Source organism: Pseudomonas sp. 43mfcvi1.1 (assembly GCF_900115935.1).
Lineage (GTDB): Bacteria > Pseudomonadota > Gammaproteobacteria > Pseudomonadales > Pseudomonadaceae > Aquipseudomonas > Aquipseudomonas bijieensis.
Genome location: NZ_UETT01000002.1, coordinates 1 through 115,343, shown reverse-complemented (window position 1 = coordinate 115,343; position 115,343 = coordinate 1). Strand labels below are relative to the sequence as shown.

At 61.6% G+C, this 115,343-nt stretch carries 97 protein-coding genes (1 of these 97 running past the window's edge); 47 read left to right on the top strand and 50 right to left on the bottom strand.

Annotation, left to right across the window (positions count from 1 at the left end):
- From fdhD to DTP52_RS03835, 3 genes are all read left to right on the top strand, one after another.
- Positions 1-428 carry the 3' portion of a formate dehydrogenase accessory sulfurtransferase FdhD gene (gene fdhD / locus DTP52_RS03845; RefSeq protein WP_109751934.1) on the top strand. The gene continues 412 nt to the left of window position 1, outside the view, so the window shows 428 of its 840 coding nt (coding positions 413-840); its start codon lies off the left edge, out of view; its stop codon occupies positions 426-428.
- Positions 425-2,773, top strand: a complete 2,349-nt coding sequence (locus tag DTP52_RS03840; RefSeq protein WP_109751933.1) for an FdhF/YdeP family oxidoreductase — start codon at positions 425-427, stop codon at positions 2,771-2,773. The genes fdhD and DTP52_RS03840 overlap by 4 nt, the downstream gene beginning before the upstream one ends.
- A gap of 293 nt (positions 2,774-3,066) precedes the next feature.
- Positions 3,067-3,549, top strand: a complete 483-nt coding sequence (locus tag DTP52_RS03835; RefSeq protein ID WP_109751932.1) for a glycine zipper domain-containing protein — start codon at positions 3,067-3,069, stop codon at positions 3,547-3,549.
- An 85-nt stretch (positions 3,550-3,634) separates the two neighbouring features.
- Here DTP52_RS03835 and DTP52_RS03830 read toward each other — a convergent pair whose 3' ends face one another.
- The 3 genes from DTP52_RS03830 to DTP52_RS03820 form a co-directional block, all read right to left on the bottom strand.
- Positions 3,635-4,054, bottom strand: a complete 420-nt coding sequence (locus tag DTP52_RS03830; RefSeq protein WP_109751931.1) for a thioesterase family protein — start codon at positions 4,052-4,054, stop codon at positions 3,635-3,637.
- A 45-nt stretch (positions 4,055-4,099) separates the two neighbouring features.
- Positions 4,100-5,326: a 3-hydroxyacyl-CoA dehydrogenase gene (locus tag DTP52_RS03825; RefSeq protein ID WP_109751930.1), complete on the bottom strand. Its 1,227-nt coding sequence runs from the start codon at positions 5,324-5,326 to the stop codon at positions 4,100-4,102.
- A 107-nt stretch (positions 5,327-5,433) separates the two neighbouring features.
- On the bottom strand, positions 5,434-7,362 hold the full coding sequence (locus DTP52_RS03820; RefSeq protein WP_109751929.1) for an ATP-dependent DNA helicase RecQ: 1,929 nt from the start codon (positions 7,360-7,362) through the stop codon (positions 5,434-5,436).
- Between the two features lie 255 nt (positions 7,363-7,617).
- Between DTP52_RS03820 and DTP52_RS03815 the strand changes: the two genes are divergently transcribed.
- Positions 7,618-8,682: a S8 family peptidase gene (locus DTP52_RS03815; protein ID WP_109751928.1), complete on the top strand. Its 1,065-nt coding sequence runs from the start codon at positions 7,618-7,620 to the stop codon at positions 8,680-8,682.
- A 70-nt stretch (positions 8,683-8,752) separates the two neighbouring features.
- Here DTP52_RS03815 and DTP52_RS03810 read toward each other — a convergent pair whose 3' ends face one another.
- The 3 genes from DTP52_RS03810 to DTP52_RS03800 all read right to left on the bottom strand — a co-directional run bounded on the left by DTP52_RS03810 (position 8,753) and on the right by DTP52_RS03800 (position 10,538).
- The gene (locus DTP52_RS03810) at positions 8,753-8,980 is read right to left on the bottom strand and encodes a hypothetical protein (protein ID WP_109751927.1); all 228 of its coding nucleotides are present in this window, start codon (positions 8,978-8,980) and stop codon (positions 8,753-8,755) included.
- Between the two features lie 113 nt (positions 8,981-9,093).
- Positions 9,094-9,330 carry a hypothetical protein gene (locus DTP52_RS03805; RefSeq protein ID WP_109751926.1) on the bottom strand — a complete coding sequence of 79 codons (237 nt, stop codon included), beginning with the start codon at positions 9,328-9,330 and terminating at the stop codon, positions 9,094-9,096.
- A complete protein-coding gene (locus tag DTP52_RS03800) occupies positions 9,327-10,538 on the bottom strand; it encodes a colicin E3/pyocin S6 family cytotoxin (protein ID WP_109751925.1) in 1,212 nt (403 codons plus the stop codon). The genes DTP52_RS03805 and DTP52_RS03800 overlap by 4 nt, the downstream gene beginning before the upstream one ends.
- A gap of 189 nt (positions 10,539-10,727) precedes the next feature.
- On the opposite strand from DTP52_RS03800, the gene DTP52_RS03795 reads away from it, so the two are divergent.
- A complete protein-coding gene (locus tag DTP52_RS03795) occupies positions 10,728-11,081 on the top strand; it encodes a DUF1493 family protein (RefSeq protein WP_109751924.1) in 354 nt (117 codons plus the stop codon).
- A 138-nt stretch (positions 11,082-11,219) separates the two neighbouring features.
- Here DTP52_RS03795 and DTP52_RS03790 read toward each other — a convergent pair whose 3' ends face one another.
- The 3 genes from DTP52_RS03790 to DTP52_RS03780 form a co-directional block, all read right to left on the bottom strand.
- Entirely contained in the window at positions 11,220-12,764 is a 1,545-nt protein-coding gene (locus tag DTP52_RS03790; protein WP_109751923.1) for a phosphoenolpyruvate carboxykinase, read from the bottom strand.
- 178 nt (positions 12,765-12,942) lie between these two features.
- Positions 12,943-13,845 (bottom strand): Hsp33 family molecular chaperone HslO, encoded by a 903-nt coding sequence (hslO, locus tag DTP52_RS03785; protein ID WP_109751922.1) that lies wholly within the window; start codon positions 13,843-13,845, stop codon positions 12,943-12,945.
- Between the two features lie 256 nt (positions 13,846-14,101).
- Entirely contained in the window at positions 14,102-14,506 is a 405-nt protein-coding gene (locus tag DTP52_RS03780) for an RNA-binding S4 domain-containing protein (RefSeq protein WP_109752348.1), read from the bottom strand.
- Positions 14,507-14,760: 254 nt separating this feature from the next.
- On the opposite strand from DTP52_RS03780, the gene DTP52_RS03775 reads away from it, so the two are divergent.
- Together DTP52_RS03775 and rimK are read left to right on the top strand one after the other, a co-directional pair.
- Entirely contained in the window at positions 14,761-15,225 is a 465-nt protein-coding gene (locus DTP52_RS03775; protein WP_176689599.1) for an ATP-dependent zinc protease, read from the top strand.
- The gene (gene rimK, locus DTP52_RS03770) at positions 15,222-16,127 is read left to right on the top strand and encodes a 30S ribosomal protein S6--L-glutamate ligase (protein ID WP_003196697.1); all 906 of its coding nucleotides are present in this window, start codon (positions 15,222-15,224) and stop codon (positions 16,125-16,127) included. The genes DTP52_RS03775 and rimK overlap by 4 nt, the downstream gene beginning before the upstream one ends.
- A gap of 137 nt (positions 16,128-16,264) precedes the next feature.
- On the opposite strand, the gene DTP52_RS03765 is transcribed toward rimK, so the two are convergent.
- Together DTP52_RS03765 and ompR are read right to left on the bottom strand one after the other, a co-directional pair.
- Positions 16,265-17,578, bottom strand: coding sequence for an ATP-binding protein (locus DTP52_RS03765; RefSeq protein WP_003196694.1), 1,314 nt, complete (start codon positions 17,576-17,578; stop codon positions 16,265-16,267).
- 113 nt (positions 17,579-17,691) lie between these two features.
- On the bottom strand, positions 17,692-18,432 hold the full coding sequence (gene ompR, locus DTP52_RS03760; protein ID WP_003196691.1) for a two-component system response regulator OmpR: 741 nt from the start codon (positions 18,430-18,432) through the stop codon (positions 17,692-17,694).
- 358 nt (positions 18,433-18,790) lie between these two features.
- Here ompR and DTP52_RS03755 point away from each other — a divergent pair, with 358 nt between their 5' ends.
- The 7 genes from DTP52_RS03755 to tauD all read left to right on the top strand — a co-directional run bounded on the left by DTP52_RS03755 (position 18,791) and on the right by tauD (position 27,123).
- Complete coding sequence (locus DTP52_RS03755) at positions 18,791-21,115, top strand: Tex family protein (protein ID WP_109751920.1); 2,325 nt, start codon at positions 18,791-18,793, stop codon at positions 21,113-21,115.
- Positions 21,115-21,498 (top strand): PaaI family thioesterase, encoded by a 384-nt coding sequence (locus tag DTP52_RS03750; RefSeq protein ID WP_109751919.1) that lies wholly within the window; start codon positions 21,115-21,117, stop codon positions 21,496-21,498. Before DTP52_RS03755 ends, DTP52_RS03750 begins: the two co-directional genes overlap by 1 nt.
- 271 nt (positions 21,499-21,769) lie before the next feature.
- Positions 21,770-23,353 (top strand): glutamate--cysteine ligase, encoded by a 1,584-nt coding sequence (gshA, locus tag DTP52_RS03745; protein WP_109751918.1) that lies wholly within the window; start codon positions 21,770-21,772, stop codon positions 23,351-23,353.
- Between the two features lie 246 nt (positions 23,354-23,599).
- A complete protein-coding gene (gene tauA / locus DTP52_RS03740; RefSeq protein ID WP_109751917.1) occupies positions 23,600-24,574 on the top strand; it encodes a taurine ABC transporter substrate-binding protein in 975 nt (324 codons plus the stop codon).
- A gap of 21 nt (positions 24,575-24,595) precedes the next feature.
- Entirely contained in the window at positions 24,596-25,390 is a 795-nt protein-coding gene (gene tauB / locus DTP52_RS03735) for a taurine ABC transporter ATP-binding subunit (RefSeq protein ID WP_109751916.1), read from the top strand.
- Positions 25,390-26,229: a taurine ABC transporter permease TauC gene (tauC, locus tag DTP52_RS03730; protein ID WP_109751915.1), complete on the top strand. Its 840-nt coding sequence runs from the start codon at positions 25,390-25,392 to the stop codon at positions 26,227-26,229. Before tauB ends, tauC begins: the two co-directional genes overlap by 1 nt.
- Positions 26,230-26,280: 51 nt before the next feature.
- Positions 26,281-27,123: a taurine dioxygenase gene (gene tauD / locus DTP52_RS03725; RefSeq protein ID WP_109751914.1), complete on the top strand. Its 843-nt coding sequence runs from the start codon at positions 26,281-26,283 to the stop codon at positions 27,121-27,123.
- A 186-nt stretch (positions 27,124-27,309) separates the two neighbouring features.
- Here tauD and mgrA read toward each other — a convergent pair whose 3' ends face one another.
- Both mgrA and DTP52_RS03715 read right to left on the bottom strand, forming a co-directional pair.
- Positions 27,310-28,347 carry an L-glyceraldehyde 3-phosphate reductase gene (gene mgrA, locus DTP52_RS03720; protein ID WP_109751913.1) on the bottom strand — a complete coding sequence of 346 codons (1,038 nt, stop codon included), beginning with the start codon at positions 28,345-28,347 and terminating at the stop codon, positions 27,310-27,312.
- A 206-nt stretch (positions 28,348-28,553) separates the two neighbouring features.
- On the bottom strand, positions 28,554-29,444 hold the full coding sequence (locus DTP52_RS03715; RefSeq protein ID WP_109751912.1) for a LysR family transcriptional regulator: 891 nt from the start codon (positions 29,442-29,444) through the stop codon (positions 28,554-28,556).
- Positions 29,445-29,575: 131 nt separating this feature from the next.
- Here DTP52_RS03715 and DTP52_RS03710 point away from each other — a divergent pair, with 131 nt between their 5' ends.
- Positions 29,576-30,316 carry an SDR family oxidoreductase gene (locus DTP52_RS03710; protein WP_109751911.1) on the top strand — a complete coding sequence of 247 codons (741 nt, stop codon included), beginning with the start codon at positions 29,576-29,578 and terminating at the stop codon, positions 30,314-30,316.
- A gap of 153 nt (positions 30,317-30,469) precedes the next feature.
- On the opposite strand, the gene betT is transcribed toward DTP52_RS03710, so the two are convergent.
- Complete coding sequence (gene betT / locus DTP52_RS03705) at positions 30,470-32,431, bottom strand: choline transporter BetT (protein WP_162893935.1); 1,962 nt, start codon at positions 32,429-32,431, stop codon at positions 30,470-30,472.
- 409 nt (positions 32,432-32,840) lie between these two features.
- Here betT and DTP52_RS03700 point away from each other — a divergent pair, with 409 nt between their 5' ends.
- From DTP52_RS03700 to DTP52_RS03645, 12 genes are all read left to right on the top strand, one after another.
- The gene (locus DTP52_RS03700; protein ID WP_109751909.1) at positions 32,841-33,839 is read left to right on the top strand and encodes a D-cysteine desulfhydrase; all 999 of its coding nucleotides are present in this window, start codon (positions 32,841-32,843) and stop codon (positions 33,837-33,839) included.
- A 303-nt stretch (positions 33,840-34,142) separates the two neighbouring features.
- On the top strand, positions 34,143-34,937 hold the full coding sequence (gene tcyJ, locus DTP52_RS03695) for a cystine ABC transporter substrate-binding protein (RefSeq protein ID WP_109751908.1): 795 nt from the start codon (positions 34,143-34,145) through the stop codon (positions 34,935-34,937).
- Positions 34,937-35,602, top strand: a complete 666-nt coding sequence (gene tcyL / locus DTP52_RS03690) for a cystine ABC transporter permease (protein ID WP_109751907.1) — start codon at positions 34,937-34,939, stop codon at positions 35,600-35,602. The genes tcyJ and tcyL overlap by 1 nt, the downstream gene beginning before the upstream one ends.
- Before the next feature lie 3 nt (positions 35,603-35,605).
- On the top strand, positions 35,606-36,367 hold the full coding sequence (tcyN, locus tag DTP52_RS03685) for an L-cystine ABC transporter ATP-binding protein TcyN (protein ID WP_109751906.1): 762 nt from the start codon (positions 35,606-35,608) through the stop codon (positions 36,365-36,367).
- A gap of 500 nt (positions 36,368-36,867) precedes the next feature.
- The gene (locus DTP52_RS03680; protein ID WP_109751905.1) at positions 36,868-37,635 is read left to right on the top strand and encodes a hypothetical protein; all 768 of its coding nucleotides are present in this window, start codon (positions 36,868-36,870) and stop codon (positions 37,633-37,635) included.
- Between the two features lie 369 nt (positions 37,636-38,004).
- Entirely contained in the window at positions 38,005-39,246 is a 1,242-nt protein-coding gene (locus DTP52_RS03675; protein WP_109751904.1) for an SfnB family sulfur acquisition oxidoreductase, read from the top strand.
- Between the two features lie 23 nt (positions 39,247-39,269).
- A complete protein-coding gene (locus DTP52_RS03670) occupies positions 39,270-40,463 on the top strand; it encodes an SfnB family sulfur acquisition oxidoreductase (protein ID WP_109751903.1) in 1,194 nt (397 codons plus the stop codon).
- Positions 40,463-41,821: an LLM class flavin-dependent oxidoreductase gene (locus DTP52_RS03665; RefSeq protein WP_109751902.1), complete on the top strand. Its 1,359-nt coding sequence runs from the start codon at positions 40,463-40,465 to the stop codon at positions 41,819-41,821. Before DTP52_RS03670 ends, DTP52_RS03665 begins: the two co-directional genes overlap by 1 nt.
- Positions 41,822-41,861: 40 nt before the next feature.
- On the top strand, positions 41,862-42,671 hold the full coding sequence (locus DTP52_RS03660; protein WP_109751901.1) for a MetQ/NlpA family ABC transporter substrate-binding protein: 810 nt from the start codon (positions 41,862-41,864) through the stop codon (positions 42,669-42,671).
- A 2-nt stretch (positions 42,672-42,673) separates the two neighbouring features.
- The gene (locus DTP52_RS03655; RefSeq protein WP_109751900.1) at positions 42,674-43,798 is read left to right on the top strand and encodes a methionine ABC transporter ATP-binding protein; all 1,125 of its coding nucleotides are present in this window, start codon (positions 42,674-42,676) and stop codon (positions 43,796-43,798) included.
- Positions 43,788-44,432 carry a methionine ABC transporter permease gene (locus tag DTP52_RS03650; protein ID WP_025211262.1) on the top strand — a complete coding sequence of 215 codons (645 nt, stop codon included), beginning with the start codon at positions 43,788-43,790 and terminating at the stop codon, positions 44,430-44,432. The genes DTP52_RS03655 and DTP52_RS03650 overlap by 11 nt, the downstream gene beginning before the upstream one ends.
- A gap of 168 nt (positions 44,433-44,600) precedes the next feature.
- A complete protein-coding gene (locus DTP52_RS03645; protein WP_109751899.1) occupies positions 44,601-45,230 on the top strand; it encodes a bifunctional 2-polyprenyl-6-hydroxyphenol methylase/3-demethylubiquinol 3-O-methyltransferase UbiG in 630 nt (209 codons plus the stop codon).
- Between the two features lie 161 nt (positions 45,231-45,391).
- On the opposite strand, the gene DTP52_RS03640 is transcribed toward DTP52_RS03645, so the two are convergent.
- Entirely contained in the window at positions 45,392-45,958 is a 567-nt protein-coding gene (locus DTP52_RS03640) for a transporter substrate-binding domain-containing protein (RefSeq protein WP_109751898.1), read from the bottom strand.
- Positions 45,959-46,091: 133 nt separating this feature from the next.
- Here DTP52_RS03640 and DTP52_RS03635 point away from each other — a divergent pair, with 133 nt between their 5' ends.
- The gene (locus tag DTP52_RS03635) at positions 46,092-46,517 is read left to right on the top strand and encodes a DUF4399 domain-containing protein (protein ID WP_109752346.1); all 426 of its coding nucleotides are present in this window, start codon (positions 46,092-46,094) and stop codon (positions 46,515-46,517) included.
- 177 nt (positions 46,518-46,694) lie between these two features.
- On the opposite strand, the gene serA is transcribed toward DTP52_RS03635, so the two are convergent.
- Entirely contained in the window at positions 46,695-47,924 is a 1,230-nt protein-coding gene (serA, locus tag DTP52_RS03630; RefSeq protein ID WP_053117264.1) for a phosphoglycerate dehydrogenase, read from the bottom strand.
- A 205-nt stretch (positions 47,925-48,129) separates the two neighbouring features.
- On the opposite strand from serA, the gene DTP52_RS03620 reads away from it, so the two are divergent.
- From DTP52_RS03620 to DTP52_RS03605, 4 genes are all read left to right on the top strand, one after another.
- A complete protein-coding gene (locus DTP52_RS03620) occupies positions 48,130-49,524 on the top strand; it encodes an FAD-binding oxidoreductase (protein ID WP_109751896.1) in 1,395 nt (464 codons plus the stop codon).
- 22 nt (positions 49,525-49,546) lie between these two features.
- Positions 49,547-50,212, top strand: a complete 666-nt coding sequence (locus tag DTP52_RS03615; protein WP_109751895.1) for a fumarylacetoacetate hydrolase family protein — start codon at positions 49,547-49,549, stop codon at positions 50,210-50,212.
- Positions 50,213-50,370: 158 nt separating this feature from the next.
- Positions 50,371-51,303 (top strand): SdiA-regulated domain-containing protein, encoded by a 933-nt coding sequence (locus DTP52_RS03610; protein ID WP_109751894.1) that lies wholly within the window; start codon positions 50,371-50,373, stop codon positions 51,301-51,303.
- A gap of 121 nt (positions 51,304-51,424) precedes the next feature.
- Entirely contained in the window at positions 51,425-52,339 is a 915-nt protein-coding gene (locus tag DTP52_RS03605; protein WP_109751893.1) for an SdiA-regulated domain-containing protein, read from the top strand.
- A gap of 160 nt (positions 52,340-52,499) precedes the next feature.
- Here the strand turns inward: DTP52_RS03605 and rpiA are convergent, their stop codons facing one another.
- The gene (gene rpiA, locus DTP52_RS03600; RefSeq protein WP_109751892.1) at positions 52,500-53,174 is read right to left on the bottom strand and encodes a ribose-5-phosphate isomerase RpiA; all 675 of its coding nucleotides are present in this window, start codon (positions 53,172-53,174) and stop codon (positions 52,500-52,502) included.
- 137 nt (positions 53,175-53,311) lie between these two features.
- Here rpiA and ilvA point away from each other — a divergent pair, with 137 nt between their 5' ends.
- Both ilvA and DTP52_RS03590 read left to right on the top strand, forming a co-directional pair.
- Positions 53,312-54,826 carry a threonine ammonia-lyase, biosynthetic gene (ilvA, locus tag DTP52_RS03595; RefSeq protein WP_109751891.1) on the top strand — a complete coding sequence of 505 codons (1,515 nt, stop codon included), beginning with the start codon at positions 53,312-53,314 and terminating at the stop codon, positions 54,824-54,826.
- 44 nt (positions 54,827-54,870) lie between these two features.
- The gene (locus tag DTP52_RS03590) at positions 54,871-55,296 is read left to right on the top strand and encodes a DUF2269 family protein (protein ID WP_109751890.1); all 426 of its coding nucleotides are present in this window, start codon (positions 54,871-54,873) and stop codon (positions 55,294-55,296) included.
- Between the two features lie 103 nt (positions 55,297-55,399).
- Here the strand turns inward: DTP52_RS03590 and DTP52_RS03585 are convergent, their stop codons facing one another.
- Positions 55,400-56,056, bottom strand: coding sequence for an HAD family phosphatase (locus DTP52_RS03585; protein WP_109751889.1), 657 nt, complete (start codon positions 56,054-56,056; stop codon positions 55,400-55,402).
- Positions 56,057-56,199: 143 nt separating this feature from the next.
- Between DTP52_RS03585 and DTP52_RS03580 the strand changes: the two genes are divergently transcribed.
- Entirely contained in the window at positions 56,200-56,679 is a 480-nt protein-coding gene (locus DTP52_RS03580; protein ID WP_003186867.1) for an RNA pyrophosphohydrolase, read from the top strand.
- Positions 56,680-56,701: 22 nt separating this feature from the next.
- Complete coding sequence (ptsP, locus tag DTP52_RS03575) at positions 56,702-58,981, top strand: phosphoenolpyruvate--protein phosphotransferase (protein WP_109751888.1); 2,280 nt, start codon at positions 56,702-56,704, stop codon at positions 58,979-58,981.
- 37 nt (positions 58,982-59,018) lie between these two features.
- Here the strand turns inward: ptsP and DTP52_RS03570 are convergent, their stop codons facing one another.
- On the bottom strand, positions 59,019-59,765 hold the full coding sequence (locus tag DTP52_RS03570) for an NRDE family protein (RefSeq protein WP_109751887.1): 747 nt from the start codon (positions 59,763-59,765) through the stop codon (positions 59,019-59,021).
- Positions 59,766-60,094: 329 nt separating this feature from the next.
- On the opposite strand from DTP52_RS03570, the gene DTP52_RS03565 reads away from it, so the two are divergent.
- From DTP52_RS03565 to DTP52_RS03555, 3 genes are all read left to right on the top strand, one after another.
- On the top strand, positions 60,095-60,877 hold the full coding sequence (locus tag DTP52_RS03565) for a sulfite exporter TauE/SafE family protein (protein ID WP_109752344.1): 783 nt from the start codon (positions 60,095-60,097) through the stop codon (positions 60,875-60,877).
- Between the two features lie 68 nt (positions 60,878-60,945).
- Positions 60,946-61,755 (top strand): prolipoprotein diacylglyceryl transferase, encoded by an 810-nt coding sequence (gene lgt, locus DTP52_RS03560; protein ID WP_003196626.1) that lies wholly within the window; start codon positions 60,946-60,948, stop codon positions 61,753-61,755.
- 49 nt (positions 61,756-61,804) lie between these two features.
- The gene (locus DTP52_RS03555; RefSeq protein ID WP_109751886.1) at positions 61,805-62,776 is read left to right on the top strand and encodes a thymidylate synthase; all 972 of its coding nucleotides are present in this window, start codon (positions 61,805-61,807) and stop codon (positions 62,774-62,776) included.
- A gap of 136 nt (positions 62,777-62,912) precedes the next feature.
- Here DTP52_RS03555 and cadR read toward each other — a convergent pair whose 3' ends face one another.
- Positions 62,913-63,359, bottom strand: a complete 447-nt coding sequence (cadR, locus tag DTP52_RS03550; protein WP_003196623.1) for a Cd(II)/Pb(II)-responsive transcriptional regulator — start codon at positions 63,357-63,359, stop codon at positions 62,913-62,915.
- An 86-nt stretch (positions 63,360-63,445) separates the two neighbouring features.
- On the opposite strand from cadR, the gene DTP52_RS03545 reads away from it, so the two are divergent.
- Complete coding sequence (locus DTP52_RS03545) at positions 63,446-65,665, top strand: heavy metal translocating P-type ATPase (RefSeq protein WP_109751885.1); 2,220 nt, start codon at positions 63,446-63,448, stop codon at positions 65,663-65,665.
- A gap of 211 nt (positions 65,666-65,876) precedes the next feature.
- Here DTP52_RS03545 and DTP52_RS03540 read toward each other — a convergent pair whose 3' ends face one another.
- The 3 genes from DTP52_RS03540 to DTP52_RS03530 are packed head-to-tail and all read right to left on the bottom strand — an operon-like array spanning position 65,877 to position 71,085.
- Positions 65,877-68,924, bottom strand: a complete 3,048-nt coding sequence (locus tag DTP52_RS03540) for an efflux RND transporter permease subunit (protein WP_109751884.1) — start codon at positions 68,922-68,924, stop codon at positions 65,877-65,879.
- Positions 68,921-69,985: an efflux RND transporter periplasmic adaptor subunit gene (locus DTP52_RS03535; protein WP_109751883.1), complete on the bottom strand. Its 1,065-nt coding sequence runs from the start codon at positions 69,983-69,985 to the stop codon at positions 68,921-68,923. The genes DTP52_RS03540 and DTP52_RS03535 overlap by 4 nt, the downstream gene beginning before the upstream one ends.
- Positions 69,982-71,085, bottom strand: a complete 1,104-nt coding sequence (locus DTP52_RS03530) for an efflux RND transporter periplasmic adaptor subunit (RefSeq protein WP_109751882.1) — start codon at positions 71,083-71,085, stop codon at positions 69,982-69,984. Before DTP52_RS03530 ends, DTP52_RS03535 begins: the two co-directional genes overlap by 4 nt.
- Positions 71,086-71,211: 126 nt before the next feature.
- Here DTP52_RS03530 and DTP52_RS03525 point away from each other — a divergent pair, with 126 nt between their 5' ends.
- The gene (locus tag DTP52_RS03525; RefSeq protein ID WP_109751881.1) at positions 71,212-72,372 is read left to right on the top strand and encodes an AAA family ATPase; all 1,161 of its coding nucleotides are present in this window, start codon (positions 71,212-71,214) and stop codon (positions 72,370-72,372) included.
- A gap of 145 nt (positions 72,373-72,517) precedes the next feature.
- Here the strand turns inward: DTP52_RS03525 and DTP52_RS03520 are convergent, their stop codons facing one another.
- From DTP52_RS03520 to DTP52_RS03485, 8 genes are all read right to left on the bottom strand, one after another.
- Positions 72,518-73,399, bottom strand: a complete 882-nt coding sequence (locus DTP52_RS03520; protein ID WP_109751880.1) for a transporter substrate-binding domain-containing protein — start codon at positions 73,397-73,399, stop codon at positions 72,518-72,520.
- The gene (locus tag DTP52_RS03515) at positions 73,396-74,178 is read right to left on the bottom strand and encodes an amino acid ABC transporter ATP-binding protein (protein WP_109751879.1); all 783 of its coding nucleotides are present in this window, start codon (positions 74,176-74,178) and stop codon (positions 73,396-73,398) included. Before DTP52_RS03515 ends, DTP52_RS03520 begins: the two co-directional genes overlap by 4 nt.
- Positions 74,175-74,834 carry an amino acid ABC transporter permease gene (locus tag DTP52_RS03510; protein WP_109751878.1) on the bottom strand — a complete coding sequence of 220 codons (660 nt, stop codon included), beginning with the start codon at positions 74,832-74,834 and terminating at the stop codon, positions 74,175-74,177. Before DTP52_RS03510 ends, DTP52_RS03515 begins: the two co-directional genes overlap by 4 nt.
- Complete coding sequence (locus tag DTP52_RS03505; protein ID WP_092446076.1) at positions 74,815-75,480, bottom strand: amino acid ABC transporter permease; 666 nt, start codon at positions 75,478-75,480, stop codon at positions 74,815-74,817. Before DTP52_RS03505 ends, DTP52_RS03510 begins: the two co-directional genes overlap by 20 nt.
- A gap of 598 nt (positions 75,481-76,078) precedes the next feature.
- Positions 76,079-76,861: a MetQ/NlpA family ABC transporter substrate-binding protein gene (locus tag DTP52_RS03500; RefSeq protein ID WP_109751877.1), complete on the bottom strand. Its 783-nt coding sequence runs from the start codon at positions 76,859-76,861 to the stop codon at positions 76,079-76,081.
- Positions 76,862-77,073: 212 nt separating this feature from the next.
- The gene (locus DTP52_RS03495; RefSeq protein WP_109751876.1) at positions 77,074-78,009 is read right to left on the bottom strand and encodes a sigma 54-interacting transcriptional regulator; all 936 of its coding nucleotides are present in this window, start codon (positions 78,007-78,009) and stop codon (positions 77,074-77,076) included.
- A 47-nt stretch (positions 78,010-78,056) separates the two neighbouring features.
- Positions 78,057-78,638 (bottom strand): alpha/beta hydrolase, encoded by a 582-nt coding sequence (locus tag DTP52_RS03490; RefSeq protein WP_109751875.1) that lies wholly within the window; start codon positions 78,636-78,638, stop codon positions 78,057-78,059.
- A gap of 213 nt (positions 78,639-78,851) precedes the next feature.
- Complete coding sequence (locus DTP52_RS03485; protein WP_109751874.1) at positions 78,852-79,097, bottom strand: DUF2789 domain-containing protein; 246 nt, start codon at positions 79,095-79,097, stop codon at positions 78,852-78,854.
- Positions 79,098-79,246: 149 nt separating this feature from the next.
- Here DTP52_RS03485 and DTP52_RS03480 point away from each other — a divergent pair, with 149 nt between their 5' ends.
- Entirely contained in the window at positions 79,247-79,771 is a 525-nt protein-coding gene (locus DTP52_RS03480) for an NfeD family protein (RefSeq protein WP_109751873.1), read from the top strand.
- Between the two features lies 1 nt (position 79,772).
- Entirely contained in the window at positions 79,773-80,534 is a 762-nt protein-coding gene (locus tag DTP52_RS03475) for a slipin family protein (protein ID WP_109751872.1), read from the top strand.
- 132 nt (positions 80,535-80,666) lie between these two features.
- Here DTP52_RS03475 and DTP52_RS03470 read toward each other — a convergent pair whose 3' ends face one another.
- Genes DTP52_RS03470 through DTP52_RS03450 form a run of 5 tightly spaced genes read right to left on the bottom strand, consistent with a single transcriptional unit; the run spans position 80,667 to position 92,085 of the window.
- A complete protein-coding gene (locus tag DTP52_RS03470; RefSeq protein ID WP_109751871.1) occupies positions 80,667-81,608 on the bottom strand; it encodes a sulfotransferase family protein in 942 nt (313 codons plus the stop codon).
- On the bottom strand, positions 81,596-82,381 hold the full coding sequence (locus DTP52_RS03465; RefSeq protein WP_109751870.1) for an aspartyl/asparaginyl beta-hydroxylase domain-containing protein: 786 nt from the start codon (positions 82,379-82,381) through the stop codon (positions 81,596-81,598). The genes DTP52_RS03470 and DTP52_RS03465 overlap by 13 nt, the downstream gene beginning before the upstream one ends.
- 12 nt (positions 82,382-82,393) lie before the next feature.
- Positions 82,394-83,908, bottom strand: a complete 1,515-nt coding sequence (locus DTP52_RS03460; RefSeq protein ID WP_109751869.1) for a TolC family protein — start codon at positions 83,906-83,908, stop codon at positions 82,394-82,396.
- A gap of 40 nt (positions 83,909-83,948) precedes the next feature.
- The gene (locus DTP52_RS03455) at positions 83,949-91,187 is read right to left on the bottom strand and encodes an Ig-like domain-containing protein (protein WP_109751868.1); all 7,239 of its coding nucleotides are present in this window, start codon (positions 91,185-91,187) and stop codon (positions 83,949-83,951) included.
- 52 nt (positions 91,188-91,239) lie between these two features.
- Positions 91,240-92,085 (bottom strand): sulfotransferase, encoded by an 846-nt coding sequence (locus DTP52_RS03450; protein WP_109751867.1) that lies wholly within the window; start codon positions 92,083-92,085, stop codon positions 91,240-91,242.
- Positions 92,086-92,389: 304 nt separating this feature from the next.
- Here DTP52_RS03450 and DTP52_RS03445 point away from each other — a divergent pair, with 304 nt between their 5' ends.
- Together DTP52_RS03445 and DTP52_RS03440 are read left to right on the top strand one after the other, a co-directional pair.
- Positions 92,390-92,977 (top strand): phage tail protein, encoded by a 588-nt coding sequence (locus DTP52_RS03445; RefSeq protein WP_109751866.1) that lies wholly within the window; start codon positions 92,390-92,392, stop codon positions 92,975-92,977.
- A 45-nt stretch (positions 92,978-93,022) separates the two neighbouring features.
- Entirely contained in the window at positions 93,023-93,334 is a 312-nt protein-coding gene (locus DTP52_RS03440) for a hypothetical protein (RefSeq protein ID WP_109751865.1), read from the top strand.
- A 148-nt stretch (positions 93,335-93,482) separates the two neighbouring features.
- Here the strand turns inward: DTP52_RS03440 and DTP52_RS03430 are convergent, their stop codons facing one another.
- The 7 genes from DTP52_RS03430 to DTP52_RS03395 all read right to left on the bottom strand — a co-directional run bounded on the left by DTP52_RS03430 (position 93,483) and on the right by DTP52_RS03395 (position 102,809).
- Positions 93,483-93,974: a GNAT family N-acetyltransferase gene (locus DTP52_RS03430; protein WP_109751864.1), complete on the bottom strand. Its 492-nt coding sequence runs from the start codon at positions 93,972-93,974 to the stop codon at positions 93,483-93,485.
- Between the two features lie 9 nt (positions 93,975-93,983).
- On the bottom strand, positions 93,984-96,080 hold the full coding sequence (locus DTP52_RS03425; RefSeq protein WP_109751863.1) for an efflux RND transporter periplasmic adaptor subunit: 2,097 nt from the start codon (positions 96,078-96,080) through the stop codon (positions 93,984-93,986).
- 1 nt (position 96,081) lies between these two features.
- On the bottom strand, positions 96,082-97,401 hold the full coding sequence (locus DTP52_RS03420; RefSeq protein WP_109751862.1) for an efflux RND transporter periplasmic adaptor subunit: 1,320 nt from the start codon (positions 97,399-97,401) through the stop codon (positions 96,082-96,084).
- A complete protein-coding gene (locus tag DTP52_RS03415; RefSeq protein ID WP_109751861.1) occupies positions 97,398-98,174 on the bottom strand; it encodes an efflux RND transporter periplasmic adaptor subunit in 777 nt (258 codons plus the stop codon). The genes DTP52_RS03420 and DTP52_RS03415 overlap by 4 nt, the downstream gene beginning before the upstream one ends.
- Positions 98,175-98,437: 263 nt before the next feature.
- A complete protein-coding gene (locus DTP52_RS03405) occupies positions 98,438-100,873 on the bottom strand; it encodes an alpha/beta hydrolase (RefSeq protein ID WP_178082460.1) in 2,436 nt (811 codons plus the stop codon).
- Positions 100,874-100,882: 9 nt separating this feature from the next.
- The gene (locus DTP52_RS03400) at positions 100,883-102,325 is read right to left on the bottom strand and encodes a TIGR01777 family oxidoreductase (protein ID WP_109751859.1); all 1,443 of its coding nucleotides are present in this window, start codon (positions 102,323-102,325) and stop codon (positions 100,883-100,885) included.
- Positions 102,318-102,809: a cell division protein gene (locus DTP52_RS03395; protein ID WP_178082459.1), complete on the bottom strand. Its 492-nt coding sequence runs from the start codon at positions 102,807-102,809 to the stop codon at positions 102,318-102,320. The genes DTP52_RS03400 and DTP52_RS03395 overlap by 8 nt, the downstream gene beginning before the upstream one ends.
- A 407-nt stretch (positions 102,810-103,216) precedes the next feature.
- Here DTP52_RS03395 and DTP52_RS03390 point away from each other — a divergent pair, with 407 nt between their 5' ends.
- Positions 103,217-103,588, top strand: a complete 372-nt coding sequence (locus DTP52_RS03390) for a DUF6124 family protein (protein ID WP_109751858.1) — start codon at positions 103,217-103,219, stop codon at positions 103,586-103,588.
- 162 nt (positions 103,589-103,750) lie between these two features.
- On the opposite strand, the gene DTP52_RS03385 is transcribed toward DTP52_RS03390, so the two are convergent.
- The 7 genes from DTP52_RS03385 to DTP52_RS03355 form a co-directional block, all read right to left on the bottom strand.
- On the bottom strand, positions 103,751-104,617 hold the full coding sequence (locus DTP52_RS03385; RefSeq protein WP_109751857.1) for an ABC transporter permease: 867 nt from the start codon (positions 104,615-104,617) through the stop codon (positions 103,751-103,753).
- Between the two features lie 11 nt (positions 104,618-104,628).
- Positions 104,629-105,489, bottom strand: a complete 861-nt coding sequence (locus tag DTP52_RS03380; RefSeq protein WP_109751856.1) for an ABC transporter ATP-binding protein — start codon at positions 105,487-105,489, stop codon at positions 104,629-104,631.
- A gap of 5 nt (positions 105,490-105,494) precedes the next feature.
- Positions 105,495-106,520: an ABC transporter substrate-binding protein gene (locus tag DTP52_RS03375; RefSeq protein ID WP_109751855.1), complete on the bottom strand. Its 1,026-nt coding sequence runs from the start codon at positions 106,518-106,520 to the stop codon at positions 105,495-105,497.
- Positions 106,521-106,557: 37 nt separating this feature from the next.
- Positions 106,558-107,460, bottom strand: a complete 903-nt coding sequence (locus tag DTP52_RS03370) for a TauD/TfdA family dioxygenase (RefSeq protein ID WP_109751854.1) — start codon at positions 107,458-107,460, stop codon at positions 106,558-106,560.
- A gap of 412 nt (positions 107,461-107,872) precedes the next feature.
- Positions 107,873-109,240, bottom strand: coding sequence for an HlyD family type I secretion periplasmic adaptor subunit (locus tag DTP52_RS03365; RefSeq protein WP_109751853.1), 1,368 nt, complete (start codon positions 109,238-109,240; stop codon positions 107,873-107,875).
- Entirely contained in the window at positions 109,230-111,386 is a 2,157-nt protein-coding gene (locus DTP52_RS03360; protein WP_109752337.1) for a type I secretion system permease/ATPase, read from the bottom strand. Before DTP52_RS03360 ends, DTP52_RS03365 begins: the two co-directional genes overlap by 11 nt.
- Positions 111,387-111,422: 36 nt before the next feature.
- A complete protein-coding gene (locus DTP52_RS03355) occupies positions 111,423-112,772 on the bottom strand; it encodes a TolC family outer membrane protein (RefSeq protein WP_109751852.1) in 1,350 nt (449 codons plus the stop codon).
- A 358-nt stretch (positions 112,773-113,130) separates the two neighbouring features.
- Here DTP52_RS03355 and DTP52_RS03350 point away from each other — a divergent pair.
- A partial coding sequence (locus tag DTP52_RS03350; RefSeq protein ID WP_146206834.1) for a retention module-containing protein occupies positions 113,131-115,343 on the top strand: 2,213 nt, incomplete at its 3' end.

The window sequence follows — 115,343 nt, the reverse complement described above, 5'->3', positions numbered from 1 at the left end:
TCAAGGTGCTGCCCGGCGCGCCGCTGCCGCCGGCGCAATGGCTCGAAGGCCTGCGTGACCGTATCGGCCAGTTCCAGCCCCTGGGCCAGTACTGCGGCGCGGTCCACGCCGCGTTGTTCATGAATGCCCAGGGCGAATTGCTGCTGGGCCGCGAAGACATTGGCCGGCACAACGCCCTCGACAAGCTGATTGGGGCATTGGTCCGGCAACGGATCCCGGTGTCAGGTGGCGTGGCGATCGTCACCAGCCGTTGCAGCCTCGAATTGATCCAGAAAGTACTGCGTGCCGGCATCCAGACCCTGGTCAGCCTGTCGTCGCCCACGGGCCTCGCGGTGCAGTGGGCCCGCCAACACAACCTCAACCTCATCCACCTGCCGCAAAAAAGTGCGCCGCGGGTCTACAGCCCTGCGATGGAGAAACAAGCGTGAGCAATCATCAACAAGCCGACCAGAAACCCGTACCGCGCTACAAGCCCTATAAGGGTCCCGCCGGTGGTTGGGGTGCGCTGATCAGTGTCGCTCAGGCCTGGTTGACCAGCGACAATGCGCTGAAAAACATCCGCATGATGCTCAAGACCAACCAGAATGGCGGTTTTGACTGCCCAGGCTGTGCCTGGGGCGACTCACCGGAAAGCGGCATGGTCAAGTTCTGCGAGAACGGCGCCAAGGCGGTGAACTGGGAAGCCACCAAGCGCCACGTCGATGGTGCGTTTTTCGCCAAGCACAGCGTGACCTCGCTGCTGGAGCAGAGCGACTACTGGCTCGAGTACCAGGGTCGCCTGACCGAGCCAATGCGTTACGACGCCGAAACCGACCGCTACAAGCCCATCAGTTGGGAAGCGGCGTTCGCCCTGGTCGGCAAGCACCTGCAAGGGCTCTCCAGCCCTAACCAGGCCGAGTTCTACACTTCGGGCCGGGCCAGCAACGAAGCGGCCTACCTGTATCAATTGTTCGTGCGGGCCTATGGCACCAACAACTTCCCCGACTGCTCGAACATGTGCCATGAGGCCAGCGGCGTAGCGCTGGCCCAGAGTGTCGGCGTGGGCAAGGGCACGGTAACCTTCGACGACTTCGAGCACGCCGACGCGATTTTCGTCTGGGGCCAGAACCCCGGCACCAATCACCCCCGGATGCTCGAACCGCTGCGCGAGGCGGTCAAGCGCGGTGCCCAGGTGGTGTGCATCAACCCGCTCAAGGAGCGTGGCCTGGAGCGCTTCCAGCACCCGCAGCACCCGCTCGAGATGCTCACCAACGGCGATAAACCCACCAACACCGCGTACTTCCGCCCCGCACTGGGCGGCGACATGGCGATATTGCGCGGCATGGCGAAGTTCCTGCTGCAATGGGAACGTGAGGCGCAGAACACCGGCGCTGCGGCGGTGTTCGACCACGCATTCCTTAACGAACACAGCACCAACGTGCTGGATTACCTGGCCGTTGTCGACGACACCTCCTGGGAGCAAATCGTTGAGCAATCGGGGCTGCCCCTGATCGAAATCGAGCAAGCGGCGCGCATGTACGCCAAAAGCGAGAACGTGATCATGTGCTGGGCGATGGGCATCACCCAGCATCGCCATTCGGTGGCGACCATCCAGGAAATCGCCAACGTGATGATGCTGCGCGGCAACATCGGCCGACCAGGCGCAGGCCTGTGTCCGGTACGCGGCCACAGCAACGTTCAGGGCGACCGGACCATGGGCATCAACGAGCGCCCGCCAGCGGTGTTCCTCGATGCGCTGGAGCGACGCTTCCAGTTCAAGGTGCCACGCGAGAACGGTCATAACGTGGTCGAGGCAATCCATGCCATGGCCGACGGCCAGGCGAAGGTGTTCATCGCCCTGGGCGGCAACTTCGCCCAAGCCACGCCAGACAGCCATCGAACGTTCCAGGCCTTGGCCAATTGCGACCTGACAGTGCAGATCAGCACCAAGCTCAATCGCAGTCATCTGGCCCACGGCAAGGAAGCGCTGATCCTGCCGTGCCTGGGCCGCACCGACATCGACCTGCAAGCTGAAGGCGCGCAAGCGGTGACCGTGGAAGACTCCTTCAGCATGGTGCATGCCTCCAATGGCCAGTTGCAGCCGCTGTCGAGCCAGATGCGCTCCGAACCGTGGATCATCGCCGGCATCGCCGCCGCCACGCTGGGCAGCCGCCCGGTGGACTGGAACTGGCTGGTGGCCGACTACAGTCGAATCCGCGACCTGATCGCCGACACTGTGCCCGGCTTCAAGGACTTCAACGAAAAACTGAAGAACCCCGGTGGATTCTATCTGGGCAACAGCGCCGGTTCGCGGCGCTGGAACACCCCGTCGGGCCGCGCCAACTTCAAGCCCAACCTGTTGCCGACCGACCTTGTGCATGAACGCACCCGCGCCACCGGCCAGTTGCCCGACCTGATCATGCAGTCCATGCGCTCCCACGATCAGTACAACACCACCATCTATGGCCTGGATGACCGCTATCGCGGCGTAAAGGGCCAGCGTGACGTATTGTTCGCCAACGAAGCGGACATCATTCGCCTGGGCTTCAAGCCGGGACAGAAAGCCGACATCGTCTCGCTCTGGGATGATGGCCGCGAGCGTCGGGTCAAGGGCTTTACCCTGCTGGCGTTCGACATTCCTGCCGGGCAGGCTGCGGCCTATTACCCGGAAGTGAACCCGCTGGTGCCACTGGAAAGCACCGGCGACGGCAGCCACACCCCAACGTCGAAATTCGTCGCGATTCGCCTGGAAGCGGCGAGCGAGAATGGGTTGATCCTGGCCAAGTCGGCCTGACACGACCCTGCTTGGATCATGCGGACCTGTGGCGAGGGGATTTATCCCCGCATCACGCCCAACGGGGATAAATCCCCTCGCCACAAAGTACTTTCCAGCGCCCACAAAAAAGGCCGTTTTCCATAGAAAACGGCCTGTCCGAAGTAGCTACAGACCGACCAATTCGCCTTAAGTTCCCACCTAAAAACAATAACTTAGAGAATTGTGCACAAGTCGTGCTACTCGTCGGATTTCTATTGTAAGCAAGCGAAGCGAGCCTCAGGATCGCGCCGTCATCCCTTTGAGGCTCCTCTATGAAGTTCTCCTCCATTCTCTTGTTGTCCCTTAGCCTGGCCAGTGGCGTCGCTTCTGCCGGTGGTACTGCCGAAGCAGGTGTGGGCGGCGCATTGGGCGGGGTTTTGGGTTCGGTCGTCGGCCAGTCCCTGGGCGGCAACACCGGTTCCACTATCGGCGCGGCGCTGGGCGGCGCGGGCGGCAGTGCGGTCGGTGCAGACAAACATAGCCGCGGCGAAGCGGCCATCGGCGGCGCGCTGGGCGCAGCCGGCGGCAACGTGGTTGGCCGTAGTGTCGGCGGCAGCACCGGCAGCCTGATCGGTGCAGCAGCGGGCGGCGGTGCCGGTGGCGCGCTGGGTAACTACATGGGCAAGGACGACGACGATGATCGTTATGAAGGTCGCCGTGGTGATCGTCGCTACTATCGCGACGGCCATCCGGGTCGCGGCCATGCCTATGGGCATCGCAAGCACAAGCATAAGCATCGCTATCACGATGACTGACCGCTGGCTTTAAACCCAGTTGGTAAAAGATCGCAGCCTTCGGCAACTCTTCCAAGAGCCTGACCGGAAGCTGCGATTTTTTGTTTCAGACCACCAACCGTTCCAAAGCCCCACGTAGCCGATCCGGAATCGCCACCGGTCGATTCGACGCCCGATCCACGAATACGTGAACAAAACGCCCCGCCGCACAGGCCTCCTCCTCGCCCAGCTTGAACACCGCCAGTTCGTACTGCACCGAACTGCTGCCCAGTTTCCCGACCCGCAGGCCGATTTCAATCCGGTCTGGAAAGGCGATCGAAGCAAAGTAGTCACAGGCCGAACTCACCACGAACCCCACTACCTCTCCGTCATGGATATCCAGGCCGCCGACTTCGATCAGGTAAGTATTCACTGCGCTATCGAAGAAGCTGTAGTAGGTGACGTTATTGACGTGACCGTACACATCGTTGTCGTGCCAGCGCGTGGTGATGGGTTGCAAGTGGGGGTATTCGTTGCGTTGCGGCATCAGGTGTCCTTTACGATTGTTCAATGATCTTGACGTGACATGGCCTCAGGCCTGCGCGAAACCCTTGCCCTGCGCTGCCAGCTCGCCGATCAGGCGCGCGGGCTTCCATTGGTCACCCTGCTTCGTTTCGAGCTCCAGCAGGCGTGCGTGGATATCCTCCAGCCCCTGCCCGTCGGCCCAGGCCATCGGTCCGCCCTTGTCCACAGGGAAGCCGTAGCCATTGAGGTAGACCAGGTCGATATCGTGGGCTGACTCGGCAATGCCTTCCTGGAGGATCTTCGCCCCTTCGTTGACCAACGCCAGCAAGCAACGCTCAAGGATTTCCTCCGGGCCGATCACGCGACGCTGGAAACCCAGCGCGTCACTGACCCGTAGCACCAGCGCATCAACCTCGACATCATGCTCGGCCTGTCGACTGCCCGGCTCGTAGTGATAGTACCCATTGCCGCTTTTCTGGCCGAACCGTCCCAGCTCGCACAACCGGTTGTCCACCTGCACCTCGGGTGCGTCCTGGCCCTTGCCCGCCAGTTCACGGGCACGCCATTCCAGATCGATGCCAACGACGTCGTACATACGGAACGGCCCCATGGCGAAGCCAAAGCCTTGCAACGCAGCATCCACCTGATGGGGAAACGCCCCCTCCAGCAGCATCTTGCGCGCCTCCAGCACATAAGGATGAAGCATTCGGTTGCCGATGAACCCATGGCAATTGCCCGAGACAACGCTGACCTTGCCCATGCGCTTGCCGAGCACCAGCGCCGCATCCAGTACCGCGGTGGAGGTTTTTTTGCCGCGAACGATTTCCAGCAGCCTCATGATGTGCGCCGGGCTGAAGAAATGCAGGCCGAGGACCTGGGTTGGCCGGCGAGTGACAGCGGCGATGGCATCGATGTCCAGCGCCGACGTGTTGCTCGCCAGGATAGCCTCGGGCTTGAGCAAGCCGTCCAGCTCGCGAAAGATGGTCTGCTTGAGTTCCAGGTTTTCGTAGACGGCTTCGATCACCAGGTCCACATTGCGGATCGCCGCGTAATCATCCGCCCGTGTCACCCGGGCGATCCGCGCGTCGGCCTCGCCCTGGTCGATACGGCCCTGGCGCACGCCATGGGCATAGGTCTCGGCCACGGCGACCAGTGCCTGCTCGAGCATCTGCGGATTGTTGTCGACCCACTGCACTGCCACGCCAGCGTTGGCCAGGCACATCACGATGCCCCGGCCCATGGTGCCTGCACCGACCACCGCCGCACGCTGAATATCGAAAGGTGTCTGGCTCATGTTTGCTCTCTTATTGGCGATCCGAAGACAGCCTTCACCTTAGTCAGCCGCCGAATATTTTTGAAATTTATTCGTGTGATGAAGGGCATTCAGCGGATGGATGCAGCTCACAGGTGCGCTTGAGTCCATTGGCGAACCTGCGCGTACGGATACTCTTGCAGTGCGGCATATCCGCGGATCGTCCGCGCCTTCAAGCGAGTGAACAACGGCACACTGATCCCACACAGGAAGCGGGTGAGGCGTTCGGCAGACGGCACACTGCCGCTGTGCTGCTCATGCTTGTGGATAAAGTCACCACACAGCGCCTCGAAGTTTTTATCCACAAGCGCCGGCAACGCAGGCGGCTCTGGCAGGCGCGCGACATGACCATGGCACACAGAACAGTGACCGCACTGGCGTGGCGCATTGTCGTCGCCGAAATACTGCGCCAGGCGATAACCCAAGCAATGGTCGGTGGCGAACAATTCGAGCATGGCGTGGATCCGCGCGATTTCACTGTGCTCGTGCCGGGTGAAATAGGCATGTAGCTCGGCGCTCAAGACCTGCGCATCCAGGTCCGCTTCCAGCACGCTGTACACCTCGGTCATCTGTTTGCTTTCCAGCTCGATCCAGCCCTTTTCCTGGAAATAATCCAGCGCCTTGACCACGCGATTACGCTCAGCGTGATACTGCTGGTACATCCCGTCGAAATTCACCGTGGCCCAGGTCCGGGCGCGACTGGAAGTCTGGATGATGGCCGAGACGAAGTCCCTTCGCTCGCCTTCGAAGCGCTCCAGCAGTTCATGCGGCTCAACCAGGAACTTGAAGCGGTACTCCGCGAAATAGGCATAGCGCGGCGCGATCAGCCGGCGTAGCTCCAGCTGGACCAACAACGTCTTGAGCGGCAGTTGCCGGATGTTGCTCTGGTCCGCCAGTGGTCCCAGCAAAAATTCCCATTGCCCATCGGGGGCGGCGGCCTTCAGTTCGTCGAGCACGCAACGAATGCCGGCGAGCTCCGGCGTATCGCCATACACAAAATTCTCCAGCACGTTGAGACTGTCGCGATTGGCCAGCACCAGGCAATCGGAAGGCTGCCCATCCCGCCCGGCACGGCCGATCTCCTGGCTGTAGTTTTCGATGGACTTGGGCAGGTCGAAATGCACGACGTTGCGGATATCGCTCTTGTCGATGCCCATGCCAAACGCGATGGTCGCGACGATACAATTGGATCGCCCGCCCATGAAGCGCTGCTGGATGGCTTCGCGTTGTTCATGGGGCAAACCGGCGTGATAGGCCTCGGCCTCGATACCGTGCCGGCCCAGATGCTCGGCAATCTGTTCGGCGGTTCGCTGCAAGGTGACGTAGACAATGCTCGGTTGCCCGGCACGCTCGCCCAGCCATTGCACCAGCCGCGCGCGCTTGTCGGCACCCCGCACGGGCTCGACCAACAGATTGAGGTTTGGCCGGTAGAAACCGGTCGTCACCACATCAGTGGCGGCAATGGCGAATTTCGCCTGCATGTCGGCGATGACCTTGGGTGTAGCGGTGGCCGTCAGTAGCAATACCTGGGGAATGTTGAACTGATGCTGGTAATCGGGAAGCTTGAGGTAGTCAGGTCGAAAGTTATGCCCCCATTCCGAAATACAGTGAGCCTCGTCCACCACCAGCAACGAGATCGGCACCTGCTGCAGGAAATTGCGAAAACGCTCGTTCTTCAGGCGTTCCACGGAAATCATCAGGATCTTCAACCCACCCGAACGGGCCCGCGCCATGGCGTCGCTGGTTTCGTCACGGCCCTGGGCCGAATCGATACTCGCCGCCGCGATACCGTGGCGCTTGAGGAACGCCAGTTGGTCCTGCATCAGCGCCAGCAACGGCGAGACCACCACGGTCAGGTGCGGCAATAACAGGGCCGGCAATTGATAGCACAGGGACTTGCCCGAGCCCGTAGGGAAAATGGCCGCCGCCGACCGACCGGCAAGCACGGCACCGATGGCCGCCTCCTGGCCGGGACGAAACTGTGGATAACCGAAAACCTGTTCCAGGGTGCTGTGCATGCGCGGTCGCTCCTTTGACTGCTGCGATGCCCAAAGCCTAGCGGGCCAACGCAGCGAGTCGAGAAAAGGTCGGGGTCAAAAACGATACTGGATGATACAGCCTCGGCGTTCTTTGGCTTTGCCACAAAGCGATACAACCCCGGGCTCTCTGCTATCTCGTTCCCATTCAGTTTGCGGGTTAAGGTACGCGTCCAATTCAGGCGTTACATCGAGGCCAGGAGGCCTGGTGTGCAAAACTTGTTCAAGGAATGAACGATGCCCTACCCATTTCTCGCGCTATGCGCCCTGGCGATAACGTCAGCCTTCCTTCTGTCCGGTTGCCTGGCAACTCCAGGGCAACCTGGCGTGGAACCGGCCGTGTTTGAAACTCCGGAATATCACGCACAGAGAGGCTTGGCGGTGGTCAAGGCTTCGGCCTTGTATGCACGCGGCGGCACGGGCCAGGACGTAACCGTGGCGCTGATCGACTCGGGGCTCGACGCCAGCCTGGAGGAATTCGAAGGCAGGCTGAGTGATCCCGGGTTCGATTACGTCGAAAACCGTCCAGGTACGATTGACCGCGTCGGCCATGGTACGCAAATGGCCGGCATACTCGCCGCCAACAAGGACCACCAGGGCATGCATGGCATCGCGTTCAATGCCCGACTGATCCCCTTTCGCTTTGGCGATGACAACGAGCCGTTCTTCTTCGACAGCGAAATTGCCCAATCCTGGCAAAGCGGCTTCGACAAGGGTGCCCGGCTGTTCAACAACTCATGGGCCAACGCGATTCCCGCCACCGAAATAAACGAAGCGCGCTACAACCAAGTAATGCCCGACGCCCTGGCCGTTGCTCGAAAGCTGGTCGCGGACGGCGCCGTGTTTGTCTTTCCCACCGGTAACGAGCTCAAACGCGAGCCCCTGGCCGAGCCAGGACTGCCGGTCGCCTTGCCGGAACTGGAAAAAGGCTGGATCGCGGTGGTGGCGTTGAAAAACGACGGCAGCGCCATTAACGCAAAATCCAACTATTGCGGCGTCGCGGCGGCGTGGTGCATCGCCGTACCCGGCGGCGACGCAGGTGCACAGGCAGGCTTGCTCACGGTAGGCAAGGATGGTCGTTACATGCAAACCGCCGGCACCTCCCCAGCCACAGCCCTGGTCAGTGGCGCACTGGCGGCCCTGCAAAGCCTTTATCCACAACTCGGCCCACAACAAGTGCGCGAACACCTGCTGGCGACAGCCAACCGCACAGGGATCTACGCCAACAGCGAAGCCTATGGCAGAGGGCTGATGGACCTTGAGGCGGCTTCGCGGCGCGTTCCTGGAGCAATGGTTGACTGAGGACAGTCTGCAGCGAAGTGCTGGAAGTCGTAGCCAGAAGAATTAGGGCTGGCAGTTTGAGCTTTAGTGGTCAGCCATAGGACGTTAAATAAAGATCCAGTCCCTGAGGGAAAACCAACGATGCCAACCGCTCGATTTCTAATACCTGTGCTGCAGAAAGTCTAAAGTCCGCACCAATGTGATCGTTGCTGCCCACCCATTGCATCACTGTCTTCAAGTCCTCTACCGATAAGCCAATACTCTCCTCAAATACCAACTCATCCTTACCTGGATAAAAGCCCAACAACAGAAAGCTCATCGAACCTTGAAGCCCTCGAAGTACTCCTCATCCTCTTTGTATCCTATCGACTTATTGAACCGCATTCATTCCAACTCAAGCAGCCATACTTAAAAAATCGCTCCACATGCTGACTACGCGTAGTCATTACAGCTAAGTTGAAAAATATAAATTGGATCGTAAATATTTCTCCCCAATATGACTTCTAACGCATCAAGCTGAGATCTTGTAAGATCATAACCCTCCCAACCCTGTTGCTCGCTAGTCCAGCCCATGATCTCTTTTAAATCCTCATCATGACCTTCGGGTATTTTTTCTTCAAAAGCAAAGAAACCGGTTTTTTTATCAAAGGCTTCAACTATATAGATCATGGCTCAACGCTCCTGGCTTTATCTGCGGGTTTGGTTTGTTCGCCTGTAGTCGAATCATACTCACCAAGGTGTAAACCACGCTTGTTATACATTTCAACCGTCCCGTGCTGAGAATCCCACTCAAAGATAGTTCCTTTAAGTGTTTTCCAGCGTTTTCTGAGGGCACCACCACCTTTAACCCGAGTTTTACGGTCAGCGCGTACCGCATCCGGAAAGGCAATCAATTTTTCTGGAGCTTTATAGTATTTATGATCCCCCGGAACACTCAGAACAATATAAATCGGCCGAACCCCAGAATCCGCCGGAAACACAAGAATGAAATCCTTGTACTCCGGTGGATAGATCGGGTTGACGATGATGCTGTCCGCCGCAGGCGTTGGCGGAAAAATCCAGATGTGCGGCGCCTGTGGCGCGGCCTCCAGCGCCGGGATGCCCAACGTCGCGGATGCATCGACCGCCGGCGTCCAGATCAACTCGACCCCATCGCCAAAGTCCGCCACTTGCTGCTCGCCGCGAACCTGGAACGTCACCACCGGAATCATTTCCCAGTCACGTCGCGCCTGGGTGTTGTAGCCGTACCCCTTGAGCGTGCCATCGGTCTGGGTTTCGATATGCAACCGCACCCGCGTACGTGCCTGCTCCAGGGAGCGCAGTTGCTCTTCGGTGTACAACGAACCGTCACCCAGGTTCGTGGGCATCAGCAACCCCATCAGGCCGATCAGCACACCCGCCGCCACAGGAGCGGTGACCGCGCCAGCAGCCCCGGCCGCCATACCAAGGGAAACCGGCGGCGTCCGACCCAAGGCAAACGTGCCAAAGCTTGCCGGTAACGACCCGCTGATGCTCTTAAGCTGAATGCGCCCTGACTCATCGGCTTGACGTCCACCCAACAAGGTAAACTGGCCGTAGTCCCTCAGGGCTTCAGTCGGGATGTAACCGGTCGGGTTGTGGTAGTCGATAACGGAATCAGGCAGCTTGCAGGACTTTGCAAATACGCAGCCCTTCATGTCGGAGGGTTGCTCTTCGCGCACCTGGGCCAGACGCTTGCTCATGTACGCCGCTTGCCTGGCGAGCATGTCCTCATAGGCCTGCTGATCGGCGCCTCTTTTCGCCAGTTCGCTGGGCGTCATGTCCCGCAGGATCCTGTAGCCCCGATCGCCACCGTAATGCTCCCAGACCTGCGGAACACTGCCCTTTCCTTTCGTCATGCTTCGTCCTTGCTCGGTAGCCATTACCCCATTGAAAGGGCGTGGCGAACCTTACCGGGCGACCAAAGGATTACTCAGCAGACGGTTCCGAGACTGCTGTGAGATCTTTCTTCTTTTCCAATGCGCAGCGATTTCCCCCTAAACTTTCCCTCTGTACAGACGCGCGCCATCCCCTCCGGAAACTTCGCCATGCACCTCGCCCCAGACTTCCCCGACGATCACACCATGCGCCAGCTCATGGAGTTGCTTCACGAAGAAATCGGCCTGCCTGAACGCAAGACGATTCGCCTGGAAACTGCGATCAATCTCGACTTGGGTTGCGATGGCGCGGACGCCCGTCATTTGATGGAGGCGCTGGAGGAGCGGTTCGCCCTCGAGCTGATCGATTACGACGCGTACCGCTATTTTCAGCCTGAAGGGTTTGATGTGTTTCAAAAGCGCAGGGCCAAGGGCCGTGGCAACAAGATACCGTTAACCATCGGCATGCTTTACAAGGCGATCAAGGCACAACGATGGGATACGCGGGAAGTGGAAGCAGCTTAGCTAACCGGGCGGTCTCAAGTGGCACTGCTTGGCCCGATTTCAGCAGGAATAATGGCAGCTTCCATACCATGTACGAGTAAATAGCCGGCCATAAAAAAACCGCCCATGAAGGGCGGTTTTTCATTCACCAACCAAACCTTACAACTGCGGACCTGCCGCCTTGATCGCGTCGCTCACGTCGAACTTCTTGAAGTTCTCGATGAACAGGCCGGCCAATGCCTTGGCCGCTTCGTCGTAGGCAGCTTTGTCGGCCCAGGTGTTGCGCGGGTTCAACAGGCCAGTCTCGACGCCCGGTACAGCCAGTGGCACGTCCAGGTTGATGATGTCCAGGTGTTCGGTTTCAACACCGATCAGCGCGCCGCTCTGGATCGCCGCGATCACCGCACGGGTGGTCGGGATGTTGAAGCGCTTGCCAACGCCATAGCCGCCACCGGTCCAGCCAGTGTTGACCAGGTAGACCTTGGAGCCGAAGCCACGGATACGCTTGATCAGCAGTTCCGCGTACTCACCGGCAGGGCGCGGGAAGAACGGAGCGCCGAAGCAGGTGGAGAAAGTCGACTTGATGCCGCTGCCCGAGCCCATTTCGGTCGAGCCCACCAGTGCGGTGTAGCCGGACAGGAAGTGGTAGGCGGCTTGTTCTTCGCTGAGGATCGAGACTGGCGGCAGTACGCCGGTCAGGTCGCAGGTCAGGAAGATCACGGCGTTTGGCTCGCCACCGAGGTTTTTCGGCGCGCGTTTTTCGATCAGCTCACGTGGGTAAGCAGCGCGGCTGTTCTGGGTCAGGCTGTCGTCGGCGTAGTCGGCTTTCTTGGTGACCGGGTCCAGGACGACGTTTTCCAGTACGGCGCCGTGCTGGATGGCCTTCCAGATCACCGGCTCGTTTTTCTCGGACAGGTCGATGCACTTGGCATAGCAGCCGCCTTCGATGTTGAAAACCACGCCCACGCCCCAACCGTGTTCATCGTCACCGATCAGGTAACGGCTTTCATCGGCGGACAGAGTGGTCTTGCCAGTGCCCGACAGGCCGAAGAACAGGGTCACATCACCCTCTTCGCCCATGTTGGCGGCGCAGTGCATCGGCAGCACGTCAACAGCCGGCAGCAGGAAGTTCTGCACGGAGAACAGGGCTTTTTTCATTTCACCGGCGTAGCGCATGCCGGCGATCAGCACTTTCTTGGCCGCGAAGTTGATGATCACGGTGCCGTCGGAATTGGTGCCGTCGCGCTCAGGCTCGCAAACGAAGTTCGGTGCGTTGAGGATCTGCCACTCGTCCTTGCCACCGGCGTTGTACTGCTCGGGGTTGATGAACAGGCAACGGCCGAACAGGTTGTGCCAGGCGGTTTCGGTGGTCATCTTGACCGGCAGGTAGTGCGCAGGATCGGAACCTACATGCACGTGGGAGACGAAACGCTCGCGCTCGCCCAGGTAGGCTTCGACGCGGTTCCACAGGGCATCGAACTTGTCGGCCGGGAACTTGCGGTTGATCGGGCCCCAGGCGATGGCGTCCTGGGTGGTTGGCTCTTCTACGATGAAACGGTCGACTGGCGAGCGACCGGTACGATGACCGGTACGAACAACCAGAGCGCCAGTATCGGCAAGCTCGCCTTCACCGCGATTCAGGGCTTCTTTGACCAGATCATCGACACTCAGATCGGTGTACACGGCGTTATTGGCTTGCGTCATGAGATTCCCCGTCGGCCCGTGGCCGAGTGCTCCAAACGTTTTGTAGTAGGAAGTCGCGCACTACTACCCGAAAAAAGTGGGCCGGATTATGCCAGAAAAGCCCAAAAAAAGTAGGGCCCTCCGGTCAGTACGGCGTAAATCCGGCGTTTGCCAGGAGATTTACCTGCGCTGAATCGTTTTAGTGACGAGTATCTGACGGTGTGTCGACACCCGCACCGGCGAACAATTGAGCGATGTCCGCCGCGTCGAACAGGTAGCGCTCGTTGCAAAACTGGCAATCGATCTCGATGGCGCCGCCATGCTCGATCACCAGTTGCTGCGCATCTTCCAGACCCAGACTGACCAGCGCATTGCCGGAACGTTCACGGGAGCAGCTGCATTCGAAGCGCAACGGCTGGCCGTCGAACAGGCGTACCTGCTCCTCGTGATAGAGGCGATGCAGCACGGTTTCGTTGTCCAGGCCCAGCAGCTCATCGGCGCTCAGGGTGCTGGCCAGAGCGGTAATGTGCTGCCAACTGGCGTCACGTTCTTCCGGGTCGCGCAGGCGATCGGCGGGTAGTTGTTGCAGCAGCAAACCGCGAGCGCGCCGCCCGTCGGCGTAGAGCCAGAAGCGGGTATTGGTCTGCTGGGACATGACGAAGTAGTTGGTGAAACATTCAGCCAGGGTCGCGCCGTCGAGATCGACGATGCCCTGGTAACGCTTGCCATGGGTCGGGTCGACCGTCAGGGCCAGTACGCCATTGGGCATCATGTCGGCCAGGGTCGCGTCGGGCGCGATCTGCTCGGCGTGGTAACGGGCCAGGCCACGGATCTCACGTTCGCTGGAACATTCGATCATCAGCAGCGGGACCGGCCCTTCGGAACGTGCCTGGAGAATCAGCAAGCCATCGAACTTCAAGGTGCCCACCAGCAGCGCCGCAGCCGCTATCAGCTCGCCGAGCAGTTGCGCGACCGGCTCCGGATAGGGGTGCTTGGCGAGGACTTCGGCGTAGCTACGCTCCAACGCCACCAGCTCGCCACGGGCGTCGCTGTCATCGAAGATGAAACGTTGGGTGTAGTCGGTATCCGGTAAATCAGTCATAGGGTCTGGTATCTGCGGTGATGACAAATGATAGCGGGCATTTTATGGGCATTCGGGGTGGGTTCCAAGCAAGGCTTGGGCTGGCCTGACGGGAAGGCGCTGCCAACTCATCTGAATGTGTGGGCCTGACACACTGTGGCGAGGGAGCTTGCTCCCGCTGGGCTGCGCAGCGGCCCCAAAATCTTACGGTCGCTGCGCAACCGAGCGGGAGCAAGCTCCCTCGCCACGGGTACTCTGACCTCAAATGGCCAGTGCTTTATTCGCTATTGCTGCCATGAAACTTGAACAGGTCCCGGCGCTGCTTCTTGCTCGGTTTGCCATCGGTGCTGACGCCCAGGGCGCCGGCCTTGCGTTGCGCGGCGGCGGCTTCGCGCTTGGCGATGCTGGCTTCGGTTTCGCGATACAGGGCCTGTGCCTCAGGTGCGCCGCGACGCACGATCGACAGGGCCTCGACCACCACGGTCTTTTCATCGAACCCGGTGCGGATGACAAATTCGTCGCCGATACGTGGTTCCTTGCCCGGCTTGCAACGCTCTCCCCGGTGATGAACCTTGCCGCTTTCGATGGCGGTCTTGGCCAGGGCCCGCGTCTTGTAGAAGCGCGCCGCCCACAACCATTTATCGAGACGGACCTTGTCGTCCTCTGCGTTTTTTTGTGCCACTGCCATTCCTCTTTCTGCCAATAGCCGGAACTGTACTACCGTTTTTGTCGGGCGCACGAATCCGACGCGACAGATAGAATGCCCGCCAAAACCGACGCCATACGCATCCCTTGGGTCGGAATCGGTTACAAGCACAAACAAGTGCGTAGATAACTGTCGCCATTTTGTGATTATTCTGCGTGAATACCGCGATTCGCGGAGTCCACGATCCGATGTACTGATCGCAGGTTTTTTTATTGAAGACTTTTGACCATTTGACCGTTGTCGGTCTGCGCGAGTGGGTGGCGCTCCCGGATCTGGGAGTCGTGGGCCTGCGGGCAAAAATCGACACCGGTGCCAGCACTTCCAGCCTGCATGCCACCGACATCGAGCCGTTCGAGCGCGATGGCGAAAAGTGGGTTCGCTTCACTGCGCACCTCGGCACCGTGGTGCAGTTGCGCCATCGTCGCTGCGAAGCTCCGCTGGTGGCCCGCAAGACCATAAAGAGTTCCAACGGCCACGCTCAGGTCCGCTACGTGATCAGCACCACGTTGGCGCTGGGTGACCGGATCTGGCGAGTCGAATTCACCCTTGCCTGCCGAAAATCCATGCGATATCGCCTGTTACTGGGTTCCAAAGCCTTGATCGACGGCCAACTGGTGGTCAATCCGGGTACCAAATACGTTCAAGACAAGCCGGCATTCCCGGTGTCCACTACCTCTGCCACAGGTGTTGCATGAAGATCGCTGTGCTGTCGCGTAATCCGCGTCTGTATTCCACTCGTCGACTGGTTGAAGCCGGAACCGAACGAGGCCATGAAATGGTGGTGATCGATACCCTGCGCGCCTACATGAACATTGCCAGCCACAAGCCGCAGATCCATTACCGTGGCAAGCCGCTGGAAGGGTTCGATGCGGTGATCCCGCGCATCGGCGCATCGGTAACGTTCTATGGCTGCGCGGTGTTGCGCCAGTTCGAAATGATGGGCGTGTTTCCCCTCAACGAGTCGGTGGCCATCGCCCGTTCCCGGGACAAGCTGCGCTCGCTGCAGTTGCTGTCACGACGCGGGATCGGCCTGCCGGTCACCGGTTTTGCCCACTCTCCCGACGACATCCCCGACCTGATTGCGATGGTCAACGGCGCACCACTGGTGATCAAGGTGCTGGAAGGCACCCAGGGCATTGGCGTGGTCCTGTGTGAAACCGCAACGGCGGCGGAGTCGGTGATCGAAGCGTTCATGGGCCTGAAGCAAAACATCATGGTCCAGGAGTACATCAAGGAAGCCGGTGGCGCGGACATCCGCTGTTTCGTGGTCGGCGACAAAGTCATTGCCTCGATGAAACGCCAGGCCAAGCCCGGTGAGTTCCGCTCCAACCTGCATCGCGGTGGCAGTGCCAGCTTGATCAAGATCACCCCGGAAGAGCGCATGACCGCCCTGCGCGCGGCAAAAGTCATGGGCCTGGCGGTGGCAGGCGTGGATATCCTGCGTTCCAACCACGGACCGCTGGTGATGGAGGTCAACTCCTCGCCGGGCCTGGAAGGCATCGAGACCACCACGAGCAAGAACGTGGCGGGGATCATCATCGAGCACCTGGAAAAGAATGGCGGGCCGAACATGACCCGGACCAAGGGTAAAGGCTAAGTCAGAACAACAACTGTGGGAGCGAGCCTGCTCGCGATAGCGGTGGGTCCGTCAGCATCGATGTGACTGATATACCGCCATCGCGAGCAGGCTCGCTCCCACAGGCTCCTCCACGGGTCTCAGCCAGACTGGGATGGCTACACCGCATCCCGCGGCAGCATCAACCCCAACGGCAAGCGCACCCGCGCTTCCAGCCCGCCGCCAACGCGGTTGCGCAGTTCGACATTGCCGCCGTGCATCGAGGCGATGCGCTTGACGATGGCCAGGCCCAACCCCGTGCCCTTGCCGCCCCGGGCGCGGTCGCCGCGAGTGAAGGGGTTGAAGATGGCTTCCAGCTCCGAGGGATCGATACCAGCACCACGGTCCATGACACTCAACACCACGTAAGGCGCGCTGGTGTCACCGGAGACATAGGCCGCCACTTCAACGCCGGTGCCAGCATGGTTCAGGGCGTTGCCGATCAGGTTGTTCAGCAAACGCTTCATCGACACACGGCGCAACGGGAACGGCTGGATCGGTTCCAGGCGCAGGTGCACTTTCTCATCGTTCTGGTTATAGGGCGCGGCCACTTCCCGCACCAACTCACTGAGATCCACCTCTTCCACCGACTCGTCACGACCGTCGCGAATGAACGCCAGGAACTGGTCGAGAATCGCGTCCATATCCTCGATGTCGCGAACCATCTCGTCGGTCAGGTCGGTGTGCTCGCCCATCAACTCCAGCGACAACCGTAGCCGGGTCAGCGGAGTGCGCAGGTCATGGGATACGCCAGCGAGCATCAGTTCACGTTCCCGCCCGGCTTGCTCGACGTCTTCGGCCATCTGGTTGAAGGCGCGATAGACCTCGGTCATCTCGCTGGGTGTATCGCTGATGGGCAGCCGCACGCTGCGGCCCTGGCCCAGTTGGCGGGCCGCGTAGACCAGGCGTTTCAACGGTTGGTTGAGCTGGCTGACGAAGATCCAGGCCGATGCCGTCGACAACAGGCCGATGGCCAGGAACCAGCCAAGCACATTCCAGATTTTCTGGCCGCGCAGCGGATGCGGGTACAGCGGCACTTTCAGCCAGCCATCCCCCAGGCTCGGAGCCCGCACCCAAAGCGCCGGCGGCGAGTGCATGCGCAATCGCACCTCGGTATCGGCGCCCAGTTCGGCCTGCATCTGGCGTTGATAGATTTCGCTGTAGGGCCAGTGCTGCTCACCCTCCGGCACACCGGCGCCGACGACGCGGATCAGCGTCGCCGCCTCGGCTATTTTCGCTCGGTTGGTTTCATCCGCCGCCCAATAAGCCCGCAGGGTCAGGGCCACGCCGTGGCTGTACTGCCGGTCCACGAGCACGTCTTCGTTCATCAGCAGGTACACCAGCGTCAGTGCCTTGGAGAAGAGCACGACGATCAGCACCAGCCAGAGGGTGCGGGAGAAGAAGCTCTGGGGGAACCAAACGGGGGTTTTCATGAATAACCGCTACACACTTGCAGGAGCGAGCGATGCTCGCACATGACAGACCGCGAGTCGCCTGGAAGAAGACATTTCAACCCTCCAGGCCACCCGCTCCTACAAATCGCCGATCACTTGCTGGCGGCGCCATCCGGCACGAACACGTAGCCCACGCCCCAGACCGTCTGGATATACCGCGGCTTGGAAGGATCAGGCTCGATCATCCGGCGCAGGCGGGAAATCTGCACGTCGATGGAGCGCTCCAGCGCATCCCATTCACGACCACGAGCCAGGTTCATCAGTTTGTCGCGGGTCAGCGGCTGGCGGGCGTTCATCACCAGGGCCTTGAGCACGGCGAACTCACCCGTGGTGAGCATGTGCACCTCATCGCCGCGCTTGAGCTCACGAGTGGCCAGGGACAGCTCATAGTCGCCGAAGGTCACGCTTTCGTCTTCGCTGCCCGGCGCGCCAGGTACCGGCGCCGACTGACGACGCAGCACCGCCTTGACGCGGGCCATCAGCTCGTCGGGGTTGAACGGCTTGGCCAGGTAATCGTCGGCGCCCAGTTCAAGGCCCTTGATACGGCTCAGCTCGTCGCCCTTGGCGGTGAGCATGATGATCGGGATCTGGTTGTTGGCGCCACGCAGGCGGCGGCAGGCTGTCAGGCCGTCTTCACCGGGCAGCATCAGGTCGAGCACCACCAGGTTGAAAACTTCACGGGCCAGCAGTCGATCCATCTGCTCGGTGTTCGGTACGGTGCGGGCGCGGTAGCCCTTGCTGACGAAAAAACGTTCCAGCAGGCTGCTCAGCCCCGGATCGTCGTCAACGATAAGAATTTTTTCGCCTTCAGCAGTTTGTGCAGTGCTGCTCATAGGAAGCTCCTTTGATCTCGGCGCGCATTATGGCCTAGCTGCCGTTATACGCACCGTGTGCATTGTTAGCAGATTTTTCCTCTATCTCCACCAATCCGGGTATCGAGCCTACAGACCATGTCCCCCCCTCAAGGCGCAACGCTGGTTATAATGCGCGGCCTTTTGTGCCTGGGAATGTCGGATCGTGACCCCCGGGATGCCATCTTTTCTCCTTGGCCAGGCAGCACTTTTTGAATTTCGCGGGTCAACAGGCAGCCTTTTGACCCAGGCAGCGGCGCATGCCAGGCCGCTCAACCAGTCTCGCCGAGCCCGGCTTCTGCGGTGGCGAGCCTGATTTCACAATTTGTCAGGTGGTTTTATGGACAGCATCAACAGCCGCATCGCCGAGGAACTCGGTGTACGCCCACAACAGGTCGAAGCGGCCGTCGCGCTACTCGATGAAGGCTCCACGGTGCCTTTCATCGCCCGTTACCGGAAAGAAGTGACCGGCAGCCTCGATGACACCCAATTGCGGCATCTGGAAGAGCGCTTGCGCTACCTGCGAGAACTCGACGAACGGCGTATCAGCATCCTGGCCAGCATCCAGGAGCAGGGCAAGCTGACTCCGCAACTTGAGCGCGACATCAAGCTGGCCGACACCAAGACCCGCCTCGAAGACTTGTACCTGCCCTACAAGCAAAAACGCCGCACCAAGGGCCAGATCGCCCTGGAGGCCGGACTCGGCGAGTTGGCCGACGGCCTGTTCAACGACCCGAACCTGACCCCGGAAACCGAAGCTGCGCGCTTCGTCGATGCCGAAAAAGGCGTGGCGGACGTAAAAGCGGCGCTGGAAGGCGCCAAGTACATCCTCATGGAGCGTTTCGCCGAAGACGCCAACCTGTTGGAAAAACTGCGCAATTTCCTCAAACAGGAAGCTATCCTCAGCGCCCGGGTGATCGCCGGCAAGGAAGAGGAAGGCGCGAAGTTCCGCGACTACTTCGAACACGACGAACCGCTCAAGAGCATGCCATCACACCGCGCACTGGCGATTTTCCGGGGCCGCAACGAAGGCATTCTCAGTTCCGCACTGAAGGTCGGAGAAGAACTGCCCGGCACCATGCACCCATGTGAAGGCATGATCGGCCAGCAATTCGGCATCCAGAACCAGAACCGCGCCGCCGACAAATGGTTGGCCGAGGTGGTGCGCTGGACCTGGAAGGTCAAGCTTTACACCCACCTGGAAACCGACCTGCTGGGCGAGTTGCGCGACAACGCCGAGACCGAGGCGATCAACGTCTTCGCCCACAACCTGCACGACCTGCTGCTGGCCGCTCCGGCCGGCCCGCGTGCCACCCTCGGCCTGGACCCGGGCCTGCGTACCGGTTGCAAGGTGGCGGTGGTGGACTCCACCGGCAAACTGCTGGACCACGCGACGGTTTACCCGCACGTGCCACACAACAAATGGGACCAGACCCTCGCCGTGCTCGCCGCCCTGTGCGCCAAGCATTCGGTGGACCTGATCGCCATCGGCAACGGCACCGCCAGCCGCGAGACCGACAAACTGGCCGCCGAGCTGATCAAGAAATACCCAGCCATGAAGATGACCAAAGTCATGGTCTCCGAGGCCGGCGCTTCGGTTTATTCGGCGTCGGAACTGGCCTCCAAGGAATTCCCGGACCTGGACGTCTCGATCCGTGGCGCGGTGTCCATCGCCCGACGCCTGCAGGATCCGCTGGCGGAGTTGGTGAAGATCGATCCGAAATCCATCGGTGTCGGCCAGTACCAGCACGACGTTTCCCAGTTGAAACTGGCTCGTGGCCTGGACGCCGTGGTGGAGGATTGCGTGAACGCCGTGGGCGTGGACGTGAACACCGCTTCGGTGGCGCTGTTGGCGCGTATTTCGGGCCTCAATGCCACACTGGCGCAGAACATCGTCACCCACCGTGACGAACATGGCGCGTTCAAGACCCGCGCGGCGTTGAAGAAAGTCCCGCGTCTGGGAGAAAAAACCTTCGAGCAGGCTGCCGGTTTCCTACGTGTCATGAACGGTGACAACCCGCTGGACTCTTCGGCCGTTCACCCTGAAGCCTACCCGCTGGTGCAACGCATCGCCGCCCAGACCGACCGCGACATTCGTTCGCTGATCGGCGACGCCGCGTTCCTCAAGCGCCTGGATCCGAAGAAATTCACCGACGAAACCTTCGGCCTGCCCACCGTGACCGACATCCTTCAGGAACTGGAGAAACCCGGCCGTGACCCACGTCCCGAGTTCAAGACCGCCGAGTTCCAGGACGGTGTCGAAGACCTCAAGGACCTGCAACCAGGCATGATCCTCGAAGGCGTGGTGACCAACGTCACCAACTTCGGTGCCTTCGTCGACATCGGCGTGCACCAGGACGGTCTGGTGCACATCTCGGCCCTGTCGGAGAAGTTCATCAAGGACCCGCGCGAAGCCGTGAAGGCCGGTGATGTAGTGAAAGTGAAGGTCATGGAAGTCGACATCCCGCGCAAACGCGTCGGCCTGTCGATGCGCATGAGCGACACGCCCGGCGAGAAAGTCGACGGTGCCCGCGGTGCACGCCCTGGCTCGACACCTCGTCAGTCGCAAAACACCGCGCCGCGCAAGGAAACCGCCACCGCGGCCCCGACGAACAACGCCATGGCTTCGTTGTTCGCCAACGCCAAGCAGTTGAAGAAACGCTGATGGACGTGCCGGCCGGGTTGGTGGAAAGCGCGTTTTTCAAGCTGCTCGGCTGCCGTCTGCACAGCCTGGGGGACGGGGTGGCGCAAGTCGCCCTGGGCCTCGAGCCGCCGTTGCGCAACCGTGGCAACAAGCTGCATGGCGGCGCGCTGTTCAGCCTGGTGGACATCGCCATGGGCCTGGCCTGCTCCAGCGTCCACGGCTTTGACCAGCAGAGCGCCACCATCGAATGCAAGATCAATTACATTCGCGCCGTGTCCGACGGCGAAGTGTTGTGCACCGCCCGGGTCATCCACCCCGGCCGGCGCACACTGGTGGTCGAGGCCGAGGTGATGCAAGGCGACAAGCTGGTCGCAAAAGCGCAAGGCACGTTCGCTGTCCTATAGCTCACCGTCATCGATTTGAGTTAATTTCGACGCCACGAATGCGGTATCGATACCCCTTGTGGGAGCGAGCCTGCTCGCGATAGCGGTATGTCAGTCAGCCCGATATTGACTGCTCCACCGCTATCGCGAGCAGGCTCGTTCCCACAGAGGGTTGAGGTGACTTGTCCTTGGCCGCATGAAAACCAGGCGAAAACGCCAGTTTTAACTTCACCCTTGTAGACCGTCTTGCCCACCCCCATATTGGGGCGACTGACGCGTGAAGGAATTCAACTTGAGCGACCTTTTAAACCGCCGCCTGGCCCTGCTCGGCGAGCGCGCCAACCTCTCCCTGCTCGAACAATGCCTGCACGGCATCGAGCGTGAATGCCTGCGCGTCACGGACGATGGCCACCTGGCACAGACCCCGCATCCCAAGGCCCTGGGTTCGGCACTGACCAACGAACAGATCACCACCGACTATTCCGAGTCGCTGCTGGAGTTCATCACCCCGGCCCTGGCCGACCCGGCCGATACCCTGCGCAGCCTCGACAAGATCCACCGGTTTGCCTACAGCAAACTCGGTGACGAGTACCTGTGGAGTCCTTCGATGCCGTGCCCGCTGCCGGAAGAGAAAGACATCCCGATCGCCTACTACGGCACCTCGAATATCGGTCGGCTCAAGTACGTCTACCGCAAGGGCCTGGCCCTGCGCTATGGCAAGACCATGCAATGCATTGCCGGAATCCACTACAACTTTTCCCTGCCGGAAAAGCTCTGGCCGCTGCTTCGGCAGAACGAAGCCGCCGACGTGAGCGACCGTGATTTCCAGTCTTCGTCCTACATCGCGCTGATCCGTAATTTCCGCCGCTACAGCTGGTTGCTGATGTACCTGTTCGGTGCCTCGCCGGCCCTGGACGCTGGTTTCCTGCGAGGTCGCCCGCACCAATTGGAGCAATTGGACCCGGACACCTTGTACCTGCCCTATGCCACCAGCCTGCGCATGAGCGACCTGGGTTACCAGAGCAACGCCCAGGCCGGCCTCACGCCTTGCTACAACGACCTGACGAGCTACACCGACAGCCTGCGCAAAGCGGTGGCGACACCCTACGCGCCCTACGTCGAAGTCGGCACTCACCAGAACGGCGAGTGGGTGCAGCTCAATACCAACATCCTGCAGATCGAAAACGAGTACTACTCCAACATCCGCCCCAAACGCGTGACCTACACCGGCGAGCGGCCGATCCAGGCCTTGATGGCCCGGGGTATCCAGTACGTCGAAGTGCGCTGCCTGGACATCAACCCGTTCCTGCCGATGGGCATCGACCTCACCGAATCGCGCTTCCTCGATGCGTTCCTGCTGTATTGCGGCCTCAATGACAGCCCGCAGCTGGAAAACAACGAATGCGGCAACGCCACGAGCAACTTCCTCACGGTAGTCAAGGAAGGTCGCAAGCCAGGCCTGCAATTGCAGCGACAAGGCCAAGCAGTAGACATGCAGGCCTGGGCCGTCGAACTGCTGGAAAAAATCGCCCCGCTGGCCTCGCTGCTCGACCAGAGCCACGGTGGCGACGCCCACCGCCAGGCCTTGGACGCGCAACTGGCGAAGGTCCGTGATCCGTCCCTGACACCTTCCGCCCAAGTGCTGGCCGCCATGGCCGAGCATCAGGAAAGCTTTGCCCAGTTCTCCCTGCGCCAAAGCAAGGTCCACGCCGAATTCTTCCGCGCCGAGCCGTTACCAGCCCAGGAGCAGACAGCGTTCGAAGACGCCGCCCGGGAATCCCTGGTTCAACAAACTGAACTGGAGCAGAACGAAGTGGGGGATTTCGATGTGTTCGTGGGTTCGTATCAAGCGAGCATTCTGGCGATCAGTAACTGATCCCTCTTTGATCAGGACGCTTTTTGTGGCGAGGGAGCTTGCTCCCGCTGGACTGCGAAGCAGGCCCCTTTTACGGCTGCTGCGCAGCCGAGCGGGAGCAAGCTCCCTCGCCACAAGGGTTTCCAGTGTGGCTTATAGATTTTTTCGAAAATAAGCTCATTCGAAAAAGTTATTTATTTTTGAATTCTTAGATCATTTAGTCTCCTCCAACGCCGAACATCCGGCGGCCTGTTGAGGAGCTTTCCCATGACTTTGCGTTTCCCCCTTCGCCTTCTCGCGGCCGCCTCCCTGGCCGTCACCAGTTTTTTTGCCCAGGCAGCCGACCTGACCGTTGCCTACCAGACCACCGTCGACCCGGCCAAAGTCGCCCAGGCCGATGGCGCCTATGAAAAAGCCACCCAAGCCAAGATCGACTGGCGCAAGTTCGACAACGGTGCCGATGTCATCACCGCCATCGCCTCGGGCGACGTGCAGATCGGCTACCTCGGCTCCAGCCCGTTGACCGCGGCCATCACCCGCAAGGTCCCGGTGGAAACCTTCCTCATCGCCACCCAGATCGGCGCCGAGGCCTTGGTGGTTCGCGACGGTTCCGGGATCAAAACCCCACAAGACCTGATCGGCAAGAAGATCGCCGTGCCGTTCGTCTCCACCGGCCATTACAGCCTGCTCGCCGCGTTGAAGCACTGGAACATCGACCCGTCGAAAGTCACCGTCCTCAACCTCGCGCCACCGGCCATCATCGCGGCCTGGAAGCGCGGCGACATCGACGCTACCTACGTCTGGGATCCAGCCTTGGGCGTGGCCAAGGAGAACGGCAAGGTGCTGATCACGTCTGCGGAACTGGCCAAGTTCGGCGCACCGACCTTCGACGCCTGGATCGTGCGCAAGGACTTCGCCCAGAAGCATCCTGAAATCGTCACCGCTTTCGCCAAAGTCACCCTGGATGCCTACGCCCAGTACCGCAAGGATCCACAAGCCTGGCTGGCCGATGTGTCCAACGTCGACAAACTGGTGAAGCTCTCCGGCGCCAAGGCCAGCGACATTCCGCTATTGCTGCAAGGCAACGTCTTTCCCCTGGCGGCCGATCAGGTCGTGAGCCTCGGCGCACCAACCACCCAAGCCATCACCGACACCGCGGCGTTCCTGAAAGAACAAGGCAAGGTCGAAGCCGTGCTGCCGGACTACGCGCCTTACGTCAGCGCCAAATACATCACTCGCTGATTGGAAAAAGGGAGACACGCGATGGCCTTGCTACAACTGGAGCGCATCAGCGCACAGTACCCCGGCGCGGCGGAACCTGTGCTGGCGGATATTTCCCTGACCCTGGGGCCCCGGCAACTGCTGGTTGCCCTCGGCCCGTCCGGCAGTGGCAAGACTTCGCTGTTGAACCTGATTGCCGGGTTCGTCGAACCCAGCGCCGGGCAGATCACCCTGGACGGCGTACCGGTCAAGGGGCCGAGTGCCGAACGCGGCGTGGTGTTCCAGGACGATGCGCTGCTGCCTTGGCAGGACGTGCTGGCCAACGTTGGGTTCGGCCTGGAACTGGCCGGGGTTGCCAAGCAAAAGCGCGAAGCCCGGGCCCGGGAAATGCTTGCCCTGGTGGACCTGGCCGGTTTCGAGCAACGCCGCGTCTGGCAGCTCTCCGGCGGCCAGAAGCAGCGTGTTGGCCTGGCCCGGGCATTGGCGGCCGACCCGCGCGTGCTGTTGATGGACGAGCCTTTCGGCGCGCTGGACGCTTTCACCCGCGAGCAGATGCAGGAACTGTTGCTACAAGTCTGGCAGCGCACCGCCAAGCCGGTGTTCCTGATTACCCATGACATTGAAGAGGCCGTGTTCCTCGCTACCGACTTGATCCTGTTGGCGCCAAACCCGGGGCAAGTCGTCGAGCGCCTGAGCCTGGATTTCGGCCAGCGCTACGGGGCCGGGGAGTCGGCGCGATCGATCAAGTCCGACCCGCGCTTTATCGAAACCCGCGAGCATGTACTCGCCAAGGTGTTCGCCCAACGCAGCGCCACTCGACCACAGGAGAGCGCATGATGAGCAGCTACGAAATTCCAGCCGTGGTCAGTGACGCGGCGCCCCAGCGCTCGGCCATCGGCCCGAGCCCCAACCTGAGCACACGTTGGATCAGCGGCTTGACCCTGATCGCACTGCTGGCGGTCTGGTGGGCCGTCACGGCCAGTGGCCTGATCGAACCGCTGTTCCTGCCCTCGCCGTCTGCCGTGCTGCAAAAGGGCTGGCTGCTGGCGACCAGCGGCTACATGGACTCCACCCTCTGGCAACACTTGGCCGCCAGCCTTGAACGCATCGGCCTGGGCCTGTTGTTCGCGGTACTGACAGCGGTGCCAGTGGGCATCGCCATTGGTGCCAACCGCATCGCTCGCGGCGTGCTCGATCCGTTGATCGAGTTCTACCGGCCGATTCCACCGTTGGCATATCTGCCGTTGATCGTGATCTGGTGCGGCATCGGTGAGTTATCGAAGGTGCTGTTGATCTACCTGGCAATCTTCGCCCCGATCGCCATCGCCACCGCCACGGGTGTGCGCACCGTCGACCGGGCCAAGTTGCGCGCGGCACAATCGTTGGGCGCCACGCGGGCCCAGTTGATTCGCCATGTGATCGTGCCCAGTGCCTTGCCGGACATTCTCACCGGCATTCGCATTGGCCTGGGCGTGGGTTGGTCGACCCTGGTGGCCGCCGAGCTGATTGCCGCCACCAGCGGCCTGGGGTTCATGGTTCAGTCAGCGGCGCAGTTCCTGGTCACCGATGTGGTGGTGCTGGGGATCCTGGTGATCGCACTGATCGCCTTCGCCATGGAAATGGGCTTGCGCGCCCTGCAACGCAAACTGGTGCCGTGGCACGGCCAGACCCATTGATAGCCAATGACCACGCCGACCATTCGGCGCCCCCACTGCGAGAACACGACAATGAGCCGCCCGACCATTACTCCTTTGAGCATCGCCCTTGGCGCGCAGATCAGCGGGATCGACATCAGCCAGCCCTTGAGCCCGGAAAATCGCGACGTCATCGAGCAGGCCCTGCTTGAGCATCAGGTGCTGTTCTTTCGCGACCAGCCCATCGAGCCGACGCAGCAAGCGCGATTCGCCGGATATTTTGGCGACCTGCACATTCATCCGATCTACCCCAACATACCGGAGCAGCCGCAAGTCCTGGTGCTCGACACTGCCGTCACCGATGTTCGCGACAACGCCGTGTGGCACACCGACGTAACCTTTCTCCCGACGCCCGCGATGGGCGCGGTGCTCAGCGCCAAACTGCTGCCGGCGTTTGGCGGCGATACGTTGTGGGCCAGTGGCATCGCGGCTTACGAAGCCTTGTCGGCGCCGTTGAAGCGCTTACTGGAAGGCCTGACGGCGACCCACGACTTCACCCGCTCGTTTCCCTTGGAGCGTTTTGGCAACAGCGCCGAAGACCTGGCGCGCTGGGAAGAAGCACGGCGGAAAAACCCGCCGCTGTCCCATCCGGTGATCCGCACCCACCCGGTGAGTGGGCGTCGGTCGCTGTTCGTCAATGAAGGCTTCACGACAAGGATCAACGAGCTATCGGAAAGCGAAAGCGAGGTGATCCTGAAACTGCTGTTCGCCCACGCCACCCGCCCGGAATTCACCCTGCGCTGGCGTTGGCAGGTCAACGATGTGGCGTTCTGGGACAACCGCGTCACCCAGCATTTCGCCGTGGACGACTATTGCCCGGCCCGGCGGGTGATGCACCGGGCGACGGTGTTGGGGGATGTGCCGTTTTTCAGGTGAGGCACTGAATCTGAATTGCTCTTGTGGCGAGGGGATTTATCCCCGTTGGGCTGCACAGCAGCCCCAAAACAGATAACTCGATTCCACCTGATACACCGCGTGCTCAGGTTTGGGGTTGTTTCGCAGCCCAACGGGGATAAATCCCCTCGCCACAGGGTTTTGTGTTCACCGTACTTGCAGAGGTGGTTACTCCGCCGACGAAGGTTTCTCCCAAAGATTGATCCCGCCTTCCTGGGCAAACCGGTCGATTTCGGCCAGTTCTTCGGCGCTAAAGCTCAGGTTCTTCAGTGCCCCGACGTTCTCGATGATTTGCTCCGGCCGGCTGGCGCCGATCAGGGCGGAGGTGACCCGGGGATCACGCAGGGTCCAGGCCAGGGCCATTTGCGCCAGGCTCTGCCCGCGCCGCTGGGCGATCTCATTGAGCGCGCGCACGTGGGCGATGTTCTCCTCCGACAGGTGCGAAGCCTGCAACGAGCCGCCGCCCGGACGGTTCACCCGCGCATCGGCCGGAACGCCCTTGAGGTACTTGTCGGTCAGCAGGCCCTGGGCCAGTGGCGTGAAGGCGATCACACCGGTACCCAGTTCGTCGGTGGCGTCCAGCAGGTCTTTCTCCACCCAGCGGTTGAGCAGGTTGTAGGCCGGCTGGTGGATCAGCAGCGGGACTTTCCACTCCTTGAGCAGCGCCGCCATTTCCCGGGTCTTCACCCCGGAATACGAGGAGATGCCAATGTACAACGCCTTGCCCTGCTGCACTGCGGTGGCCAGCGCACTGGCGGTTTCTTCCAGTGGCGTATCGGGGTCAAAGCGGTGGGAATAGAAGATATCCACGTAGTCGAGCCCCAGGCGTTGCAGGCTCTGGTCAAGGCTGGCGAGCACGTATTTGCGCGAGCCACCGCCCTGACCGTAAGGCCCCGGCCACATGTCCCAACCGGCCTTGCTGGAGATGATCAATTCATCGCGGTACTGCTTGAAGTCTTCGCGCAGCAGTCGACCGAAATTGATCTCGGCGCTGCCGTACGGCGGGCCGTAGTTGTTCGCCAGGTCGAAGTGGTTGATACCCAGGTCGAACGCCGTGCGCAGCAGGGCGCGCTGGGTGTCGATGGGCGTACTGTCACCAAAGTTGTGCCACAACCCCAGCGACAGCGCTGGCAGCACCAGCCCACTGCGACCGACGCGACGGTAAGGAATGGACTCGTAACGGTTTTCGGCAGCGGTGTAGGTCATCGAAAGGCTCTCTGTTCTCACGCTTGTGGCACAAGCTAACATTTCACAGACGCCTCGGTCAGGCTGAAAGTTCGCATATCAGGTGTGGGAGCGGGCTTGCTCGCGAAAGCGGTGTGTCAGTCAGCACAAATTTCGAATTTGCCGACGCATTCGCGAGCAAGCCCGCTCCCACAGGGTTTTGCAGTGCCAGGAAATCGGAGGGCACACTAACGCGCCTGCGCAAACACCTCCGCCACCCAATCCACGAACACCCGCACCCGTGGCGACATGAGTCGGTTGTGCGGATAAAGCACCGAGACCGGCATGGACGGTGGTGGGGTGGCGGGGAGGACTTCCTGCATCAGGCCCTGCCGGATCGGCTCTTGCATTCGGTAATACGGGCATTGGATCAAGCCCAGGCCGGCAATGGCCGAGGCGGCGTAGATTTCGGCACCGGACACCGACAACGTCCCCCCGATCGGCACCTCCTTGAGTTCGCCATCGACCATGAACTCGAACGGATAGAGCTTGCCGGTGGTCCGCGATACGTAATTCACCGCCCGGTGATGTTTCAAGTCATCGAGGCTTTTCGGTTCGCCGTACTGGCGCAGGTAACCGGGGCTGGCACAGGTGATCTGCCGAAGGTTGGCGACACGTCGGCCAATCAATGACGAGTCCGTCAGCGCACCGGAGCGCAACACGCAATCGACGCCCTCGGCAATCAGGTCGACGAAACGATCCGCCTCGCTGATAAACAGTTCTATTTCGGGGTAGCGGGCCATGAATTGCGGCAACGCCGGGATCACGAAATACCTGGCCTGAGTGCCATGCAGGTCTACTCTGAGTTTGCCCTTGGGCGCCACGCCGCGAAACGCCAGCTCGGCTTCTTCGAGTTCCGCCAGCAATTGCACGCAGCGCGGGTAGTAGGCTTCGCCGTCGAGGGTCGAGCGCACCTTGCGAGTGCTGCGCTCCAGCAAACGCACGCCCAGCCAGGCTTCGAATTGATTGAGCGTGTGGGTCAGCGTGGCCCGGGGCATGTTCAAGTCTTCAGCGGCCAGGGTGAAGCTGCTGCGTTCGTATATGCGGACAAATACCCTCATCGCCTTGACCTGGTCCATTTGAATCCCGCGCGCTGATTGTTGGAAAAAATTGAACAGTCAAGGCAACTCTCGTGCATTTATCGCCAAGAGTAAACATGTGAATCTGGCTTCAACGAATCACAACCCCTCACTCTCAAAGGAACCCTCACATGACTGTTCAAAACTCGAAAGTTGCCATCGTGACCGGCGCCTCCCGCGGCATCGGCGCCGAAATCGCCAAGCAACTGGCCAGCGAAGGTTTTGCCGTCGTCATCAATTACGCCAACAGCGCCAGCGAGGCGTCCAAATTGGTGGTGCAGTTGCGCCAGGCCGGCCACCAGGCCATAGCGGTCAAGGCAGACGTGTCCTCTGCCGCGGATGTGCGGCAGATGTTCGATGAAACCGAAGCGAAACTGGGCAAGGTCGACGTGCTGATCAACAACGCCGGCATCCTTCAGGTAATGCCCCTGGCGCAGCACAGCGACGAGCTGTTCGAGCAGACGTTCGCCATCAACACCCGTGGCACCTTCAATACCCTGCGCGAAGCCGCGACCCGCCTGAACGACGGTGGCCGGATCGTGAATTTTTCCAGCAGCACCGTTGGCCTGAACCTGCCCGGCTACTCGGTGTACATCGCCAGCAAGGCGGCGGTGGAGTCGCTGACCCAGGTGTTCGCCAAGGAATTGCGCGGCCGCCAGATCACGGTCAATGCCGTGGCCCCCGGCCCGGTCGCCACTGAACTGTTCATGCATGGCAAGAGCGAGGAGCAGATCCAGAACTACGCCAAGATGCCGCCCTTGGAACGCCTCGGCCAGCCGGAAGACATCGCCAGCATCATCGCGTTCCTGGTGAGCCCCGCCGCTGGTTGGGTGAACGGGCAAATCTTGCGGGCCAACGGCGGCCTGGTCTGAGGCTTTATTCTCCGTCGCCAGCCACACCGCCATCGCGAGCAGGCTCGCTCCCACAAGGCAATCACTTAAACCTGTGGGAGCGAGCCTGCTCGCGATGGGGCCAGAGCGGTGCAGATGAAGATCTGCTCGGCTACCTTTATCCTTGGGCTTCGATCAGCGCACCAGATGCAGGAACTGCAGGTGCCGCTCGTACTGGTCGAGAATGTCGTTGATCACCTGCTCCTTGGTGTAGCCCACCAGGTCGTAATCCTGGCTGCCTTCGCTCAGGTGTACTTCGGCACGGTAGTAACGACGGTTGTTGAGTTCCTTCGAGCCCATGCCACCGCGAGCGAAGGATGGCGTGAAGTAGCCGCGCATCTGCACCTGGTAAATGAACGGATGTTGCTCGCCGTGACCGATCTCCAGGCTGACGCTGTCATTGGCCGGGTCTGGCTGGGTCACCACCGTCAGGCCCTTCTCGACGAACACCGCGGTCACTTCTTCAATGGCCGGACGTACCGTGGTGTCGAGGAAACGGTACACCTCATCCCGAGACGGGAAATGCACCGCCTGGCTCAACCGCTGGCGCCAGCCGCCCGTGCCCCGGCGCGATCCAGATACCGGCGCCAGGGAATGCAATTGCGCGATCTGCTTCTGGGATTCCAGGTAGAACGCCTTGTGCAGGCCCCACATCATCAACAGCAGAATCAGCGAGAACGGCAAGGAAGTCAGCACCACCGCCGACTTCAAGGCATCGATACTGCCGGAGAACAGCAACGCACTGGTCACCAGGGCGGTCATCGCGCCCCAGAACACTCGCAGCCATTTCGGCCCGTCCTCATCAGGGTTGCCGCCCTTGGCCGACAACGTCGACAGCACCACGGTACCGGAGTCGGCGGACGTGACAAAGAACACGAAGCTGATGAACACGGTGACTGCGATGACAGTCTTGCTCCATGGGTAGGTTTCCAACAGCAGATAAAGGCTCATCGATGGGTTTTCCAGGGCCGACATGCCCAGGGCGCTCATGCCGTGGTTCAGCACTTGGTCGATGGCGCTGTTGCCAAAGATCGACATCCACGCCAGGGTGAACCCCAGGGGAATCAGCAGCACGCCAAACACGAATTCGCGGATGGTGCGACCACGGGAAATCCGCGCGATGAACAGCCCCACGAACGGCGACCAGGCGATCCACCAGGCCCAGTAGAACACCGTCCAACCGCCCAGCCAGTCGCTGGGTTTGTCATAGGCGTAAAGGTCGAAGCTCTTCATCGGCAAGGCACCGAGGTAATCGCCGATGTTCTGGATCAAGGTGTTGAGCAAATGCTGGGTGGGCCCGGCAAACAGCACAAACAACAGCAACGCACAGGCCAACAACATGTTGATGTCGGACATGACCCGCACGCCTTTGTCGACACCGGCCACCGCGACGATGATCGCCGCGCCCATCATCAGCACGATCAGGCCGACTTGAATCCATTGGGTGTGGGCGACACCGAACAGGTAATCGAGCCCTGAATTCAGGTGCAATACCCCGAAGCCCATGTCCGCGCCGAGACCGAACACCGTGGCGATGATGCCGAAACCGTCCACCGCATAGCCGATGGGGCCGTTGATGCGCTTGCCGATCAGCGGGTACAACGCCGAACGCAGGGCTAGCGGCAAATTGTGCCGATAGGCGAAGTACGCCAGGGCCATGCCGACGAAGGCGAACACGCCCCAACCGTGCAGGCCCCAGTGCAGAAACAGAATCTGCATGGCCTGGCGCGCCGCGTCAGCGGTACCGGCCTCGCCCTGGGGCGGCTGCACCAAGTGGGTCAACGGCTCGGAGACGCAGAAGAAAAATAGCGTGATGCTGATGCCGGCGGCGAACAGCATGCCAGCCCAGGACAGGTAACTGAATTCGGGTTCGTCGTGGTCGGCACCGAGCTTGATCTTGCCGTAGCCGGACAAGGCGGTGACCACCACGAAGACCAGATACAGCGTCATCGCCAGCATGTAATACCAGCCGACCGTATTGGCCGCCCAGTTCTGCGCCGCCAGCAGCCAGGCACCGGCCTGCTCCGGCACGGCAATCACCACCAGGCCGAACAACAGGATGAAAGTCGCCGCGAAATAAAACACCGGCGGGTTCATGCGGACCAGGCCGCTGGGTGGGAGGGACGAGGCACTCATGGGCAGTGCACTCCGGAAAGCGAAAGGATGGCGGTCGAAAACGGACTCGGCAAAGGCAAGCCTCCTGTTGTGAGCGGGCAGCAAACCGACGGTTTAACTTGAATGAACGTTCAAGTTAAACATGAATAGGTAGCTAAGGACTAATCGCAAGGCTCGACGGCACGTTTCCTACGCTAGCCTACGGAAGGGTATGACGTTGCCTGGAGAGCATTCGTTCACAGATGCCCTTGCAAATACAGACCCTGTGGGGTTTTTGGTGTTCGTCCATTTGCGTCCCCTCCCCCGTTTAAGCCCCGACAAACGATTGCCGGTTGCCCATGAATATCGGCGTGCCTATAGTCCAGACATCGCCTACAACCAGTACGGACCCATGATCAAACAACAGTTGTCTCGCTTTAACCGTCTCGACCTGCTCGGCCATCCGACACCGCTGGAAAAACTCGAGCGACTCTCCACCTGGCTCGGCCGGGACATCTATATCAAGCGCGACGACCTGACGCCCCTGGCCTTGGGCGGCAACAAACTGCGCAAGCTCGAATACCTGGCCGCCGATGCAATCGCCCAGGGCGCCGACACCCTTATTACCGCCGGCGCGATCCAGTCCAACCATGTACGCCAGACCGCCGCCCTGGCCGCGAAACTGGGCCTGGGTTGCGTGGCCCTGCTGGAAAACCCCATCGGCACCGAGGACAGCAACTACCTGGGCAACGGCAACCGATTGCTGCTGGAGCTGTTCGACACCAAGGTCGAGCTGGTGGAAAACCTGGACAACGCCGATGAGCAGCTCCAGGCCCTGGCCGGTCGCCTGCGCAGCAACGGGAAAAAACCCTACCTGGTGCCGATTGGTGGTTCGAACGCCTTGGGCGCGTTGGGGTACGTGCGCGCCGGCCTGGAACTGGCCGAGCAGATCAAGGACACCGGGATCGAGTTCGCCGCCGTGGTACTGGCCTCGGGCAGTGCCGGCACCCACAGCGGCCTGGCGCTGGGGTTGAGTGAAAGCCTGCCGACGCTTCCGGTCATTGGCGTCACGGTTTCACGTAGCGAGGAGGACCAGTTTCCAAAGGTCCAGGGTTTGGCCGAACGCACCGCCCAGTTGCTGGACGTGGCCCTTCCCGAGGCTTTCAAAGTGAACCTGTGGGATGAGTACTTCGCGCCCCGCTACGGTGAGCCAAACGCCGGGACCCTGGCGGCGGTCAAGCTGCTGGCCAGCCAGGAAGGCCTGTTGCTGGATCCGGTCTACACCGGCAAGGCCATGGCCGGCCTGCTCGACGGCATTGGCCGCGACCGCTTCGACGACGGCCCGATCATCTTCCTGCATACCGGCGGTGCGCCCGCGTTGTTTGCCTATAACGCGGCGTTCCAGGCTTAGTGAAGTTCCCAATGTGGGAGCGAGCCTGCTCGCGATGGCAGTGTTTCAGCGGAATAAATTTCGACTGATCCACCGCCATCGCGAGCAAGCTCGTTCCCACAGGCACTCATTCCAAATAAGCATATATGCTTGATTTAATATTATTTTAGAATCTATAACGGCCACCCTATAGTCTCGCCACAGGCGCATTTGCCGCGAGACGCCCAGGCTGCTTTAAGGCAGGATGTGGCAATCTTTTCGGATCGCGGCTACGCCTTATCTCAGCCAAAATAACCTCTTCATAAGAAAACACAGGGGCTTGTCATGAATTTTTCCGCATTACGTCGCAACCTGTTAGTAGGTTCGCTGGGCCTGGCATTGAGCGCCGGCCTGTTGGGGCAAGCGGTTGCCGGTGAGCAACTGCAAAAAATCAAGGACGCAGGCGTAATCAACGTCGGCCTGGAAGGCACTTACCCACCGTTCAGTTTCGTCGACGCCGACGGCAAGCTGGCCGGTTTCGAGGTGGAGTTTTCCGAAGCCCTGGCCAAGGAACTGGGGGTGAAGGTCAAGCTGCAGCCGACCAAATGGGACGGCATCCTCGCGGCACTGGAATCCAAGCGCCTGGACGCGGTGATCAACCAGGTGACCATCTCCGAAGAACGCAAGAAAAAGTATGACTTCTCCACGCCGTATACCGTTTCCGGGATTCAGGCGCTGACCCTGACCAAGAACAAAGACACCATCAAGACCGCCGCCGACCTGGCAGGCAAGAAAGTCGGCGTAGGCCTGGGCACCAACTACGAACAATGGGTGAAAGCCAACGTCCCCGGCGCTGACGTACGTACCTACGAAGATGACCCAACCAAATTCCAGGACCTGCGCGTTGGCCGTATCGACGCCATCCTGATCGACCGCCTCGCCGCGCTCGAATATGCCAAGAAAGCCAAGGACACTGCCGCCGCCGGCGAAGCGTTCTCCCGCCAGGAAGCCGGTATTGCCCTGCGCAAAGGCGAGCCTGAACTGCTGGATGCAGTGAACAAGGCCATCGACAAACTCCGCGCCGATGGCACGCTGAAAAAGCTCTCGGAAAAATACTTCAGCGCTGACGTCACTCAATAATGGAAGAGGCTTTTCAACTCGCGCTGGACTCCGCGCCCTTCCTGCTCAAGGGCGCGTATTACACGATCATCCTCAGCCTGGGCGGGATGTTTTTCGGCCTGCTGCTGGGGTTCGGCCTGGCGTTGATGCGCCTGTCGCGCTTCAAACTGGTGAGCTGGATCGCCCGCATCTACGTGTCGTTCTTTCGCGGCACGCCGCTGCTGGTGCAGTTGTTCGTGATCTATTACGGGTTACCGCAACTGGGTGTCGAACTGGATCCGCTGCCGGCGGCCCTGATCGGCTTCTCGCTGAACATGGCCGCCTATGCCTGTGAAATCCTGCGGGCCGCCATCAGCTCCATCGAGCGCGGCCAGTGGGAAGCGGCGGCGAGTATCGGCATGACCCGCGCCCAGACCCTGCGCCGGGCCATCCTGCCACAAGCCGCACGCACGGCCCTGCCGCCGCTGGGCAACAGCTTCATTTCCCTGGTCAAGGACACCGCGTTGGCGGCGACCATCCAGGTTCCGGAGCTGTTCCGCCAGGCGCAGTTGATCACCGCGCGAACCTTCGAAATCTTCACCATGTACCTCGCCGCCGCGCTGATCTATTGGATTCTGGCGAGCGTGCTCTCGCACCTGCAGAACGTCCTGGAAGCCCGGGTCAATCGGCATGACCAGGAGTCCTGACCCATGATTGTCGTGGAAAAACTGACAAAGCAGTTCAAGGGTCAGGTGGTGCTCAACGGCATCGACCTGCAAGTCGAAGAGGGTGAAGTGGTGGCGATCATTGGCCCCAGTGGTTCGGGCAAGACCACTTTCCTGCGCTGCCTGAACTTCCTCGAAGAACCCAGCAGTGGCCGGATCAAGGTCGGCGACATCGAGATCGATGGCAGCCGTCCGTTGAACCAGCAGCAGAATCTGGTGCGTCGTTTGCGCCAGCAGGTGGGTTTTGTGTTCCAGAACTTCAATCTGTTCCCCCATCGCACCGCGCTGGAGAACGTGATCGAGGGTCCGCTGGTAGTGAAAAAGACCCCGCGCGCAGAAGCCGAAGCACTGGGCCGTAAACTGTTGGCCAAGGTCGGCCTGTCTGGCAAGGAAGACGCCTACCCTCGGCGCCTTTCCGGCGGTCAGCAACAGCGCGTGGCGATTGCCCGGGCGTTGGCGATGGAACCGGAGGTGATCCTGTTCGACGAGCCAACCTCAGCCCTCGATCCGGAATTGGTGGGCGAAGTCCTGGCAACCATTCGCGGCCTGGCCGAAGAAAAACGCACCATGGTCATCGTGACCCACGAAATGGGCTTCGCCCGGGATGTCGCCAACCGCGTGGTGTTTTTCGATAAAGGCGTGATCGTCGAACAAGGCGAAGCCAAGGCCTTGTTTGCAGCGCCCAAGGAAGAACGCACTCGACAGTTCCTCAGCAAATTCCTCTCGTCCAGCCAGCACTCGCAGTAAGTTATAAAACGACATCACTTCCAGGGAAGGACGTGATGTAACTGCAATGTAGCCAGCAAAACACCTGAACTTTATTCACGACAAAACAACCGGAAATTTCTCGCCCATTTAACACACTGTTTGTTTCATGCGCGCTATAACCCCTCGTTACACTTCCCTCCCCCAAGCCTACACCTCCGCCTTATCCACCCGGCTATTACCAGGTTTCCATTACAAGGGCCAAGCCGAGGAAAAGGGTGTTTGATGCGCGGCATTATTAACGCCAGCCCGTAGGAAACTTCTGAAGCCTCGCACAATTAATTATTAAGCAAGCGCCTCTATTGACACTGAAACTTTTGAACCCTTATCTAGGAAACCACAGGCGATGCACATTATTTATTTCTGCGCAGTGACTAACTGCAGTCAGCCTCCACGACTGCGCAAAATAAAATATGTCTCGATTATCCATTGCCTTTGATTTTCCCAAACGGACTTCGTTTTCAAGTATCAAGGAGAACACCATGACAAGTATGTCGAATCTTGCTGAACTGTCCGCGCCGACCCTGGCCAATGCCCATCCCACCGGCATCAACATCGCCAGCGCCGCTCACCTGGAAGTCGCCATAGCCCCCTATCCCGGCATGGACGTCGGCGACCTGATCGAGCTGTTCTGGGACAACTGCTACGTCGGCTCTCGCCAACTGTCCCAAGCAGACCTGCAAGGCAGTATCACGCTGCGGGTACCGGAGAGCTTCGTCGTCAACGGCACCTCGCACATCCACTATCGCGTGATGCAGGTCGGGCGCGGGCCGGCACTGTCCGCCAGGCAACAAGTGCAGGCGAAGCTCGACTGCCCCGGCGGCCAACCATCAACCCTTAGCGGCGATGAAAACCAGGGACTGGCGCCGGTGCATATTCCCGGCGCCATCCGCCGCCAAGGGGTCAACCCCAACCAGATCAAGCGCGGCGTACCGCTGACGATCGAACCCTACCTGAACATGGCCGCCGGCGATGCGGTCACCCTGCGCTGGGGCGATGTGCGCATGGACCTGCCCCCGGTCACACCGGACGAGGTCGGCCTGCCCATCCATATCTGGGTGCCGCCGCAGATCATTCTCGAGGCCGGCGAAGACCTGCGGCTGGAAGTGACCTATTGCATCCTCGACCGCGTAGGCAACAACTCCCTGTGGGCACCACCGCGAACGTTGAAGATCGGTTGCGCCAATCCTTATCTGAAAAGCCCGGCGAAAGAGACCCTCATGGCTGCCGAGCCGCGCCGCAGAACGTGAACACTCTGAGGAAGCTTTTGTGGCGAGGGGATTCATCCCCGCGGGGCTGCGAAGCGGCCCCCAAATCTGCAATCCCGGTGCATCAGGTTGCTGGGTTGCCTGCTTTGGGGCCGCTCCGCAGCCCAACGGGGATAAATCCCCTCGCCACAACATCACACGGCAAAAGCCCTCTATTGATATTCCTAAAAGTTAGTTCAAAAATAATTTATACACGCTTAGGGTATATATACCGGACCACCGGACATTCTTGATTTTCGCTCGCCGCATTCATCGCGGCGTTTCTAAAGATGTGAGGTGGGTAATGGTACGGAACACAATCACCCCAGTGCAGTACGCCCCGGCACTGCCCGCAGCCACGGAGTGGCTGTAATGTCGGATTTGGCCCAAGCAAAGGTCCAGAGCGACCAGGACATCGCACCGCTGTTGTTGCCTGCCCAAGTACTGCGCAACGATGCCGAGGCCATCAAGGCCGCTCATGAGCTGGCCCAGGTCGCCCGCCAGCAAGCCGCGCGACGTGACCAGCAACGCAAGCTGCCCTGGGCAGAAATCGAGCAATTCACCCGCAGCGGACTGGGTAGCATCGCCGTTCCCCGGGCGTACGGCGGTCCCCAGGTCTCGTTCGTCACCCTGGCCGATGTATTCGCAATCATCTCCGCTGCCGATCCGGCCCTCGGACAGATTCCACAGAACCAGTTCGGCGTGCTCCAGCTGATTCTCGGCACGGGCACCGAACGGCAGAAAAAAATTCTTCTGCAGAGCGTCCTCGAAGGCTGGCGCATCGGCAACGCCGGGCCGGAACGAGGTGTTCGCAATACCCTTGAGCTGAAGGCACGGATCACCGCCGACGGTGACAGCTTCGTCATCAATGGCCAGAAGTTCTATTCCACCGGTGCACTGTTTGCCCATTGGGTGGCCGTCAAGGCGCTGAATGACGAGGGTCGCCAAGTATTGGCGTTCGTGCGGCGCGGCACCCCGGGCCTGCGGATCGTCGACGATTGGTCGGGGTTCGGCCAGCGGACCACCGCCAGCGGCACCGTGCTGCTGAACAATGTGCGGGTAGATGCCGAGTTGGTCCTGGACAACTGGCGGATCAACGAAACGCCTGGCGTGCAAGGCGCGATTTCCCAACTGATCCAGGCCGCCATCGATGCAGGCATCGCCCGTGGCGCCATCGACGATGCCATCGCCTTCGTGCGTGAACGCGCCCGGCCATGGATCGACGCCAAGGTCGACCGCGCCAGTGACGACCTTTACGTGATCGCCGACATCGGCAAGCTGAAAATCGAATTGCACGCCGCCGAAGCGCTACTGCGCAAGGCCGGACAAGTGCTGGACCAGGTCAGCGCCGCGCCCATCACCGCGCAATCGGCTGCCCGCGCCTCGATTGCCGTGGCCGAGGCCAAGGTGCTCACCACCGAGATCGCCCTGCAAGCCAGCGAAAAACTCTTCGAGCTGGCCGGCAGTCGCGCCACCCTCGCCGAATTCAATCTCGACCGCCACTGGCGTAACGCCCGAGTGCACACCCTGCACGACCCAGTGCGCTGGAAGTATCACGCCGTAGGCGCCTACCACCTGAACGGCACCTTGCCGGCCCGGCATTCCTGGATCTGACGACCCGACCTCTGGAGCAGTACATGACGTTTTCTCAACACGTCGCGGTGATCACCAGCGATGAACAAGCCCTGATCGTGGCCAGCGACCTGGCCGATGACTTCAAGCGCGACAGCGCCCTGCGCGACCGCGAGCGTCGCTTGCCGCACCCGGAACTGGAGGCGTTCTCCCGCTCCGGCCTGTGGGGCATCAGTGTGCCCAAGGCCTACGGCGGCGCCGGTGTGTCCAACGTCACCCTGGCCAAAGTGATTGCCTTGATCTCTCAGGCTGACGGCTCTCTCGGGCAGATTCCACAAAATCATTTCTACGCCCTGGAAGTGCTACGGGTAAACGGCAGCGAAGCGCAAAAACAACGCCTGTATGCCGAAGTACTGGCCGGCCAACGCTTTGGCAATGCGTTGGCGGAGCTCGGTACCAAGACCGCCCACGACCGCATCACTCAACTGCGCCGCGACGGCGAGGGTTATCGCATCAACGGCCGCAAGTTCTACGCCACGGGGGCGATCTACGCCCAGCGCATCCCCACGTCGGTGGTGGATGAAAACGGCGTGCAACAACTGGCGTTTGTCCCTCGCGACAGCAAAGGCCTGACGGTAATCGACGACTGGACGGGGTTCGGCCAGCGCACCACGGGCAGCGGCTCGGTGGTGTTCGAAGACGTCCCCGTCGCCGCCGAAGACATCGTGCCATTCCAGAGCGCCTTCGAGCGCCCGACACCGGTGGGCCCCCTGGCGCAGATTCTTCACGCTGCCATCGACACCGGCATCGCCCGCGCCGCCTATGAAGACGCCTTGTACTTCGTCCGCAACAAAACCCGCCCATGGATCGACGCTACCAGCGACATCGCCACCGAAGACCCGCACACGCTCAAGAGCTTCGGCCAACTGAGCATCCGCCTGCACGCCGCCGAAGCCCTGCTGGAGCGAGCCGGTGAGTTTCTCGACCGGGCCCAGGCCGACACCCAGGCCGACACAGTCGCCGCCGCCTCGATTGCCGTGGCCGAAGCCCGGGCCATCAGCACCGAGATCTCCCTCGCCGCTGGCAGCACGCTGTTCGAACTGGCCGGCAGCCAGGCGACCCTGGCCGAACATGGCCTGGATCGCCACTGGCGCAACGCCCGGGTGCACACCCTGCATGACCCGGTGCGCTGGAAATACCACGCGGTGGGCAATTTTTATCTCAACGATGAAAAACCGCCGCTGCGGGGGACCATTTGATGGCCCACGGCAAGAAAAAAATCCTGCTCAACGCGTTCAACATGAACTGCATCGGGCACATCAATCACGGCCTGTGGACCCATCCCCAGGACACCTCGACCCAGTTCAACACGATCGAATACTGGACCGCCCTGGCGCAGTTACTCGAACGCGGATTGTTCGACGGGCTGTTTATCGCCGATATCGTCGGGGTCTACGACGTGTACCAACAGTCGGTGGACGTCACCCTGAAAGAGTCGATCCAGCTGCCGGTCAATGACCCGTTGCTGCTGGTGTCGGCGATGGCCGCCGTGACGAAAAACCTCGGCTTCGGCCTGACCGCCAACCTGACCTACGAACCGCCCTACCTGTTTGCCCGCCGCATGAGCACCCTCGATCACCTGAGTCGCGGCCGGGTCGGCTGGAACATTGTCACCGGTTACCTGGACAGCGCCGCCAAAGCCATGGGCCTGACTGCCCAGGTCGAGCATGACCGCCGCTACGACCAGGCCGACGAATACCTGCAAGTGCTCTACAAACTGTGGGAGGGCAGCTGGGAAAACGACGCCGTGCTCAACGACCGTGAGCAGCGGATTTATGCCCGGCCGGAAAAAGTGCACAAGGTCCGGCACCAGGGTGAGTTCTATCAGGTCGAGGGTTATCACCTGTGCGAACCGTCGCCCCAGCGCACGCCGGTATTGTTCCAGGCCGGCAGTTCCGAGCGCGGCCTGCTATTCGCCGGGCGGCATGCCGAGTGCGTGTTCATCAGCGGTCAGAACAAACCGGCGACCAAGGTCCAGGTGGACAAGGTCCGCGCCAGCGCCGTCGAAGCCGGGCGCAACCCCGAGGACATCAAGGTGTTCATGGGTCTTAACGTGATTGTCGGCCAGACCGAAGCGGCCGCCTGGGCCAAGCATGCCGAGTACCTGGGCTACGCCAGCGCCGAGGCCGGGGTGGCGCATTTTTCCGCGTCGACGGGGATCGATTTTTCCCAGTACGAACTGGACGAGCCGATCCAGTACGTGAAGAGCAATGCCATCCAGTCTGCCACCAAGACTCTGCAAAACAACGATTGGACCCGACGCAAATTGCTGGAGCAACACGCCCTCGGTGGTCGCTACATCACCGTGGTGGGCTCGCCCGAGCAGGTGGCCGACGAACTGGAGTCGTGGATCGCCGAAACCGGCCTCGATGGTTTCAACCTGACCCGCATCGTCACGCCGCAAAGCTATGTGGACTTCATCGACCTGGTGATTCCCGAGCTGCAGCGACGCGGTTCGTACAAGACCGAATACGACAACGGCACCTTGCGTGAAAAGCTGTTTCAGGCAGAGGCCTATTTACCCAAGCAACATACCGGCTCGACCTACCGGCACTGAGCCCCTGAAGAGCTCTTCTAAAATGACTGGAATATCCGACATGACCAAGCAACTCCTGACCCTGCCAGTCAAAGCACTGGCCCTGGCCCTCGGCCTGTTCAGCTCGGCGCTGTTCGCCGCCGATGCACCGTTGAAAATCGGCACCACCGCTGCGTTCGCCATTCCCCTGGAAGCCGCCGTGGAAGAAGCCGGCAAGCAAGGCCTGAAGGTCGAGTTGGTGGAGTTCAGCGACTGGATCGCGCCCAACGTCAGCCTGGCGTCCGGCGATATCGACGTGAATTACTTCCAGCACATCCCGTTCCTGGAAAACGCCAAGGCCGCCGCCGGGTTCGACCTGGTGCCCTTTGCCCCGGGGATCATCAACAACGTCGGCCTCTATTCGAAAAAATACAAAAGCTTTGATGAGTTGCCCGAAGGCGCGAGCGTGGCTATTGCCAACGATCCGATCAACAGCGGGCGCGGCCTGCAGCTGCTGGCCAAGGCCGGGCTGATCACTCTCAAGCCCGGTGTCGGTTACAAGGCCACCGAAGACGACATCGTGGCCAACCCGAAGAAGCTCAAGATCCTCCAGGTCGAAGCCGTGCAACTGGTGCGCGCCTATGAAGATGCCGACCTGGTACAGGGCTACCCGGCCTACATCCGTTTGGCGAAAACCTTCGATGCCACGTCAGCCTTGCTGTTCGACGGCCTCGATCACAAGGAATACGTGATCCAGTTCGTGATCCAACCCAAGAGCAAGAACGACCCGCGGCTGGCCAAGTTCGTCGATATCTATCAGCACTCGCCTGTCGTGCGCGCCGCCCTGGACAAGGCCCACGGCAAGCTCTACCAAGCCGGTTGGGAAGGCTGACCATGAACGCCGTCAACGCGCGACTTCGACAGGAAGCCCCCACGCCCCACAGTGCCGAACAGACTGAACTGCATCCAGAGCTGAACCGTGCCCACGTGCGCTTCATCGGTCTGGGCAAGACCTACAACGGCGCCCAGGGTCCGGTGGCCGCACTGCAAGGCATCGACCTGGCGATCCAGCGCGGCGAAGTATTCGGCATCATCGGTCGTAGCGGTGCCGGCAAGTCCTCGTTGATTCGCACCATCAACCGGCTCGAACAACCCACCAGCGGCCGGGTATTGATCGATCAGGTGGACATCGGCGAGTTCGATGAAGACCACTTGGTGGAACTGCGTCGACGCATCGGCATGATCTTCCAGCACTTCAACCTGATGTCGGCCAAGACCGTGTGGCAGAACGTCGAATTGCCCCTGAAAGTCGCAGGTGTACCCAAGGAGCAGCGCCAGCGCAAAGTCCGCGAGTTGCTGGAACTGGTCGGCCTGCAAGGCAAGCACAAGGCCTACCCGGCGCAACTCTCCGGCGGGCAGAAGCAGCGGGTCGGCATTGCCCGGGCGCTGGTGCATGACCCGCAGATCCTGTTGTGCGACGAAGCCACTTCGGCCCTGGACCCGGAGACCACCCAATCGATCCTCGGCCTGCTGCGCGAGATCAACCAGCGCTTGGGCCTGACCATCGTCTTGATCACCCATGAAATGGCGGTGATTCGCGAAGTCTGCGACCGGGTGGTGGTGCTCGAGCAGGGGCGGATCGTCGAGCAGGGGCCGGTCTGGGAAGTGTTTGGCAACCCGCAGCACGAGGTCAGTCGAACGCTGCTGGCGCCCTTGCAACACGCCATACCGGAGGAACTGCAAAGCCGCCTGCAAGCGCAGCCGGCGTCGGCGGATGCCGCTACCGTGCTGCGCCTGCAATTCACCGGCGCGGGGCGCGATGAAGCGGATCTCGCCGCTCTGTTCAGCGCCCTTGGTGGCCGGGTGCGGCTGCTGCACGGCGGCATCGAGCGCATTCAGGGCCATGGGCTGGGGCAATTGCTGCTGGCCGTGAGCGGTTCGTCGTGGGGCGCCGAGGAATTGCGTCAACGTGCGGGCAATTGGGCGCAACGGGTGGAGGTGCTGGGCTATGTGGTTTGATCGGTTGTTGCAGGGTTTCATCGACACATTCCTGATGGTTGGCGTGTCGTCGCTGATCGCGCTGCTGGCGGGCATACCGCTGGCGGTGATCCTGGTCACCAGCGGCAAGGGCGGGATCTATGAAGCGCCAGCCTTGAACCGGGCCCTGGGCGCGTTCGTGAACCTGTTCCGCTCGATACCGTTCCTGATTCTGATGGTGGCGTTGATCCCGTTCACCCGGCTGATCGTCGGCACCACCTACGGTGTCTGGGCAGCAGTCGTGCCGCTGACCATCGCCGCCACGCCGTTCTTCGCCCGCATCGCCGAAGTCAGCCTGCGGGAGGTCGATCATGGCTTGATCGAAGCCGCCCAGGCCATGGGTTGCCGCCGTTGGCACATCGTCTGGCATGTGCTGCTGCCCGAAGCCCTGCCGGGCATCGTCGGCGGCTTCACCATCACCCTGGTGACCATGATCAACTCTTCGGCCATGGCCGGGGCCATCGGTGCCGGCGGCCTGGGCGACATCGCCTACCGCTATGGCTACCAACGCTTCGACAGCCAGATCATGCTCACGGTGATCGTGTTGCTGGTGGCGTTGGTGGCGGTGATTCAACTGGGCGGAGACCGCCTGGCGCGGGGTCTGAACAAACGCTGACCTATGGGAGCAGTTGACCTGTGGGAGCAAAGCTTGCTCGCGATAGCAGTATTCCATCCAACATGGATACCAACTGGACGACTGCAGTCGCGAGCAAGCTTTGCTCCCACAGGCAGATCAGCGGCCTTGCGGTATAGTCGCCTGACACTCCTCACCAAGCCCACACCCATGAAACACACCGCCGACGACCTGCACGCCATCACCGCCACGACCCTGGGCCATTACAACGCCGTGGCAGAAAGCTTTCGCGAAGGCACCCGCGACCACGACGTCAGCCAGAACATCGACGCCTTGTTGCGCCACATCCAGGGCCAGGCACCGTTGCACATCCTGGACTTCGGCTGCGGTCCGGGGCGCGATTTGCGCACGTTCACGGCCATGGGCCACGTCGCGGTCGGTCTCGACGGCTCGGCGGAATTTGCCCGGATGGCGCGCCAGGACAGCGGCTGTGAAGTATGGCAACAGGACTTCCTGGCGCTCGACCTGCCAGCCGACCGCTTTGACGGGATTTTCGCCAACGCGGTGCTGTTTCATGTGCCGGTCCAGGAACTGCCTCGGGTGCTCAGGCAATTGCACGCCACGCTCAAGCCCGGCGGCGTGCTGTTCAGCTCAAACCCTCGGGGCGAAAACCAGGAAGGCTGGAACGGCCAGCGCTTCGGCGCCTACCACGACCTCGCGGCCTGGCGCACGCTGCTTGGCGATGCAGGTTTCGTGGAACTGGAGCATTACTATCGACCGGCGGGGCTGCCACGGGAGCAGCAGCCTTGGTTGGCGAGTGTCTGGCGTAAACCTGCTTAGGATTTGAGGACGCCATCGCGAGCAAGCTCGCTCTCACATTGGATCTGTGTTTGCTCACCGATCATGAGTTCACAGCTGATCAAGTGTGGGAGCGAGCCTGCTCGCGATAGCGGTGCAACAATCAATGAAACTCGATGGTTTGGCCTCATCGCCTGGAAGCTTCACTCCTGTTTTTTCAACCACTTCTGCGACAACTGCTCCAACCTCCCGTCATCCTTGATGCGCGCCAGGGCATTGTCCAGGCTGGCCTTGAACGCCGGATTACCCTTCTGGAACGGAATCACCAGGCTCGGCGCCGGGACGCTCTTTTCTTCCGGCTGGAACGACGGCGCCATGACCAAAGGACGTTGCGTCTCATCCTTGTTCGCCAGCAGTTGTGCATCGGGATGGCTGTAAGCGGCACTGAGGTCGAAACGTTCCGCCAGTTCCGGGGTCATTGCTATGTGGTTGATGGCAACATCGTACTTGCCGCTCTCCACGCCAGTCAGCAGATCCCCGGCATCGGTGACCACGAAGTCAGGGCGTACATCGAGCTCACTGGCAAGCATTTCGCCCAGTTCCACTTCGAAACCGGTGAGTTTGCCGTCTTCCTTGAAGTTGAAGGGTGCGGTGTTGGCCTCCAGGGCAATGCGCAGTTCGCCACGGTCATTGATGTCATCGATCAGTTCGGCATGAGCCAGGGGACTCAAAAGGGGTAGCAGGCAAATCAGGCCAGGCAGAAAACGCATGGTCACTCCTATGTATTTATACAAGCGACGCTCGTTTCAGGCTCGCTTTGCTATGGTTGTTGCAGGCTTCGACAACGATTGGTCATGAAGTTGTCATGGCCAGGCGGATTTCATGGAAAAACTGGAGAAAAAAATGAAAAGCTTTATGTCTCGTGCTGCGTTGGCCGGTCTGTTGCTGGGTGCTTCGGTGCTGGCAAGCGCCGCGACCCCGGCGCCCAAAGGCGCAGAAGTCTTCATCGTTTCCCCGGAAGACGGCGCCACCGTCTCCAAAGAATTCAAGGTCAAGTTCGGCGTCAAGGACATCGCCCTGGCTCCGGCGGGTGATGTGACCAAAAATACCGGACACCATCATTTGCTGATCGATGTCGACAAACTGCCTGCCGCGGGCGCGCCGATTCCCACCGATGCCAACCACATGCACTTCGGCAAGGCACAAACCGAGGCCGACATCAAACTGACCCCAGGCAAACACACCTTGCAACTGATCCTGGGCGACAGCGGCCACATGCCGTTCGATCCGTCGATCGTGTCCAAGAAAATCACGGTGAACGTGAAGTAACAGCACTCACTGAAAAAATGCGTCCCCCCTGTGGGAGCGAGCCTGCTCGCGATAGCGGTCTATCCGACACATTAATGTTGGCTGACACGCCGCTATCGCGAGCAGGCTCGCTCCCACAGGTCATATAAAAAAACGGGAGCCCTTTCGAGGCTCCCGTTTTTTTCAGCGACCGCTCTGTTAGAACAACACGCGGCAACGAATGGTGCCGTTGATGTGCTGCAGCTTCTCTTGCGCCAGGTCCGAGTATTCGGCGTCGACGTCGATCACGACGTAGCCGACTTTCTCGTTGGTCTGCAAGAACTGACCGGAAATGTTGATGCCGTTTTCGGCGAAGACCTTGTTGATCTCGCTCATCACACCCGGGATGTTCTCGTGGATGTGCAACAGGCGGTGCTTGCCAGGGTGAGCCGGCAGGGCCACTTCCGGGAAGTTCACGGACGATACCGAAGTACCGTTGTCGCTGTACTTGACCAGTTTTTCCGCCACTTCCAGGCCGATGTTGGCCTGGGCTTCAGCGGTGGAACCGCCGATGTGCGGGGTCAGGATCACGTTGTCCAGGCCACGCAGAGGGCTTTCGAAAATGTCGTCGTTGGAGCGTGGCTCCACCGGGAACACGTCGATGGCGGCGCCGATCAGGTGCTTGTCCTTGATCGCGTCGGCCAGGGCGTCGAGCTTGACCACGGTGCCGCGCGCGGCGTTGATCAGGATGCCGCCCTTCTTGATGGCGCGGATTTCCTTCTCACCGATCATCCACTGGGTGGCAGCGGTCTCCGGCACGTGCAGGGTCACGATGTCGGACATGCCCAGCAGCTCGTGGAGGTCATTGACCTGGGTGGCGTTACCCAGCGGCAGCTTGGTCACGGTGTCGTAGAAGAACACCTGCATGCCCAGGCCTTCAGCCAGTACCGACAACTGGGTGCCGATCGAGCCGTAGCCGACGATACCCAGCTTCTTGCCGCGAATTTCGAAGGAGTTGGCCGCGCTCTTGATCCAGCCGCCACGGTGGCAGGAAGCGTTCTTCTCAGGGATGCCGCGCAGCAGCAGGATCGCTTCGGCCAGCACCAGTTCGGCAACGGAACGGGTGTTGGAGTACGGCGCGTTGAACACTGCGATACCGCGCTCACGCGCCGCGTTGAGGTCAACCTGGTTGGTGCCGATGCAGAAGCAGCCGACCGCGACCAGTTTCTTGGCGTGGTCGAAGATCTCTTCGGTCAATTGCGTACGGGAGCGAATGCCGATGAAGTGAGCATCGGCGATCTTTTCCTTGAGCTGGGCTTCCGGCAGAGAACTGGTGATGTACTCGATGCTGGTGTAGCCCGCCGACTTGAGGACGTCGACAGCCGATTGGTGGACGCCTTCGAGAAGAAGGAACTTGATCTTGCTCTTATCGAGAGAAGTCTTGCTCATCTGCGTAAACCTGTGTCCCGGAGAAAAATGGCAGGGAATCGGACAGCGCATGCTGACCCGACCGGCGTGACAGCCGTCGCCGCAGAACAGCCGTTGGGCACTACGCTGCGGGGTCGGTATGCTAGCATATGCACCCCGCTAAACACTCATTCCTGCGACGTGAAGCGTTCTCAGGATGACCATGAATTGTTCGAGAGTTCTGTCGATGACCAATCCTGCCCTGATAGATGAGCTGAAGACCTTGGTTGAGCCTGGCAAGGTCCTGACCGATGCCGACTCCCTGAACGCTTACGGCAAGGACTGGACCAAGCATTTCGCCCCGGCGCCGAGCGCCATCGTCTTCCCCAAGACCACCGAGCAGGTCCAGGCCATCGTGCGCTGGGCCAATGCGCACAAGGTCGCGCTGGTGCCATCGGGCGGACGTACCGGGCTTTCCGCCGCAGCCGTGGCGGCCAACGGCGAAGTGGTCGTGTCATTCGACTACATGAACCAGATTCTCGATGTGAACCTCACCGACCGTACCGCCGTCTGCCAGCCAGGCGTGGTCACCGAACAATTGCAGAACAAGGCTGAAGAACATGGCCTGTACTACCCGGTGGACTTCGCTTCGGCAGGTTCCAGCCAGATTGGCGGCAACATCGGCACCAATGCCGGCGGGATCAAGGTCATTCGCTACGGCATGACCCGTAACTGGGTGGCGGGCATGAAGGTCGTCACTGGCAAGGGTGACCTGCTGGAACTGAACAAGGACCTGATCAAGAACGCCACCGGCTACGACTTGCGGCAGCTGTTCATCGGTGCCGAGGGCACCCTGGGCTTCGTGGTCGAGGCCACCATGCGCCTGGACCGCGCGCCGAAAAACCTCACCGCCATGGTGCTCGGCACGCCGGACTTCGATTCGATCATGCCGGTGCTGCACGCTTTCCAGGGCAAGCTGGACCTGACCGCCTTCGAGTTTTTCTCAGACAAGGCCCTGGCCAAGGTCCTGGGTCGCGGCGACGTGCCAACACCGTTCGAAACCGAGTGCCCGTTCTACGCCCTGCTGGAATTCGAAGCCACCACCGAGGAAGTCGCCAACCACGCCCTGGAGACCTTCGAACACTGCGTGGAACAAGGCTGGGTGCTGGACGGCGTGATGAGCCAGAGCGAAACCCAACTGCAGAACCTGTGGAAACTGCGCGAGTACATCTCCGAGACCATCTCGCACTGGACGCCATACAAGAACGATATCTCGGTGACCGTCTCCAAGGTCCCGGGCTTCTTGCGGGAAATCGACGCGATCGTCGGCGAACACTATCCGGATTTCGAAATCGTCTGGTTCGGCCACATCGGCGACGGCAACCTGCACCTGAACATCCTCAAGCCGGAAAACCTGAGCAAGGATGAGTTCTTCGCCAAGTGCGCGACCGTGAACAAATGGGTCTTTGAAACCGTCGAGAAGTACAACGGTTCGATTTCCGCCGAACATGGCGTGGGCATGACCAAGCGCGACTACCTGACTTATAGTCGTTCGCCAGTGGAAATCGAGTACATGAAAGCCGTGAAGGCTGTATTCGACCCGAACGGCATCATGAACCCGGGCAAGATTTTCGCTGTTTGAATCAACGAACCAGGAGTCGGTAATGAGCTATCAGCACCAGTATGTCGACGGTACACGTATCCATTTCCCGGTAGGGAAAGTGGTGTGCATTGGCCGCAACTACGCCGAACATGCCAAGGAATTGGACAACCCGGTGCCCACCGAACCCTTGCTGTTCATCAAGCCGGGCAGTTGTGTGGTGCCACTGGAGGGCGGTTTCAGCATTCCTGCCGACCGTGGCTCGGTGCACTACGAAGCGGAAATCGCCGTGCTGATCGGCAAGCCGCTGTCGCCCCGCCCGAGCGCCGAGGAAGTGCTGGACGCCATCTCCGGCTTCGCCCCGGCCCTGGACCTGACCCTGCGGGACAAACAGGCCGAGCTCAAGGCCAAGGGCCTGCCGTGGGAAATCGCGAAATCCTTCGACGGCGCGGCGGTGATCGCACCGTTCGTGTCGAGCGGCACCTTTGCCGACCTGACCGACATCCCCGTTCGCCTGACCATCAACGGTGAAGTGCGCCAGGATGGCAACAGCAGCCTGATGCTCAACCCTATCGTGCCAATGATCCAGCACATGGCCGGGTGCTTCTCGCTCCAGGCCGGCGACGTGATCCTCACCGGCACCCCGGCGGGCGTCGGGCCGCTGAATGCAGGGGATGAATTGGTACTGGAACTGCCGGGGGCGAGCCGCTTCGAAAGCAGCGTTCGCTAACTCGGTTTTGTAACCTCTATAGATCAAATGTGGGAGCGGGCTTTTTCCTGAAGACCGACGTTTTACCGTTTTTTTCACATGCCATCCGGATAATTCCGGGGAATGCGGCATCTGAGCCAGCCATTCCCCTAGCCGAATTTTCTGGAACGCATTCCCCGATGGCCAAAACCCAAACACTGTCTGCCGCCAAACCTGCCCGCCGCTCCCGCTTCGCCCTGCCCTGGTACGCCTGGTCGCTGCTGGCGCTGGCCGCCGCCTATGGCCTGGCGTTTGCGATGCATTGGGACGACCGCGGGCTGCTTTGGCTATCGGAACACTTCCAGAGCCCGGCCCAGCGCCAGGAGAGCATCTGGCTGCCGGACTACCGCGCCGTGATCGACGCCAAGCCACTGCCGGGCATGGAGAAGGACGAGGCGTCCGATGTGACCTACAACCCGCAGACCAAGACTCTGTTCGCCGTCATGGGCAAGAACCCGTTCCTGGTGGAGCTGACCCTGCAAGGCGATGTGCTGCGCAAGATGCCTTTGGTGGGCTGGAACAACCCCGAAGGCGTGACCTATATGACCAATGGTCTGCTGGCGATTACCGACGAGCGTAATCACACGCTGTCGATCGTCCAGGTGGATGCCAGCACCCGCGAGCTGAACAGCACTGACTTCCCCAAATACGACCTGGGTGCATCAGAGAACCAGAACAAAGGGTTCGAAGCAATTGTCTGGGATCCGCGTAACCAGCAACTGGTGCTCGGGGAGGAACGCCCGCCAGCACTGTTCACCTGGACAAGCGATGGCAGCCAATTGCTCAAGGGCGACAAGCAGATCCACGTCAGCAATGAACTGGACTTGCGCAACCTCTCGGCACTGGCGATCGACCCGCGCACCGGTCACATGCTGGTGCTTTCGGCCGACTCCCATCTGCTGCTGGAACTGGATGAAAAAGGCGAGCAAGTCAGCTTCATGACCTTGCTGGGCAGCTTCAACGGCTTGAAAGACACGATCCCTCGCGCCGAAGGCGTGACCGTCGATGAGGCCGGCAATCTGTACATGGTCAGCGAACCGAATCTGTTCTATCGTTTCGAAAAACAGCGCTGATAGCACTAACTCTGTAGGATAAATTCTCCTTCGTTGTAGGGTGTGGCACACAGCCATTAAGCTTCAGTTCAGGCAGCCGTGGTATTTCCACCCACCTGTTCTTATCCGAGCCCACCCCAACATGCGTCGACTCGCCCGCCCCAAACCCCTGGTCCTGATACTGCTGACCCTGGTGCTGATCTTCCTGATCGCAGCCGGTCAGCACCTGCGTCTGTTCGAACGCGCCTGGTTCAATCTCAACACCCTTTGGAAAACCACCAGCGAACAGGCCATCGCCTTGGACCAGTACCGGGTCACGGTCGAGGCGCAGGTGATCGAAGGCCTGGACGATGACGTTTCAGCGCTGACGTTCGATCCCGTACGCAAGAGCCTGTTCACCGTCACCAACAAGAATGCCGAGCTGATCGAATTGTCCCTGGACGGCAAGATTTTGCGGCGCATCGCGCTGATCGGCTTTGGCGATCCAGAGGCGGTGGAGTTCATCAGCGAAGACACTTACGTCATCACTGACGAGCGCCAGCAGCGCCTGATCAAGATTCACCTGGATGACGACACCCAATTCCTCGACGCCGCCGATGCCGAGCAGATGACCCTCGGCGTGCACATGAGCGGCAACAAAGGCTTCGAAGGGCTGGCCTACGATTCGGTGGGCAAACGGCTGTTCGTGGCCAAGGAACGCGACCCGATGCTGATTTATGAAGTGCATGGGTTTCCCCACCACAATCCGGAAAAATCCTACGCGGTCCACGTGATCAACAACCCCAAGCGCGATGCCGGGCTGTTCGTGCGCGACCTTTCAAGCCTGCAATACGATGAGCGCAGCGGCCATTTGCTGGCGCTGTCCGATGAGTCGCGGTTGATTATCGAGCTGGATATAGACGGCCGGCCGTTGAGCACGCTGTCGTTGAGCAAAGGCCGCCAGGGCCTGCAGAAAACCGTGCCGCAGGCCGAAGGCCTGGCCATGGACGACGACGGCAACCTGTATGTGGTGAGCGAGCCGAACCTGTTCTACGTGTTCAAGAAGCCGCAGCCTTGATGCACTCGCCCTGAAACACCACAACAACCCAATGTGGGAGCGAGCCTGCTCGCGATAACGGTGTGTCAGCCGACATTGATGTGTCGGATAAACCGCTATCGCGAGCAGGCTCGCTCCCACAGGGAATACTTCACTCAAAAGAGCAGGTTATTTCGTCGACTTACTCAGCCCGCAGGGTCTTCACCCCTTCAGCGGTTCCCAGCAACAGCACATCCGCCGGACGAGCCGCGAACAAACCGTTGGTGACCACGCCGACGATGGCGTTGATCTGGCTTTCCAGTTCCACCGGGTTGGTGATCTGCAAGTTGTGCACGTCCAGGATGATATTGCCGTTATCGGTCAGCACGCCTTCGCGATACACCGGGTCGCCGCCCAGCTTCACCAGTTCGCGGGCCACATGACTGCGGGCCATCGGGATGACTTCCACCGGCAACGGGAATGCGCCGAGCACAGGCACCAGTTTGCTGGCGTCGGCAATGCAGATGAAGGTCTTGGCCACGGCCGCGACGATCTTCTCGCGCGTCAGGGCCGCGCCACCGCCCTTGATCAGGTTCAGGTGCGCGTCGCTTTCGTCGGCGCCATCGACGTAGAACTCCAGGTCGCTCACGGTGTTGAGCTCATACACCGGGATCCCGTGGCCCTTGAGGCGCGCGGCGGTGGCTTCGGAACTGGCGACCGCGCCGTCGAACGCGCCCTTGTGGCGAGCCAGCGCGTCGATGAAGCAGTTGGCCGTGGAGCCGGTACCGACCCCGACGATGCTCTTGTCATCCAGTTTCGGGAGGATGAGGTCGACGGCGGCCTGGGCCACGGCCTGTTTGAGTTGATCCTGGGTCATGCGGGCTCCGAAAGCGGGCAGGAAGTAAAGAGGGGCGCGAGTATAACCCAACAAAACCTTGGGATTCGTGTGGTCGCCCAGCCAAAAGCCGGGTTAGACTCCTTGGCCCTGCCCAACTCGCTCAGTGATGCTTTCCGATGCTTGAACAGTACGTCAAAAAGATCCTCACCTCGCGCGTTTATGACGTTGCCGTAGAAACCCCGTTGCAGACCGCTCGCCAGCTCTCCGAGCGGCTGGGCAACAGCATTTTGCTCAAGCGTGAAGACTTGCAGCCGGTGTTCTCGTTCAAGATTCGCGGGGCCTACAACAAGCTGACCCAGCTCAGCGACGAAGAACGCGCACGCGGCGTGGTCACGGCGTCGGCGGGCAACCACGCCCAGGGCCTGGCCCTGGCGGCTAAGGTGCTGGGCGTCAAGGCCACCATCGTGATGCCCAAGACCACCCCGGAAATCAAGGTCGAAGGCGTGCGCTCGCGGGGCGGCAAAGTGGTGCTGCATGGCGATTCGTTCCCCGAAGCCCTGGCCTATTCGCTGAAACTGGTCGACGAAAAAGGCTACGTCTACATCCACCCCTATGACGACCCCCACACCATTGCCGGGCAGGGCACGGTGGCGATGGAAATCCTGCGCCAGCACCCCGGGCGCCTGGATGCGATCTTCGTCCCGGTGGGCGGTGGCGGGCTGATCGCAGGGATCGCAGCCTACGTGAAATACCTGCGCCCGGACATCAAGGTCATCGGCGTCGAGCCGGACGACTCCAATTGCCTGCAAGCGGCCATGGCCGCTGGTGAGCGCGTGGTGCTGCCGACCGTGGGGCTGTTCGCCGATGGCGTCGCCGTGGCACAGATCGGCCAGCACACCTTCGATATCTGCAAACACTACGTGGACGAAGTCATCACCGTCAGCACCGACGAGATCTGCGCCGCCATCAAGGATATCTACGACGATACCCGCTCGATCACCGAACCTGCCGGCGCCCTGGGCGTGGCCGGGATCAAGAAATACGTCGAGTCACGGGGCGTCAGCGGCCAGACCCTGGTGGCCATCGACTCCGGGGCCAACGTCAACTTCGACCGCTTGCGCCACGTGGCCGAACGCGCCGAACTGGGCGAGGGCCGCGAAGCGATCATCGCCGTGACCATCCCTGAGAAGCCAGGTAGCTTCAAGGCGTTCTGCGAAGCCGTCGGCAAACGCCAGATCACCGAATTCAACTACCGCTATAACACCGGCAGTGAAGCGCACATCTTCGTCGGCGTGCAGACCCACCCGGAAAACGACCCACGCAGCGCGCTGATCGCCAGCCTGACCGAACAAGGCTTCCCGGTGCTGGACCTGACCGACAACGAACTGGCCAAGTTGCACATCCGCCACATGGTGGGCGGGCACGCGGCGCACGTCATCGACGAAGTGGTGTTGCGCTTCGAATTCCCGGAACGCCCGGGCGCACTGTTCAATTTCCTCAACAAGCTGGGTGGGCGCTGGAATATCTCGATGTTCCACTACCGCAACCATGGTGCGGCGGATGGCCGTGTGGTCGCCGGGTTGCAAGTGCCTCACGATGAGCGCCACCTGGTGCCAGCCGCCCTGGAAGAAATCGGCTACCCGTACTGGGATGAAAGCGATAACCCGGCCTATCAGTTGTTCCTGGGTTGATAAAGCCGGGCTAGGCTGTGAGCAGGACTTAAGGAAATCGAACAATGGAAACACTGACCACGCTGAAGATCGCTCACATCGTCGCCACGGTATTGCTGTTGGCGGGCGCCCTGGGGCTGGCCATCTGGGTCTGGCGCACGCGCCGCAACGGCGATGCCACGGCGGCGGCTCGTACGCTGCAACGCCCGCGGCTGTTCATCTGGTTGGTGATGATCCTTGCACTGGCGAGCCTTCCATTCACGGGCTGGTGGATGGTGCACCAGGTCGGCTGGCCACTGGGGCAGACCTGGTTGCTGGCTTCCAGCGTGCTCTACACCTTGGCGGCGCTGGCGGGGTTCTGGCTGGTGGTGCGGCTGAACAAATTGCGCAAGGCGCCGGGAGGTAGCGGGAAGTTCACCTTTGCCTTGGCGCTATTCAGCGTTGTCTGCTTTGTCGCCATTGCGGGGTTGATGGGGGCCAAGCCGGTTTAAAGGTTTAGACCGCGCTGACCTCATCGCGAGCAGGCTCGCTCCACACTGGATTTGCGTTGTTTACAAAATCCCTGTGGAAGCGAGCCTGCTCGCGATAGCCCTATCAGCCGCGCAACGAAATCACCGGCCAACCACGTCTTTCGGCCTCGGCCCGCAGATTCGGATCCGGATCCACCGCCACCGGATGCGTCACCACCTCCAGCAACGGCAAGTCGTTCATCGAATCACTGTAGAAATAGCTGCCGTCGAGCGAATGCCCGGTCTCTTCCAGCCAACGGTTCAATCGGGTCACCTTGCCCTCGCGAAAACACGGGATGTCGGCGCTGCGCCCGCTGTAGCGCCCATCAATCATCTCGCACTCGGTGGCGATCAGGGTTTCCACACCCAGGCGTTCGGCAATCGGCCCGGTGACAAAGCGGTTGGTGGCAGTGATGATCACCAGCTTATCGCCAGCGGCGCGGTGCTTTTCCAGCAATTCGACGGCCTGGGGCAACACGATTGGCTCGATGCAGTCGCGCATGTAGTCCAGGTGCCACTGGGCCAGCACGTGCATTTCGGTCCGACCGAGGATTTCCAGGCAAAAGTTCAGGTACTCGGCGTTGTCGAGCTTGCCGGCCAGGTAATCCTGGTAGAACTCGTCGTTGCGTGCCTTGTAAGTGACAGCATCCAGGAAACCGCGCTCGCACAGGTAATCGCCCCACGCGTGATCGCTGTCGCCGCCCAGCAATGTGTTGTCCAAGTCGAATAAAGCCAGCCGCATTGCAGTTACTCGCTGAAAAATCTGAAGAAAGGCGTCCAGAATACGTACTTTTCACAAGAGTGCACATAAGCTAGGCGGGCTCGTTGCTGCTTTCACAACCTTTGTGGAACAATGCGGCGACATGCGTTTGCGAGGTTGTTGCCGTGATCGACCCCGATGGTTTCCGCCCCAATGTGGGGATCATTCTTACGAATGATGCAGGGCAGGTGCTATGGGCTCGCCGTATCAATCAAGACGCCTGGCAGTTTCCCCAGGGCGGGATCAACCCCCAGGAGACGCCGGAAGAGGCCTTGTACCGCGAGTTGAACGAAGAAGTGGGGCTTGAGCGAGAAGATGTCGAAATACTCGCCTGCACCCGAGGCTGGTTGCGCTATCGTTTGCCGCAACGCCTGGTCCGCACGCACAGCCAACCGCTGTGTATCGGCCAGAAGCAGAAATGGTTTCTCCTGCGCCTGATCTCCAACGAGCAACGGGTGCGGATGGATTTGACCGGTAAACCGGAGTTCGATGGCTGGCGCTGGGTCAGCTATTGGTATCCGTTGGGCCAGGTGGTGACATTCAAGCGCGAAGTGTATCGACGCGCTCTCAAAGAGCTTGCCCCGCGCCTGCTGACGCGCGACTGACGACGGAGTTCGACCCCGAGCCATGCTCAATACGCTGCGCAAGATCGTCCAGGAAGTTAACTCCGCCAAGGATCTCAAGGCGGCGTTGGGGATTATTGTATTGCGCGTCAAAGAGGCCATGGGCAGCCAGGTCTGCTCGGTCTACCTGCTGGACCCCGAGACCAACCGTTTTGTGCTGATGGCCACCGAGGGCTTGAACAAGCGCTCGATCGGCAAGGTCAGCATGGCGCCCAATGAAGGTCTGGTCGGCCTGGTCGGCACGCGCGAAGAACCCCTGAACCTCGAAAACGCCGCGGATCACCCGCGCTACCGCTACTTCGCCGAAACGGGCGAAGAACGCTACGCCTCGTTCCTCGGGGCACCGATCATCCACCACCGCCGCGTTGTCGGCGTGTTGGTCATCCAGCAAAAAGAGCGCCGCCAGTTCGACGAGGGGGAAGAAGCCTTCCTCGTGACCATGAGCGCGCAGTTGGCCGGGGTTATCGCCCATGCCGAGGCCACCGGCTCGATCAGCGGCCTGGGTCGCCAGGGCAAGGGCATCCAGGAAGCCAAGTTCGTCGGCGTACCGGGCTCACCGGGCGCGGCGGTGGGTACGGCGGTGGTCATGTTGCCGCCCGCCGACCTCGACGTGGTGCCGGACAAGACCATCACCGACATCGATGCCGAACTGGGCTTGTTCAAGACCGCCATCGAAGGCGTACGGGCCGACATGCGCGCCCTGTCGGCCAAGCTGGCGACGCAGCTGCGGCCTGAAGAGCGCGCGCTGTTCGACGTCTACCTGATGATGCTCGACGACGCCTCCCTGGGCAGCGAAGTGACCACCGTCATCAAGACCGGCCAGTGGGCCCAGGGCGCGCTGCGCCAGGTGGTGACCGACCACGTCAACCGTTTCGAACTGATGGACGACGCCTACCTGCGCGAGCGTGCCTCCGACGTCAAGGACCTTGGCCGCCGGTTGTTGGCCTATTTGCAGCAGGAACGCCAGCAGACCCTGGTCTACCCCGATAACACCATCCTCGTCAGCGAAGAGCTGACCCCGGCCATGCTCGGCGAAGTGCCGGAAGGCAAGCTGGCGGGGCTGGTCTCGGTATTGGGCTCGGGCAACTCCCACGTGGCGATCCTGGCCCGGGCCATGGGCATCCCGACGGTGATGGGCCTGGTGGACCTGCCGTACTCCAAGGTCGACGGCATCCAGATGATCGTCGATGGCTACCACGGCGAGGTCTACACCAACCCCAGCGACGTGCTGCGCAAGCAGTTCGCCGATGTGGTGGAGGAAGAGAAACAACTGTCCCTGGGCCTGGACGCGCTGCGGGACCTGCCTTGCGTGACCCTCGACGGCCACCGCATGCCACTGTGGGTCAACACCGGCCTGCTGGCCGACGTGGCCCGGGCACAGAAACGTGGCGCCGAGGGTGTGGGCCTGTACCGCACCGAAGTGCCGTTCATGATCAACCAGCGCTTCCCGAGTGAAAAGGAACAGCTGGCGATCTACCGCGAACAACTGGCCGCGTTCCACCCGCAACCGGTGACCATGCGCAGCCTGGACATCGGCGGCGACAAGTCGCTGTCCTACTTCCCGATCAAGGAAGACAACCCGTTCCTCGGTTGGCGCGGCATTCGCGTGACCCTCGATCACCCGGAAATCTTTCTGGTCCAGGCCCGCGCCATGCTCAAGGCCAGCGAAGGCCTGAACAACCTGCGCATCCTGTTGCCGATGATCTCCGGCACCCATGAACTGGAAGAAGCCCTGCACCTGATCCACCGGGCCTGGGGCGAAGTGCGCGACGAAGGCACCGACGTGCCGATGCCGCCGGTAGGCGTGATGATCGAGATTCCGGCAGCGGTGTACCAGACCAAGGAACTGGCGCGGCAGGTGGACTTCCTGTCGGTGGGTTCCAACGACCTGACCCAGTACCTGCTGGCCGTGGACCGCAACAACCCACGGGTCGCCGATCTGTACGATTACCTGCACCCGGCGGTGCTGCAAGCCTTGCAGAACGTGGTGCGTGACGCCCATGCCGAAGGCAAGCCGGTGAGCATCTGCGGCGAAATGGCCGGTGACCCGGCAGCGGCGGTATTGCTGATGGCGATGGGTTTCGACAGCCTGTCGATGAACGCCACCAACCTGCCGAAAGTGAAGTGGATGCTGCGCCAGATCAACCTCAGCAAGGCCCAGGAGTTACTGGCCGAGGTGATGACCATCGACAACCCGCAGGTGATCCACAGCTCCTTGCAATTGGCACTGAAGAACCTTGGGTTGGCGCGGATGATCAATCCGGCGTCGAACAAAACCCTCTGAACCTGCTCGCGATAGGGCCAGACCTGACACCACAAAGCTAGACCCTGACCTCGACCTCCCCCAAATGCCCCCCATGCGGCCCGAAACTGCGCTCGACCATATGCCGTGTCCCATCGGCATGGACAATCAACGCCGTGCTCGCCCGCGTCCCATAAGCCGGGCTGGCGATGAACACGCTCGACAACAGCATCTCGGTCGCCAGCCCAACGCCCGTATCCGGCAGCTCAGCCACCGGGGCGGGTTGCGGGTCGTTCAGCAGCGCCAATAGCGCCTGGGGCTGCGGATCGTCCAGCACCTCGGCCAGCGCCGCCCGGGCCTTGAGCAGCTTGGGCCATGGCGTGTTCAGCCCGGCGTTCGACAAACCATAGACGCCTTCGGCCAGTCGCTGTGGCCGAATATCACGGGCGTTGTGGTGCCAGAGCTCGGAGCCATCGCCGAGCAGCAGGTTGAACCCGCCATACTCGCTGGCGCGGGGCACGACTTCGCTCAAGTACTCGGCAATCGAGAGATTTCCGGTCAGGAACCGCGCCACCAGCTCACCGCGAGACTTGAATGCCGGCAACTGGCCCGGGTCACGGATGTTGGTCAGGGCGGCAAAGCGACCCTCGGCGCCAACGCCAAGCCAGGTGCCGCCGGCCTCCAGGTCGCGACCAGCGTGGACCTGGGGCGCGTCAGGCCACTGGGCCAGGGGCAAGGTCGGCCGGGCGTAGAACTCGTCGCGGTTGGCCGCCACGATCAATGGCTGGGCGTGGCCGGGGCGCCAGGCAAATACGATCAGGCACATCAGGTAATCCCGTTAACAATGCCAATCGGTTGAAAGAATAAAGCCAGACACAGTTTTTGTGGGAGGCACTGTGTGGGAGCAAAGCTTGCTCGCGAAACAGGCGCCTCGATTTCTGAAAGACCGTAGCGCCGCCATCGCGGGCAAGCCTTGCTCCCACAAAGCGGGGCGGGGCGACGTTTCGCTAAATCCCCTCGCCACAAGGTTTCGTGCCAAATGCTGTGATCACTCTACCCAGACATCGCCGCCACATCCATCGCCTTCAGTAGAGCCCAAGGCCCTGGATCCGTTACCATGCCGCTCTTATTTCGGGGATGGGCGGGGAGACGCTGGTGGAATTTTTGCTCTATCTGCTGCTCGGCGCCTGCGCCGGCGTGCTGGCCGGGTTGTTCGGCGTGGGGGGCGGAATCATCATTGTCCCGGTGCTGGTGTTCAGTTTCACCCTGCAAGGCTTCGACCCGCAGGTATTGACGCACCTGGCCGTCGGCACCTCGCTGGCGTCGATCATCTTCACTTCGGTCAACGCCGTACGCGAGCATCAGCGCAAGGGCGCGGTGCGCTGGCCAGTGTTCGCCTGGATGACCGTCGGCATCCTGATCGGTGCCGGTTTTGGCGCGATCACCGCCGAAGCGATTTCCGGCCCGCACCTGCAGAGGATCATCGGCGTGTTCGCCCTGGTCGTCGCCGCGCAATTGGCCCTGGACCTCAAGCCCAAGGCCAGCCGTACGGTGCCAGGCAAGGGCGGCCTGACCTTGGCCGGCACGGTGATCGGCTGGGCCTCGGCGATCTTCGGCATTGGCGGCGGTTCGCTGACCGTGCCGTTCCTGACCTGGCGCAGCGTGCCGATGCAGCAAGCGGTCGCGACGTCATCGGCTTGCGGGCTGCCCATCGCCGTGGTCAGCGCATTAAGTTTCATGATTCTGGGCTGGCACGATCCGTTGTTGCCGGCCCATAGTCTCGGTTTTGTATATTTGCCGGCGCTGCTGGGCATCGCCTTGACCAGCATGGTCTTCGCCCGTTTCGGTGCGCGGCTGGCCCATCGTCTGTCGCCGCGCTTGCTCAAACGGCTGTTCGCCGCCTTGCTGTTCTGCGTCGGCTTGAGTTTCCTGTTCTGACGCAATCCTGGCTTAATCCCGAGGTGGCAGCGTCGCCCGGGTATTTTTGACGTTTACGAGGAATATCAATGCTGCCTTACCCGCAGATCGATCCGGTAGCCCTGGCCATCGGCCCGCTGAAAATCCACTGGTACGGCCTGATGTACCTGGTCGGCATCGGCGGCGCCTGGCTGCTGGCGTCGCGCCGGCTCAACCGTTTCGACCCGACCTGGAACAAGGAAAAGCTCTCCGACCTGGTGTTCTGGCTGTCCATGGGCGTGATCGTCGGCGGGCGCCTGGGCTACGTGCTGTTCTATGACCTGAGCGCCTACCTGGCCAACCCGACGCTGATCTTCGAGGTCTGGAAGGGCGGCATGTCGTTCCACGGCGGGTTCATCGGCGTGATGCTGGCGGCGTTGTGGTTCGGCAAGCGCAACAACAAGTCGTTTTTCGAGCTGATGGACTTCGTCGCGCCGATGGTGCCGATTGGCCTGGGCGCCGGGCGCATCGGCAACTTCATCAACGCCGAGTTGTGGGGCAAGCCGACCGACGTGCCGTGGGCGATGATCTTCCCGCCGTTCAGTGACCCGGCACAGTTGCCGCGCCATCCGTCGCAGCTGTACCAGTTCGCCCTCGAAGGCGTGGCATTGTTCCTGATCCTCTGGCTGTTCTCGCGCAAGCCGCGGCCAACCATGGCGGTATCGGGCATGTTCGCGCTGTTCTACGGGATCTTCCGCTTCATCGTCGAATTCGTCCGCGTACCGGACGCACAGCTCGGCTACCTGGCGTGGAACTGGCTGACCATGGGCCAGGTGTTGTGCCTGCCGATGATCGTCGGCGGCCTGGCGCTGATCTGGCTGGCCTATCATCGCGCGCCAGCTGCGGCGGCCAAGGTTTAAAATTCGCACCCCGGGGCGCTGGCCCCGGGTTCAAGGACACAGGTAACCCATGAAGCAATATCTCGATCTGGTGGCCCACGTCATCAAGAACGGCACCAAGCAAGCCAACCGCACCGGCGTGAACACCATCAGCTTTCCCGGCGCCATGCTGCGCTATGACCTGAAGGACGGTTTCCCGGCCATCACCACCCGCAAAATGGCCTTCAAATCGGCCATCGGCGAGATGTGCGGTTTTCTGCGTGGGGTCAACAACGCCGCCGAATTCCGTGCCCTGGGCTGCAAGGTCTGGGACCAGAACGCCAACGAAAACGCCCAGTGGCTGGCCAACCCGTTCCGCCAGGGCGAAGACGACCTGGGCGAGATCTACGGCGTGCAATGGCGCAAATGGCCGGCCTACAAACAGATCCCTTCGAGCAACCCGGCGGCCATCGAGCAAACCCTGGCCCAAGGCTACCGGCAGATTGCCGAAGGCGAAGAAAACGGCCAGACCTACGTGGTGCTGTACAAGGCCATCGACCAGGTTCGCCAGTGCGTCGACACCATCATCAAGGACCCGGGCAGCCGCCGTATCCTGTTCCATGGCTGGAACTGCGCCCAACTCGATGAAATGGCCCTGCCGCCATGTCATCTGCTCTACCAGTTCCACCCGAATGTCGAGACCGGGGAAATTTCCCTGACCCTCTACATCCGCTCCAACGACCTGGGCCTGGGCACGCCGTTCAACCTCACCGAAGGCGCCGCGCTGCTGAGCCTGATCGGCCGCCTGACCGGCTACACGCCGCGCTGGTTCACCTATTTCATTGGTGATGCCCACGTCTACGAAAACCACCTGGACATGCTCAACGAACAACTCAAGCGCGAGCCGTTCCCGATGCCGAAACTGGTGATTTCCGAGCGCGTGCCGGAGTTCGCCAAGACCGGTGTGTACCAGCCTGAATGGCTGGAACTCGTGGAGCCGAGCGACTTCTCCCTCGAAGGCTACCAGCACCACGCGCCGATGACTGCGCCGATGGCGGTCTAAGCCACACCACCCCTCCCCTTGTGGGAGCGAGCCTGCTCGCGATAGCGTCCTCACATTCAATGCTTATGTGACTGACCCACCGCTATCGCGAGCAGGCTCGCTCCCACATTGAATCGGCATGAGCTCCAAGATCGGCTCAATGCCCATGACTCCTGCCCACATGTGAATGCTCCACCTCCGGCGCCACCGCCCCGCTCACCTCCAGGCGCTGCAAGATCCCGCATTGATCCAGGTCCGGCCCTTCGCCACAGCGATGGCGCAGGTCGATCAGTTGTGTCTGCAAGGCCAACAGGCCATCGATGCGAGCCTTCACGTGCTGAATGTGTTCGTCGATCAGCGCGTTGACGCTTTCGCACTGGTCCTGGGGGCTGTCGCGCAGGGCCAGGAGGCTGCGGATTTCTTCCAGGGTCATGTCCAGGGTGCGGCAGTTGCGGATGAATGTCAGCCGCTCGGCATGGGCCTGGGTATAGACGCGGTAATTGCCATCGCTGCGGGCCGGTTCCGGCAGCAGGCCTTCGCGCTCGTAATAGCGGATGGTCTCGACCTGGCAGTCGGTGATTTTCGCCAGTTCTCCGATCTTCATGGTGCGGCCTCCCAAATAGGTGCTTGACCCTATAGTGGCTACAGGGTCTTTACTGTGCAACAGGCACTTTTCACGGATGTAACCCGATGAGCGATTCCCTCCACATCCACAAACCCGTCCACGGCCATGACCACGGACATTCCTGCTGCGCGTCGAAAGCGGCACCGGCGGTGGTCAACCTCGGCAAGACGCCGACGGACGGTGCGCGGTTGAGCAGTTTTCGCATCGAAGCCATGGACTGCCCCACCGAACAGACGCTGATCCAGAACAAGCTCGGCAAGCTCGAAGGCGTGCAGCAACTGGAATTCAACCTGATCAACCGCGTGCTGGGCGTGACCCACGATTTGCCCAGCGACGCGCCAATCATCAAGGCCATCGAGTCCCTGGGGATGCAGGCCGACCCACTGACCCCAGGCCAGAAACCAGAAACCAACGACCTGCCCGCCCCAGCCAAGCCCTGGTGGCCGCTGGCGTTGTCCGGCGTGACAGCCCTGGGCGCCGAGGTGATTCACTTCACCAACGCCGCGCCAAACTGGGTGGTCGCGCTGATGGCGTTGGTGTCGATCCTCAGCGGCGGCCTGGGTACGTACAAGAAGGGTTGGATCGCCCTGAAGAACCGCAACCTGAACATCAATGCGCTGATGAGCATCGCCGTGACCGGTGCGGTGTTGATCGGCCAATGGCCGGAAGCGGCGATGGTGATGTTCCTGTTCACCGTGGCCGAACTGATCGAAGCCAAATCCCTGGACCGGGCGCGCAATGCTATCGGCGGCCTGATGCAAATGGCCCCGGAGCAAGCCACCGTGCAACAGGCCGATGGCAGTTGGCAGGTACAGGCGGTCAAGGCTATCGCCCTCGGCGCGCGCGTGCGAGTGCGCCCCGGCGAGCGCGTGGGCCTGGACGGTGACGTGGTCGCCGGACGCTCCACCATCGATCAGGCACCGATCACCGGCGAAAGCCTGCCGGTGGAAAAAACCGTCGGCGACAAAGTATTCGCCGGCACCATCAACCAGGCCGGCGAACTGGAGTACACCGTGACCGCGGCGGCCGATCACTCCACTCTGGCGCGAATCATCCACGCCGTGGAACAGGCCCAGGGCTCCCGCGCGCCGACCCAGCGCTTCGTCGATCAGTTCTCGAAAATCTACACCCCGGCGGTGTTCATCCTGGCCTTGGCCGTGGCCGTCATCCCACCGCTGTTCATGGGCGCGGCATGGTTCGACTGGATCTACCGGGCGCTGGTGCTGCTGGTGGTGGCCTGCCCGTGCGCACTGGTGATTTCCACACCCGTGACCATCGTCAGCGGCCTCGCCGCCGCGGCGCGCAAAGGCATCCTGGTCAAAGGCGGCGTGTACCTGGAGGGCGGCTACAAGCTCGACTACCTGGCCTTGGACAAGACCGGCACGCTCACCCACGGCAAGCCGGTGCAAACCGACTATGTGGCGCTGGACCCCACCGTGGAAAGCACCGCCCCGGCCCTCGCCGCCAGCCTCGCCGCGCGCTCCGACCATCCGGTGTCCCGGGCAATCGCCAACGCGGCTGTGGATAAGCAATTGGCCCCGCAGGTTGTGGATAACTTCGAGGCGCTCGGCGGGCGCGGCGTTCGCGGCGACATCGGTGGCCAGACCTACCACCTGGGCAATCATCGCCTGGTGGAGGACCTGGGCCTGTGCTCTCCCGAGCTGGAAGAAAAACTCTTCGCCCTGGAAAAACAAGGCAAGTCCGTGGTGCTGCTGCTCGACAGTACAGGCCCCTTGGCGCTGTTTGCCGTGGCGGACACCGTTAAGGATTCCAGCCGCGAAGCCATTCGGGAGCTGCATGACCTGGGCATCAAGACCCTGATGCTCACTGGCGATAACGTCCACACCGCTGAAGCGATCGCCGCCCAGGTGGGCATGGATCAGGCCCGCGGCGATTTGTTGCCGGAGGACAAGCTGCAAGCCATCGAAGACTTGTACACCCTGGGTCACCGTGTCGGCATGGTCGGCGACGGCATCAACGACGCACCGGCCCTGGCCCGCGCGGAAATCGGCTTCGCCATGGCGGCGGCCGGCACCGACACGGCCATCGAGACCGCCGATGTGGCCTTGATGGACGATGATCTGCGCAAGATCCCAGCCTTCATTCGCCTGTCGCGGCAGACTTCAAGCATCCTGAAACAGAACATTGCCCTGGCATTGGTCATCAAGGCGATCTTCCTTGGGGTGACCTTCGCCGGCTTCGCCACCATGTGGATGGCGGTGTTTGCCGACATGGGGGTGAGTTTGCTGGTGGTGTTCAATGGGTTGCGGTTGTTGCGCAAGTGAAAGCGCTCTCGCGCTGATTTTCGGCCCAACCCCATCACACTTTGTGGCGAGGGGATTTATCCCCGCTGGGCTGCGCAGCAGCCCCAAAAAAGCCGCCAACCCGGTGTTTCAGATTGATTGAGTTGTCCTCTGAGGGGCTGCTGCGCAGCCCAACGGGGATAAATCCCCTCGCCACAGGTTAACTCCCCTCCCCACAAAATCTGCGCACGGCTCAATCACGCTTGGGCTCGCGAATCTTGTACCAGGCCACATACAGCGCCGGCAGGAACAGCAATGTCAGCAGGGTGGCGATGATGATCCCGCCAATCATCGCGTAGGCCATCGGCCCCCAGAACACTTCCCGGGCAATCGGGATCATCCCCAGGCTCGCCGCGGCCGCCGTCAGCAGGATCGGCCGGCGCCGGTGTTCGGTGGCCTCCACCACCGCATCCCAGGGCTCGTAGCCGTCACGTTCATACTCGTCGATCTGGGTCACCAGGATCACCGAGTTACGGATGATGATGCCGATCAACGCGAGGATCCCGAGGATCGCCACAAAACCCATGGGCGTGCCCGTCGGCACCAGCGCCAGCACCACGCCGATCAAGCCCAGGGGCGCGACGCTGGCCACCAGGAACAGTTTCTGCACGCTGTGCAGCTGGATCATCAGGAAGGTCGCCATCAAGAACAGCATCAGCGGCACGACACTGGCGATCGGCCCCTGGGCCTTGCTGCTCTCTTCCACCGTACCACCGGTGGCGACTTTGTAGCCCACCGGCAGGCCAGCGGCGAACTTGTCGATGGCCGGTTGCAACTGCTTGACCAGGTCGGTGGGCTGGATTTCATCGCGCACCGCCGCCTTGATGGTGATGGTCGGTTTGCGGTCGCGACGCCACACCAGCGGCTGCTCCAGTTCATAGCCCACCGTGGCGAACGCCAGCAGCGGGATCGAGGTGCCGCTCGGGGTGACGATCTGCAGATTTTGCAGGGTTTCCGGTGAGCCGCGCTCGGCGTCTTCGGCCCGGCCCACCACATTGATCAAGTAGATATCGTCATCGACCTGGGTCACTGGAGACCCGCTGACGATGCTGTTCATCAGCCTGGCCACGTCATCGGAAGACAAGCCCAGTTGCCGCGCCTTGTCCTGGGCGATGTCGATGCGCAGCACCTTGCCCGGCTCGTTCCAGTCGTAAATGATTTCGCCGATGTGCGAGTTCTTGTCCAGTTCGGTAGCCAGCTCGATCGCATGCTTGCGCACCTGGTCGATGTCCTTGCCGCTGACCCGGTACTGGATCGGCCGACCCACCGGCGGGCCCATTTCCAGGGCCTGCACGTAGCTGCCGATGCCGACGAAGTCTTCACGCAGGCGCTTTTGCAGGCGTTCGGTGAGGGCGGTGCGCGACTCCAGGCCTTTACTGACGATCACCAGTTGCGCGTAGTACGGGTTCTGCAATTGCTGGTCCAGCGGCAGGTAGAAACGAATGGCGCCTTCGCCGATGTAAGTGCTCCAGCGCTCGATGTCCGGGTCGCCCTTGAGGCTCGTCTCCAGGCGATCGACGACCTTGCGGGTCTCGTCCATCGAGGCGTTTTGCGGCAGGTTGAGGTCCACCAGGATTTCCGGCCGGTCCGAGGACGGGAAGAACTGGTTCTGCACAAAGCGCATGCAAAACACCGCCAGCACGAACAGCAGCACGGTGATGCCAATGGCCCACCAGCGATTGCGCATCGCCCACAGCAGGCCACCGTTGAAGGCCCGGCCGATCCGACCCGGCTCGGCGCTGTGGGGTTTCACGTTGGTGCTGAGGATGTGCACGCCAATCACCGGGGCGAAGAGCACCGCGACGATCCACGACACCAGCATTGCCACGGCGATCACCGCGAACAGGGTAAAGGTGTACTCACCGGCGGAACTGGCGTTCAGGCCAATGGGCACGAAACCGGCCACGGTCACCAGGGTCCCGGTGAGCATCGGGAACGCGGTCGAGGTATAGGCGAACGTCGCGGCCTGGTCCTTGCTGTCGCCTTTTTCCAGGCGCGTGACCATCATCTCCACGGTGATCATCGCGTCATCCACCAGCAGGCCGAGGGCGATGATCAAGGCGCCGAGGGAAATCCGCTGCATGGTGATGCCGCTGTACTCCATGAACAGGAAGACCATCGCCAGCACCAGCGGAATCGAGCAGGCCACCACCAGCCCGGCCCGTATGCCGAGACTGACGAAGCTGACGAGCAGGACGATGATCACCGCCTCGAACAAGGCGCTGGTGAAGCCACCGACCGCCTCCTCCACCACTTCGGCCTGGTCCGACACGGTATGCACGCCAACGCCCACTGGCAGGTCAGCGGTCAGCTCGCTCATGCGCGCATGCAACGCCTTGCCGAAATCCTGGATGTTGCCGCCCTTCTTCATCGCGATAGCCAGGCCGATGGCTGGCGTGCCATTGAAACGGAACATCGGTGTGGCGGGGTCGACGTAGCCGCGACGGATGTCGGCGATGTCGGCCAGTCGATAGAAGCGGTCATTGAGCCGCAGGTTGACGTTGGCCAGGTCCTTTTCCGACTGGAATTGCCCGGACGTGCGCACGGAAATCCGCTCGGGCCCGGCGTCGATGACCCCGGCAGGCGTGACCGCGTTCTGCGATTGCAGGCTCTGCACCACCTGGCGTTGATCGATGCCCAGGGCCGCGAGTTTGCGCGTGGAGAAGTTCAGGTACAGCACTTCGTCCTGCTCGCCCACCATCTCGACCTTGCCCAGGCCCGGTACGTCACGGATCTCGGCGCGCACCTGTTCCACGTAGTCGCGCAACTGGCGCATCGACAAACCATCGCCGGTGAAGGCATACACCGAGCCGTACACGTCGCCGAATTCGTCATTGAAACCAGGCCCCTGCAAGCCGTCAGGGAAATCACCGCGAATGTCGTTGATCTTCTTGCGCACCTGGTACCAGATCTCGGGAATTTCCTTGGCCCCGGTGGTATCGCGCAGGTACACGAACACCGTCGATTCTCCCGGACGGGTGTAACTCTTGACGTAGTCGAGGGAGTCTAGTTCTTCGAGTTTCTTCTCGATGCGATCAGTGACCTGCTTGAGGGTTTCCTCCTGGGTCGCGCCGGGCCAACGGGTCTGGATGACCATGGTCTTGATGGTGAACGACGGGTCTTCTTCGCGCCCCAGGTTCATGTACGAAAACACGCCCATCAACAGCGCAACGAACATCAGGTACCAGACGAACGACTGATGCCGCAGGGCCCATTCGGACAGGTTGAAAGGCCCTTTCATCGTGCGTCCTCATCGAGTTTCACTTTCTGCCCCGGCTGGAGGCTGTTCACACCAGCGCTGACCACGCGGTCGCCAGCCTTGATGCCGTTGGCCACCAGCACCGAGTCGGCCGAACGTTCGAGAATCCGCACGTCACGGGGCGAGACTGTCTGGTTCTGCGGGTCGACCAACCAGATGCGGGCCTTGCCGTCGACTTCTTGCAGCGCGCTGAGTGGCAGCTCGATGCGTGGCTCGATGGTCGAACTCAGGGTCACGCTGATCGCCGTGCCCAGGCGAAAGCCGGGTGGTGTATCGGCCAGCGTCAGGCGCGCGCGACGGGTACGGGTGGCACTCTGGGCCTGGGGTTCGATCTCGCGCACGGTGGCGGTGGTATGAATGCTCGGGTCCAATTGCGCGGCGACCTCGAACACCACGTCCGCGGGCAGGCGTTCGACCAACCCGGCCGGCAGGTCGATCACCGCTTCCTTGATGTCCGGGCGGGCCAGGGTCACCACTTGCTGGCCGGCGGTGACCACCTGCCCGGCTTCGGCATTCCAGGCCGTGACGATCGCGTCGTGGTCGGTGCGCAGCTCGCTGTAGTTGAGTTGGTCGCGGGCCTGCTCCACCGAGGCGCGGGCCTGTTCGAGGGACGCGCCAGTGGTTTTCAAGTCGGTCTGGGCGATGTCCAACTGCGCCTGGGCGCCGACGCCACGGTCGAACAATTGTTGCTGGCGACGGGCATTGGCCTGGGCATTGATGTACTGCGCCTCGATCCGCGCCAGGTCGCCCTGGGCGGCGCGCAACTGGTTCTGCTGGTCGGTGGGATCGAGGGTGGCGAGCAGGTCGCCTTTCTTCACTTCGGCGCCGACATCGACATTGCGGCTGGCGATCCGCCCCGGCACACGGAAGCCCACGTTGCTCTCGTAACGCGCCTGGATATTGCCGGCAAACCGTCCAAGCGCCTGTTGGTCGAGGGCCCGAACCTCGACGGACAACACCGGACGCACCGGTTCGGGCGGTGCTTCCTCCTTGGAGCAGGCGGCCAGCAAGAGTCCGGCCGAGATCATCCACAAACGCTTCATGGCTGGGCTCCCGGCGTGGATTTTTCATGGGTGTTTTCAGCGATCTCGACGCGTACGCCGGGGTGCAGCAATTGCCCGCCGGCGGTGACGATTTTCTCACCGCCCTTGAGGCCGTCGCTGATGATGACCTTGCCGGTCAGGTAGCGGCCGACCGTCACCGTATGCAACTGCGCCTTGCCTTCACCGTCCACCAGCCACACGGCCGGGTCGCTGAGGTTCTTGGTCAGGGCCGACCAAGGCAGTTCGAAGGCAGTCTTGCCGGCGGACTTGGCAGTGGCGCTGACCACCGACCCCAGGCGCATGCCTTCGGGTAAATCATTGAGGGTGACCTTGACCTGCACCGTGCCGGTCTGGGCAGACACCGCCGGGGTGATCTCGCGTACCGTGCCAGTGGTCTTGATGGCGGGGTTATCCAGCAAACTGATAGTGATGGCAGGATCCGACGGCGGTTCGCTCAACAGCGATTCGTAGATGTTGAACACCGCGTCGCGTTCGCCGTCCCGGGCCAGGCTGAAGATCGGCTCCGTGGCCTGCACCACCTGGCCGACTTCAGCCTGGCGCGCGGTGATGATGCCCGGTGCCTCGGCAATCAGTGCGGTGTAGCTCAGTTGTTCACGAGCGTTGGCCAGTTGGGCCTGGGCGGCGGTCAGCGCACTCTGGCTGCTGCGCAGTTGGGCCTGGGCCGCGTCATATTCGCTCTGGCTGGTATAGCCCTTGGGCAGGAGTTTCTGCTGGCGCACGAAGGCCGCCGCACTCTGCTTGACCCGCGCCTGCTCGGCGGCCACCTGGGCCTCGGCGGAGTCGACATTGGTCTGCAAGTCGCGGGGATCGAGCCGGGCCAGTATTTGCCGGGCCGAGACTCGGTCGCCGACATCGACCTTGCGCTCGATGATCTTGCCGCCCACACGAAACGACAGGTCGGCCTGTACCCGCGCCTGGACATCGCCAGTCAGGGTCACCGAGGCGGCGTATTCGCTGGGCACGGCTTGCTGCACAAAGACCCGTGGCAGGGCTTTTTCCGCAGGCTTTTCATCACCGCATCCGGCCAGTAGCGCGCAAAGGCCCAGGCCAACTACCAGTTTGATTCGGGGACCAGCCATGCAGACTCCTATGCGCTGTACGGACGTACCAGTGACGATACGACTGTGAGCTTAGAACAGGGTTCAACGAATACAATAGGTGCCGCAGATCAGGCACACTGATCGCCTCCCTGTAGGAGCCTGCGCATGCTCAAGACCCTGGCGGTGGCCAATTATCGATCCATCAACAAACTGGTCATCCCCCTGGGCCGGCTGAACCTGATCACCGGCCCCAACGGCAGCGGCAAGTCCAATCTGTACCGAGCCCTGCGCCTGTTGGCCGAGACGGCCCAGGGTGGAGTGGTCAACGCCCTGGCCCGCGAAGGCGGACTGGACTCGACCTTCTGGGCCGGCCCGGAAGAAATCAGCCGCCGCATGCGCAACGGCGAGGTGCCGGTCCAGGCAGTTGTGCGCCAGGGCACCAAGCGCTTGCGCCTGGGATTCGCCGGTGAAGACTTCAGCTATTCGATTGCCTTGGGCCTGCCGGAACCCAGTCTTTCAGCGTTTTCGCTGGATCCGGAGATCAAGCGTGAATGCATCTGGGCCGGTCCGGTGTTTCGGCCGGCCAGCCTGCTGGTGGATCGCAACGGGCCGATGATCCGTGCCCGCGAAGGCCGTTCATGGGATGTGCTGGCCCAGCACACGCCGACCTTCGACAGCCTGTTCGACCAGGTCGGCAGCCTGCGCACTTCGCCGGAGGTCCTGCAGATGCGCGAGTTCATTCGTCGCTGGCGCTTCTACGACCATTTCCGCAGCGACGCCGACGCGCCAGTGCGCCAACCGCAACTGGGCACCCGCACGCCGGTACTGCACCACGACGGACGCGACCTGGCCGCCGCGCTGCAGACCATCCTTGAAATCGGTGACGTCGAGGCCTTGCATGCCGCCATCGGCGACGCGTTCCCCGGTGCCCACCTGCGCATCGAGAAACTGCAAGGCGGACGTTTCGCCATCGCGTTCCAACAGCACGGCCTGCTTCGGCCGCTGTCCGCCGCCGAACTGTCCGACGGAACCCTGCGCTATCTGTTACTGGTGGCCGCCCTGCTCACCCCGCGCCCACCCTCGCTGATGGTGCTCAACGAACCGGAAACCAGCTTGCACCCGGATCTGTTGCCGGCCTTGGCGCGGTTGATCATCCGCGCTTCAGCCAATTGCCAGGTCTGGGTGGTGTCCCACGCCACGCGCCTGATCGCCGCACTGGAGCAGGATGAGGACTGCAATTGCATCGTGCTGGAAAAGGAGCTTGGACAGACCGGGATTGTCGGGCAGCGGGCGCTGGATGAACCGGCTTGGCATTGGCCGGATTAATCAGCGCCAGATAAACCGAATCGCGAGCAGGCTCGCTCCCACAGGGGGAATGGTGCTCGACCGCAAATCTTCCGCCCTCCGCCGGCCAATGTGGGAGCGAGCCTGCTCGCGATGCGGTCCTTGAGGCGCTGCAACTGTCAGGAAATCAACCCTGCCATTTGCCACCCTCGACAATCACGCTCTCAGGCTTGGTGTCATCGCTCAATTCCTTGCGCACGTACTGGTCGTACAGCTTGAGCAGGTATTTCTCTTCACCCAACTTCGCCAACTCGGCATTGACCCAATCACGCAGCTCGACATTGCCCTTCTTCACCGCCGGCGCAATCGGCGCTTCGGCGCCCAGTGTCTGCGCCAGCACGCGATAGCCGGGGTTCTGCTTGGCCCAACTGAACAGCACCAGGTTGTCCTGGGCATAGGCGTCGCCACGACCGTTGGCCAGGGCTTGCAAGGACTCGGAGTTCTTCTCGAACTTGAGCAGTTTCCAATCCGGGTGATTCTTGGTCAGCCAGATATCCGCCGTGGTGCCGGTGGTGACAATGGTGGTACGGGTCGCCAGGTCATCGAGGCTTTTCACTTCGCTGGCCTGTGGCACCAGTGCCTGCACGGCGACTTTCAGATTCGGGTTGGTGAACTCCACCGCTTCCTTGCGCTCCGGGGTCACGGTCATGTTGGCCAGGATCAGGTCGACCTTGTCACTTTGCAGGAACGGAATCCGGCTCGCCGGCTCGACCGCGACGAACTCGACCTTGTTTTCATCGCCGAGCAGGTCCTTGGCGAATCGACGGCCAATGTCGGTATCGAAGCCGACATAACGCCCGGCCTCATCGACGAAGCCAAACGGTGGCTTGTCGGTGAAGACCCCGACGATCAATTTATCCCGCGCCTTGATTTTGTCCAGGTAGCTGGCCGGCGCGGTGCTTTGGCTTGCGGTTTTCGGCTTTGGCGGTTCTTCGGTTTTATTGCAGCCGGCCAGCAGTGCAAGACCGAGCAGCGGCAGTAGCAGCAGAGAAGACTTGGCAGTTTTCATGACAGTTGCAGTTCCTTTGTTTGAGTCGTTTTGGGTAGTGCGGCGACGTAGGAGAACTTCTCCAGGAACTGCTGCGCTCGTGCGGTTTGCGGGTTCGTAAAGAAAATCTCGGGAGGGTTTTGTTCAAGGATTCGCCCGGCATCCATGAACACAATGCGGTCAGCCACGGCCCGGGCGAAGGCCATTTCGTGGGTGACGATCAACAGCGTCATGCCTTCGCGGGCCAGGCCCTGGATGACCTCCAGCACTTCCTTGACCATTTCCGGGTCGAGGGCGGCGGTGACCTCGTCGAACAACATGACCTTGGGGTTCATGCACAGCGAGCGAACGATGGCGATGCGTTGCTGCTGGCCGCCGGAGAGCTGGCGTGGAAAGGCATCGCGCTTGTCCAGCAGGCCCACCCGGGCCAGCAGGGCTTCGGCCTGGTCGCGCGCTTCGCGGCGGTCGCGTTTCTGTACTTTGACCGGGCCGAGCAGCAGGTTATCGAGCACACTCATGTGCGGGAACAGATGGTAGCTCTGGAACACCATGCCGATCCGCTGTCGTACTTCACGCCAGTCGGTGCTTTTGTCCAGCAACTCGCGACCGGCGAATCTCAGGCTGCCGCTGTGGGCCGCTTCCAGCCCATTGAGGCAACGCAGCAAGGTACTTTTGCCGCACCCACTGGGGCCGAGGACGACGATCACTTCGCCGGCCTTCACTTGCAGGTCGATGCGGTCCAGCACCTGCTGCTCGCCGAAAAACTTGTTGAAACCCTTGAACTCGATCAATGCGCTCATGCTTGCGTCCAGCGCCGCTCCAGCACGCGCGAGGCGGCCGAGAGCGGGTAGCAGATGAAAAAGAAAAACAGGAATAGCGCGCCGTAGATCAGCACGGATTCATAGGTACGCTCGATGATCTGCTGGCCGACCTTGATCACATCCACCACGCCGATCAGCACGGCCAGGGAGCTGGTCTTGATGATGCGCGTGTAGACGTTGATGGTTGGCGGCGTCATGCGTTTGAGCGCTTGCGGCAGCAGTACATGGCCGTAGAGTTGCGGACCGTTCAGGCCAATGGACAAGCCCGCCTCGCGCTGGCCGCGCGGCAACGAATGCAAGGCGCCGCGCACCACTTCCCCGACTTCACTGGCGCCCCACAACGACAGCACCAGCACCGCGCACCAAAAACTTGGAAGACTCAGGCCGAAAAAGATCGGCAGGCCGAAGAACAGCAAATACAACCAGACCAGCACCGGGATCGCCCGGAACAATTCCAGGTAGACCCGCAGGACGACGTCCAGCCACTTCACGCCCAACGTACGCAACACGCCGTAAAGCACGCCGCCAACGGTGCTGATGGCGATGCTCAGCAAGGAAATCGACAGGGTTTGCGCAGCGCCCTTGCCCAGTTGCGGCAATGACACCCACAACAATTCAAGACCCGAACTGGCCATGCTGGAGCCTCCTTTCCAGACGGCTGAGCAGCAGCGACAACGGCAAAAACAGCAGCACGCAAATCAGCGTCAGCACGGCGAGCATTTCGTAGGTCTTGTAATAGAGCGCGATGTAGCTTTTGGTGGTGTAGAGAATCTCCGGCACCGCTACGGCCGAGACCACGGTGGTCTCCTTCAGCAGGAAAATGAAGTTGGCGAACAGCGATGGCAGGCTGAGGATCCCGGCCTGCGGCAGGATCACGTAGCGCAACAACTGCCCATGGGACAGCCCGATGGAGCGACCGGATTCCAATTGCGCCTGGGGCACCGCGTCCACACCCGCACGCAACACTTCCGTGAGGTAGGCACCGCCCAGGAACGTCATGGTAATGATCGCCGCCGCAAACCCCGAGACCTTGATACCCAGCGCTGGCAAGGCAAAGTAGACGAAGAACAGCTGGATGAGCAGCGGCGTGTTGCGCGCCAGTTCCACATACAGCCCCACCAGGCGTTGCAGGTAAGGTGTGCGCGACACCAGGATCGTTGCGTTGACCAGCGCCACCAGCAGCGATGTGGCGATGGCGATAAGGCCGACCTGCAGCGTCACGCCCACGGCCTTGAGAAACGCCGGGAGGGTGCTGAGGATAAAAGCGTAATCGAAGTTCATTGAACATCCTGGACGCCGCTCGGTAAGCGGCGGTAGTGCGGTCCATGGGCAGCGGATAGCTGCTCGGCAGGAGCTGACTTTAAAGGTATAAGAAGCGCAATTTAAATACCGTTAAAGCATATTGATATCACACAAAAAACTATTCCCTCGATTTGCCGCGATGGGCAAAGCCGACTATTTTTCTTTGCGTCGCAGGGAGGACTTTTGTCCGAAATCCCCGAACCATTACAAGGAAGAAGACATGGCTGACGTAAAAGTGCCGCAGCGACTGGAACCGCAGGAAATACTGAAATTGTTGGTGGCGTTGCGCAGGGCGTTGAAGACCAGGGTGGCCTGACAACTAGTGTGGCGAGGGGATTTATCCCCGCTGGGTTGCGCAGCAGCCCCAAAGCCTGAAGGCGCAGTGCGTCAGATCCAGCGAACCCATCCAGTCCACGGGTCTGCTGCGCAACCCAGCGGGGATAAATCCCCTCGCCACAGGACAGGTTCGACTCGTCTCAAATAAATAACCTCCCCCCACGGGATCTCGAGCACAAAAAAACGCCGACGCTGTATCAGCCGTCGGCGCTTGAAACCGTGAAAGGGTTTAGTGCACCAATCAGAACGCCGGCAGTACCGCGCCGCTGTATTTCTTCTCGATGAACGCCTTCACTTCCGGGCTGGTCAAGGCCTTGGCCAGTTTCTGGATGGCCGGGCTGTCCTTGTTGTCCGGACGGGCTACCAGGAAGTTGACGTAAGGCGAATCCGCACCTTCGATCACCAAGGCATCCTTGGCCGGGTTAAGACCCGCTTCCAGGGCATAGTTGGTGTTGATCAGGTCCAGGTCGACCTGGTCCAGCACACGCGGCAGCATGGCCGATTCCAGCTCCTTGAACTTGAAGTTGTGCGGGTTCTTGGCGATATCTTTCGGGGTCGCCAAAGCGTTTTTCGGGTCTTTCAACTCGATCAGGCCAGCCTTTTGCAGCAGGATCAGGGCACGGCCGCTGTTACTGCCTTCGTTGGGCAGCGCGATGGTCGCGCCGTTTGGCAGATCAGCCAGCTTCTTGTACTTCTTCGAGTAGCCGCCGAACGGTTCGACGTGAACGCCGATCACGGTCACCAGGTTGGTGCCTTTACCTTCGTTGAAGTTTTTCAGGTACGGCAGGGTCTGGAAGTAGTTGGCATCCAGGCGCTTCTGGTCAACCTGGACGTTGGGCTGGACGTAGTCGGTGAAGACCTTGATCTCCAAGTCAACACCTTCTTTGGCCAGGGCTGGCTTGATCAGTTCAAGGATCTCGGCGTGAGGCACCGGGGTAGCCGCCACTACCAGTTTTTCCGCGGCCTGGGCCAGGCCCGAGGTCAGGGCTGCCGCCAATGCGGTGAACAACAGAACCTTTTTCATGCAGTGTCCTTATCGAAAATCACTGTCGTCATGGACGACGGCCAAATGTGGGAGTGCCAGTGAAGTGCTATCGCTGGCGTGAGGCGGACAATACCGATATTTTTTATTCCTTAACAATATCTTTTATTCAAGTTCATATTCATTTTACTCATATAGAAAAACACCACTTTGTGGCAAGGGGATTTATCCCCTCGCCACAATTCCGGTGTTCTCTATAGCGCTTGGCTCAACTGATTGAGCAGCGCCTTGAGGGCCGTGCGCTCGGCGGCCGTGCCTTGTGCAACGACCTGCGCCACCTGGCGGTCGATCGATTCCAGGGCCGATGACTGGGACGGCAAATTCAAGTGCTCCGGCAAGATTTCATCCCCCGTGCTCACCAGCAACGCGAAGTGAATGACGTTTTCCAGCTCACGGGTATTGCCCGGCCAACTGTGCTGTTCAAGGGCATGCTGTGCCGCCTCGCTGATCAGCGGCACGCTGAGGCCGAGCCGCTGGCTATAGATGCCCAGGAAATATTCGGCCAGGGACAGGATATCGCCCACCCGCTCGCGCAGGGCCGGCAGCTCGAGCTGGCCTTCGCCAAGGTAGTGGTAGAGCCGTTCGTGGAATTTCCCGGCCGCCACCGCTTGGGCCAGATCGATGCTGGTGGCTGCCACCAGACGGACATCCACCGGACTGGGCTGATGTGCACCAACACGGGTGACTTCGTGGTTTTCCAGGGCAGCCAGCAACTTGATCTGGATTGGCAGTGGCAGATCACCGATCTCATCCAGGTAAAGGGTGCCACCATTGGCCGAACCAAACCAACCGGCCCGACTGCTGGCCGAGCCGCTGTAGCTGCCGGCGGCATAGCCGAACAGTTCGGCGTCGGCGTAGGTCGGGCTGATGGCGCCGCAATTGACCGAGACGAACAACCCTCCGCGATCACTTGCGCGATGGATATGCCGGGCAAGCAGCTCCTTGCCGCTCCCGGTTTCGCCACGTATCAGCACCGAGATCGCACGCGGCGCCAATTGCTCCAACTCCTGGCGCAACTGCCGCGAACGGGGGTCGACAAACACCAGCGCCTTGGCGCGAATGCTCAGGGGGCTTTTTTCCGCATCGGGAAAGGTCAGCAATGGCTGACCGAAGGTTTCATGCAAACTCATGGCAGGCTCCCGCCCCAGACCGCCGGGAGACGGGGGGCGCTAAAAATTCAGGCGCGACGCAGGGCGTGATGCTCCATGCGATTTTGCAGACGATAGAGATAAGCGAACCCCTGCTCCCAGCGTTGGTGGCCGGACTTCACGTTGATATGCCCCGCCCCCGCCAGGATGCCGGCCTCGGCCCCCCAGTTGCGTGCCAGCTCCAGGGCGCGCGGGGCGCTCACGGCGGCGTCGTTGTCGGAGCTGACCACTTGGCTGGGGAACGGCAACAAATCAGTGGGAATCGGCGCGAAATTGCGCAGCGCCGGGGCGCAGGCCGGCCGCTCGACATCCGCCGGCGCCACCAGCAATGCCCCACGCACCTGTCGCAGAAACTGCACCGGCGCGGTGGCGGCCCAATGGGCAACCGTGATGCAGCCCAGGCTATGGGCAATCAGGATGACCGGCGTGCTGTCGGCGGCGATGGCTTCGGCCAAAGCCGCGACCCAATCCTCGCGCCGAGGCGTCAACCAGTCGGCCTGCTCGACCCTGGCGCTGTTGGGCAGGCTGTTCTGCCAGTGGGTTTGCCAATGATTTTCTGGCGATCCTTGCCAGCCCGGCACAATCAGGTAGCGAATCGATTCGTTGCGCATGGGTGCTCTCCTGCGTGTCTGTTCCCGGACGAGTATAGGGAGGAGAGCTATATTCTTTAAGGAATAAGAAGCTATTTGTTAATACTTAAAACGAATAACAAGTCAACACCGTGGGAGCGAGCCTGCTCGCGATGGCGATATGTCCGTTACATCAATGTCGACTGACAGTCCGCTATCGCGAGCAAGCTCGCTCCCACAGGTTTCGTATGCGCCTCACTCGCTACGCCCCTTGCGCAGCAACACGTCCAACTGGTCCACCACTTCCGCCCAGTCCGCATCCTCGAGGATTTCTTCACGCAACAATTGCTGCTGGCTTTCGCTCCAGAAAAACGCGTCAGCCAAGTGCAGCTCAGGCTTGAGGGGTGAATGGGTCGCGATGAATTTATCGATCTCAACGGCGTCGTCGGACAGGCCCAATTGCTTGAACAGCGCGGGCAGGCTGTGGATCGGGGGTTCCATGGGGGGGCTCCTGGCAATAAGACCGATTGTTGGGTTCTTTCCCGCAGTCTAGCCCCTCATTGACCGCCAGACTGATCAAAATTCAATCAACCCTCGACTCGACTAGACTTTGAATAACATCCCGACGAATACACGTTGCGGAGGGTCCTGTGAACATTCACTGGTTGACGCTTGCGCTGCTGGCGATCAGCGGGCCTGCGTTCGGCGCCGATAGCCTCGTGCTGCCAGGCACCGATCCCCTGGGTTTCTGGCTGGTCGCCGTTGGCGTGGCCTTGCTGGTCTTCGAGGCGGCCCTGCCCAATTATGGCGTCGCTGGGCTGGGCGGCATTGTCCTGTGTGTGATTGGCGCGGTCATCCTGACCAACGCCGATGTGCCGGTTCCCCTGATGATCGGCCTGGGCCTGGTCAGCGCCTTGCTGCTGATCGCCCTGCTGGTCCGTGCGTTGAAAACACGACCACGCCAACCCGTCAGCGGCGACGCCGCATTGCTGGGCAACATCACTACGGTGACCGCGTTGCAGGGCGGGAATAATCATCATGGCTGGGTCCAATTGGAAGGCGAACGCTGGCAGGTGGCAAGCGCGACGCCGCTGCGCCCTGGGCAAGCGGTACGGGTCATCGCCCGCAAGGGTTTGCTGCTGGAAGTGGCCCCCGCTGATCCACAAGGAGTCTGAGATGGGCATGCAAATCGGTTTTGCGCTGCTGTTGTTGCTGTTGATCGCACTGGCGGGGGCGACGTTCCGGATCCTGCGCGAATACGAACGGGCAGTGGTGTTCCAGCTCGGTCGGTTCTGGCAGGTCAAAGGGCCGGGGTTGATCCTGCTGATTCCGGTAGTCCAGCAGATGATCCGCGTCGACCTGCGCACGATTGTCCTCGACGTGCCGCCCCAGGACGTGATCACCCGGGACAATGTCTCGGTGAAGGTCAACGCGGTGCTGTATTTCCGCGTGCTCGATCCGCAGAAAGCCATCATCCAGGTGGAAAACTTCCTCATGGCCACCAGTCAACTGGCCCAGACCACCTTGCGTGCGGTCCTGGGCAAGCATGACCTGGACCAGTTGCTGGCCGAACGCGAGCAATTGAACAGCGACATCCAGCAAGTACTGGACGCCCAGACCGACGCCTGGGGCATCAAAGTGGCAAACGTCGAGATCAAGCATGTGGATCTCAATGAATCGATGATCCGCGCCATCGCCCGACAAGCCGAAGCCGAACGGGAACGCCGGGCCAAGGTGATCCACGCCGAGGGCGAGTTGCAAGCCTCGGAAAAACTCATGCAGGCCGCCGAAATGCTCGGCCGCCAGCCGGGTGCCATGCAACTGCGCTACATGCAGACGCTGGGGTCGATTGCCGGGGACAAAAGCTCCACCATCGTCTTCCCGTTGCCGATCGAGTTGCTCAAGGGGATGGCGGAGTTGTCGCCCAACAAGTCTTGATGGGCGAAGCGGACACTATCCTTGTGGCGAGGGAGCTTGCTCCCGCTGGGCTGCGAAGCAGCCCCAGAATCTGGCGGTCGCTGCGCAACCGAGCGGGAGCAAGCTCCCTCGCCACAGAAGCGTTTTGTCCAGTTACGTGGTCAGTGACTTCAACGCTTCATAGGGCCCCTGCGCCCAACGCATGACCTGCTCACGCAACAGCGCCGAAGCCTCCCGGCGCTTGCCCGCGCTGTCCCTGACAAATGCCTGCCCCGGCTGCTTGGCATGCTGCCCCGCCATCGCAAACACCTGCTTGCGCTGTGCGTCATTCAGCCCGAAAAACACCGCCAGCCGCCCTGCCATCGCATCAGGCAACTCAGCGTAGTTAACCGCCAGCCCGGTAAATTCATGGCAGTGCCCCAGCCCCACCTGCAACAGCCGCCCCAACCGGCGGGCGATGAAATCCTCCTGACCGCTGAAAGGCGCTCCATCGTCCAGCACACTCGCGCCAATCATCCCCGGCACCATGTGCATACCGGGGCGGCGCAGGTGGGAGACGGCGATTTCCAAGGGGTCGCGGTACACGAACAACCAAGGCGTGTCGGGAAAACACTCACGCAGCAGTGGCAGCTCACCGATGTTCCAGGCGTCCAGCTTGACCACCAGGCGTTGCTCCACACCTCGGCGACGCTGCCCATAGGCCGACATCAAGCCCTTGAGCGCCACGCACCGCTCGGCAGGCGGCAAATCGCTGCGCAGCAACGTATCCAGGGGCGGCGGTTCAGAGATGACGATGTGATCGTCCAATTGGGCGAGCATCTGGCTGATCAATGTCGAACCACAACGCGAGGCATGGAAAATGAACGCACTGGGCGCAAGGCCCGGGCTTTGTTGCCGCCACTGGCTCAGAACATCCAAGGACGTCTGGCGGCGAAACGCCTGGTTGAAGGGCAGGCGCAGGGCGTCATCCACGGCATCGCCAAAAAACGGTTGCAACAGTCGCGTGTCGCCAAACCAGCACCAATCGACCTGCCATTGCGCGGCTTCTTGCCATAGGCGGATCGGCAGCCAACCGTGCAGATTCAGGTCTTCCACTGATCTCTCCACCGCTGGCGACCATTGCGCATCGCCGCCCGCAATTCTTCCCGAGTGAAATAAAGCCCTTGCTCAGCCCCCAGCGCCAGCGCGGACGCTATGAAAGCGTCCGGGTCATGCAGGCTCTGCAGAGCCCGGGCAAGGTAAGGGTCAGCTTCTACGCGCCGCTGAAAGCGGACAAGATCGCTTTGCCCGGCGCCAGCGGCGGGCGTGGTGGGCAGCCCATCGGCAATCTGCTGTTCCAACCATGGTCCTGGGCGGCAATCGAGCACCAGATGAACTCTCGGTGCGGCGCTGCGGTTATCGACGCGATGAGGCCGCGCCAAGTCGAGGAACCAGCACTCGCCCGCCCTCATCGGAATGATTTGCCCATCCAGGAAGAAGTCCACCTCAGGCGGGCTGAGCAGCGGAACGTGCAGGCGCAAGTCGGCGTCCGGCCCACCCAGGTCATAGTCACGATGCTCGTGAATGCACCCACCCGGCCCGAGCCGCAGCAGCCGGGCCGAGACGATCTCCAGGGGCCAGTCGCGCAACGCTTCATGCCAACGGCCATCCTTTGACCAAGGCGCGCGATGCAGGGGCTGGCCGCGTCCGGGAGCCAGCTCGGTAACGGCATCGGCCGCCGAAATCAGCGCCACGCCGCTCCAGTCGCCGCTGTGATAGGCACTGTTGAAATGCCCCTGCCAGCGCTCGTCTTCAATGGCCGCCAGTGCCTGCAACAGCAACGGCAGATCCACCGCCACCGGCAGCCGGGAAAACGCCGGGCGCGTCATGCAAGCGCCCGATTATTGGGTCACCGTGGCCGTCTTCGGCAGCGTGATATCGCCCTGGGCCCAGGCCGCTTCGCGGTTGGCCAGCGCCGTGGCGATCGACTGGACTTCGGTCGATTGCACTTCGTTTGGCAGCGGGTCGAGGCCGGCGCTGGCGAAGATCTGCCCGTAGGCGTTGCGCAGATCGGCGTAAGCCAGGTCCCGGCGCAGATCGGCCTGCAGGGTGTTCAGTTCTCCCTGGATCAGGTCCAGCTCGCCGATGCCGGCAGCCTGGTGACGGCTGCGCAACTGACCGACAATCTGCCCGTCGATGTCCGACAGCTGCTGACTGGTCTTGAACTGACGCAGCGCTTCGCGATAGTTGGCATTGGCCACGTACAACTGCGCCAGCACGGCAATCGACATCGCCTGGCGTCGCGCCGACGCCACTTCTTCACCGGCCTTGGCCACATCGATGGCCGCCGGGGCGGAAATCACGTTGAACAGGTTCCAGGTGACTTTCACGCCATAATCGGCCCAGCCCTGCTCCACCAGGAACGAGTTGCTGTCGTAATGCCCGCCAGCGGAGAACTCCAGCCCCGGCAGCAGGCGCAGCATGGCCTTGCGGGTTTCAGCGGCGGTGATGCGGGTCTGGTAATCCTGCTCGCGCAGTTCCGGACGGCTGGCCAGGGCTTCCTGTTCGAGACGGGCCAGGTCGACCTTGAGTTCCGGGATGTCATATTCATCCTGGGTCGCCAGGGTCAGCTCGGTACCCAAGGGCAAGTTGATCAGGGTCGCCAGTTCGGTCTTGGCCAGGGACAGCGCCCGGCGTTGCTCTTCGAGCTGGCGGGTGGCCTGGATCAGCGAGCGCTGGTAGCCCAGGGCCTGCACCGGGTCACCGATGCGCTGTTCGCTCATGCTCTGGCTGTTGCCGCGTGCCGTCTCGACCCGGGCCATCAGGCTGTCGATCTGCTTGAGCAAACGCTCGGCGGCCATGGCTCGCCAGTAGGCCGAACGCACGTCCTGGACGATGGTGTTGATCACCTTGCGCCGGCGCTCCTGCACGATCAGTCGCTGGTCCCCGGCCTGCTTGGCGCTGATATAGCTGACGCCGAAATCGAGCACGTTCCAGACCATGGTCAGGTCGGCCACCTCGCGGTCGCGGTCCTGGGAGGTCGACGGTTCCAGGGACTGGGTGCCGGTTTCCACGCTCTGGCTGCTGGAGGCATTGACGTTGTTACGGCCCACATAACCGGCGTCCAGGGCCATGCGCGGCAGCATGTCGAAACTGGCCAGGTCCAACTGACGCTTGGCCAGGGCTTCCTCCATGATCTTCAAGCGACCTTCGAGGTTGTACTTCACTGCCCGGGCCATGGCCTGGTGCAGGGTCAATGGGCCGCTGAGGGGCTCCTGGTCCTTGTACATGTTTTGCAGGTCGGTTCGGGCGCGCTGTTCGCTGACGCTGCGATCGATCGGCTCGCTGGTGACCGCACATCCACTGACCACCAACGCCAGCAAACTCATACCGAATAACTTCTGACTTCTATTCATTCCCTGGATTGCCCCTGGCTGCCCCAATATTTTTTTAGAATCAGGCCTGCACCTGGCTGATGCCGACCTGTCGTAACGCGGTTGCCAGGCTATCGACCTGACGCTGTTCAGTGTCCTTGAGATGTTGCAACTGCTGACCCAGGGTAGGCGCCCCGAACATCCCGCGCAGCCCTTGGGACACATCGCCACCCTGCATCGACTGGCTGCCGAAGGCGTCCATCGATTCGCCCTCGGAAGTGGCGTCCTGGTTGAACAGGGTCGACAGCGTGCTGCTGCCGAACACCCCGCCATCGCCACCACCAAAGCCCAGGAACCCTTGGCCGGAGCCATCGCCGGCGGCGTCATTGCCGAACACCTGGGCGATATAACTCGGCGCCAGCGCGCCATGATTGATGAAAATACTTCCTATCGGCTGAGTCCCGTTGCCCAGGTCCCGTTGCTCGAACAGCGGCGGGAAGCCCAGCGGCGTACCCAGGTTGCCGGTCGGCGGGGTAAAGACGATCGGTTGCAACGGCACCTCGGACGGTGGCGTAACCGTGACCGGGTCGGAGGTCAGGAACTCCGGCGGCGGCTTCACATCGTTGGGCACCACGGTGTCGATCGCATAGTTGTTGGACACCGCCACGCTGGCCCCGGCGTTGCCCGACAGGTCGCTGACGTTGCTGGTGTCCAGGGCAATGAAGTTGCTCGGGTCGGTGAGGTTCACTGTCGGCGTGAAGGTGGCCGTCCAGGTCTTGCCGCCGTCACTGGTGGTCAGGTTGGTCAGTTCACCGTTGGTGACGCTGAGGTCCGACAAGTCAAAATCCGTCACTGCTTCGCTGAAGGTGAAGGTCACCTGGGTCGTCTCGCCCACCGTCAGGTTCGGGTCGGCGACCACGATGGTTGCCGTCGGCCGGGTGGCGTCGAGCGCGTAGTTGCTGGAAATCGCAATGCCCACGCCGGCGTTGCCGGCCAGGTCCTGCACAGTGCTGGCGTCGAGCAGGATCAGGTTGGTGGCGTCGTTGACGCCTGCGGTAGGCGTCAGGGTCGCTGTCCAGGTCAGGCCGCCGTCATTGCTGGCGAGGTTGGACAACACGCCATTGGCGACACTCAGATCCGACAAGTCGAAACCGGACACCGCCTCGCTGAAGCTGATGGTCACCGTCGTACTCTGGCCGATGCCCAGGGTGGTGTCGCCCACGGTGATGGTGGCACCAGGGCGAACCGTATCGATCGCGTAGTTGTTGGAGACCACTACACCGACACCGCTGTTGCCCGAGGCGTTGACCACACCGCTGGTGTCCAGGCTGATCAGGTTGCTGGTGTCGGTGATGCTGGCGCTCGGAGTGAACGTGGCCGTCCAGGTAACGCCGCCGTCGGAAGAAGAGACGTTGCTCAGCGTGCCGTTGCTCACGCTCAGGTCGGTGTTGTCGAAACCGCTGACCGCTTCCGAGAAGGTGATGGTCACCAGTGAGGTTTCCCCCACCTTGAGCGCGTTGTCGGCCACCACGATCGTAGCCGTCGGTACCTGCGTCTCGACCGCATAGTTGGCCGAGTCGGTCGTGCCTGTCCCGGTATTGCCCGCCGCGTCGCTCACACCGGTATTGTCCAGGGTGATCAGGTTGCTGGCGTCGGTCACGCCCAGGGTCGGGGTGAAGGTCGCGGTCCAGGTCAGGCCGCCATCGCTGCTGCTGACCGCGCTTAACGTGCCGTTGGCAACGCTCAGGTCAGCGTTGCTGAAACCGGTCACCGCCTCGCTGAAGGTAATGGTCACCTGGGCGGTTTCACCCGGTTTCAATACCGAATCGCTCAGCACGATGGTGGCGGTCGGACGCTGAGTGTCGACGCTGTAGTTGTTCGAATCGGTGGTGCCGCTGCCAGCGTTGCCCGCCAGGTCGGTGACGCCGCCGTTGGCAAGGGTGATGACATTGCTGGTGTCGGTGATGCCAGCGGTTGGCGTAAAGGTCGCGGTCCAGGTGATGCCGCCATCACTGCTGCTCAACCCACTGAGCGTACCGTTGGCAACGATCAGGTCGGCGTCGGTGAAACCGGTCACGGCCTCGTTGAAGGTAATGGTCACCAGCGACGTCTCGCCCGCGGCAATGGCCGTGTCGGCCACGACAATGGTCGCCGTTGGGCGCACGGTATCGATGGCATAGTTGTTCGAGTCGGTGGTGCCGACGCCGGCGTTGCCCGAGACGTTGACGACACCGGTATTGTCCAGGGTGATCAGGTTGCTGGTATCGGCAATGCTCGCGCTCGGTGTGAACGTGGCCGTCCAGGTGACGCCGCCATCGGACGACGACACGTTGCTCAACGTGCCGTTGCTGATGGTCAGGTCGCTATTGTCGAAACCGCTCACCGCTTCGTTGAAGGTGATGGTCACCAGGCTGGTTTCGCCGATGTTCAGGGATGTATCAGCCACCACGATGGTCGCCGTCGGCACCTGCGTGTCGATCGTGTAGTTGGCCGAGTTGGTCGTGCCGGTTCCGGTATTGCCCGCCGCGTCGCTGACGCCGGTGTTGTCCAGGACGATCAGGTTGGACGTATCCCGCACGCCGAGGGTTGGCGTGAAGGTTGCGGTCCAGGTCAGGCCGCCATCACTGCTGCTGACCGCACTCAGGGTGCCGTTGGCAACGCTCAGGTCAGCGTTGGTGAAACCGCTCACCGCCTCGCTGAAGGTGATGGTCACCAATGAGGTTTCGCCGACACTCAGGCTGGTATCGGCCATGACGATGGTCGCCGTTGGGCGCACGGTGTCGATGGCATAGTTGTTCGAATCGGTGGTGCCAATGTTGAGGTTGCCCGCCAAGTCAACGATGCCACCACTGTTGAGCGTGATGACATTGCTGGAGTCGTTGATGCCTGCGGTCGGCGTGAAGGTTGCGGTCCAGGTGATGCCGCCGTCGCTGCTGCTCAGCCCCGAGATCACACCGTTGGCGACGGTCAGGTCGGCACTGGTGAACGCCGTCACGGCCTCGTTGAAGGTGATGGTCACCAACGAGGTTTCGCCAGCGGCAATGGCAGTGTCGGCGACAACGATGGTCGCCGTTGGACGCACGGTATCGACGGCATAGTTGTTCGAATCGGTGGTACCCACGCCGGCGTTACCCGAAGCGTTGATCAAGCCGGTATTGTCCAGGGTGATCACGTTGCTGGTATCGGAAATGCTCGCGCTCGGCGTGAATGTGGCGGTCCAGGTCACGCCGCCGTCGGTGCTGCTCATGGTGCTGAGCGTACCGTTGCTGACGGTCAGGTCCGAATTGTCGAAACCGCTGACCGCCGAGTTGAACGTCACGGTGACCAATGACGTCTCGCCGATGCTCAGGGTGGTATCGGCAATCACGATGGTCGCCGTCGGGACGTTGGTGTCGACCTGGTAGTTGTTGGAGTTGGTGGTGCCGGAACCGCTGTTGCCCGCCGCATCGCTGACCCCGGTGTTGTTCAGGGTGATGACGTTGGACGTGTCGGTGACGCCGAGGGCCGGGGTGAAGGTGGCTGTCCAGGTGAAGCCGCCGTCACTGCTGCTGACCGCACTCAGCGTGCCGTTGGCGACGCTCAGGTCCGAATTGTCGAAACCGCTGACCGCCTCGGAGAAGGTAATGGTCACCAGCGAGGTTTCGCCGACGCTCAGGGCCGTATCGGCGACCACGATGGTGGCGGTCGGGCGCAGGGTGTCGACGAGGTAGTTGTTGGAATCGGTGGTACCGCTGCCGGTATTGCCCGCTCCGTCCGCCACGCCCGTGTTGTTCAGCGTGACCAGGTTGGTGGCATCGTTGACGCCCACGCTCGGCGTGAAGGTGGCGGTGTAGGTGATGTTGTCGCTGGTGCTCAGGCCGCTCAGGCTGCCGTTGGCCACCGTCAGGTCGGCCAGGGTGAAACCCGTCACAGGCTCGCTGAAGGTAATGGTCACCACCGTTGTTTCGCCAATACCGATGGTCGAGTCGGCGACCACGATGGTGGCGGTCGGACGCACGGTGTCGATGGCGTAGTTGTTGGAATCGGTAGTGCCGCTGCCGGCGTTGCCCGCCGCGTCCGTCACCCCGGTGTTATCCAGGGTGACCAGGTTGGTGGTGTCGCTGACGCTGGCACTTGGCGTGAGCGTGCCCGTCCAGGTGATGCCGCCGTCGCCGCTGCTCAACCCGGTGATCGTGCCATTGGCGACCGTCAGGTCAGCGGTGGTGAAGCCCGTCACCGCTTCGTTGAAGGTAATGGTCACGAGGGACGTTTCGCCAACCCTCAAAGCGTTATCGGCGACCACGATGGTGGCGGTCGGGCGCACCGTGTCGACGGCATAGTTGTTGGAACTGGTGGTGCCGCTGCCGGCATTACCGGCCACATCCACAATGCCGGTATTGGCCAGGACGATCAGGTTGGTGGCGTCGGTGATGCTGGCGCTCGGGGTGAGCGTCGCGGTCCAGGTGATACCACCGTCGCTGCTGCTCAGCCCGCTCAGGCTGCCGTTGGCCACCGTCAGGTCGGCCAGGGTGAAACCCGTCACCGCCTCGCTGAAGGTAATCGTCACCAGCGATGTTTCGCCGATGTTCAACGCGGTATCGGCCACCACGATGGTGGCGGTCGGGCGTAGCGTGTCGATCGCGTAGTTGTTCGAGTCGGTGGTACCGGTGCCGGTGTTTCCGGACAAGTCAGCAATACCGGTATTGGCCAGCGTGATCAGGTTGCTGGTGTCGCTGACGCTGGCGCTCGGGGTCAGTGTCCCGGTCCAGGTGATGCCGCCATCGCTGCTGCTCAGCCCGGTGACCGTACCGTTGGCCACCGTCAAATCGGCGGTGGTGAAACCGCTCACCGCTTCGTTGAAAATGATGGTCACCAGCGACGTTTCGCCGACACTCAACGCAGTGTCAGCGACCACGATCGTGGCGGTCGGACGCAAAGTGTCGATAGCGTAGTTGTTGGAGTTCGTCGTTCCCACGCCGGCGTTGCCGTTGAGGTCCGCCACGCCAGTGTTATCCAGGACAATCAGATTGGAGGTATCGGTGATCGCCGCGTCCGGCGTCAGGGTGGCCGTCCAGGTGATGCCGCCGTCGCTGCTGCTCAGGCCGCTGATCGAGCCGTTGGCCACGGTCAGGTCGGCGGCCGTGAAACCACTCACCGCTTCGCTGAAGGTGATGGTCACCACCGAGGTTTCACCGACTCTCAGGGCGGTGTCGCTGACCACGATGGATGCCGTCGGCGCCACGGTGTCGTTGACCACGTAATTGTTCGAGAGGGTGGTACCCACGCCAGCGTTGCCGGCCAGGTCGGCGACCCCGGCATTGTTGAGGGTGATGACGTTGGTGGTGTCGGCGATGTTGCTGGCCGCGGTCAGCGTGCCGGTCCAGGTGATGCCGCCATCGCCGCTGGTGAAGGAGCCCACGGTGCCGTTCTGCACCGTCAGGTCCGCCGCGGTAAGGCCCGTCACAGCCTCGGAGAAGGTGATGGTTACCGTCGACGTGCCACCGGAGTTCAGGCTGGTGTTGGCCACCACGACAGTCGCTGTGGGCGGCGTCTCGTCCGGCACATAGTTGGTATTGATGGTGCCGCCATCGCCGTAGACGTTGGCCACCGACGCCGGCGAAACACCCGCGGTACCCGCACTCGTGCCACCCACGCCACTGCCACCGACGTTGCCGGCCAGGGCCGCAAAGTTGGCCGCGGTGATCAGGATCGAACCTTTGTTCCAGATGGCGCCGACACCGACGCCGCCGGCACCGCCCGTGTGGGTGTAGCCGCCACCGGCGCCACCGCCCCCACCACCGCCGCCCGCGCCGACGTTGTTGGAAATCACTGAGTTGCCAATGATCCGCAGGGTCGCGCCGGTATCGTTATAAATACCGCCGACCGCTCCGCCACCGGCGCCGCCAATATCGTTATAGCCGTCGCCGCCACCACCGCCGCCGATGGACAGCCCACCGCTGGTGGCCGTACCGCCCGCGGAGCCGGTGCTATAGCCCGGATACGCGGAACCGCCAGCCCCACCGGTGGAGGAGCCGCCACGCCCGCCCATGTTGAAGAAACCACCACCGGCACCGCCCTGCCCAGCCGAGCCGTTAGAGCCCGTGGCGTTGAGGGTGTCGCCACCCTTGCCGCCGGTACCGCCAGTGATCGCGCCGCCACCGCCACCGCCACCACCGGCGTATTGCGGCGTCACACCACCACCGCCGCCACCGCCAGAAGCGGCGTTCGCGGTGACCGTTACGTTGCGCAGGGTCAAGGTGCCGGCGTTGTAGATACCACCGCCCTTGGACACCAGTGCATCGTCGCCACCATTGCCGCCGTTGCCCGCCGTCATGCCCCGGGTGATCACCAGCCCATCGAGGGTTGCCGTCGTCCCGGCTGTCACGTTGATAATCTGGGTACGGTATTGCCCGTCGAGGGTGACGTCGGCCACGTTATCGTTGTTGAGATCACCATCGATGGTGACGTTTTTATTGACGTCCAACACCTGGGTCAGCGCGACGGTCATGCTGGTATTGAAGGTGACGATGTCGCCGTTCTGCGCCGAAGTCAGGGCAGCGCGCAAAGAACCGACACCCGAATTGAGGTTGTTGGTGGCGGTCCAGGTGGCCAGGCCCCATTGGTAGTCGCTCATGGCGCTGGCCGAGAGCACATTGGCGCTTTCGATGTTGCCGGTGGCGATTTCCAGGTCCCAGTCACCGCCAAGGCCGGTACGGTCGTTGGACGCCGCTACATCGCGGCCGGTCAACGTCGCCAATGAATCGACCAGGCTCAGGCCGCGATCGCCTTCGGCGGTGTAGCAGCCGTAGATCAGGATATCGCCACCGACGTTCATGTCCTGGCCGATCTGCGCCAGCACTTCGCTGCGGGCCTGGACGTTATCCGCCGAGAGGTAGCTGTTGCCCAGCCACAGATCACCGGCGTTACCGTGGGCGATGATCTGCACCGAGCTGATGCCCTGGTGGGTGTCCAGGTAATCGGCGATCTGCTGCAAGCCGTCCTTGGTGGCGTCCAGTTGCACCACCTGGGTACCGGGCGCCACGCCTTCGAGCAGGCTGGCGGAATCCTTGACCCGTGAATCGACGAACACCACGGACTTGCCCGGCACGGCGGCCTGGGTGGCATCGACCTGCCCCTGCGGTGCATGGGTGTCTGAAGCCTGGTCGGCCGTGGGTGTCTTGGCCGCCTCGGCGGTGGGCTGGGCGTCCGGTTGCGCGGCATCGGCCACGGTAGCGGCCACCGCGCCATCGAACAGCATTCGCGGCTCCAGGGACATGATCATTGGCGATGCCAGGGCCTGTGCACCCTCGGTTACCCGCGACTTAGCTTTGCTCCACCACATGACGATCACCTGGACTCGAACTTCTTGAACACGCAAATGAAAAAAACCGCGATCAGCTGGTCGCGGCGTCGGTTTTCATACGAATGACATTGGCAGCGCTGGCGGAACCATCGCGCCAGAACGACAACTCGGCATACTTTTCAAACAGATCCGGCGGCAGCAAGGTCCGCCGGGCTTGCGGCGCGACCTTGGGCTTGACCTTGTGCAGGCCGGCAACACCCAGGGCCTGGTCAAAGGCCGGTGCGTCGTAGGTCAAGTGATTGAAATCGTGTTCGAACCAGGGCTCGCCGATGAACTCGTACACCAGCCGCATGACCCGCTCCGGGGCCTGGCTCAGCAGGTCGTAATCGACAATCAGCAGCGACTCGGCGTTTTCGCCGTAATAGGCCTCTTTGAGCGCCGTCCAGGCAAACCCTACCAGGCGATTGCGCTGGGCCAGGGTTTCGCAGCGGCTGTAGACGGTATTGCGCTCGTCATCGTCGTTGAACAGCTTGGTGTTCTCGAACGGGTTGGCGCGGTAGAGCCGCTCCAGGCTGTCGAGTACCCAGGCGACGTTGCGCACACAGGCGATGGTCTTGGCTTGGGGGAACAGATCCTGCAGGGCCGGCAGGCGCGCGCACCATTGGCGGTTTGTATCGAAGATGACAGGTTTATCGGCTTTGTCGGCGTAGTAGGAATCGAAGAGTCCGCGCAATAGGCGGCGACGCAGGTCGGTGTCGATCACCGAGCCGAACTCACTGCCGGCACTGCATTGCTGCAGGACGCTGCTGAACAGCGAACCGACGGGGCTGGTCATGCCGGCATGGAAGCGCGGGTTCTGCAGCAAAATGGCAGAAAGCAGGGTCGAGCCCGAGCGCGGTAGACCGGAGATAAAGTGAAACTGCGGCAATCCCTTCACCTTGTTTGTAGTCCTTTTGTACGCAAGCGTAGCCGAGGAAATAATCGCCGCCTAGTAGTACTTTGATATCAAATTCATCCAGGTCCGTAAAAAAGATGGACGGTATAGGCGCAATACGAACCTGAATCGTTTAAGCCAATCGACAGCATTTTTCCGCCCTTGCAGCCTGCAGAATCAAACATCCCGGTCTACGCTCAGCCGTGCGTGACCAGGCCAGGGAGTGAAGAAGTCGGGCTGATCGCAATCCTCTCCCTCGGACCCTGTCGGCATTGCCAAATAAACAATCTGAAGGGATGAGGAATCTATGGAAGTATTTATGGGCACCATCCAGCCGTTTGCCTTTAACTTCGCCCCCAATGGGTGGGCGCTGTGCAGCGGGCAGACACTCGGCATTTCCCAATACCAGGCGTTGTTCTCCCTGCTCGGCACGTACTACGGAGGCAACGGCACCACCAACTTCATGCTCCCCAATCTGCAAGGCCGCACGCTCTTGGGACAAGGCAACGGCCTGGGCCTGACTCCGCGTGTCATCGGCGAAGTCGCCGGCACCGAAAACGTCACCCCGACGATCAACAACCTGCCCACCCACTCTCACACCATGGCGGGACTCACCGCCTCCACCACTCTGCAACTGGCGAACCCGGCCAGCAACCCGGTGAACACACCAACGTCCACCAATTCGTTCATCGGCACCTCGGGCACCGGCCCGGGCGCGGCCAATATCTATTCCGACCAGCTAGGTGCCTCGCCGATACCGGTCAAGGGCGTGAGCACCACCATCGACGGCACGATCTCCCCGACGGGCAACGGCTTGCCGCTGGCGATCATGAACCCGTTCCTGGCGATCAACTTCAGCATCGCCTTGAACGGTCTCTTCCCGTCCCGTAACTGATCAATCGTCGGAGGGCTTCGGCCCTCCGACTGTTGGAGAGTCGATATGCTGCAACAGGTTCACAGCCACCATTTCCAACCACTGCTGGGCCAGACCAGCAGCCTGACCCTGCCCGACGGCAGCTCTTTGCCGGTGCGGATCGAGAGCCTCGCGCAAACACCCCGGTCGAAGTTGCCCAACAGCGAACGCATGCCGTTCAGTGTGGAATTCAACAGCCTGGAAAGCACCGATTTCGTGGATGGGTTATGCGCCCTGGAAGTGCCTGAACTGGGCAGGCTCGAAGGGGTGTTCGTGTCGCGGATACCGCCCATGGGACGGGATCCGACGCTGGGGTATTTCTACATCGCATTTAACTGATCGCACAAAACTTGAGTTCACAACAAACCTATTGTGGGAGCGGGCTTGCTCGCGAAGGCGGTGTATCAGTTGGCAAATTTATTACTGACCCACCGCCTTCGCGAGCAAGCCCGCTCCCACAGGGATTTATGGCGTCTGCAAGATTGGGTCAGTTGCCTTTCGGATACCAGACCAGCCGCTCCGCCGCCGGGCTGCGCTCCTGCACCTCGAAACCCAGAGCCAGATAGTGCTGGCGCGCGTGGGGGTTGCTGGCCCAGACCACGGTCGCCACCGGGCAACGGATCTGTTGCGCGGCTTTCTGCACCCCTTGCAGCACTGCCCGACCGTAACCCTGCCCGCGCGCCTGGGGGATGAACGCCAGGTACAGCACGCGAATTTCATTGGCGCCGAAATCCGTGCTCAAGGCACCGATAGCGGTGCCGAGTTTTTCCACGACGTAATGCATGGCGTTGGGGAAGTTCTCGCCCAACCCTTGTTCCTGCACCTGGAACTGCTGGGCAATCACCTGTTGCACCTGCTCATGCTCACCGTCGATCCATTGCAGGTCCGGCCGCGCCGCCTGGTAGAGGCTCTGCAAGAACGGCCCGTCGCTGACCCGCGATGGACGCACCACCAATCCCTCTGCCGCCACTGAATCCATGTCTGCTCCTTAAAAGCCGCTTTCCCTGACCCCCAACGCCGCCAACCGGCGCCAGGCCGCTCCCAACACCGACTCGCCCTTGCCCTGCAACACCGCCACGCCACGCAACGGTTGCACCGGAGCCAACGCGTCATCGACCGCACTCAGGCGCACGCCATATTGCGCCTGCACGGGCTCAGCCCGTTGCTGCGAATCGCGGCGTACCGCAATCGGTCCGTGATGATCGGACGTCAACGCTTGCTGTTCGACCCAGGCCACGCCGTTGGTGTCGATTTCATTCAACTGCACGGCAATCGAGGCGTGCATCGGATCGTCAGCGATGAAGCGTCCCGTGGCACCCGGTCCGACCCGCCAAAGCTCGGCTTCGGTCAGGTATCCGCGTAACCGCGAATCGGTCTGCACCACCCGCGCCAGCACCTGCGTGGGCGACAACCAGCGCCCGACCGGGAGTTGTGGCAACAAGTCGCGCACCTGGCCGGCATGGGGCGCACGCAACAACAGGCGTTCACGCTGGGCGACCAGGCCCCGGTACTCGGCCACCGCTTCGGCCAGTTGCTGTTCGATGATGCCGGCATCGGCGGCGGTTTCGCTGCGCCCGGCCTGGCGGCGCATCTGCAACTGCTGGATCTCGATTTCCCGACGCACGATGGTCAGGCGCGAGGCCATGTCCGGCGACTCCAGCTCGATCAGCACATCGCCCTGGGCCACGGTCTGGCCGTCGTGCACGTTCACCTGCTTGACCCGCGCCGCCACCGGCGCGTGCAAGGCACTGGCACGCCCGGCCTCGAGCATGGCCGGCACTTCCACTGCGCTGCGCCAGGGCAGCAACAACGCCAACAGCAACGCCAGCAGTGCCAGGGCGCTCAGGAACACCCGTGCACCATGGGCCTGCTCGCGGCGACTCCACCATTGCCGCCATTCATTCACGATGGGCATAAAAATGAACCACACCAATTCCACCATCATCAGAAAAATGCCCAGCACCTTGAAGAACAGGTGATAGACCGCCAGGGCAATCCCGAAAAACAACAACGCCCGCCATAACCAGGAACCATAGCCCCACACCAGCAAACGGCGACGCATCTTCGGCGACCAGGGTTCCGGGGCCGCCGCGCCATAACCGAACAAGGCTTCGCGCAGGCGCCAGCGGCACAGGGCGAACGCCCTCCCCTGAAGGTTGTCCACCGCCCAGAAATCACTGAGCAGGAAATACCCGTCGAAGCGCATGAAGGGGTTCAGGTTGATGATCAACGTGGTGATCCACGTGGCACTGGCCAGCATGAACGCTGCCGTGCGCGCCGGCCCGTCGGGCAACAGCGACCAGGCCAGCAACGCGACGCACGCCAGCAGCAGCTCGGCCAGGACCCCGCCGGCACCGATCAGCAGTCGCGCGCGACGATCGTTGATTCGCCAGGCGTCGCTGACGTCGGTATAGAACATCGGCAACAGCACCATGAACGCCACACCCATGCTTTGCACACGACAACCGGCGCGCTTGGCCATGAAGGCGTGGCCGAATTCATGACACAGCTTGGCAAAGAGCAACGCCGTCCCAAAGGCCAGCGCACCGCCCAGGCTGAACAGGTGCGGAAAGGTCGCGACGAAGCGCTGCCAATCCCGTGAAACCAGGAAAATACCCAGGCCCAGGGTCAGCGGCAGGCCATAGCGCAGGATCCCGGGGCCGAACCGCGCCAACCAGGGCCAGGCACGATTGAGAAAGGCGTCCGGGCGCCACAGCGGAATACGAAAAAACAGGTATTGATGCAGCAGGATCTGCCACAGGGTCTGGCGCTGGGCGGCGGTCTTGAATTGATAGCTGTCGCGCTGTTGCGGGTCCATGGCACTGATCAGATCGTGACCGCGCAAGAAGCCCAGCAGTTGCTCCAGGGATTCGCCATTGAGCGGCAGGCCCGGCTCGCGGTTCGCAGCTTGCAGCACTTGCTCCGGATCACCCAGGGACCAGTGCCGCAACATGCGCATCGCCGCCGCGCCAAGCTTGAAATAGCGCCCGCGCACCGGATCGGCCAGGGTCCATTGGGGCGAACCATCCGGGTCCGGGGCTGCCGGGGACAATTGCAGGTCCGGCCGCAGGCTCGGCAGCTCCATGCTACAGACCTACGCTCTGGCGCAGGCCGGCCAGTGGCCGACGCAACAGGTACAATGCCAGCGGCGCACGGTCGCCGAAGACCTTCGCCGTGCCCCGCAGGCCGATGCGCGGCGCGGCCGCATCGAAACGCGCATCCAACCGATACGCCAGTTGCCCGGCGGCGGTAGGCTGCGCTTCATAGGCCGAACGCTCCAGCCAGGCCAGGTGTCGCTGCAACGGATCACTGTCGAGAAACAACGCCACTTGCGCACCGGGCTCCAGGGCAATCGCGTCGCCCACCGCCAATTCAATGCGCAACTCGGCCTGGTTCGGATCGGCGATTTCCATCAATCGCTCGCCGGTCTGCACCGGTTTGCCGAGCCAGCGTTCGGCATCGGCGAACACTGCAATACCATCGCGTTCGGCGCGGACTTCGCTGCGCTTGAGCAGTTCAAGCGCGTAGTTGCGTTCGGCGCGTTTCTGTTCGACACGGGCGGCCAGCAAATCAATTTTCGAACTCGACTCTGCGTCGGCAAACGAGCGCTGGGAATTGGCCTTGAGTTCCGCCTCGGCCACGCCCAACGCACGCTCGGCGACATCGGCCTGGGCCTTGAGGCTGGTGCTTTCGAAACGCAGCAGCAGGTCACCGTTCTTGACGGTCTGGTTAGGCTTGACCAGGAACTCGGCGATCACCCCGTCCAAAGGCGCCGCCACCACCTGCCCGCCCAACGGCACCACTTCGGCCGGGGCCAACACGGACTGGCGCACCGGAATCAACAACCCCAGCAGCAACACCGCCACCAGGGCGACCTGGCGCTTGCGTGTCCAGCGCAGGCGCCACGGCTTGCGCGGTTGCAGCGCCAGCCAGGCGTGGCTGTAGGTGTCGCCCAGTTGCGACAGCAGCACTTGCTCGGGCGGGGTCCATGGAAGGTCGCGGGCCAGCCACAAACCGCCAAACACCTGGCCCTGATGATCGATCAATGGCAGCCAGAAGACTTGGCCGGCCGACAGGCTTCGCCAGTCTGCCCGGATGGATTCGTTGACCAGATCGGCGCTAATCACCCGGGCCTGATTCAGTACGCCCTGCTTGAACAACTGCGCCACTGCCTGCTCGACGAACGCCACAAATGGCGCGTTCGGCTCCACGGCACTGACACCGGTCACGGCCTGAACCTTGCCAGCGATCAATAACGCGGCGTGGCGAAAGCCGAACAGGGCCTGGCCGTCGTTGACCAGGCTGTAGCTCAACTGCGCCGGCGTACGCGCGGCCCGCGTCTGGCGTTCCAGGTCGAGGAAGCGGGCGAACACCTGTTCGGCGCTGCCCGTTATCGGCGCGTTCACTTGGGCTCCGCGAAACGCGCGGTACCACTCATGCCGGACAGCAAGCCGCTGGCATCCGGCACGCTCGCCACCAGCAGCAAGGTTTGGCTGCCCTCATCGATGCGCGCGCCCAGGCGCTTGACCGTCGCCTGCAACGGCTTGCCGGTTTCATCGGGGACAAAGGTGAAAGGTTGACCGGGCTTGAGCCGGTCCATCCAACGCGAAGGCACCAGCAGATGGATCTCCAGGGTGCGGTTGTCGACCACATCCAGCAACGGCGCACCGGCCGCCACGCTTTCATAACGCTGGACCTTGCGCGCCACCACTTGCCCGTCGAACGGTGCGATCACGCTGCAGCGCTTGACCTGGACCTGATACACCTGGGACTGCGCCTGAGTCTCGCTGAGCCGGGCCTCGGCCCGCGACACTTCAAACCGTCCGACTGATTTCAAGGCCGCCAACTGCCGGTTATGCGCCAGTTCTTCACCGGCACCACGGCTGGCCGCCTGGGCCGCGTTGAGCTGGGCCTGATACGCCGAGCAGTCGAAACGCGCCAGGGTGTCGCCCTTCTTGAACGACTCGCCCTCACTGAACGGCAACTCGACGATACGCCCGGCCAACTCGCTGGCCAGCACCGCCTGATCCCGTGCCCGAAGCACCCCTCGCGCCTCGTTGCCAGACGCACTGGCCGAGACGTTGCTCTCAAGCAATGGATCGTCTGCTACAGGCGTTTGCGCCTGGACACCGCACGTTACAAAGGCCAATCCCACAACCCAACTACTCAAACGCCGCATGACCGTTACTCCCTGACGGATGGGCGGAGTCTACGACAGCGGTGAGAGGCGTCAAGGGAGGAGCTGTGAGAGGTGAGAAATCTGATGGTCATACACGCTCTGTGGCGAGGGGATTTATCCCCGCTGGGCTGCGCAGCAGACCCAAAGCGATTTATTCAATTTCCCTGGTTCAACGAGGTGTCAGGTTTCGGGACTGCTGCGCAGTCCAACGGGAGCAAGCTCCCTCGCCACAGGTTCTGTGATCGACGATCATCGCGCAGGGCCTACTCCACCAACGTCAACTCACCATCGCAATACACCACCTCACGCCCCAACCAAGCCACATCGACCTGAGGCAATACCGCCGAGGGTTTGCGCAGTTCACGCAGTAGCGTCGAGCCGTGGGACAAACGCCCACCCATGCGTGCAATCACCGCCCGGGCGCTTTGATAGTGGGCGTGGCGGCCGGGGTCGAGGGTGTCTTCCAGCAGAATGTCCTCGCCCAAAATGCCTTGGGCCTGACCCGGGTAGATCAGGAACCCGCTCGCCTGCTCGGTGCCTTCACGACCGTCCTGCCAGAAGCTGCCATCGCGGCTGCGGATGTCCGGGTGCGGCGCGAACCAATGCGCCCGGTCCACCGTCGGCATAGCGTGATGCAGGCGAAAGAAGATCCGCATCAAGTTGTCGCGATACCATTCGCGTACTTGCAGGTAGTAACCGCGCAAACCCGGCAGACCAGCGCCGTGAGCCAGGCGAATCGCCAGGGGCCATTGGGGGAATACCTGCAGTGGCAGCTCGGTCGGGGCCGGGCGTGGCGTCGCCGGGTCGGTTTCCCACGGCAGTCGATGGGGGCTGTGTTCAAGGTTGTCATAGGCGGTCGGCGGTCGTCCCAGCAGATCGCCGCCGCTGCTGGCCAACGCGGTCGCGATGCATAGATTGCCCTGCACCACGAACACATAGAACCGGGTGAACCAGTCAGCCAGTTGTTGGCCGCCAGCGCCTTGGGCGGTCAGTTCATGCAGCTCTCGGTCGAAGCGTTGCAAGCCGTTTTCCAGCGTCAGCAAATGACCACGCGCAATGCGCTGCATACGCAGGAACAATGGCAGCGAACGGAGCAGGCGCAGGGGCCGCCAAGGTAAATGCGGGGTGGCGCCACCGACCTCACCGGCGTAGTTGCTGGCACTGATGCCCCAGTCGGCCAGTCGGGCGAGAAACAGGTCGTTGTTGATATAGGAAGCGCCGCCAAACACCGCCGTGAAGGGCTCGTTGTCCTGCAACACCCTTGAGTCCCAACGGGCCATGATCGCCGGGATGCTCGCCGCCGCGCGGCGCTGGGCGTACTCCACCAACACGCTGGGCTGCGGCGGCAGGATCTCGGCGATGTTGGCGGCAGTCAGATGGCGGCGCCAGCCGTAGTCGCTGATCGGCCGGTACTGCAGCAGCCAGAGTTGCGTGCCGTCCCAGGCCCATTCGACGTCGCCGGGCACGTAGTGAAAGACCCGCAATACGCCTTGGAGAAACCGCCATAACGCTTCGGCGGTGAGGCCATGGGCTGGCTTGAATGCACCGCTGCTCCATGACTCGCCGAGACGGGAAATGATCGCCCGCTCGGGGCTCACGTGACCGTCTGCCAAGGACTCCAGGTGACCTTCGACCCATTCCAGTTCGACTGACAAGTGACGCACGAACGCGATCCCGGACAGTCGCGGCGCGATGAAGCGCTGCACCACAACCTCTTCGACTCCCGCCGCCGTTAGTTCGTCGATACGCGCCGGCACGTTGGATGTCGGTTCCCGCAGGAACGTGGTGCTCAAGCCGGCATTCGCCGCATCGGCCTGATCCTCTCCATAACTGGAGGAGCGCACGGCCCAGATCGCGTCCGGCAGGCTGTCCAGCAAGCTCGGCAAGCGCGGGTCGTGGCAATCGTTGAGTGACAGCGCCGCAGGCACCGGCTGCCCAGCCAGTGCCGCCAGCCGCAAGCGACCGCCCTTGGTATGCGCGACGAAGCCACGTTCGCCGGACTCCAGCCACGCCGCGAACTCAGCGGGTGAGTCGATCCACGGGTAGTGGCCCCAACCGGGTTTCAGGCTGATGGTCAAATCGGCACGGGCAAGAATGGCCGACCATGCCGCCGCTTGGGCGACGCCCAGTACCTTGTCCTGATCGCCCCACACCAGTTCGACCGGGTCGGTGATCCACTCCAATAACGGCAACGCGGTGTCCGCGCGCACCAGATCCCAGTGCGGCACAAAGGCTCGGCAGCGGGCGTACCCGGCGCCCATGCGTTGGTACTGCGCGGAGGTCCAGGTCTGGCGGGAGAACTTGTGGGCGAACAGCGTCGGCTTGTTCGCCAGCAGCCAGTGAATGGTCTTGCGGATTGGCAGCGGTGACATCAACGCCGGCAACCGCCGCTGCCACAAAAACGCGCCCACCGGCGCCAGCAACACACTGCGGCAAAAGTGCCCCGGCTCGCGTTGCAACGCGTGGAGCACCAGCAAAGCGTTGACCCCGACCGCCATGATCGCGCAGCCCTTGTCCGTTGCCGCCAGCAACGCTTGGGCGTAGGCCGCCAGGTCTTCGCAGGGAGACTGAGGGTTGCTGCCGAAGCCGGGCAGTTCCAGCGGCACCACGTCGTAGTGTTGAAAGTGCGGCAACGCATCGTCCCACCAATCGGCGGCGCTACCGTTGCCGGCCAGCAGGTACATCCGCGGCTTGCTCATGGATGCTCCTCAGGCCAGGTCGCGCAGGGCAGCGTCGAGCGTCGGGTAACGGAACGTATAACCCGCCTCGACGAGACGGCTCGGCAGCACACGCTGGCCGTCGAAAAACAACTGCGCCATTTCGCCGGCCAGGGCGCGCACCGGCGCGGCGGGAATGTGGAACCACACCGGGCGCTTGAGCACCTTGCCGACGCTTTCGGCGAACAGCGCCTGACTGACTGTTTCTGGTGCCACCAGGTTGTAGGTGCCGCTCAGGTTTTCGTCATCGAAGGCGCGGGCGATGACGGCAATCACGTCGTCGCGGTGCACCCAACTCATGATTTGCCGACCATCGCCCATCCGCCCGCCGAACCCCAGGCGAAACGGAATCAGCAACGGCAGCAACGCACCGCCCGGACCGAACACCACGCCCAGGCGCATCACCACCTGGCGCACGCCCAGCTCGGTGGCGGGCAACGCCGAGGCTTCCCAGCGCGCACAGAGTTCGGCCATGAAACCATCGCCCCGAGCAGCGCTTTCATCGAGGCTCTCACTGGCATCACGCACGCCGTAGAAGCCGATGGCAGAAGCTTGAATCCACAGCGCTGGCTTGTGCCGGGCGTTGTTCAGCCAAGCCATCAATGCCTCGGTGGTATTGACCCGGCTGGCGATGAGTTGCGCCTGACGCTTGGGGCTCCAGCGTGGGCCGGCAACCGGTGCGCCCGCCAGGTTGATCACCACATCGAAGGTTTCGTCATGGCCCAGCTTGCCCAGCGAACGCAGGCAACGGGCGCGGCCATCGAACAGGTAGGCCGCCTTCAATGGATCGCGAGCCAATACGCTGACCGTGTGCCCGGCGTCGAGCAGTTGGTTGACCAGGGTTTCGCCGATAAACCCGGTGCCACCGGTGACCAACACGCGCTTGTAGCCGCCACCGGCAAACGGGTTGGCGGGCTTGCCCGCGCGTTGCATGCGCAAGGCCGCCAAGCCGTCGCGAATCCCCGAGGCCGTGACGCCGATGGCGAACAAGGTCAGCAACCAACCGCGCCAGCCCAGGTCGATCCCGCTCAGGCCGGTGGGCAAACTCGCCCACTGCGCCAGTTGCACACCGTACAACGCGAAGAAGGCACCGCCGTTGACCGCCAGCACCGTGTGCATGATGCGTTCGATGGGCGGCAGCTTGCGGCTCCGGTCTTCGACCACGAAGTCCCAGAGCGTCAGGCCGATCTCCAAGGCGAACAGCAAGGCGATGACAATCGCCCACGTGCCTTCGAAGGCCAAATGCGCAATGCCCAGGAACAGGATCCCGTAGAAGCACGAACGCAAGGCATGGATGGACAATTCCAACCGGGCACTGTGGCGATAGGGCAAGGCGACGGTGAGTTCGTGGTGATACAGGGTGTCCAGCGCACCGAGGATCGCCTGGGCAATCAACAGCGTGATGGCCCAGTCCAGCAGTGAAAAGTCAGGCATGGTTTGAATCACTCGACGCGTTGTCAGTCAGGGATATGCGGCGGTCGTGGCGATAGAGCCACAACAGCGGCGGCAATAATACGAGCAATGCGATGCTGTCTAGCCACAGGTGCGACCAGACCCGGGCCTGGGCAGAGATCAACATGTCCTGGGGCGCCCAGAGCATGATGCCAGCGATCAACCAGCCCCAAGGCATGGCGCACTTCAGACGACTGCCTATGTGCACGAGGGCAAGCATGTACAGCCCATAGCTTTGCAACGTGGCGCCGAACAAGGCCAGCCACCAGACTTGCTGCGTGCGGGCCGTCGCGGGCACCACCGCGTCGGCGCCCCAGAAAGCCTGCTCGATGTTCTGCAGATAACCGTCGAGCAAGCCCGAATGGCCGGCCCAAGTCAGCGTAACGCCGGCGAGCAGATGCATCAGGGCGGCGGCATATAACCAAACGACCAGGGCTTTGCGAAGGGTGCTGGGAGGGGTTGGCATTCCATGTCCTGAAGGCTTGCTTGAGGGCGGCCAGTCTAAAGGAAATGGACGGGGCTTTACTTGGCTAATTGGGTTTGGTGCGGCTCGGACAGCAGGGTCCTAGGAGATTTCCTTCGAGTTGTGGCGATGTTGGTGAACTTGTCCGGCTTCGGGCCCACCGCTAGTCTGGGTTTGTCACTGAAAAAACGGTGACACGGACGTGCAAGTCCGGGTAAAAACCCAACCTATAATGCCTCCGGCCATTTATGGTGCATTCGTGCCTGTGTTTTATGGCGGCTGTGTTCGGGAGACTCTCAAGGTCTGCCGGGGTTTTTGGTGTGGTTACCCGGTCTTGCACACTCGCTCACAGCTGCCACCTTCCATCGCGTGCAAGCGATTCAAAGTGGTTCTCCAATGGAAAACCTACCATGTTCAAACCTACACCTAACCCTCCACCCTCCTCACCTGACACCCGCGCTGAAACCCCGAACTCCAAAAAACTCGACGAAACCGCCGAGCACGTCCTCGACTACTACCTCAACCCCAAACCCACCGATGAAGCCTCGGGCAAAACCCAAACCGCCCAACTCTTCATGGTCGCCCCGGACATCGACACCGAAACCCTCCTGGCCAATGCCTCCGAAGACCTGCTGTCCATCAGCGCCATCGCCGCCGACCTGGCCGATGATGTCGATGGCACCCGTCGCAGCGTGATCCTGGCGATCAGCCGTATGGCCGATGGGGTGCATTTGTTGGTGGAGCGGGCGATGGATCGACTGGAGGTTCAAGCTGCGCGCTGACAGAGCTGCGCTGAATTGAAAACCGTCATCGCGAGCAGGCTCGCTCCCACATTGCATCTGTGTTGGCTGAGATATCCGCGACACAGCCAATCGCCCTGTGGGAGCGAGCCTGCTCGCGATGACGTCAGCCCAGGCACCCCGAACTGTGGCGAGCAGTACTGATCAACGCTGCATCCCCCAGCGCTTCACCGTCACCCGCTCCAGGGAATCAAACACCAGGTTCTCCACCAACAACCCAATCAAGATCACCACCGCCAACCCGGCAAACACCTTGTCGGTGTACAGCTCATTACGATTCTGAAAGATGTACCAACCCAATCCACCCTTGCCGCTGGTGGCACCGAACACCAGTTCGGCGGCGATCAGAGTACGCCAGGCAAACGCCCAGCCGATTTTCAACCCGGCGAGGATCGACGGCAGCGCCGCCGGGATCAGGATGAACAGCACAAAGCGCAGCCCCTTGAGCCCATAGTTGCGCCCAGCCATGCGCAGGGTTTCGGACACACCGAGAAAACCCGCATACATGTTCAACGCCAGCGCCCACAGCACCGAATGCACCAGCACGAAAATCAGGCTGTTCTGCCCCAGGCCGAACCACAGCAGCGCCAGCGGCAACAGGGCGATGGCCGGCAACGGGTTGAACATCGACGTCAGGGTACTGAGCACATCGCGACCGAACTGGGTCGACACGGCCAGCGTGGTCAGGCCAAACGCCAAAACGATGCCCAGCAGGTAGCCCTTGATCAGCACCACCAGGGAAATCCACACCTTGCCCAGCAGCTCGCCGCTGAGTAAACCGTCGTACAAGGCGCTGGCGGTTTGCAGGAAACCGGGCAGCAACAGGTCATTGTTCTGATAGCGCGCCACACCCTCCCAAAGCAGCGCCAGCAGCAACAGGATCAGGCTTTTGCGCAGCCAGCCCTGTTGCCAGAGGCGCTGACCCAGGGGCAACTCGCGCTCCAGCGGCACGTGGGTCAGGGGTTGCAGATCGACTTCGTATTCTTCGCGCACGGGCGATAAATGGCTCATGGAGGTTCCCCTTAGTACGCGATACGAATATCAGTGAAATCCAGCTCACGCTCGGTTTCAGGCGGCTGGCCTTCATTGAACAGCAGCCCATGGATACGCCGCGCCGTGTGTTGGAACCCTACGCCACCGAGGCTGTGCAAATCGTATTGATGGCTGTGGATTTCCGCCCGTACACGGCCAGGATGCGGCGACAACAGGAGGATGCGATTGCCCACCACCAACGCCTCTTCGATGGAGTGAGTGACGAACAGCAAGGTAAAGCGCACCTCCTCCCAGAGCAGCAGCAATTCTTCCTGCATCTTGCGCCGGGTCAGGGCATCGAGGGCGGCGAAGGGTTCGTCCATCAAGAGGATTTTCGGCTGCATCGCCAATGCCCGGGCAATCGCGACCCGGGCTTTCATGCCACCGGATAACGTGTGGGGATAGGCATCGGCAAACGCCGCCAGGCCAACTTTGTCGAGGTAGTGCAGCGCCCGCTCCTCGGCCTCGCGACGCTTGAGCGTGCCCGACGCCAACAGCGCGAACATCACGTTCTGCTTCACGGTTTTCCACGGCGGCAGTTGATCGAATTCCTGGAACACCACGATACGGTCCGGCCCCGGCGCACTGACGGTTTGGCCTTGCAAACGAATCTCGCCTTCACAAGGAGCGATGAAACCTCCAATGGCCTTGAGCAAGGTGGACTTGCCGCAACCGGACGGGCCGAGCAGCACAAAACGATCCGCCGGGTCGACTTCGAAACTCACTTGATGGGTGGCCCGCACCACCCGCTGCGGGGTGCGGTACTCCAGGCTGACGTTATCCACCGACAACAACGCGGTGCCGGTGGAAGTGGGGTTGCTGGCCGCGTGGCCTTGCAAACGCGCGTTCATGACGATCAGCTCCCCTGCAACGGTTTGGCGTCCTGGAAGAAATAGTCTTCCCATGACGCGGGTTTGTTCTTGATCGCGCCGACGCGGTAGAGGAATTCGGCCAGCGGGTAGGTGTTTTTCGGCGTGACAGTGAATTCGATCTGCGGGTTATCGATGATCTTCAGCAAGGTCGCCCGGTCGATCTTGGCCTTGGTCACCCGCAGGTAGGTGTCCGCCGCCGCGCCCTTGTCGTTCTGGGCGAACTCGGCCGCTTCGGTCAACGCCTCGACGAACGCCTTGTAGGTCTTCGGGTTTTCATCGCGGAATTTCTCGGTGGCGAACAGCACCGTGGGCGAGTTCGGCCCCAGCACGTCATAGGAGTTGAGCACCACGTGGACGTTGGGGTTTTGCAGCGCCTGGTCCTGGAACGGCGGGTTGGAGAAATGCCCGGTCAACTCGGTGCCGCCGGCAATCAACGCCGCCGTGGCGTCCGGGTGCGGAACCGCCAGGGTGTACTTGTCGAGGCGATTGAAGTCCTTGTCGCCCCACTGCTTCGCGGCGGCGTATTGCAGGAACCGTGACTGCACCGAAACACCCACCGCCGGCACCGCGATGCGGTCCTGCTCGGTGAAGTCGGCGATGGTCTTGACCTTGGGGTTGTTGCTCAACAGGTAATAGGGAAAGTTGCCCAGGGAAGCCACGGCCTTGACGTTCTGCTTGCCACGGGTGCGGTCCCAGACCGTCAACAACGGCCCGACGCCGGCCCCGGCAATGTCGATGGAGCCCGACAGCAACGCATCGTTGACTGCCGCGCCGCCGGACAACTGGGTCCAGTCGACCTTGATGTCGATACCTTCCTGCTTGCCATGCTTCTCGATCAGCTGTTGGTCACGAACCACGTTGAGCAACAGGTAAACGATGCCGAACTGCTCGGCGATACGAATCTCGCCCTCGGCGTGGGCACTGGCGGGCGCGACCAGGCTGCCGGCCAGTAAACTGAACCCCAGGCCGACGGCGGCGGCCAGCGGTGCAAAAGCAATGCGTTTGGACATGGTGAGTCTCCGGGCTCTTTGCGCGCTGCGCAGCCGATCAGAAAGGGGCGTCGCCCTGGATGGTGGTGCGATACAGCTTGCGGCGCAGATGACTCGGGCAACCGGCGGCCAGATGGATCAGCGAACGGTTGTCCCAGAACACCAGGTCATGGGGCTGCCATTGATGGCGATAGATGTTCTGCGGCAGCACGCTGTGGGCATACAGCTCGGCCAGCAGTGCGTTGCTCTCGTCCTCCGGCAGGCCGACGATGCGGGTGGTGAACCCCTCGCTGACGAATAACGCCTTGCGCCCGGTTTCCGGGTGGGTGCGCACGATCGGATGCACCACTTCCGCGACCTGGGCCAATTGCTCTGGGGTAAGCGTCGGGCGCCAGTTGCCTTCGAATTTGGTTTCGCTGTAGCGCGCCGTGTAGGAATGCGCCGCCGAACGGCCTTCAACCGCTTTACGCAAGGCTTCGGGCAAGCCCTCCCAGGCCTTGTGCATGTCGGCGAACAGCGTGTCGCCACCTTCGCTCGGCAGTTCCTGGGCGTGAAGCATTGAGCCGAGGCTGGGCAGTTCTTTATAGGAAAGGTCCGAATGCCAGAACTTGCCCGCATCGCCGAGGCCGATGGATTGGCCGTTTTCGATGATGTTGGAGACGATGAGGATTTCCGGATGCCCGGCCAGCAGGAACTGCTTGAGCACATGGATTTGCAGCACGCCGAAACGGCGGCTGAAGGCGATCTGTTGTTCAGGAGTGATGCGCTGGTCGCGGAACACCACAACGTGATAGTCCAGGTGCGCACGGTGAATGCGGGCGAAGTCCTGGTCGTTGACCGGCCGGGACAGGTCCAGCCCGACGATCTCGGCGCCGACGGCATCGGGGAACGGACGGATTTCGAACGACTGCGGCGCAATGTTCGCGGCATTTGAATCTGGAGAAAAAGAGACGGCTGACATACATCACTCCCACGCACAGCGCGCTTTACAGGCGCGTGTCGATCAAAAACTCACGGAGGTCCCGTGTCGATTTGTGTCGTGCGGCGCGCCGATTGGTCGGCAGGTACGCAGGAGGATGACTTTAAAGGTATAAGAAAGTTAATTTAAATATTAAAAACGCATAACTATATGGCAGAACCTGTGGGAGCGAGCTTGCTCGCGATGACGGTGTGTCAGTGATCGATAAAAATCTGACCTGCCGCTATCGCGAGCAAGCTCGCTCCCACAAGGGCTTGGAGAATGGCACGATCCCGTGGCGAGGGAGCTTGCTCCCGCTGGGGCGCGCAGCGGCCCCAAAAAGCAGTGAGCGCTTCGCACTCAAGCGGGAGCAAGCTCCCTCGCCACAAAAGCGGCAAGCCACAGGCCTGTGTGCCTAGCGCTCGTGCAACGCCTCGGACCGGGCCTTGATGATGGGCTTGAGCAGGTAGCTGAGCACGGTTTTCTTGCCGGTGATGATGTCCACCGAGGCCACCATCCCTGGGATGATCAGCAAGGGCTTTTCAGGCGTGCCCAGGTGGCTGCGTTCGGTGCGCAGCTTGATGATGTAGTAGGTGGTTTTCTTGTCTTCATCGGTGATGGTGTCGGCGCCGATCTGTTCCAGCTTGGCTTTCATCCCGCCGTAGATGGTGTAGTCGTAGGCGGTGAATTTCACCGTGGCGTCCTGGCCGGGGTGCAGGAAGGCGATGTCCTGGGGACGGATTTTCGCTTCCACCAGGATGGTGTCGTCCAGCGGCACGATTTCCACCAGGTCACTGCCGGGCTGGATCACCCCGCCGATGGTATTCACGAGCAACTTGTTGACGATACCCCGCACCGGCGATGTCACCAGGGTCCGGCTCACCCGGTCTTCCAGGGCCTTGCCGGTGGCCTGGGCCTTATTCAGATCAGTGCGGGCTTCGTTGAGCTGGGTCAGGGCTTCACTGCGGAATTTGCCGCGAGTCTCGTCGATCTTGCGCTGCACTTCCTTGATCGCCGATTCGGCGCGGGGGATCGCCAGCGTGGTAGCGTCCAGTTGCCCACGGGTCTCGACTTCGGCGCGCTTGAGCCGCAGCACTTCCACCGGCGACACCGCGCCCTGGGCCACCAACGGCTCGGACATGTTGATTTCCTGGCGCTGCAGCGCCAGGCCGGAACGGTACTGCGCCTGCTTGGAGACGAACTCGCGCAGTTCCTGCTGGCGCTGGATCAACTGCTCCTGCAAGCCGCCGATTTCATCGTGCAACTGCTGGCGACGGCTGATGTACAGCGACTCTTCGCTGGCAGCCTGGCCCGGCACGGCCTTGAGCACATCGGCCGGGAAGTTCAGCGGCCGGTCATCGACCTCGGCACTCAGGCGCTCGACCCGCAACAGCATGGACAGGCGATCAGCCTCGGTTTCGCCGACGTTGGAAACAAACCGCGTGTCATCCAGGCGAATCAGCGACGCGCCGGCGTCGACAATCTGCCCTTCCTTGACGAACAGCTCAGCGACGATGCCGCCTTCCAGGTTCTGGATCTTCTGGATCTTGGACGATGGGATCGCCTTGCCGTCGCCCTTGGTCACTTCGTCGATCTCGGCGAAATTGGCCCACAGCACCAGGAACACAAAGAAGCCGATGATGCCCCAGATCGTCAACCGCACCACCCGCGGAGCATCCTCGATCAGGGCTTTGTTGACCTCGGGCAGCGGTTGCCCGTGCAGCGAGTCGGAGCCTTTGAAATAGCGGCCCACGGCACCCTTCAAACCGGATTTAAGCAACACTGATCTGCCCCTTCTTCAACGCTTCCATGACAGCGGCTTTCGGGCCGTCGGCGAGAATCTGTCCACGGTCGATCACCAGCAGGCGATCCACCAGCGACAGCAAGGAGGCCCGGTGCGTCACCAGCAGCACGGTCTTGTTTTCCACCACGGCGGCCAGGCGCTGCTTCAAGCGTTCTTCACCGGTGTTGTCCATGGCGCTGGTGGGTTCGTCCAGCAACAGGATGGGCGGGTTGAGCAGCAGCGCGCGGGCCAGGGCGACGTTCTGGCGCTGGCCACCGGACAGGTTCTGCCCGCGCTCACCGACCTGCAGTTCATAGCCTTGCGGATGCAGCCGCGCGAACTCATGCACGCCCGCCAGCTCGGCGGCCTGGAGCACCAACTCGTCTTCGACGTAACGGGCGCCGGAGGTCAGGTTGTCTCGCAGGGTGCCGGCCAGCAACTGGATGTCCTGGGGCACATAGCCAATGTTGTAGCGCAGCTCGCTGACGTCGATCTGGCGGATGTCCACGCCGTCCACCAGCAACGCGCCGTCGTCCGGCTGGTACAGGCCCACCAGCAACTTGGCCAGGGAGCTCTTGCCCGAACCGCTGCGGCCAATGATGCCGATTTTCTCGCCCGGCTTGATCACCAGGTTGATGTTCTTCAGCGCGGCGTTCTGCTGGCCCGGGTAAGTGAAATTCAACTGACGGCATTCGACAGCACCCTGCAATACCTTGCGGCTCAGCGGACGCTCGTCGAAATTGCGTTCCTGGGGCAGCTCCATCATCTGGTCGACCGAGGTCATGGTCACCCGCGCCTGCTGGTAGCGGGTCAGCAGGCCCGACAACGAGGCCAACGGGCTGAGGGCGCGGCCGCTGAGCATGTAGCAGGCAACCAGCCCACCCATGCTCAGGTTGCCAGCGATGATCAGGTAAACGCCAAAGACGATCATGATCACGCCGGCCAGTTGCTGGATCAGCAAGGTGATGTTCATCGCCAGGCCGGAGAGCATCTTCACCCGCAGTTCGAGGCGACTGAGGGTACCGATGGTCTGTTCCCACTGGTACTGACGCTCGCTCTCGGCGTTGTTGACCTTCACTGCGTCCAGGCCGGCCAGGGTCTCGATCAGGCTGGATTGGCGTTCGGCACCCAGGGCCATGGTGCGCTCCATAGTCGCTACCAGAGGCTTCTGCAAGGCATAGCCAATCAGCAGGGCAATCGGGAACGCCAGCACCGGAATCCACACCAGGTGCCCGCCGATAATCGCGATGACCATGAAAATCAGCAGGGTGAACGGCAGGTCGATCAGGCTGGTGAGGGTCAGCGAGGCGAGGAAGTCCCGCAGGCTCTGGAACTCATGGATGTTCTGGGCAAAACTGCCGACCCGCGCCGGGCGGTACTTCATGGACATGCCGACGATGCGCTCGAACAGCGTCGCCGAGATGATCAGGTCGGTTTTCTTGCCCGCCAGGTCCAGACACAGGCTGCGCAGCATCTTGAGGATCAGGTCGAACACATAGGCGCCAGTGATACCAACGGCCAGTACCCACAGGGTCGATTCAGCCTGGTTCGGCACCACGCGGTCGTAGACGTTCATCACGAACAGTGGCGCGGCCATGGCGATGATGTTGATCAGCAAGCTGGCTGCGATGGCATCGGCGTACAGCCAGCGGGACCGTTTGAGGGTGTCACGAAACCACGAACGCGCCCGGGGAATGAGCGTGCCGTGGTTGACGTCAAATTTATGCTGCGGTTGGGCGAAGAACACCTTGCCGCTGTAGTCATCGGCCAGCAGTTCGCGGCTGATGGTCACCTCACCGCCGTCGCTTTCGCTGAGCAGCAGTCGTGCCTGGTCGTCACCGACCCAGCCCAGCAGCACGGCGCTGCGACCGTCTTTGAGCAGCAACAGCGCTGGCATGGCGATGGGTGGAATTTGCTCGAGCTTGCGTTGCAGCACCCGGCCCTGCAGACCGGCACGGGCGGCGGCACGCGACAATAATTCGACGCTCAGCCGTTGCTTGGGCAGCGGCAGGCCGGTGGTGAGCATCGCCGCGCTGGCCGGCTTCTGATGCAGCATGCAGAGCGCCAACAGACCGTCCAGCAACGGGTCGTCGTGCAGCGTGCGCGGGTCATGAACGAGTTCGACTGGACTGACTTCTGATTCCACGCTCTGCACTCTGACTGATTAAAACGGGTTGTAGACTCAATTCATCCCAGGCAACTGAACCTTGGGTTTCATGTCGTTCTGCACAACCGATGCCAACGGTGCGACCACACCCTGGCTTTTCAACAACTGCCCCATGGTTGCCTTGATCCGGTACTGGGTGAAAAGCTGCACGTTTTTGATTTCCGCCAGGCGCCGGGATGCGCTGAACAGCTCGTTTTCGCTGTCGAGCAAGTCCAGCAGGGTCCGCTCGCCAAGGCTGAACTGTTTCTGGTAGGCGGTGCGCACGTTGGCGCTGCGATCCACATATTGCTGGGCGACCGGCACCTGGGCGTTGGCGTTGTTCAAGGCGTTCCAGGCCAGGCCCAGCTCTTCGTTCAACTGGCGCAGCGCGTTGTTGCGGATGTCCAGGGCCTGGTTGGACAGGTACGACTTGGACTCCAGGTCCGCCTTGTTGCTGCCGCCGGCATACAGGTTGAAACGCATGCGCAGCATGGCCTGCCATTCATTGTTGTGGCCGTTCTGGCCGTCCAGGTCGTTGTCGGCCGTGCGACCCAACTCGGCGTCGAAGCGTGGGTAGAAGCTCGACTTGGCGGCTTCGTACTGTTGCTCGGCAGCGGCGATGTCAGCTTCGGCCGAACGCAATACCGGGCTGTTTTCCAGCATCTGGGCGCGGGCTTCGGTCAGGTTGGCCGGCAACAGCGCCATAAAGTCGGCAGGACGTTCCAGTTGATCGGGCAGTTGGCCGACGGCGCTGAGGTAGTTGGTCTCGGCATCGGCCAGGTTGGTCTGTTCGGTGATCAGGTTGTTGCGGGCCTGGGCCATGCGCGCTTCGGCCTGGTCCAGGTCGGCGCCGCTGCCCACGCCACGGGAAGTGCGCAGCTTGATCTGGTCGAAGATACGCTCGTGGCTCTTGAGGTTTTCCTCGGCCAGGCGCACGAACTCGCGACGGGTCAGCACGTCCAGGTAGACCTGGGCCACCGTCAACCCGGTGCGCTCGGATGCGTCCAGCAGCGAGTAGGCACGGGCATTGACGGTGGCTTGTTGACGCCCCACTTCGCTGGACGTCGCAAAACCGTCAAAAACCATTTGCGACAGACGCAGGCTCGACTCGCTGCGGTTCAGGGTTTCCCAATGATTGTTACCGCCTGAACGGGTGGTGACGCTGTCGGTGCCTTCACGGCCGTATCCGGCTGCAAGGTCCACTCTAGGCAGGTAGCCGCCCTTGGCGGCCTTGAGTTGGTAATCGGCCGCGAGGCGACTGTTCACACCGGCCTGGATTTCAGGGTGGACGTCCAGCGCCTGTTGCATGGCCTGCGGCAAGGTTTGTGCTTGTACGAAACTGGCGGCGAGGGCGAAGGGTAAAGCCTTGAGCAGGTGCGAACGCATGGTTGGATTATTCCCGAAACTCTTGTCTTGAATCACAGCGAAACGTGGCGCTGCATCGGATGATGGCAACCGGAATGACCGTATGTCGGAAAGTTCAAAACAGGAGCTGGAACACGCACCGAAAGAACAGGTCGCCGCTTAAATATCAATGTGACATTACGCCAATGATTGTTTAGGATGGCTGGCATAAGGTCAATAGTTTGGCACAAACAAAATAACTGAAAAATAAAAGCCAAAATATTGACATTCGAAAGCGTCAAATAACCTTACTTTGTGAACATGAACGTCCAGACCGCTGCCGCCTAAAAGCTGCCGGGTCCATGGAAGTCTACTGAGCGTGGCACCCGGAGAGTCTTCAATGAGCAGTGTTATTGCCGTTGTCAAAAGCATTGTTGGTCAGGTTTTCGTCGTATCCCCCGAGGGCATCCGGCGCGTACTCATTGAAGGTGATCGCCTGAACGTAGGCGACCAATTGGACACCGGGCCTGCTGGCGCCGTCACACTGGAATTGGCCGATGGCCGCACCCTGGACCTGGGTCGCGACACTCAGTGGAGCGCCAATGCTCCGGACTCTTCCACTGACCTGGCACAAGCCACTGCCCAGGCCGCACCGTCGGTAGAAGAACTGCAGCAAGCCATCGCCGCTGGCGTCGACCCGACGACCGCCCTGGAAGCTACCGCCGCCGGCGCTACCGCCGCGGGGACTGGTGGTGCCGCCGGTGGCGGCCACAGCTTTGTGGTGCTGGATGCCACCGCTGGCAGCGTCGACCCTACCGTTGGCTTCCCAACCGAAGGCCTCGCTGCGGCTGCCGCCACCGATGACAACATTCTGGGTGGCGACACCACGGATACGACCGCCAACGCCGTGCTCAATGCAACGATGACCCTGAGCGCCACCCCGACCTTGACCGAGGCCGGTGGCGTGCTGGTGTATACCGCGACCGTCACCCAGGCGCCCCAGACCGATCTGACCGTGACCCTGTCCAACGGCTCTGTGATCGTGATTGCTGCCGGACAAACCACCGGCAGCGTCAACGTGCCGCTGGCACCGAACGACACCGTTTATAACGACGCCAACCAAATCAGCGTGACCGTCACTGGCACCACCGGCGGTACCGGCATCGCCGTGACCGTACCGACCACCCCGGCCGTGACTCAGATAACCGACACCATCGACACCACCACCGTCACCCTGACGGCGGGCAACACCGTGACCGAAGGCGGCCAGATCACCTACACCGCCACCTTGACCAACCCGGCCCAGACTCCGGTGACCGTGACCTTGAGCAACGGCTCGGTCATCACCATTGCTGCTGGCCAGACCACCGGCAGCGTTGCGGTCGATACTCCGACCAATGATGTCTACAACAACGGCAGTACGGTCAGCACCACCATCACCGGCGCAACGGGTGGCAACTTTGAGAATCTGGTACCGAGCACTGCGCCTGCTGTCACCACGATTACCGATTCGGCTGACACCACCGGCCTGACCTTGACCGCCAGCAACACCATCACCGAAGGCGGTTCGATCGTTTACACCGCGACGCTGACTAATCCGGCTCAGACTCCTGTGACCGTGACCTTGAGCAACGGCTCAGTCATCACCATCGCTGCTGGCCAGACTTCCGGGTCCGTCAACGTCGAGACGCAGGCTAATGACGTCTACAACAATGGCAGCACGGTCAGCACCACCATTACGGGCGCAACCGGCGGCAACTTTGAAAATCTGGTACCGAGCACTGCGCCTGCTGTCACCACGATTACCGATTCGGCGGATACCACTGGCCTGACCCTGACCGCCAGCAACACCATCACCGAAGGCGGTTCGATTGTTTACACCGCGACGCTGACTAATCCGGCTCAAACTCCGGTCACCGTGACCTTGAGCAATGGCTCAGTCATCACCATCGCTGCGGGCCAGACTTCCGGGTCCGTCAACGTCGAGACGCCGGCTAATGACGTCTATAACAACGGCAGTACGGTCAGCACCACCATTACCGGTGCGACAGGTGGCAACTTTGAGAATCTGGTGCCGAGCACCGCACCTGCCGTTACTACGATTACCGATTCGGCCGACACCACCGGCCTGACCCTGACCGCCAGCAACACCATCACCGAAGGCGGTCAGATCACCTACACCGCGACACTGACCAACCCCGCTCAGACTCCGGTGACCGTGACCTTGAGCAATGGCGCGGTGATCAACATCGCTGCAGGCCAGACGACTGGGACCGTCAACGTCGAGACACCGGCCAATGACGTCTATAACAACGGCAGCACAGTCAGCACCACCATCACCGGTGCCACCGGCGGTAATTTCGAAAACCTGGTGCCAAGCACTGCGCCTGCGGTCACCACGATTACCGATTCGGTAGACACCACTACCGTGACGTTGACTGCTACGCCAACCGTGAATGAAAACGGCACGATCACTTATACCGCCACGCTGACCGACGCCAATGGCAACCCGGTTACGGCGCAGAACGGTCCAGTGACCGTCACCCTCGACAGCGGCAAAACCATCACCATCGCCGCCGGCGCGAGCTCCGGCGTGTTGGATGTCGCTGTGGG

Coding starts and splice junctions, on each gene's coding strand:
- DTP52_RS03455 (WP_109751868.1), bottom strand. CDS start 91,187: ATGTGGTGGAGCAAAGCTAAGTCGCGGGTAACCGAGGGTGCACAGGCC.
- cadR (WP_003196623.1), bottom strand. CDS start 63,359: ATGAAGATCGGAGAACTGGCGAAAATCACCGACTGCCAGGTCGAGACC.
- rpiA (WP_109751892.1), bottom strand. CDS start 53,174: ATGACCCAGGATCAACTCAAACAGGCCGTGGCCCAGGCCGCCGTCGAC.
- DTP52_RS03445 (WP_109751866.1), top strand. CDS start 92,390: ATGGAAGTATTTATGGGCACCATCCAGCCGTTTGCCTTTAACTTCGCC.
- rimK (WP_003196697.1), top strand. CDS start 15,222: ATGAAGATCGCTGTGCTGTCGCGTAATCCGCGTCTGTATTCCACTCGT.
- betT (WP_162893935.1), bottom strand. CDS start 32,431: ATGAACCCGCCGGTGTTTTATTTCGCGGCGACTTTCATCCTGTTGTTC.
- mgrA (WP_109751913.1), bottom strand. CDS start 28,347: ATGACCTACACCGCTGCCGAAAACCGTTACGAGTCCATTCCTTACCGT.
- DTP52_RS03815 (WP_109751928.1), top strand. CDS start 7,618: ATGCCCTACCCATTTCTCGCGCTATGCGCCCTGGCGATAACGTCAGCC.
- DTP52_RS03635 (WP_109752346.1), top strand. CDS start 46,092: ATGAAAAGCTTTATGTCTCGTGCTGCGTTGGCCGGTCTGTTGCTGGGT.
- DTP52_RS03645 (WP_109751899.1), top strand. CDS start 44,601: ATGAAACACACCGCCGACGACCTGCACGCCATCACCGCCACGACCCTG.
- DTP52_RS03820 (WP_109751929.1), bottom strand. CDS start 7,362: ATGCACAGCACCCTGGAACAGGTTTTCGGTTATCCACAGTTTCGTCCC.
- DTP52_RS03610 (WP_109751894.1), top strand. CDS start 50,371: ATGGCCAAAACCCAAACACTGTCTGCCGCCAAACCTGCCCGCCGCTCC.
- DTP52_RS03810 (WP_109751927.1), bottom strand. CDS start 8,980: ATGAGCTTTCTGTTGTTGGGCTTTTATCCAGGTAAGGATGAGTTGGTA.
- ilvA (WP_109751891.1), top strand. CDS start 53,312: ATGCTTGAACAGTACGTCAAAAAGATCCTCACCTCGCGCGTTTATGAC.
- DTP52_RS03460 (WP_109751869.1), bottom strand. CDS start 83,908: ATGAATAGAAGTCAGAAGTTATTCGGTATGAGTTTGCTGGCGTTGGTG.
- DTP52_RS03655 (WP_109751900.1), top strand. CDS start 42,674: ATGAACGCCGTCAACGCGCGACTTCGACAGGAAGCCCCCACGCCCCAC.
- DTP52_RS03555 (WP_109751886.1), top strand. CDS start 61,805: ATGAAGCAATATCTCGATCTGGTGGCCCACGTCATCAAGAACGGCACC.
- hslO (WP_109751922.1), bottom strand. CDS start 13,845: ATGACTGATTTACCGGATACCGACTACACCCAACGTTTCATCTTCGAT.
- DTP52_RS03710 (WP_109751911.1), top strand. CDS start 29,576: ATGACTGTTCAAAACTCGAAAGTTGCCATCGTGACCGGCGCCTCCCGC.
- DTP52_RS03795 (WP_109751924.1), top strand. CDS start 10,728: ATGCACCTCGCCCCAGACTTCCCCGACGATCACACCATGCGCCAGCTC.
- DTP52_RS03640 (WP_109751898.1), bottom strand. CDS start 45,958: ATGCGTTTTCTGCCTGGCCTGATTTGCCTGCTACCCCTTTTGAGTCCC.
- DTP52_RS03835 (WP_109751932.1), top strand. CDS start 3,067: ATGAAGTTCTCCTCCATTCTCTTGTTGTCCCTTAGCCTGGCCAGTGGC.
- DTP52_RS03715 (WP_109751912.1), bottom strand. CDS start 29,444: ATGGACCAGGTCAAGGCGATGAGGGTATTTGTCCGCATATACGAACGC.
- tcyL (WP_109751907.1), top strand. CDS start 34,937: ATGGAAGAGGCTTTTCAACTCGCGCTGGACTCCGCGCCCTTCCTGCTC.
- tauA (WP_109751917.1), top strand. CDS start 23,600: ATGACTTTGCGTTTCCCCCTTCGCCTTCTCGCGGCCGCCTCCCTGGCC.
- DTP52_RS03800 (WP_109751925.1), bottom strand. CDS start 10,538: ATGACGAAAGGAAAGGGCAGTGTTCCGCAGGTCTGGGAGCATTACGGT.
- DTP52_RS03395 (WP_178082459.1), bottom strand. CDS start 102,809: ATGCCAACCCCTCCCAGCACCCTTCGCAAAGCCCTGGTCGTTTGGTTA.
- DTP52_RS03750 (WP_109751919.1), top strand. CDS start 21,115: ATGGACGTGCCGGCCGGGTTGGTGGAAAGCGCGTTTTTCAAGCTGCTC.
- ptsP (WP_109751888.1), top strand. CDS start 56,702: ATGCTCAATACGCTGCGCAAGATCGTCCAGGAAGTTAACTCCGCCAAG.
- DTP52_RS03390 (WP_109751858.1), top strand. CDS start 103,217: ATGTTCAAACCTACACCTAACCCTCCACCCTCCTCACCTGACACCCGC.
- DTP52_RS03790 (WP_109751923.1), bottom strand. CDS start 12,764: ATGACGCAAGCCAATAACGCCGTGTACACCGATCTGAGTGTCGATGAT.
- DTP52_RS03605 (WP_109751893.1), top strand. CDS start 51,425: ATGCGTCGACTCGCCCGCCCCAAACCCCTGGTCCTGATACTGCTGACC.
- tauD (WP_109751914.1), top strand. CDS start 26,281: ATGAGCCGCCCGACCATTACTCCTTTGAGCATCGCCCTTGGCGCGCAG.
- DTP52_RS03755 (WP_109751920.1), top strand. CDS start 18,791: ATGGACAGCATCAACAGCCGCATCGCCGAGGAACTCGGTGTACGCCCA.
- DTP52_RS03805 (WP_109751926.1), bottom strand. CDS start 9,330: ATGATCTATATAGTTGAAGCCTTTGATAAAAAAACCGGTTTCTTTGCT.
- DTP52_RS03765 (WP_003196694.1), bottom strand. CDS start 17,578: ATGAAAACCCCCGTTTGGTTCCCCCAGAGCTTCTTCTCCCGCACCCTC.
- DTP52_RS03670 (WP_109751903.1), top strand. CDS start 39,270: ATGACGTTTTCTCAACACGTCGCGGTGATCACCAGCGATGAACAAGCC.
- DTP52_RS03545 (WP_109751885.1), top strand. CDS start 63,446: ATGAGCGATTCCCTCCACATCCACAAACCCGTCCACGGCCATGACCAC.
- DTP52_RS03585 (WP_109751889.1), bottom strand. CDS start 56,056: ATGCGGCTGGCTTTATTCGACTTGGACAACACATTGCTGGGCGGCGAC.
- DTP52_RS03380 (WP_109751856.1), bottom strand. CDS start 105,489: ATGAACGCGCGTTTGCAAGGCCACGCGGCCAGCAACCCCACTTCCACC.
- DTP52_RS03370 (WP_109751854.1), bottom strand. CDS start 107,460: ATGTCAGCCGTCTCTTTTTCTCCAGATTCAAATGCCGCGAACATTGCG.
- DTP52_RS03665 (WP_109751902.1), top strand. CDS start 40,463: ATGGCCCACGGCAAGAAAAAAATCCTGCTCAACGCGTTCAACATGAAC.
- DTP52_RS03615 (WP_109751895.1), top strand. CDS start 49,547: ATGAGCTATCAGCACCAGTATGTCGACGGTACACGTATCCATTTCCCG.
- DTP52_RS03590 (WP_109751890.1), top strand. CDS start 54,871: ATGGAAACACTGACCACGCTGAAGATCGCTCACATCGTCGCCACGGTA.
- lgt (WP_003196626.1), top strand. CDS start 60,946: ATGCTGCCTTACCCGCAGATCGATCCGGTAGCCCTGGCCATCGGCCCG.
- DTP52_RS03355 (WP_109751852.1), bottom strand. CDS start 112,772: ATGCGTTCGCACCTGCTCAAGGCTTTACCCTTCGCCCTCGCCGCCAGT.
- DTP52_RS03440 (WP_109751865.1), top strand. CDS start 93,023: ATGCTGCAACAGGTTCACAGCCACCATTTCCAACCACTGCTGGGCCAG.
- DTP52_RS03405 (WP_178082460.1), bottom strand. CDS start 100,873: ATGAGCAAGCCGCGGATGTACCTGCTGGCCGGCAACGGTAGCGCCGCC.
- DTP52_RS03500 (WP_109751877.1), bottom strand. CDS start 76,861: ATGAAAAAGGTTCTGTTGTTCACCGCATTGGCGGCAGCCCTGACCTCG.
- DTP52_RS03465 (WP_109751870.1), bottom strand. CDS start 82,381: ATGACGCGCCCGGCGTTTTCCCGGCTGCCGGTGGCGGTGGATCTGCCG.
- DTP52_RS03520 (WP_109751880.1), bottom strand. CDS start 73,399: ATGAAAACTGCCAAGTCTTCTCTGCTGCTACTGCCGCTGCTCGGTCTT.
- DTP52_RS03495 (WP_109751876.1), bottom strand. CDS start 78,009: ATGAGTTTGCATGAAACCTTCGGTCAGCCATTGCTGACCTTTCCCGAT.
- DTP52_RS03540 (WP_109751884.1), bottom strand. CDS start 68,924: ATGAAAGGGCCTTTCAACCTGTCCGAATGGGCCCTGCGGCATCAGTCG.
- tauB (WP_109751916.1), top strand. CDS start 24,596: ATGGCCTTGCTACAACTGGAGCGCATCAGCGCACAGTACCCCGGCGCG.
- DTP52_RS03475 (WP_109751872.1), top strand. CDS start 79,773: ATGGGCATGCAAATCGGTTTTGCGCTGCTGTTGTTGCTGTTGATCGCA.
- DTP52_RS03675 (WP_109751904.1), top strand. CDS start 38,005: ATGTCGGATTTGGCCCAAGCAAAGGTCCAGAGCGACCAGGACATCGCA.
- DTP52_RS03490 (WP_109751875.1), bottom strand. CDS start 78,638: ATGCGCAACGAATCGATTCGCTACCTGATTGTGCCGGGCTGGCAAGGA.
- DTP52_RS03425 (WP_109751863.1), bottom strand. CDS start 96,080: ATGGAGCTGCCGAGCCTGCGGCCGGACCTGCAATTGTCCCCGGCAGCC.
- tauC (WP_109751915.1), top strand. CDS start 25,390: ATGAGCAGCTACGAAATTCCAGCCGTGGTCAGTGACGCGGCGCCCCAG.
- DTP52_RS03700 (WP_109751909.1), top strand. CDS start 32,841: ATGATCAAACAACAGTTGTCTCGCTTTAACCGTCTCGACCTGCTCGGC.
- DTP52_RS03400 (WP_109751859.1), bottom strand. CDS start 102,325: ATGCCTGACTTTTCACTGCTGGACTGGGCCATCACGCTGTTGATTGCC.
- DTP52_RS03375 (WP_109751855.1), bottom strand. CDS start 106,520: ATGTCCAAACGCATTGCTTTTGCACCGCTGGCCGCCGCCGTCGGCCTG.
- ompR (WP_003196691.1), bottom strand. CDS start 18,432: ATGAGCAGCACTGCACAAACTGCTGAAGGCGAAAAAATTCTTATCGTT.
- DTP52_RS03415 (WP_109751861.1), bottom strand. CDS start 98,174: ATGCGGCGTTTGAGTAGTTGGGTTGTGGGATTGGCCTTTGTAACGTGC.
- serA (WP_053117264.1), bottom strand. CDS start 47,924: ATGAGCAAGACTTCTCTCGATAAGAGCAAGATCAAGTTCCTTCTTCTC.
- DTP52_RS03660 (WP_109751901.1), top strand. CDS start 41,862: ATGACCAAGCAACTCCTGACCCTGCCAGTCAAAGCACTGGCCCTGGCC.
- DTP52_RS03680 (WP_109751905.1), top strand. CDS start 36,868: ATGACAAGTATGTCGAATCTTGCTGAACTGTCCGCGCCGACCCTGGCC.
- DTP52_RS03385 (WP_109751857.1), bottom strand. CDS start 104,617: ATGAGCCATTTATCGCCCGTGCGCGAAGAATACGAAGTCGATCTGCAA.
- DTP52_RS03510 (WP_109751878.1), bottom strand. CDS start 74,834: ATGGCCAGTTCGGGTCTTGAATTGTTGTGGGTGTCATTGCCGCAACTG.
- DTP52_RS03620 (WP_109751896.1), top strand. CDS start 48,130: ATGACCAATCCTGCCCTGATAGATGAGCTGAAGACCTTGGTTGAGCCT.
- tcyN (WP_109751906.1), top strand. CDS start 35,606: ATGATTGTCGTGGAAAAACTGACAAAGCAGTTCAAGGGTCAGGTGGTG.
- DTP52_RS03485 (WP_109751874.1), bottom strand. CDS start 79,097: ATGGAACCCCCGATCCACAGCCTGCCCGCGCTGTTCAAGCAATTGGGC.
- DTP52_RS03525 (WP_109751881.1), top strand. CDS start 71,212: ATGCTCAAGACCCTGGCGGTGGCCAATTATCGATCCATCAACAAACTG.
- DTP52_RS03505 (WP_092446076.1), bottom strand. CDS start 75,480: ATGAACTTCGATTACGCTTTTATCCTCAGCACCCTCCCGGCGTTTCTC.
- DTP52_RS03650 (WP_025211262.1), top strand. CDS start 43,788: ATGTGGTTTGATCGGTTGTTGCAGGGTTTCATCGACACATTCCTGATG.
- tcyJ (WP_109751908.1), top strand. CDS start 34,143: ATGAATTTTTCCGCATTACGTCGCAACCTGTTAGTAGGTTCGCTGGGC.
- DTP52_RS03825 (WP_109751930.1), bottom strand. CDS start 5,326: ATGAGCCAGACACCTTTCGATATTCAGCGTGCGGCGGTGGTCGGTGCA.
- DTP52_RS03535 (WP_109751883.1), bottom strand. CDS start 69,985: ATGAAGCGTTTGTGGATGATCTCGGCCGGACTCTTGCTGGCCGCCTGC.
- DTP52_RS03530 (WP_109751882.1), bottom strand. CDS start 71,085: ATGGCTGGTCCCCGAATCAAACTGGTAGTTGGCCTGGGCCTTTGCGCG.
- DTP52_RS03830 (WP_109751931.1), bottom strand. CDS start 4,054: ATGCCGCAACGCAACGAATACCCCCACTTGCAACCCATCACCACGCGC.
- DTP52_RS03570 (WP_109751887.1), bottom strand. CDS start 59,765: ATGTGCCTGATCGTATTTGCCTGGCGCCCCGGCCACGCCCAGCCATTG.
- DTP52_RS03430 (WP_109751864.1), bottom strand. CDS start 93,974: ATGGATTCAGTGGCGGCAGAGGGATTGGTGGTGCGTCCATCGCGGGTC.
- DTP52_RS03515 (WP_109751879.1), bottom strand. CDS start 74,178: ATGAGCGCATTGATCGAGTTCAAGGGTTTCAACAAGTTTTTCGGCGAG.